Raw genomic sequence first — 114644 nt, 5'->3', positions numbered from 1 at the left:
CCGCCGTCGCCATCAACTCGGGGCGGAAGGACTCCGAGGTTGAGGACGCGTGGGAGGCGGCCGGGCGGGGTGAGGCCGCGTTCCTCTTCCTCGCCCCTGAGCAGCTGGCCAAGGCCGAGACGGTGGAGCGGCTGGCGGCCATGGACGTGGCGCTGTTCGTGGTGGACGAGGCCCACTGCGTCTCTTCCTGGGGGCACGACTTCCGCCCCGACTACCTGCGGCTGGGCGAGGTGCGCAGGCAGCTCGGCCATCCTCCCGTCGCCGCGCTGACCGCCACCGCCTCTCCCCCGGTCCGCGACGAGATCCACCAGCGACTGTGCATGAAGGATCCGCTGGTGCTGGTCCACGGTTTCGACCGCCCCAGCATCCGGCTCGGCGTGGTGCGGCACGTCGGGGACCGGGACAAGCAGCGTGCCGTGGTGGAGCAGGCCGCCGAACTTCACGCCGGGCTCAAGGGTCCCGGCCTCCTTTACGCCGCGACGCGCAAGGACACGGAATCCTACGCGTTGGATCTGACCGGGCGCGGGCTTCGGGCCGAGGCTTACCACGCCGGCCGGAAGCAGAGCGAGCGGGACGAGGTGCACGAGCAGTTCCTCGACGACGAACTGGATGTGGTGGTGGCCACCACCGCGTTCGGCATGGGCATCGACAAGCCCAACGTCCGCTTCGTGATCCATGCCGACATCCCCGAGTCCCTCGACGCCTACTACCAGGAGATCGGGCGCTCAGGCCGCGACGGGCAGCACGCCTCCGCCGTTCTCCACTACCGGCCGGAGGACCTCGGCCTGCGCAAGTTCTTCGGTACCCACAAGCCGGACGAGGACGCGCTGCTCACCGTCCTCACCGCCCTGCGTGCCGCGGACGGTCCGGTCACCCAGAAGGCGCTCGCCGAGCAGACCGGCATCCCGGCCCGCCGGCTGACCGGGCTGCTGAATGAGTTGCAGGAAACCCGCTCCGTGAAAACCGGCAAGCGCGGTGTCCGGCTGGAAGCCGGCGCCAGGCTGCCCAAGGTGGTGGAACACGCCGTCGAACTCGCCGAAGCACGCCAGCGCGTGGACCGCTCCCGGATCGAGATGGCGCGCGGCTACGCGGAGACGGACGCCTGCCGGCGCCAGTTCCTGCTGGGCTACTTCGGCGAGGACCTGCCCGAGCCCTGCGGCAACTGCGATAACTGCGCCGACGGTTCCGCGTACGAGGAGGATTACGACGACGGCGCCGCGGCGGCCGCTGGCGGGGAACCGTTCCCCCTCCAGGCCGCCGTGGTGCACAAGGAATGGGGCGCCGGCATCGTGATGCGGCACGAGGAGGACGTGATCACCGTGCTCTTCGAGCAGGAGGGTTACAAGACGCTCTCCCGCGGGGCCGTAACGGACGGGAAGCTGCTGACCCTGGCGACGTGACGCCGTCGTACGCCTTTCCCCGCCAAGTATGTAGCAGATCAGGGCGTTTTCAGCGCTGGGAACGCCCTGATCTGCTGCTTACTTGGGTCTCCACGGCGGCACGTTGACAGGCCCTCGTGACGCGTGCCATATTGATTGCATGAACCTGTTGGACAGCTGGACAGTTGGACAAGAAAAAGTAGTGCGGGTCGGTGCGGCCGAAGCCGTGTTCGCATCTCTTCGAAACGCCATTGAAGCCGGCAAGATCCCTGTGGGTGCACGGCTGGATTCCGAGGCTTCCCTGGCCCAGCTCTACGGGGTAAGCCGATCCATGGTCCGTGAAGCACTGAAGTCGTGCAATGCGCTCGGTCTGACGGCAACGTTCACGGGCAAGGGCACCTTCGTCATCGCGGACCGGGTTGTGCAGGACCTGAAGCTCGGCAAGTATTCCGCCCGGGACCTGGTGGAGGCGCGGCCCCACATTGAAGTACCTGCCGCTGCCCTTGCCGCCGAACGCCGGACTGCTGAAGACGTGGAGGCACTACGCGAAATTCTCGAGGCCATGTCGGACGAAGACGATCTCCAGCAGTGGATCCTTCTTAACGCTGAATTCCACGCCACCATCGCCCGGTGTAGCGGCAACGGCGTCTTTGTGGGCGTCCTGACGGACATCCGCGAAGCCATGGGCGACCAGTCGAATACCCTGAACCTCGTAGCTGACCGGCGCAAGGAATCCGACCGGGAACATGCCCGCATTTTCGCTGCCATTGAACGCGGGTCCGCGCAAGAAGCGTCGAGGGCCATGACGCGCCACCTGCACGGGGTGGAGTGCGCGTTGGGCAGCCTCGTGCCCGGCGGCGAGAACTGACCGACGATCGCCGTCTCTGATACGTCCGCGCTGCCCATGCCGCGGCGCTGACCGCGGCCGGCGGTAGCCTCAATTTGGATTGCCCCAGGGCCACTCAGCTGCCGCCATGGCCATGCCCGGTCGCTGCGCAACTCGAAACGCTACTATTCCCGCATTTGCGCTCGGCATGCCATAGACCATGCCCACAGCACACCTATTTTGCCGTCCAATCCCGTCAACGAAGCCGTGAGGACCCCTTGACCATCACCATCCCCGCCCCTGACCTGGCTGTCCGTTCCGAGCATGATCTGCTCGGTGACCGTGACATCCCCGCCGCCGCGTACTGGGGCGTGCACACCCTCCGCGCCGTGGAGAACTTCCCCATCACCGGACAGCCGCTCTCCACCAACATGCACCTGGTCCGCGGCCTCGCCGCCGTCAAACTCGCCGCCGCCCGCACCAACCACGAACTCGGCCTCCTGGACCCCGAACGGGCCGCCGCCATCGAAACCGCCTGCACCGACGTCATGAACGGGCACCTGGCCGACCAGTTCGTCGTCGACGTCATCCAGGGCGGCGCCGGAACCTCCTCAAACATGAACGCCAACGAAGTCATCGCCAACCGGGCACTGGAAATCCTCGGCCACCCCAAAGGCGACTACACCCGCCTGCACCCCAACGACCACGTCAACCTCTCCCAGTCCACCAACGACGTCTACCCGACAGCGGTGAAACTCGGCACCATCTTCGCCGCCCGCGAACTCCTCTCAGCCCTCGCCGAACTCGAAGAGGCCTTCGCCGCCAAAGCCCTCGAATTCCGCACCGTCGTCAAAATGGGCCGCACCCAACTCCAGGACGCCGTCCCCATGACCCTCGGCCAGGAATTCGGCACCTACGCCGTGACCATCGGCGAGGACCGGCTCCGCCTGGCCGAAGCCGACCTGCTCATCCACGAAATCAACCTCGGCGCCACCGCGATCGGCACCGGCCTGAACGCCCCCGCCGGCTACGCCGACACCGCCTGCCGGCACCTGGCCGACATCACCGCACTGCCCCTCGTCACCGCCGTGGACCTCATCGAGGCCACCCAGGACGTCGGCGCGTTCGTGCACCTCTCCGGCGTGCTCAAACGCGTCGCCGTCAAACTCTCCAAAATCTGCAACGACCTCCGCCTGCTCTCCTCCGGCCCCCGAGCCGGCCTCGGCGAGATCAACCTTCCCGCCGTGCAGTCCGGATCCTCCATCATGCCCGGCAAAATCAACCCGGTCATCCCCGAAGTCGTCTCCCAGGTCGCCTACGAGGTCATCGGCAACGACGTCACCATCACCATGGCCGCCGAAGCCGGCCAGCTCCAGCTCAACGCCTTCGAACCGGTCATCGTCCACAGCCTGCACAAGAGCATCACCCACCTCGAAGCAGCCTGCCGCACCCTCACCACCCGCTGCGTCCGCGGCATCACCGCCAACACCGAACACCTCCGCCTCACCGTGGAACAATCCATCGGCCTGGTCACCGCCCTCAACCCCCACCTCGGCTACACCACCGCCACCGCCATCGCCCAGGAAGCCCTCGCCACCGGCCGCGGCGTCGCCGAACTCGTCCTCGAACACGCCCTGCTCACCGAAACCCAGCTCCAGGAACTCCTCAGCCCCGAACGCCTGGCCAACCTCAGCAAATAATCCCCACCTGCCGGGTTCCCGCAACCGCCGGTTGAGCCCGCCGAACCCAGGTCAAGCTCAACCAACGACCCCAGCCCCGCCCGATCAGGGCGCCGGGGCACGCCGTCGTGCCCAAAATCCCAACCGACCACGGAGAAAACGGAACCCGATGACGAGATCCGTTCCAACACCGGGCCCCAGGCCCGGCCGCTACGCAAGGACTGAGTATGAAAAACAAATCAACAATGTGGATTCTGGCAGCGCTCGTGTTCGGAATCCTCAGCGGCCTGCTATTCCACTGGCTCCTGCCGGGTGACGCGCGCGAATCCGTCGTGACTGTCCTCGACACCGTCACGCACATGTTCCTGAACCTCATCAAGATGATCATCGCCCCGCTCATCTTTGCCACTCTGGTCTCCGGCATCGCAGGAGCGGCCAAATCCGCCGGGGTGGGCAAGCTCTTTGGCCGCTCGATGATCTGGTTCCTGTCCGCCTCGGCCCTGGTGGGCGCCTTCGGTTTCATCACGGCCCACGTACTCAACGTCGGTGACGGCCTCCATCTGGTGCCGGGCGGTGGCGCGGGGATGGAAACGAAGGCCCTCGATTACCAGGAGTTCATCACCCACATCATCCCCACCAGCGTTTTCGCCGCCCTCACGGAAAACAACCCGCTCCAGATCCTCGTCTTCGGCGCCCTCTTCGGCATCGCGCTGCTGAACCTTCGGAAGAAGGGCCGCTCCTCCATTGCTGATGCCATCGATGAGCTGATGGGCGTCATGCTGAAGGTCACCGGGTATGTGATGCTGGCGGCACCCGTGGGCGTATTCGCCGGCATCGCGGCAGCGTTCACCGCACAGGGCCTCGACGCGTTTGCCACCTACGCATCATTCATCGGCGGCTTCTACGTCTCCCTCTCCGCCCTGTGGGTCATCATGGTCGGCGTCGCCGTCGCATTCCTTGGACGGGCCGCCTTCCGCCTGGTCCGGATAGTCCGTGAGCCCATGGTCATCGCGTTCGCCACGTCCAGCAGTGAAGCCGCCCTGCCCAAGCTCATTGAAGGCCTCACCAGGTTCGGCATCGAGAAGCGCACCACTGGTTTCGTATTGCCCTTGGGTTACTCGTTCAACGTTGACGGTTCCATGATGTACATGACCTTCGCATCGGTGTTCCTGATCAACGCCTACGGCATCGATATGGATCTGGGCCAGCAGATCGCGATGACCGCAATGCTCCTGCTCAGCAGCAAAGGCATGGCCGGCGTGCCGCGCGGCTCGCTCGTGGTGGTCGCCGCCGTCGTCCCTGCCTTCGGCATCCCTGCCGCAGGCATTGGTGTCCTGCTGGTGATCGATCAACTGCTGGACATGGGCCGCACCGCAACCAACATCCTGGGAAATGCCATCGCCACCGCAGTCATCGGCCGGAATCACGACAAGGTTGCGCCCCAAGAGGCCCCGCTCCCGGAGCGGGACGAGCAGGACGCCAAGGTGCTGGAGACATCGATTCACTGATGGGCTGGCCCAGCTGGCCGAGCCTGTGCCGATTCAGCAACGCACCGCCGCAGGCATCACGGGATGAAGCCCCCGACTAGGTAGCACATCAGGGCGTTCCCAGCACTGGGAACGCCCTGATCTGCTACTTAGTGGGGCGGCCACGAGTCTTCGGACCGTTGACATGTGACTAAATGGTCACCTATCGTTAATCCCGTGGACGCCGTATTCAAGGCCCTCGCCGACCCCATCCGCCGGGACCTGCTGGACGCGCTCTTCCGCGAGGACGGCCAGACCCTGGGTGCCCTGGAGGCGCGGTTCCAGATCACCCGTTTCGGCGTCATGAAACACCTGAGGATCCTGGAGGAAGCCGGCCTCGTGGTGACCCGGCGCCGCGGCCGCGAGAAACTGCACTTCCTCAATCCGGTGCCCATCAGGCTCGTCCACGACCGGTGGGTGAGCAAATATGCAGAACCATGGGCCGCTGCGCTCAGCGACCTCAAGACCCGATTGGAAAGTCCCATGGAAAAGATTTTCGAAATCTACATCAAGACCACTCCGGAACGGCTCTGGGAGGCCATCACGGACAGCGATATCCGCAGCAAGTACCAGTTCGGGAACACGCTGAAGTCGGACTGGACGCCGGGCTCCCGCTTCGAGATGGGCAACCCCAAGGCCGGGGAACTCCTGGGCGAGGGCGAAAACCTGGAGGTCGATCCCCCGCGCCGGCTGGTGCAGACCATGCGCGCGCTCTGGGGCGAGGACGTCAAGGCAGAGGGCACCTCCCGGGTCACCTGGGAGATCGAGCCCGTGGGCGAGGACTCCTGCCACCTCACTGTCACGCACGACCAGCTCCGCGAAGGCGCCAACGAACAGCTCTACGGCGGCTGGCCGATGATCCTCTCCGGATTGAAGACCTGGATCGAGACCGGGCAGCAGCTCACCACGCCGGGCTCGCTGATGTACGGCTGAGCAGGGACCCGGTCAGGCACCCCAGCCCCCGCCTGCCCAACTGACTCGCATTTGTTGTCGTTTTGAGCCTTGAAAACGACAACAAGTGCGAGTCAGTTGGGGAAGGCTGGGTAGGGTTGATTCCAAGCGCTCCCCCGAATCACATTCAGGAAAGAGGCAGCATGGAAGTTCCCCCTATCGTCTGGATCCTCACGATCGCCGGAATCGTCGCGCTCCTGGCCTTCGATTTCTTCTTCCACGTCCGCAAGGCACACACCCCGTCCCTGAAGGAATCCGCCACGTGGTCGGCCATCTATGTGGGCATGGCCCTCGTGTTCGGCCTCGGCATCTGGCTCTTCGGCGGCTCCAAGATGGGCACCGAGTACTTCGCCGGCTATGTGACGGAGAAGGCGCTGTCCGTGGACAATCTCTTCGTCTTCCTCATCATCATGGCCAGCTTCAAGGTGCCCCGCGCCGACCAGCAGAAGGTGCTCCTGTTCGGCATCGTCTTCTCGCTGCTCGCCCGGACCGGCTTCATCTTCCTCGGCGCCGCCCTGATCAACAGCTTCGCCTGGGTGTTTTACATCTTCGGGCTGATCCTGCTCATCACCGCCGGCAACCTGCTCAAGCCGGACAACCACGACGACGACAGTGAAACCCTGGTGGTCCGGCTCGCCAGGAAATTCCTGCCCGCCTCCGAGCATTTCGACGGCGACAAGCTCTTCACCGAGGTTGACGGCAAGAGGGTCCTCACCCCGATGCTCCTGGTGATGGTGGCCATCGGCGCGACGGACATCCTCTTCGCGCTCGACTCCATTCCGGCCATCTTCGGCCTGACGCAGAACGTGTTCATCGTGTTCACGGCGACCGCGTTCTCGCTCATGGGCCTGCGGCAGCTGTTCTTCCTGATCGACGAACTCCTCGACCGCCTCATCTACCTCTCCTACGGCCTTGCCGCCATCCTTGGCTTCATTGGGGTGAAGCTGATCCTGCACGCCCTGCACGAGAACAACCTGCCGTTCATCAACGACGGCGAACACGTGAACGTCCTCGAGATCAGCACCGGCCTGTCGCTCACCGTGATCCTCGGCGTACTCGCCGTCACCATCATCGGGTCCCTGCTCAGCCCCAAGGGCAAAGCCAAGACCATGGTCTCGGGCGCGAAGCGGCACGCCACCACCTACGTGGACCTCAACTACGAGACGGACATTGCCGAACGCGAGCGGATCTTCGACAAGCTGGTCCGGGAGGAGCAGGAACTGAAGAAACTCCCGGAGAAGTACAAGCGGCTCATCCGGAACGAAACCGAGTTCATGGACCTCATCCGCCAGGCCCACACTGAGCACGACCAGGCACTCGAGCGCGCCGGCGAGAAATAGCCCTCAAACAGCAACGCGGAGTCAGCCGTCAGCCAGCCGTGCCGCTTCCCGCGCCAGGTCAGTGATCCGCTGCCAGTCCCCACTTTCGACGGCGGCGCGCGGCGTCAGCCAACTTCCCCCGACGCAGCTGACGTTGGGCAGCTTGAGGTAGTCCGGCGCCGTCGCCAGGCTGATGCCGCCGGTGGGGCAGAACGTCACCTGCGGGACGGGTGCGCCGATGGCCGCCAGGTACGACGGTCCGCCGGCAGGGCCTGCCGGGAAGAACTTCATGGTGTCCAGCCCGCGTTCCAGCACGGCCATCACCTCGCCCACCGTGGCCACGCCCGGAAGTACCGGAAGCCCGAGGGACAGCATGTGGTCCAGCAGCGACGGCGTCACGCCGGGGCTGACCAGGAACTGCGCGCCCGCGGCCACGGCGGCGTCGGCCTGGCCGGGCGTGAGGATGGTGCCCGCGCCCACCAGGATGTCCGGGACCTCGTTGGCGATCGCCTTCAGCGAGGTGAGCGCCGTGTCGGTCCGCAGGGTGAGCTCGATGATCCGGACGCCGCCGTCCGCCAGGGCCCGGGCAACGGGAACCGCGTGCTGAGGCTCCTCGATGGTCACCACGGGGATGACCGGGGAAACGTTCAGAACGCTGGTGGCGTCAGCCATGGTTGATCTCTTTTCTCAGGCCGTCCAGCCCGTGCGTGTCGATAATGCTGTACCAGTGGATGAGGAGGCCGGCGAATCCGGCGTGCGCTCCGAGTTCGGGCTCGAAGACACTGCGGCAGCCCAGCAGCGCGGGGACCACGACGGCGGCGGACCGCGATGCCGGCAGGGCGGCGTGGAGTTCGGCGGCCAGCGGATCGTCCAGTTCGTCTGCCGGCGTGGTGGCCACGTGCCGCATCCAGGCAGCGACGGCGAGCGCCGCCCACCGCGGTTCGCGGCCGGCGTCGAGGTTTCCGCGCACGGTGCTGAGCAGGCGCAGGCCGATCTTCTGTGACCCGTCACTGCCCACCTTGGCCGTGGTGTGGCCGAGCGCGGGGTTGGCGAAGCGCTTCAAAACCTGGGCGCAGTACTCATCCGCGTCGAGCCCTTCCGGGAGCTGGATGGTGGGCAGGACGTCCTCGGCCATCATGCGCCGGGCAGCGGTGAAGAACGCGTCATCCCCCACGGCGTCGCTGATGGTCTCCTTGCCGGCGGCGAGGCCGAGGTACGCCAGCAGCGAATGGCTCGCATTCAGCAGCCGCAGCTTGGCCGCCTCCCAGGCCGCCACGTCGCTGCTGAACAGGGCGCCGGCGTCCTCCCAGCGCGGGCGGTCCGCGGCAAAGTTGTCCTCGATGACCCACTGCATGAACGGCTCGGCCACCACGGCGGCCTCGTCGCGCAGTCCAAGTTCACGTTCGACGGCGTCCAGGTCACCCGCCGTCATGGCCGGCACCATCCGGTCCACCATGGTGCTGGGAAACGTGACGTTCGCGTCCAGCCAGGTGGTGAGTGGTTCGGCTTCCTCGCGCGGCAGTGCGGCGGCGAAGGCGTGGACCAGTTTCCGGGTCAGTTCGCCGTTTCCGGGAAGGTTGTCGCACGAGACCACGGTGATCGGCCCGGCGCCGGTTCGCGAACGCTGCTGGAGCCCCCGGGCGATCTGCCCGATGGCCGTGAGCGGGGCACGGCCATCCAGGTCAGCCTGAACTTCCGCATCCTCAAGATTGAGCGAGCCGGTGCGGGGATCGATCCGGTAGCCCTTCTCCGTGATGGTCAGCGTGACCACCAGCGTCTCCCGCGCGGCGATACGGTCCACCACAGCGGCCGGGTTGTCCCGTCCGGAGACGGCGTTAACGATGCTGGACACCACGCGGAGCGGCGCCGCACCTTCTCCCCGCTCCGTCACTGTGAAGAGCCCGTCCTGCGGAGCGAGCTGCCGCGCCACAGTGTCCGAGCGCTGCGTTACGCCCGTGATCCCCCAATTGGGTTCTCCGCTGGCCAGCATGGCGTTCTCGGTGAAGACGGCGGTGTGGGCGCGGGCAAAGGCGCCCAGGCCCAGGTGCACGATGCCGGGCTTGAGTTTGTCCCGCTGCAGCGGGGGCTGATGGCCGCTGCTGCCCAGATTGGCACTGCTCAGGCGTGCGATGACAGCTCTCCTTCGGATGTCCTGCCGGAAGGGACAGACAGTGCGTGGGCCCGGGTCTGTTCGAAGCTCGGAATGAAGCCCGTGCCGCCCCTGCCGCCCACCACGAGCGACGCCGCTGCCGCGCCATACCGGGCGGCCTCGGAAAGGCTGTCGCCGAGCACCAGCCGCGCGGTGAGCGTTCCCACGAAGGCGTCGCCCGCCCCGGTCTGGTCCACCACGGCAGGAGCAGGAATGGCGTCGATCCATGCCGGCCCGGCGTCGCTTTCCAGCTGGATTCCCTCGGCCCCGCAGGTCACCGCGACGTTGGCGGTGCCGAGCGAGCGCAGCTTCCCGGCCGCCTCGGCGGGCGAGGACGTGGCCAGCAGCGCCGACGTCTCCCCCGGGAAGGACGGCGTCACCAGGAACGCCTTCGGTGCCAGCTCAAATACGGCCGCCGTCGCGTCCTCCACGGAGGTGAGCCGCGGCCGGTAGTTGGGATCGAAGACAAAGCGGCGGGACACCTCTGCTGCCCTGAAGACGGCGGCGCGGGAGCTGGCCGAGATGGCGCAGGCGATGCCGCCCGCGATCACGGCGCCGGCGGCCGCGAACACGTCGGGGTCCACGTCGTCCGGCCCCAGGGTGGAGCCGACGCTGCCGCTGCGCGCGTAGGAGAACTCGCGCTGCCCGTCGGGGTCGCAGTGCACCAGGTACGCGCCCTGCTGTCCGGGGCGGAACTTCAGGAGTTCGGCGGAGATGCCAAGTTCGGCGATCCTGGCAGCGACCGCCTGGCCGAGGTCGTCGTCGGGCAGTACTGCCAGCAGCGCGGTGCGGGCACCGGCCGCAGCGGCAGCCGCAGCGACGTTCAGCGCGTCGCCGGATATGCCGAGCTGCGCCGGAACGCCGTGCCCGAACGGGACGTCGGTGGCCACCTCGAGGAGGATCTCCCCCATGGCGACGACGTCAAACGGCGGTGCTTCAGTCGGGTTAGTCACCAGTCATGCACCGACCCGTCGAGCCGGCGGTTGATGGGCAGGTACTTCGGGTCGAACGGGAACGCGGCCGCCGCCTCCTCATCGAACTGGACGCCGAGGCCGGGCGCGTCACCGGGGTGCATGTAGCCGTCGGTGAAGGAGTAGGACGTCTTGAACACCTCGTTGGCGGGGTCGCGGTGGCCCATGTATTCCTGGACGCCGAAGTTGGGGATGCTCATGTCCACGTGCAGCGCGGCGGCGAAGGACACCGGCGAAAGGTCGCCCGCGCCGTGCGAGCCCGAGCGGACGCCGTACAGGTCAGCCAGCGAGAAGATGCGGCGCAGGTGCGTGATGCCGCCGGCGTGCGAGACGGACGTGCGGATGTAGTCGATCAGCCGCTCAGTGATCAACTGCTGGCAGTCCCAGATCGAGTTGAACACCTCGCCGACGGCGATCGGCGTCGTCGTGTGCTGGCGGATCAGGCGGAACGCGGACTGGTCTTCGGCCGGCGTGGGGTCCTCGATCCAGAACGGGCGGAACGGCTCCAGCGAGGAACCCAGCCGGCCGGCCTCGATCGGCGTCAGCCGGTGGTGCACATCGTGCAGGACGTGCACGCCGTAGCCGAACTGTTCCCGCACGTGGGCCATCATCTTCGGCGCGAAGTCCAGGTACGCCGTCGTCTCCCACAGGTCCTCCTGCGGGATGTTGCCGCTGGCGGGTTCGTAGGTCCTGCCGTCCACCGGCGCGATCCCGTAAGTCTTCTCCAGACCCGGCACGGCAGCCTGCGCGCGGATGGCCTTGTAGCCGAGGTCCAGGTGGTGCTGGAAGTCGGCACTGAGGTCCTCCAGCGAGGATCCGCTGGCGTGGCCGTAGACCATGACGCCCTCCCGGGCCGCGCCGCCCAGCAGCTCGTACACCGGCATGCCGGCGGCCTTGCCCTTGATGTCCCAAAGTGCGACGTCGATAGCGGCGATCGCGGTCATGGTCACCGGCCCGCGGCGCCAGTAGGCACCCTTGTAGAAGTACTGCCACGCGTCCTCGATGCGGCGGGCGTCGCGGCCGATCAGCAGCGGGCAGAGGTGCTCGGACAGGTAGGACGCCACAGCCAGTTCACGTCCGTTGAGGGTGGCGTCGCCGATGCCGGTAATCCCGTCCTCGGTTTCGATAACGAGCGTGACGTAATTCCGTCCTGGCGACGAAACCACTACGCGTGCGTCGGTGATCTTCACTGGTTGATCCTTCTTATGTCTGGGTGGGAGGCAAGTAGCTCGCAGTAGATGTCGTTTTGAGGGCTCAAAACGACATCTACTGCGAGTCAGTTGGGTGAGGAGAGGCGGAGCATGACCTTGCTGCTGCCGGCGGCCGGATCCGCGGAGATCCGCATTGCTTCCGCGGCCTGGTCGATGCCGAACTTGTGGGTGATGACGGATGCGACGTCCAGGCCGTCGGACATGGCCTTGAGCGCGTCGGTGATCTCGTCCGCGAACCGGTAGGAGCCGATCCAGGTGATCTCGCGGGTCACGAGGTCCCCGAGCGCGGCCGGGGCGGGGGCTCCGGGCAGGTTGCCCACCTGGACGATGGTGCCGCCCCGGGCGGTGGCCCGGAGGATGCCGCCCAGCACGGCGGGAATGCCGGTTGCTTCAAACACCAACTCCACGTCCTCCGGCAGCGTTCCGCCGTCGGAGAGGTTGCGGATCTCGTCCGCGCCCATGGCAGTTGCGATCCGCAGCGAGGCGTCGTTGATGTCCGTGGCGATGACGGTCCGTGCGCCGGCGTACTTGGCGGCGGCGATCACCAGGGATCCGATCGGGCCGGCGCCGTTGACCAGCACGTCGCGGCCGGCGAGGTCACCGGCGCGGCTGACCGCGTGAAGGGCGACGGCGAGGGGTTCAGCAAGTGCCCCGCGGAGGGTGTCCACGCCATCAGGAAGGGGACGGATCTGCGACGCGCGGACCAGCTTCCGTTCGCTGAAGCCGCCGTCGGTGTGCGGATCGAAAGCCGCGGAACCGAAGTACCGGATCCGGGGGTACAGGTTGGTCCGGCCGCTCAGCCGTTCCGGCATGATCCCGTCCCCCACGAGTTCGGCGGGATGGACGGTGACCGGCTGGCCGACGTCGAGGTTTTCGACGCCGTCGCCGAGCTGCGCGATCCGGCCGGCCACCTCGTGGCCCAGGACCAGCGGGGACTTCAGCTGCGCCGTTCCGGAGGCGCCGTGGCGCCAGTAGGAAAGGTCGGATCCGCAGATCCCGCCCCATTCGACGTCGAGGACAACCTCCCCCGGCCCGGCGACGGGCTCGGGGCGTTCGTCGATGCGGAGGTCGTTGGCGCCGTGGACGACTACCGCTTTCATGCGGCGTCTTCCAGGCGGACCAGGTCGCGGCCGCGGACTTCGGGGCCAACAGTTGCGGCGACCAGCGTGATCAGCGAGTAGCCGATGAGCATGGCGGCCAGCGGCCACCAGTGCCCGGTGACGGCGGTCAGCGTGGCGGCGAGGATCGGGCCGATGGCAGTGGCGAGGATGCCGCCGATTTCCTTGGCCAGGGCGAGCTGGGTGAAGCGGGTGCGGGCTCCGAAGAACTCGGCCATGGTGACGCTCTCCATCGAGAAGAGCTCAGTACGCCCAGGTTCAGGCCGGCGACGACGGCGATGGTGACGAGGGTGGGGTTGCCGCTGGTGACCATGAGCATCATGGGAATCGCGAAGACTGCGGTGATGGCGCTCAGGATGATGTAGAGGGGCCGGCGGCCGAAGCGGTCGCCCAGGAGGCCGATCAGCGGGATGGTGGCGAAGCCGATGATCGAGCCGATCATGATGGCCGTGGTGCCGACGGACTTGTTCATGAGCAGGACCGTGGCGAGGTAGCCGATGAGGAAGGTCTGGATGAGGCCGGAGTTGCCGGCCTGCCCGAACCGGAGGCCGAGGGCGATCAGGAAGGACTTGCCCTTGCGCTGGTGCAGTGCGGCTTCGATCGTGCTGGTGGACTGGCTCTTGTGCTTGGGCTGGTCTGCTTCGTTTGCTGCGGACGTGTTTGCGTCGGCGGCGAGGTCGCGCTTGGCGAGTGCGACGCCGTCGACAACGTCCTCACGCTGTTCGAAGACCGGGCTCTCCTTGAGGGAGCGGCGGATCCAGACGGCGAAGATCATCAGCAGGAAGCTGGCAAGGAACGGCAGGCGCCAGCCCCAGGTCAGCAGCTGGTCCTCGGAGAGTACCGCCACCAGGATGGCCCAGAGCGCGGAGGCGGCGAGGGTACCGGAGTTGGTGCCCAGGCAGACGAGCGAGGAGATCAGGCCGCGGCGGCGGGCCGGGGCGTATTCCGCCAGCATCACGGTGGCGCCGGCGATTTCCGCGCCGGCAACCAAAGCCCTGGATCAGTCGCAGTGCCACGAGCAGGATGGGCGCCCAGATGCCCACCATGGCGTAGGTGGGCAGCACACCGATGAGCGTGGTGGACGCGCCCATCAGGGCGATGGTGATGAAGAGGACCTTCTTGCGGCCGATCCGGTCACCCATGCGGCCGAAGTAGACGGCGCCGACCAGGCGTGCCACGTAGCCGACGCCGTAGGTTGCCATCGCCGCGATGAGGCCGATGACCGGGCTGACGTCGGGGAAGAAGATCTTGTTGAAGACAATGGCCGCGGCCAGCGAGTAGAGCTGGAAGTCCATGAATTCCATGGCCGTTCCCAGCCAGCCGGAGACCGCCACCTTCGCGAGGTCGCGGGTGGTCCTTGTTTCGGTCTTGGCGGTGGGCGGTGCAATGCTCTCGGTCATCAGTTGCTCCTTTGCAGGCGATGAAGAAGGGGGTTCTGCCTGAATATGGCCGGTTGGGTGGACAGGAGAGCTGTCCTGCGGCCGCTACTGACTACCATACAAGCACTACCATTCTAGTTTGTCAACGGTGGCTACACTGGATGCATGGCAACCGGCAAACCCGAAAAAGGGCAGTCTCCGCGGCTTTCCGTGCGGGACCAGACACTGGATACGCTCCGGCGTCGCATCATCTCCCTGCAGCTCCCGCCCGGCGAGCCGCTGTCCGAGAACGAGCTCGCCCAGGAACTCGGCGTCAGCCGGACGCCGGTGCGCGAAAGCCTCATCCTGCTGCGCGAAGAAGGGCTGGTGCAGGTCTTCCCGCAGATCGGCTCGTTTGTCTCGCTCGTGGACCTGGGCCGCGTGGCTGAGGCCCAGTTCGTCCGCGTGGCCATCGAATGCGCCTCCCTGAAGGACGCAGTGGTCGACGCCACGGGGCTCGCTGGGCTGCGCGGGATCCTGGCCGCGCAGCGCGAGGCGGAAGCCGCCGGCGACGTCGAGGAGTTCTTCCGGCTAGACGAGGCCTTCCACCGCGAGCTCCTCCGCTTGGCCGGTCACGAGTCCGCCTGGACCGCGGTCAACTCCGCCAAGGCGCACCTCGACCGCGCGCGGCGGCTCAGTCTCATCGACACCCGCCCCGTCTCCACGCTGATCGAACAGCACACCGCCGTGGTGGACGCGCTCGAAGCCAACAACCGCCCCGAAGCCGACAGCTCACTGCGGGTGCACCTGCGCGGCGTGTTCGAGGACGTCAAGCGCATCCAGGCGTCATCGCCCGAGCTATTCTCGGACGGCACAGTCTCGCGGCCGGTCCGGCGCAGCATAGCCCGGCTTTCCTAATCCCCACCGTCTCCCTAACCTGGCAAGCTCGGCCAGGGAACCCTGACGGTGTGGGCCCAAGCAGCCCCGACGGGCCAGCGGCGCCTACGCCTGCTTGACCAGGGCGGCTTCGAGGTTGATCTTCACCTTGTCGCTGACCAGGAGGCCGCCGGCTTCCAGGGCGGCGTTCCAGGTCAGGCCAAACTCCTTGCGGCTGATCTCGGCTTCGGCCGAGAAGCCTGCGCGGGTGGCCCCGAATGGGTCGACGGCCACGCCGGTGAACTCGACCTCCAGCTCAACAGGCTTGGTGATGCCCTTGATGGTGAGGTCGCCGGTCAGCGTGTAGTCCTCGCCGTCGCCGTCGATGTGCGTGCCCTTGAAGGTCATCGCCGGGAACTGTCCGACGTCGAAGAAGTCCTCCCCCTTCACATGCGCGTCGCGGTTGGCGTCACCGGAATCGAAGCTGGCGGTGCTCACGGTGGCATGCAGCGACGAATCGGCCAGGGAGTCCCGCACATGGGCTTCGCCGGTGGCTTCCCGGAACCGCCCCCGGACCTTGCTGATCCCGGCGTGCCGCACGCTGAAGCCGATCTCGCTGTGGGACATGTCGAGTGTCCAGATGCCGGGGGTCAGGCCTGCGGGAAGAGTCATGACGCATCTCCTTTTGAAGGAAAAACCTGCTGGTCAGTGCGATTTCAACACTGGTTTAGCCCGGCAGTGAAGTCAAGGATGAGAACCTTCACCAAAGACTCCTAGCCAATTTTCAGGAAACGTCTCTAGCCTAGGAGCAGGCCCACCGCGTATCCCCCATCCGGGGTGGTCCTGCCGCTAGGAGAAGCCCCGCAAAGCCGTCAGGCAGTGCGGGGCTCTCTGCGTTTCAGCGCGTCATCCGCGTGGCACCGCGGGCTCCGTCCCGCCGGCCAGTACTATCGACCGTTGAATCGACAGCCAGCGCCACGGGAGTAAACCGCCTTGCACCAAGCACCGCCCCGCAGGAGGAACTGGCTTGCAGCCGGCGCCCTTGCCGCCGCCATCCTGGCCACCACCGCCTGCGGCGGGGTCATCAGCGCAACCCGGCAGCCGTCGTCGGACGCTGTCCCCGGCGGGTCAGCCGGCTACGCGCCCGGCTACGCCGTCAAAGCAGCCGACCTCCTCGCCAGCCTGCCCGTCAAGGGCCGCGCCCCGAAGACGGGCTACGACCGGGAGGAGTTCGGGCCCGCCTGGTCCGACACGGACCACAACGGCTGCGACACCCGCAACGACATCCTCGCCCGGGACCTCACCAAGACCACGCGCAAGCCGGGAACTAACAGCTGCATCGTCCTGACCGGCTCCCTGGCTGATCCGTACACGGCCACCACCATCGCCTTCACCCGCGGCAGCAAAACCAGCAGCGCCGTCCAGATCGACCACGTCGTCGCCCTCAGCGACGCGTGGCAGAAGGGCGCCCAGCGCCTCAGCAAGGCTCAGCGGACCGCTTTGGCGAACGATCCCCTGAACCTGCTGGCCGTTTCCGGCCCCGCCAACCAGCAGAAGTCCGACGGCGACGCCGCCACCTGGCTGCCCGGCAGCCGCGCCTACCGCTGCCCGTACGTCGCGCGGCAGATTTCGGTCAAGGCGAAGTACAAGCTGTGGGTGACCCAGGCAGAACGCACCGCCATGTCCTCCGTCCTGGCCCAGTGTGGCGGCACTGTCGCTGGCGGCAAGTAGTCGCCGCTCAGCCCCAGTTCGGCTCCTCGGCCGCCGGCGGGTAGTCGTCCTCGTCGCTTCCGGGCGTGCCGGTGGCCTGTTCAAGGGCGTCAGCCTCGGCCGATTGGTCGGCGGAGAGGTCCGGGGCCGCGGCCGGGCCGTTGGACCTCAGCGGAGTCCTCTGCTCCAGGGCATCCGCCTCGGGAACGTCTTCCGGCAGCGGCCCCTGTTCCTCGTCCCCGGACTCCCCGCCCGCCGTCTGGCGCTGTTCGAACGCGTCGACCTCCGGGACCTCGAGCGGTGTTTCGTCAGGTTGGCTGTTCATGGATCTCCTCCTCCGGCTGGGTCGGTTGTTCCATGAGTCTGGCCCTACTCCATGACGACGGCAATGGGCCGCATGCTGCCCAGCCCCCAGGCCGGAACTGCATGCGGCCCGCACCGCTGCCCTGCGTCAGCTCCGTCGCTGCGTCAGCTGAGGTATCCGTTCGGGTTCAGCACGTACTTCGTGGCGGCGCCGGCGTCGAACTCGGCGTAGCCCTTCGGTGCCTCGTCCAGCGGAATCGGCTTCGCGTTGACGTTCTTGGCGATGTGCACGCGGTCGTTGAGGATGGCCATCATCAGCTGCCGGTTGTACTTCATCACCGGACACTGGCCCGTGGTGAAGCTCAGCGACTTTGCCCAGCCCGTGCCGAGGCTCAGGCTCAGGGCACCCTTCTTGGCAGCCTCGTCAATGCCTCCCGGATCACCCGTCACGTACAGCCCCGGAATGCCCAGTGCGCCGCCGGCCGCCGCGATGTCCATCAGGGAATTCAGCACGGTCGCCGGAGCCTCCTGCGCATCTTGGCCGTGGCCCTTCGCCTCGAAGCCCACGGCGTCCACGCCGCAGTCCACCTCGGGCACGCCGAGGATCTGTTCGATCTGCTCGGCCGGGCCGCCCTTGCTGAGGTCCACCGTCTCGCAGCCGAAGCTGCGGGCCTGCGCCAGCCGGTCGCTGTTCATGTCGCCCACAATTACGACGGCGGCACCCAGCAGATGCGCGCTCGTCGCCGCTGCCAGCCCAACGGGACCGGCACCCGCAACGTACACGGTGGAGCCGACGCCGACCCCCGCCGTCACGGCGCCGTGGAAGCCCGTGGGGAAGATGTCCGAGAGCATGGCGAGATCCAGGATCTTCTCCATGGCCCTGTCCTTGTCCGGGAACTTGAGCAGGTTCCAGTCCGCGTACGGCACCAGGACGTAGTTGGCCTGGCCTCCCACCCAGCCGCCCATGTCCACATAGCCGTACGCGCTGCCCGGCCGGTCCGGGTTCACGTTGAGGCAGATGCCGGTCTTGCGCTCCTTGCAGTTCCGGCACCGGCCGCATGAAATGTTGAACGGCACCGAGCAGATGTCCCCGACCTTGATGAATTCGACGCCGGGCCCGACCTCCACCACCTCACCGGTGATTTCGTGGCCCAGCACCAGGTCCGGTGGCGCCGTGGTCCTGCCGCGGACCATGTGTTGGTCCGAGCCGCAGATGTTGGTGGCCACAGTCTTGATAATGGCGCCGTGGGGAACCTGGCGCCCCACGTTGGCCGGGTTTACGCCCGGCCCGTCCTTAAGTTCAAAAGTGGGGTAGTCGATATCGATGACTTCCACCTTGCCGGGTGCCTTGTAGGCAACGGCTTTGTTCCCTTCCATCTCTTTCCTCCTGGCGTCACGGACCCTTCCCGGGAAGGGCCGGCGGTGATTCATGAGTGATGTGATGCGCCCTCCAGGGCATTCCCCAGAAAGGCCGGACGTCTCCGTCGGGGCCTTATAGGTGGAGGGTCCTGCCAGTCTAGAACGGCGTCCGCAAGGGGTCCATGGGGCGCCGGCGGGAATTGAGAGCAAACACTCATGGCGTTGGTTCGGCTCTCCGGGGCTGCCTTGCGGACTCAGGTGATGTCCCGGCGGGGACCCTGCCGGCACCCGCAGGACCCTTCCGGCAATTACGTCAATTACGCAACACAATTGGGTCTTTTTGATCCGGCCCATCCGGCCTACGTTGGGAACAGCGAGTCGCCCAGCCGGGGCGTCCGAAGCCTTGGAGGAATCCCATGAGCACGCATGTAGCCGATTGCAGCGTCACCAACTGCTCCTTCAACGACCACTCCGAATGTAACGCCGAGGCCATCACGGTTGGCGGCAGCACTGACCATGCCTCGTGCGCCACGTTCATCGACACCGGCATCCATGGCGGCCTTCCGAAGGTCCTCGCCGGCGTCGGCGCATGCCAGCGTGCCGAATGCGTCCATAACGACCACCTCATGTGCAAGGCACCCGAAGTCCATGTTGGCCCCGGCCCGGACAACGCCGACTGCCTCACCTACTCGCACAACGGCAAGCAGCCCGTCTCCTAACCCGCGCATCCACTAACCTGCGCAGGCCTGCAGGGTTCCCATTGGCCCGGCTCCCGGCCGCTTCGGCGTGATTGTCATAGCCTCTTGCTAGATTCAAATCAGCGCACCGGGAACTGTCCCGGAGCGAGGCTGCCAATGGGGAGGCCCCATGTTCCTGCTCAACCCAACAACGCCGGGAGCACCAGCGGATCTGGTGTTCTCAGCCAGCGACCTCGTGGCCGCAAGTGAGTGCGAATACCGCACGCTCCGGATCCTGGACGAGAAGCTGGGACGCTCCCCCAAAGCCGATTTCCCGGCCGACGAGATGCAGGCTCGGGCAGGCAAGCTGGGCGACGTCCACGAGCACAAGGTACTCGCCGGCCTCATTCACGACTTCGGCTCGTGGGACGCGTCGCGGGGCACCGGGGTCTACTGCGTGGACCGCGGAACGACGGACCGCGCCGACCTGGCGGACAAGGCCAAGGAAACCGCAACCGCCCTCCGAACCGGAGCCGACGTCGTCTTCCAGGCCACCTTCTTCGACGGCGAATTCCTCGGCTACGCGGACTTCCTGGTGCGGGAGGAGTCTGAGCTGGCCGGCAATGACCTGGCTGGCGGCCACGGTGGCGCCCAGCGGTATGCGGTCTGGGACACCAAGCTGGCGCGGCATGCCAAGGTGGGAGCACTGCTGCAGCTCGCCGCATATGGCGACCAGTTGATCGCCCTCGGGCTGGAGCCCGCGCCGCGCGTCACCCTGGTGCTCGGAAATATGGAGCGCAGCTCGCACTCACTGGACGATCTGCTGCCGGTATACCGCGAGCGCCGGTCCCGGTTCCGTGCGCTCACCACCGCGCACCGTAGCGGTGAGGCTCCGGTTGCGTGGCTACAGCCCGGAGTCAATTACTGCGGCAGGTGCGACTACTGCGCCGAGCAGGTGGCCGGGCACCGGGACCTGCTGATGGTGGCGGGCATGACCTCCGTCCAACGCAGGAAGCTTGTGGCGGATGGCGTCACCACCATCGATGCCCTCGCTGGACTGCCTCTCCACCTGGCCACGGGTTCGCGGCGGCGCCTGCGGGACCAAGCCAGGATGCAGACCGGGCTGGAAGCAGCCGACGGCTCACGTACCTTCATGAAGGAGGGCCAGCCGCACACGGTCACGTACAGGGTGTTGGCAGATAACGCGCTGGCCGGCATTCCAGCCCCGAGCGACGGCGACATCTTCTTCGACTTCGAAGGCGACCCGCTTTGGCAGGATCCCGCGGGCCAATGGGGCCTGGAGTACCTCTTCGGTGTGGTTGAGGCCCCGCTGCCCACTGACCCGCCGGGCCAGGAACCGGTCTTCCGGCCGTTCTGGGCTCACTCGCGAGCGGGCGAACGGCAGGCGTTCCTGGACTTCCTCGCCTACGTGGAGGAACGCCGGGCAAAGTATCCGGACATGCACGTCTACCACTACGCCCCCTACGAAAAGACGGCCCTGCGCAACCTTTCGCTGAGCCATGTGGCGGGCGAGGATGTGGTGGATTCGTGGCTGCGGGACGGGCTCCTCGTGGACCTCTACGCCACGGTCCGGCATTCACTCCGGATTTCCGAGGCCTCGTACTCCATCAAGAAGCTCGAGCCCCTGTACATGGGAGATAACCTGCGGTCCGGGGACGTCAAGGACGCCGGCGCTTCGGTGGTGGCGTACGCCGCCTACTGCGAGGCACGCGACGCCGGCCCCGAGACGCAGGCAGAGGCGGCTGCCATCCTCGCCTCCATTTCCGACTACAACCAGTACGACTGCCTTTCCACGCTCCGCCTCCGGGACTGGTTGCTGCAGTTGCGTGGTGGTTCGCCTGTGGCTCCTGGCGAGGCCGGCGCCTTGGCGGCGGCCGGAGTAGGGACCACGACTCCCGGCGGGGCGGCGGCGGGCTCCCAGCCGCCGTCGGACGCAGTTGCGGACTCGGAACCTTCGCCGGAGGAAACAGGCCTGCGCGCCTTCCTCGACGCCATTCCGGAGCACCGCGAACTGACGGCCGATGAACAGGCGGTAGCCATGGTCGCGGCGGCCACCGGCTACCACCGCCGGGAGCGCAAACAGTTCTGGTGGGAGCACTTCGACCGCCTCGAATCCGAGGTGGACAGGTGGCGGGACCAGCGCAACGTGTTCATCGTGGAAGCGGCCGAGGTGGTCTCGGACTGGGCGCCACCCACCTCCCGGGCCAGGACCGAGGCCCGCACTCTGCGGCTCACCGGGATCATGAGCGAGGGCTCGGAATTCAAGCCCGGTTCCAAGTGGTTCCGGATGTTCGAGGACCCCCTGCCCGACGGGCTCGGGGAGGTCGACGGCGGGCGGACACCGCGGCGCGCGCCAACAGTCCAGCCAGCTGGTGCTGGCACGGGCGCGGCCAGGTCTTCGGCTGGCGCCGTTGCACCACCCAACGAAGCCACCATGCCGCCCTCACGCGACGGCATTTTCGGCACGCTCGTGGAAGCCGTGGAGGATCATCCCGACCAGCCCGGCCGGACCGTCATCACCATCACGGAAAAGTCCACGGGCAAGGTACCGCCGTATTTCCAGCTGCCCTTGGCGCTGACGGACGACCGCCCCATTGCCACCGTCAGCATCGAGGCCGCGCTGGCGGAACTGGCGCTGCTCGTCGGCTCCTCCCTGCCAGCACTTCCCAAGCATCCCGGGGTGGACATTCTCCGCCGGACGGCACCCCGGCTGGCCGGTCTCCCGCATCTGCCTGCAGTAGGCGCGGACGACGCGGGCCACGCCGACTACGTCTCTGCCATTGCCCGGGCGCTGGAACACCTGGACCGGTCCTACCTCGCTGTGCAGGGGCCTCCGGGAACCGGCAAGACGTTCGTCGGCTCCCACGTCGTTGCCCGTCTCGTGGAGGCCGGATGGAAGGTGGGCGTGGTCGCCCAGTCCCATGCCGTCGTCGAGAACATGCTCTGCACGGCGATTATGAAAGCCGGTGTGGACCCTGCCGTTGTAGCCAAGAGACTGGCGCAACCGCACGACGTTCCGTGGACCAGCGTCGCCGACGAGGACATCGCGCGGCTTCTGGACGCCGACGGCGGTTGCCTGGTCGGCGGAACCGCCTGGACCATGACAGGCAAATGCGTGCCGGCTGGTTCGCTGGATCTGCTGGTCATCGACGAGGCAGGGCAGTATTCGCTAGCCAACACGCTTGCCGTGGCCCGCTCCGCGAAGCGGCTCCTGCTGCTCGGCGACCCGCAGCAGCTTCCACAGGTCACGCAGGGCTCCCACCCGGAGCCGGTCGACGAGTCGGCGCTAGGCTGGCTGTCCGCCGGGCATGCCACCCTGCCCGCCAAGCTGGGCTACTTCCTCGCCGATTCCTGGCGGATGCATCCCGAACTGTGCAGCAAGGTGTCGGTGCTCAGTTACGACGGCAGGCTGGAATCCGCGCCGGCAGCATCCCTGCGCCATCTCGACGGGGTGCCGCCGGGGGTGGGAACCGTTCTGCTGCCGCATGCCGGCAACACCACGAGTTCGGCCGAGGAGGCGGCAGCGATCGTCGGACTGGCGCGGGAGCATGTCGGGCTCAAGTGGACGCCGGGCAAGGACGAGCCGGTCCGGCGGCTGGAAGCCAAGGACATCCTGGTGGTGGCCGCGTACAACGCCCAGGTGCAGGCCATCCGGCACGCCCTGGACCAGGAGGGCCTGTCCGCCGTGAGGGCCGGAACGGTGGACAAGTTCCAGGGCCAGGAGGCTCCCGTGGTGCTGGTGTCCATGGCGTGTTCGGCGATTGCGGAGGCACCGCGCGGGGCTGAGTTCCTGCTCAACCGCAACCGGATCAATGTGGCTGTATCGCGGGGCCAGTGGCGGGCCGTCATCGTCCGCTCCCCCGAACTCACCAACTACATGCCGTCACGACCGTTCGCGCTCGAGGAACTCGGGGCATTCCTGGGGCTCAGCCCGGGAGAACTCAGGCCTGGAGAACTCAGGCCTGATGATCTCAGCTGACGACCTGAAAGTCCCTGAATCCGCCTTCGGCCGGGGAGACCTTCCCGTCGACGTGCGACACCCTGCCCGGTGCACGGGATGAGCCGAGCCAGCGCCTGAATTCGACGATGTCGGGCTGTGGTCCCTCCGCGACGACGGCCACCGAACCGTCGTCGTCGTTCCTGACCGAACCGGTCAGGCCCAGCTCGTCGGCCTTGCGGGCGGTCCAGTACCGGAAGCCGACGCCCTGGACCGCTCCCGTGACGCGTGCGGTGAGGCGGACGCGGTCCGGGTCTGCTGCCTGCGAGTCAGTCATGGAACCAATGTAGCGCCGGCGGCCTTGGTCTTGACAGGCGCGACCAGCGGGGTAAGGCTCGACCGGGGTGATGCTCGACCGGCCGATGTGGGACCGGCGGCCCGGGAACGGCGAAGCCCCGCTGCGGCAGGTGCAGCAGCGGGGCTTCGGCTGGACGGGATCAGTTGACGGTGATGTCCCGGGTCCGGTGGTCGTAGCGGATGGTGAGCTGGCCGCCGGAGTGGTGCAGTTCGTGGTTGGCACCATCGAACGCGCCAAATGCGCCGTAGTTCTCTTCCCAGGAACGGTTGAGGGCGATCTTGAAGTTGTAGTAGCCGGCCGGGATCTCGGCCGACAGCTTCCACAACTGGTCCAGCTCATCCAGCTTCATCTGCGCTTCGTCGTACTGCGGTGCCCAGTTCTCCGGGGCGCCCAGCAGGGTGTTGAAGTCGCCGGCCACGGCCACGGCGGCGGGCTGGTCGATGGTTGCCGCGGAGTTTTCGGCGTCGGCCTGTGCCTTCTTCAGGACCGCCTTAGCCACGGGAGCCACGGCGTCCTCGATCAGCTTGGCCGCTTTGTCGACGACCTTCGCTGCCTTGGACGGAGCCTTCTCGGCCTTTGCCGCGGCGGCCTTCGCGGGCGTCTTCTTGGCTGCCGGCTTGGCAGGTGCGGCTACCGGAAGGGGCGTGCCGGCAGGGACCGGAGTTCCGGCGTCGAGCGCGGCCGAGAAGCTGGCCGCGTCCGGGAAAGCGACCGTTGCGCGCTGTCCGTCCTCGGTAATGGTCCAGCCGGAGCGTCCCTTGACCAGCCAGCCGGCCTTGACCAGCTTGGCTGTGGCGGTGGTGAGCGATTTGTGGCCGCGGGGAATGCCGCCGCTGAGGAGTTCAGCTTCGTAGGCGTTCAGCGGAACCCGGACCAGGGCTTCAGCCAGCACGACGCCGGCGTTCTGCGATTCACCCGACAACACCCCCTCTGCCAGAACGTCCAGCACGGCCTTAAGGCGGATGTTGGTGTTTTCGGCGGCAGTCTTGCGCATGGTTCCCCTTACAGAGCGATTGTTCCCACAGTAGTTTGCCAAGTGCTGGGCAAATCTGACGACTTTGTTTGGTAAACATTGTGTGTCGTGACCGACTATGACGGGGATTACACCAGAACTGAGCGGGAAGTCTCGGTTTTTCCGGCTCACAACCGCTTCCGCGCTCCACCTTCCCGCTCGAATGCCAGACCGTTTCCCGGTGGCGAAAATAGAAAGTAGGCTTACCACATAGAGCGAGGCACCAAACAGAAGGGATGAGTTCAGTGAGTGAACACAGCAGCAAAGCAGATGGCTTTATCGTTCCGGACCCTTCGAAGCTCCGGGACGACGTTCCCGGCGACGCCGGTGATGACGCCAACGCCATCCGCTTCAGCGAGGAGCAGGCCCTCATCGAGGAGCAGTCGCACGGCATCCGCCCGGAGCGCTACAGCGTCCCCTCCGGCGGGCCAACCATGGAGGAAGCCCGCGGCAACATGGACCTCTCCGACGACACCGGCGACGCGGCTTCCGCGGACAGCAGCGACGACGGACTGCACAGCGGACAGGAACAGTAACCATCAACCCGCAAGGGCGGCTGCCGGCGGCGGCCGCCCTTGCGGATGGCCCTTCTTACTGGACGTACCCCTCCACCTCATTGACGGGGCGGGCATCCGCCTCGTTGGGATCGTCGCCGGCCTTCACCTTTGCCCGGCGCTGGCGCAGCAAGTCCCAGCACTGGTCCAACGCCTCTTCCACCTGCCGCAGCCTGGCGCGGCGTTCGCTCCGACCGTCATCATCCCCGCTGGATCCGTTCTCACCGGAGCCACCGGCCGGGACCGAAGCCGCAGGCTCACGCAACTGGTGCTCTTCGTCAACCAGCGCCTGGATGCGTTGCAGAATGTCCTGGTTGTCCATCGCCTTCACTCCTTGGTACCGCCTGCCGGATTCACTCTTGGGGACCGCCGCCGGCGACCGCTCGTGGCGGGGTTGGACTGCCAGCCTAATCATGTGATGCAGTCCAGGAAAGGGGCAGCCACTGGCGGTCACATGCAGTACCCAGACCGCTCCTCCGCTGCCCGATTTTGCGGCACCACTGGCGGCACCGCCGTCGTCTCATTAGGGTAGACGGTAAGCATGCTTAGCATTACCGCAATGCCAGCACCGCCCGGAGCAAGATGATCCTGTCCGCGTTCAACACCACCGTTCAACACCGCCACGGAGGAGAACCATGACCGACCAGTACACCTTCAAAAATCCTGTCACCGCCTACGAGCACATCTCGCCGCCCAAGCAGCACCAGCCCGAGCCCGGCCTGGACGCCAAGCTTGAACCCAAAGCGGATCTGGGCGAGGACAGCTACCGCGGCACCGGCCGTCTCGACGGCAGAAAGGCGATCGTCACAGGCGCGGACTCGGGCATCGGCGCAGCGACGGCGATCGCCTTCGCCCGGGAAGGGGCCGACGTCGTACTCTCGTATCTTCCCGAGGAGGAGGAAGACGCGGCGAAGATCGCGAACCTGATTGAAAAGGCCGGCCGCAAAGCCGTGAAGGTGCCCGGCGACCTCAAGGATGCCGCCACGTGCCAGAAACTGGTGGACACCGCACTGCAGGAACTGGGCGGACTGGACCTCCTGGTGAACAACGCCGGCAAGCAGGTGGCGCAGGAGGACATCGGCGACATCACCGACGAGCAGTTCGACCACACGCAGAAGACCAACGTGTACGCCATGTTCTGGCTCACCCGGGCCGCGGTACCGCACCTCCCCGCCGGCTCCACGATCATCAACACGACCTCGATCCAGGCCTACAACCCGTCGCCGACACTTGTTGACTACGCCACCACGAAGGCGAGCATCAACAACTTCACCAAGGGGCTGGCCCAGCAGCTGGCGCCGAAGGGCATCCGCGTGAACGCCGTGGCTCCCGGCCCCATCTGGACGCCCCTGCAGGTCAGCAGCGGACAGCCCAAGGAAGCCCTCCCCGAGTTTGGCAAGGACACTCCCCTGGGCCGGGCCGGACAGCCTGCCGAACTCGCCCCGGCATACGTGTTCCTGGCCTCGGCGGAATCGAGCTTCGTGGTGGGCGAGACCCTGAACGTCAACGGCGGCAGCCCCACGCCGTAGGTGTTTGTTCCCCGCGCCGCTGTGTGCCTTGGATAGCGCATTTCTGCACCACTTCAGGAAGCAGCCCCGCCGCCAGCCGCCGGGAAAACCGCGTAAGCATGCGGCAGACCCGGGGCGGGGGTGTTTCGGCGCCCCGAAAGTGGAGCAAAAATGCTGCTAACCGACTTATAGTGGCGACTACACGCACCCCCTGAGCCACTCCCGCAACCTACCTGAGGAGAGCCCCATGGAATCCCGCACACTAGGCACACTTTCGGTCTCCAGCCTCGGCCTCGGCTGCATGGGCATGAGCGAGTTCTACGGAACCGGCGATGACAGCGAGTCCGTCGCCACCATCCATGCCTTCCTGGACGCCGGCGGAACCCTGTTGGACACCGCGGACATGTACGGCCCGTTCACGAACGAGTTGGTGGTGGGCAGGGCCATCTACGGCCGGCGCGAAGATGTGGTCCTGGCCACGAAGTTCGGCAACGAGCGGCACGAGGACGGTTCCTGGGTGGGCATCAACGGCCACCCCGAGTACGTCCGCTCCGCCTGCGACGCCAGCCTGCAGCGTCTCGGCGTGGACCACATCGACCTCTACTACCAGCACCGCGTGGACAAGACTGTCCCCATCGAGGACACCGTCGGAGCCATGGCGGAGCTCGTCGAGGCCGGCAAAGTCCGTCATCTGGGACTGTCCGAAGCCAGCGCTGAAACGATCCGCCGGGCGCACTCCGTCCATCCGATAACCGCCCTGCAGACCGAGTATTCGCTCTGGGAGCGGGAGCCGGAGACGAAGGTTTTCCCCGTGCTGGCAGAACTGGGAATCGGATTCGTGCCCTACAGCCCCCTTGGCCGGGGCTTCCTCACCGGCCAGCTTCGCAGCCCTGACGACTTTGCAGCAGATGACTTCCGGCGCCAGTCTCCCCGATTCCAGGGCGAAAACTTCACCCGAAACCTGCAGCTTGTGGACAGGGTCAAGGAACTCGCAGATGAGAAACAGTGCAGCCCGGCGCAGCTGGCCCTGGCCTGGCTGCTGGCGCAGGGAGGGCACATCGTGCCCATTCCCGGCACCAAGAAGCGCGAACGCCTGGCCGAGAACCTGGGCGCGGCCGCCGTCGAGCTTTCAGCCGGAGACCTCGCCCGCCTTGATGAACTTGCCCCGGCCGGCGCTGCCTCGGGGGCCCGCTACCCGCACATGACCTCGATAGATACCTAACATCCCGCCCCGGCGCGTCCGCCGGAAGCGCCGGCACCAACCGGCACCAGAGATGAGCAACCGAAAGGAAGTCCAATGACGGGCATTACAGAAGGCGACGGCGGCTCCGCCTCCTCCGGGGAGGCCGGCACCGGGGCCGCAGACCAGGACCTCGCGCACTGGAGCCAGCGGCTCACCCAGGCGCTGCAGATCCTTGACCTCAAGGTGGACCAGCACCTGGTGGCGCGCCTCGCCGACGAGTCGTCCCGTGCGGTGAACGGGCAGGCCGGTCCGGTCACCGCACTGCTGGTTGGCTACGCAGCAGGGCTCCGGGCACACGGCAGCAGCGCGTCCCCACAGGAGGCGGTGCAATCGGCGGCCGACGTCGCCCTGCGGCTCTGCGAGCACGGCCCCGAAGGCGGCCCCGACAGCGAGGGCTGGTCAAGCACCGCCCAGTAGGCGTCTGGCTCCCGGGGGAGTCTGGCTCCCGGGCGGGAGCCGCTGCAGGGCGCGCTTCAGGGCGCCCTGCTTTGGGGAAAACCCCGGCGCTACACGGTCTCCGCGCTGGGCTCCAACCGCACGAGCACAGCCTTGGACGCTGGGGTATTGCTTCCCTCCGCGACGCTGTCCAGCGGCACCAGGACATTGGCCTCCGGGTAGTACGTGGCCGCGCAGCCGGTTGCCGTCGGATACGAAACGACGCGCAGCTTCCTCATCACCCGCTCCACGTTGTCCCCGTACACACCATGGATATCCACGAACTGGCCGTCGCTGAGGCCCAGTTCGGCGATGTCCTCAGGGCTGACGAACACCACGTCCCGGCCCTTTTTGATGCCGCGGTAACGGTCGTTGTGCCCGTAGATCGTGGTGTTGAACTGGTCGTGCGAGCGGACGGACTGCAGGATCAGCGTGCCGGCCGGACGCTCGATGCCCTCCAGGTGGTTCACCGTCAGCATGGCCTTGCCGGTGGGCGTGGGGAAGGTCCGCGAATCCCGCGGCCCGTTGGGCAGGACGAAGCCGCCTTCCTGCCTGATCTTGTCGTTGTAGTTCTCGCAGCCTGCCACCACGTGGGAAATGTGCTCGCGGATGAGGTCGTAGTTCTTCTCGAATCCGGCCCAGTCCGCGCTGGACTTCCCCGTCACCGTCTCGCGCGCTATCCGGCAAACGATCGCCACCTCGGACAGCAGGTTCGGCGCCACGGGCTCCACCCGCCCCGCCGACGGGTGAACGGCGCAAACAGTGTCCTCCACGGAGACGAACTGGGGACCCGACTCCTGCAGGTCGATTTCCGTGCGCCCCATGGTGGGCAGGATCAGGGCTTCCCTGCCCGTCACCGTGTGCGAGCGGTTCAGTTTCGTGGAGATTTGAACGGTGAGGTCGGTGTTCTCCATAGCCGCTTCGGCAGCATGCGTGTCCGAGATGGCGGCCACCAGGTTTCCGCCCAGTGCCACGAAAACTTTGATCCCGCCGTCGCGCATTCTGCGGATGGTTTCCACGGCGTCGGCGCCGTGCTCGCGCGGCGGGTCGAAGCTGAACTCCTTGCCGAGCGCGGCGAGGAACGCTGGCGGCATCTGCTCCCAGATGCCCATGGTCCGGTCCCCCTGCACGTTGCTGTGCCCGCGGATCGGCGAGGCGCCGGCGCCGGGTTTGCCGATGTTTCCGCGCAGCAGGAGAAGGTTGATGATCTCCTTGATGGTGGCCACACCCTTCTTGTGCTGGGTGATGCCCATGGCCCACGTGATGATGACGCGGTCCGCCTTCAGGTACCGGGCGGCCAGCTCGTCGATTTCGTCGGCGCGGAGCCCGGTGGCTGCCAGGACGGCCTCGTCGTCCAGCCCGTCGAGGTGCGCCCGCAGTTCGTCAAGGCCTTCGCAGTGCTCTGCCAGGAACGAATGGTCCAGCACCGTCCCCGGATTCTTCGCCTCGGCGTCGAGGACCCGCTTCGAAATGGCCTGCAGCAGCGCCATGTCCCCGCCCACCCGGATCTGCAGGAACTGGTCCGCCAGGTCGGTGCCGTGGCCAATGATGCCCTTGACCTTTTGCGGGTTCTTGTACCGCAGCAGCCCGGCCTCAGGCAGCGGATTGACGGCCACAATCTCCGCGCCGGCCTCCTTGGCCTCCTCCAGCGCTGTGAGCATGCGCGGGTGGTTGGTGCCCGGGTTCTGCCCCATGATGATGATGAGCTGCGCCTTGGCGAAGTCATCGTAGCTGATGGTGGCTTTGCCGATGCCGATGGTCTGGCCCATCGCCCAGCCGGACGATTCGTGGCACATGTTTGAGCAGTCCGGCAGGTTGTTGGTGCCGAAGGCCCGCACGAACAGCTGGTAGATGAAGGCGGCCTCGTTCGACGTCCGGCCGCTCGTGTAGAAGGCGGCCTCATCCGGATTTGCGAGCCCGTTCAGCTTCCGCCCCAGAATTCCGAAAGCTTCGTCCCAGCTCACGGGCCGGTAATGGTCCTCCCCTGCCGGCTTGTAGACCGGCTCCGTCAGGCGGCCCTGCATTCCGAGCCAGTACTCTGTTCTTTGGCGCAGCTCGCTGACCGGGTGCTCCGCCCAGAAGTTCGATTCAATCACCACCGGCGTGGCTTCCCAGGTGACGGCCTTGGCGCCGTTTTCGCAGAACTCAAAGGTCTTCCGGTGGTCCGGGTCCGGCCAGGCGCAGCTCATGCAGTCAAAGCCGTGCTTCTGGTTCATGGCCAGCAGCGTCTTCTCTGTCCTGCCCAGGCCCATATGCTGGATGGCTGGCTGCATCGAGTGCAGGACGCCCGGGATGCCGGCGGCCCATTCCTTCGGTTTACCTACCTCGAGGCCCTTCTCGTCGGCCTCTTCAACGTCTGGGTTCTTGCGCGGCATGCTGCACACTCCTTGACTCGGCATCGTCCGGGTACTGCTGTCCGCGGCACCAACGCCGCAGGTTTGCCTCCCTCACAGGACTAGCAGTTATGGCAGGTGCCTGCAAGCATTCGGCCCGCCGGAGCCCGGCGGTCCGCGAGCCCGGTTCGGCCCGGTGGAGCCCGGCGGAACCCCGTGGAGCCCGGATGCAGCACTGCAACGGCTGCTGGCGCACCGGAGCAACAGGGGCGGACAATGGGAGCACCTGCAGCGACCGTTTGGAGCCGCAATGCGCCGTTCAATGGACTGGTTAAAACACCACAGGCTTACGGCTTTCTTTGTCCTGGCCTATGCAATTTCCTGGGCCTCGTGGCCGTTCTTCGCGGCCGGGCTGATGCCGCGGATGGAGTTCCTGTCAGTGGGTCCGCTTGCCGCGGCGGTCATCGTCATAGCCCTGGCGGTGGGGCGCGCCGGGTTCCGCGCCTGGGGACGGCGGCTGATCCGGTGGCGCGTCGGATGGATCTGGTACGCCGTGGCTCTCCTCCTTCCCGCGGCCCTGGTCCTGGTCACCGGATTCATCACCATGGCACTCGGCGCCGCCGCCCCGGGCCTCGAACGGCTGACGTGGGGCGGATTGATGACCGTGTTCGCCGTCCGGCTGGTGAACCCGCTGGACGGGGCACTCGGCGAAGAACCCGGCTTCCGCGGCTACGCCCTCCCGCTGCTCCAGGCATCGCGCCCGCCGCTGCTGTCCGCGGCGGTCTTGGGCGCGCTGGTGACGCTGTGGCACCTGCCGCTGGTCCTCTTCAGCGGGCTAAGCGCGATCGGACTGCCGACGACGTTCGCCATCACGTTCCTCTACGTCTGGCTTTTCAACCGCACCGGCGGCAGCGTCCTCCTCACGCTTCTGTTCCACAACAGCCAGGGCACCTTCACCGTCGGGTCCTTCGGCTTCACCGCCACCGACGCAGGCAGAGCGGAGCTGATCTATTTCCTGGCCGTCGTGCTCGCGGTGCTTGCCACCGTGGTCCTGGACCGCCGGGCCTGGCGCAGGGCACCCCGCTCGGCCACCGCCGTCGGCCGTTTCTCCCTAAGGATGCGCCCCCTGTGAAGAACGACGGCGGGTGGCGGGCGCCGGGCGACCGGCGCCAATCGCTCCCGCTCAGGAACTGACAGCATCACTATCCAAGTCAGGAGGAAACAATGTCCTCACCCCTAGCCAGGGCCGCCGGTCCCATCGCACTGGTGTCCGGCCTCGTCTTCGCCGCAGTCGACGTGGCCCGCCTGCTCGCTGCCGACCGGGGCCTGGACCGGATCGAGATGATGAGGCAGACGCCCTTCCAGGTCACGAACGCCCTCTACTGGGTGGTCTTCATCGGGCTCACGCTCGCGCTGGTCTCCGTCTACTTCCGGTTCGGCGGCCGGACCGGCGGACTGGGCGCTGTCGGCTTCTGCTTCGCACTGGTGGGCACCCTGGACATGGCCGGCAACATGTGGTTCGACGGCTTCGCCGGCCCCTGGATCGCCGACGTCGCCCCCGGCGCGATCCTCGCGGGCGGGTCCGGGATGCTGGTCGTCGGAGCGCTCTCCAGCTACGTGCTTTTCGCCCTGGGCTGGATGGTCTTCGGCTTCACCGGCTGGCGCTCGCGCACGTTCCCCGCGTGGATCGGTTGGGCGTTCGTCGTCGCCGGATTCCTCGGGTACAACGCCGGCCTGCCGCCCTACGGGATTCCCATCGGGCTGGTTATGGCAGCGCTGGGATGGTGGATCATCCGGACGGGCGCGCCAGTCGTTTCCAGCCCGCCGGCCGCCCCATCCGAAGGTTAGAACCTAGCCCGACAGCTCGGCCAGCAGTTCGTGCTTCCGCTCCTCGCTGGCGAAGGAGGACCTGATGGAGTTCGCGGCGAGCCGGACGCGGTCGAACTCGGACAGCCCCAGGACCGACTCAAGCTGGGCAAAGTTGGTGTCCACGTAGCCGCCGAAATACGCCGGATCATCCGAGTTCACGCTGACGTTGAGCCCGGCGGCAAGCATCGCCGGCAGCGGGTGCGCAGCCAGCATGTCCACGGCGCGGAGCCGGACGTTCGACAGCGGACACACCGTCAGCGGCACGCGGTCATTGACCAGCCGCTCCACGAGCTCGGGATCCTCCATGCACCGGATCCCGTGGTCGATCCGCTCCACGCCCAGCACGTCCAGCGCCTCCACAATGTACGACGGCGGTCCCTCCTCCCCCGCGTGCGCAATCCTTCGCAGGCCTGCTTCGCCCGCCCGGGCAAAGAGCCGCGTGAATTTCGACGGCGGGTTGCCCACCTCTGCGGAATCCAGGCCGATGCCGGCGATCGGTGCGTTCATTGCCAGGAGACCCGCCAGGACCTCAAGCGCCGAGTCCTCGGACAGGTCGCGCAGGAAGGCGGCGATCAGCAGCGTGGAAATCCCGAACTCCTCCTCGGAGGTGGCGAGCACCGAGGCCACACCGTTGACGCACGTCTCCAGGGCGACACCCCGCGAGAGGTGCGCCTGCGGATCCATCATGATTTCCGCGTGCCGCACCCCGGCCGCTGAGGCCCGTGCCAGGTAGGCCCGGGTCATGTCCGCGAAGTCCTGCTCGGTCCGCAGCACGGCCATGTTGGCGTAGTAGAGGTCGAGGAAGGACTGCAGATCGGTGAACTCGTAACGGCTCCGCAGCTCGTCCAGGTTCGCGTACGGCAGCTCGATCCCGTTCCGGTCAGCGAGCGCAAAGATCAGTTCCGGCTCCAGCGTCCCCTCAATGTGGAGGTGGAGCTCCGCCAACGGCATCGGCGACGGGGCCGCCACCAGCTCCTCTTCGCCTGTTGGCGCGGTTTCTTCTGTTGGCCCAGTTTCTTCTGTTGGCCCGGATTGGCCCGGAAGAGCCGTGGGATCGATCGGTTCGGCGGCGGCGTCGTAAGTGTTCACCCCGACAGAATAGTCCCCGCACCGGCCATGACCGCTAGAGTCGAACAGATGCGGACTGAAGAGTATGCTGCCCCGTTGGCCCATCCGGATCCTGGCCTGGCAGACGGCCCCCTCGCCGGCCATGCCATTGGCGGCCACCATTCTGCAGACGGTTTCGTCCGGGTGCGCGGCGCCCGCGAGAACAACCTTCGCAATGTGGACGTGGCCGTCCCGCGCGACGCGATCGTCGCCTTCACCGGCGTCTCGGGATCGGGCAAGTCCTCGCTCGCGTTCGGCACGATCTACGCCGAAGCCCAGCGCCGGTACTTCGAATCCGTAGCGCCCTACGCCCGCCGCCTCATCCAGCAGGGCCACAATCCCAAGGTGGAGATGATCACAGGGCTGCCTCCCGCCGTCGCGCTTCAACAGCGCCGCGGCACACCGAGCAGCCGTTCCACGGTGGGGACGGTGACCACGCTGTCCAACTCCCTCCGGATGCTGTTCTCCCGCGCCGGCAGCTACCCGGCCGGTGCCAGCCCGCTGGACTCGGACGCTTTCTCGCCCAACACGGCCGCCGGAGCGTGCCCCGAATGCCACGGCCTCGGCGTTGCGCACACCGTCACCGAAGCCTCCCTGGTCCCCGATCCTTCCCTGAGCATCCGGGAGGGAGCCATTGCCGCGTGGCCGACGGCGTGGCAGGGCAAGAACCTGCGCGACATCCTCACGCACCTGGGCTACGACGTCGACACCCCCTGGCAGAAGCTGCCCCGGAAGGACCGCGACTGGATCCTTTTCACCGAGGAACAGCCGGTGGTGGAAATCACCCCTCAGCGCGACCGGGTGGCCAAGCCGTACAAGGGCAAGTTCTGGAGCGCCAAAAGCCACGTGCTGCACACGCTGGCAGATTCAAAGAGCAACACCATGCGCGAACGGGTGCTCCGCTTCATGGAGACCGGGCCCTGCCGGCGGTGCAGCGGGAGCGGGCTCACGCCCGAGGCCCTGGCCGTAACTTTCGCGGGCATGACCATCGCCGAACTCAACGCAGTGCCGATGGCCGAACTGGCGGACGTCATCCGGCCGACGACCGAGCTGAAGGACGCCGGAACCGCCTCCCGCAAGCTGTCCTCAGGCGAAGGCAACGAGGTGGCGGTCGCCATCACGCGCGACCTCCTCCAGCGGATCACGGTCCTGCTGGATCTGGGGCTTGGCTACCTCGCCCTGGGCCGGTCGACGCCCACCCTCTCCCCGGGCGAGATGCAGCGCCTCCGGATCGCCACCCAGCTGCGCTCGGGGCTGTTCGGCGTGGTCTATGTTCTGGACGAACCCTCCGCCGGCCTGCACCCCGCCGACGCCGAACCACTCCTGGCGGTGCTGGAGCAGCTGAAGTCTTCGGGCAACTCCGTGTTCGTGGTGGAGCACAACATGGACATCGTGCGGCAGGCCGACTGGCTGGTGGACGTGGGGCCGAGGGCAGGCGAAGGCGGTGGCGAAGTGCTCTACAGCGGCCCGGTTTCCGGTCTCGCCGCCGTGGAGGCTTCCGTCACGCGCCCGTTCCTCGTGCTGGATAATTCTGCCGCCGGCACGCCCGGCGCCGACTCGCCTGACGGCAGTGAGCCGGGCAGCACCCGTACCGGCCGCCGTCGGGAGCCTGGTGCTTGGCTGGAACTGAACGGCATCACACGCCACAACCTCCGTAGCCTCGACGCGTCCTTCCCGCTGCAAGTCCTGACGGCGGTCACCGGCGTCTCCGGCTCGGGCAAGTCGACGCTGGTCAGCCACGTCCTGGCGGAGGTGGTCGGATCCGAACTGCACGGCGACGCGGGCACTGACCGCGCGGGCACGGGCGGCCCGGATTCCGCAGGCACCGCCGAGGACCAGCCCGTGAACGCCGGCGATCCCGCAACCCCACTTGAGGTCGGAACCGTGACCGGCCTGCACCACGTTGACCGTCTGGTGACGGTGGACCAGAAACCGATCGGCCGCACGCCCCGGTCCAACCTTGCCACCTACACTGGACTCTTCGACGCCGTGCGCAAGGAGTTCGCCGCCACGGACGAAGCCCGGGCGCGCGGCTACGGTGCCGGACGCTTCTCTTTCAACGTGGCCGGCGGGCGCTGCGAGACCTGCCAGGGCGAGGGATTCGTGGCCGTCGAACTGCTGTTCCTGCCCGGCAGCTACGGCCCGTGCCCGGAATGCGACGGTTCCCGCTACAACCCCGAAACCCTTGAAGTCACCTACCAGGGCAAGAACGTGGCCGACGTCCTGGGCATGACCGTGGACGCAGCCGCCGCATTCCTGCAGGACGTTCCCTCAGCAGCGCGCAGCCTGCAGACGCTGCGGGAAGTCGGGCTGGGCTACCTGCGGCTCGGACAGCCCGCCACCGAACTGTCCGGCGGCGAAGCCCAGCGCATCAAGCTCGCCACCGAGCTGCAGCGGGCACGCCGCGGCCACACGCTCTATCTGCTGGACGAACCCACCACAGGGCTCCATCCGGCCGACGTCCGGCTCCTCATGGCCCAGCTGCGCCGCCTCGTGGACGCGGGAAACACGGTGGTTGTGGTGGAACACGAAATGGATGTGGTGGCAGAAGCGGACTGGGTGATCGACCTCGGACCGGCCGGCGGGGACGCGGGCGGCAAGATCGTTGCCTCCGGAACGCCCGCCACAGTGGCCGGTTCACCAGGCAGCCGGACGGCGCAGTACCTGGCTTCTGCACTCGGTCGAAAGGCACCTGAACCGCTTGACTGTCAATAATGATCTCGATTTGATAACGGCGCGCGACACCTTTAGGGTGGGACACATGCCCGCGCGACGCGGGCCCATGAATGCCAGGTGCCGCCTCCACCAGTTACTGCCCGGCCGGCGGACACCGAAATGACCTCTAGTTCGTCAGGGGCGGGCAGTAGCGCGAAAACGTCCGGGGACGGACCGAGCGCGGGTGGCCTCAGGAGCATCCCAAATGAACAAGTCCACTCTCAGCACTGCCGCGCGCCGTGGAGTCACCCTGGCCGCCGTTTCCGCCGCAACCCTGGCTCTCTCCGCCACTGCCGCCAACGCTGCAGCGCCCACCGCAACGAGCGCCTCCACCTGGGACTCCCTCGCCCAGTGCGAGAGCGGCGGCAACTGGTCCACGAACACCGGCAACGGCTTCTCCGGCGGCCTGCAGTTCACCCCGCAGACCTGGGCCGCCTACGGCGGAACCGGCTCGCCCCAGAACGCTTCCCGCGCCCAGCAGATCGCCGTGGCCGAGAAAGTCCAGGCCAGCCAGGGCTGGGGCGCATGGCCCGCCTGCTCCGCCAAGCTCGGCCTGAATGGTGGCGGTGGCGCTCCTGCACCGCAGATCCTGCCGCAGAGCGCGCCCGTTCAGGCCGCACCCGTCCAGGCCCCGGTTCAGACAGCACCCGTCGCCCAGGCACCCGTATCCGAAGTAGCGCAGGCGCCCGTCCAGGCCCGTCACGCTGCCGCAATCGCGGTGAGCGGCCAGACCTACACCGTCCAGGACGGCGACACCCTCAGCAAGATCGCCGACAAGCTCGGCATCCAGGGCGGCTGGCAGCACCTCGCCGACACCAACGCTGACACCATCAGCAACCCGAACCTCGTGTTCGTGGGCCAGGTTCTGCAGCTCCCTGCATAACCTGCCTGGTCAGACCGCCTGGCGGCGCAGCACTAAAGCTCGACGCCGGGCGGTCCCCTTTCGGAGGCCGCCCGGCGTTGTTGTGTCTGGCGGTCTTGCGTCCGGCGTTTTGCGCCGGTCTCCAGAAACTACGACGCCGGGCGCCCCCTGAGTGGGGACGCCCGGCGTCGCTCTTAACTCTCTACAGCGTGACGGCTGGAACCGTCAGTTTTCGGCCTTAGCCCGCAGCGGGAAGCTCCCGGACGATGCGCACCTTCCAGGCAGCGTCGTCGCTGGTGTCCAGGAGGGCAACGGTGCCGGAGGCGAGGTGCAGGGCAACGCGCTTGGCGTGCAGCAGCTCAAGGTAGAGGTGCTCGTTGACGCGGGCAGGGCTGTCGACGACGAACTTCACGGCGTCGCGCACCTTGCGGTAGTTGTCGCTGCGTTCGCGGTGCAGGTGCAGCTCAAGTTCATGGCGCTGCTTGACGCGCGGCTCGTGCTTGTTCAGCCAGTTCACGGCGGCGTGGACGCCGATCACCAGGACCAGCGAGACGGCGTAGATCCACCAGCCGGTGGACATCAGGAAGAGCGGCAGGTTGGCGATGGCCACCACTGCGATGAAAACGCGCAGGGCGACGAGCCGGCGCAGGGTCAGCGCAACGGAAGCAAGCGCGGTACGGAAACGGTGCTGATCCTTGCGCGCAGCCGCCGGGTCCAGAGTAAACTCGTCGAGAACGAGGATCCCGTTCGCGTCGGCGCCCAGCATTTGGCCGTACTTCGGAACGAACAGCTGAGGCTCCTGTGACGCATGTGAATTCGCCTCCGCGGGGGCGGAGGACAGGGGCGCGGGAGAGGTAAGAGTCATGAGTGGGCTTCCAGACGCTGTTGAGGTTTCGGATATCTTAGTGGATTAATCAACCATCCGTATGCATGGGTCCACTATGTGAACACCCGGGTGTCCATTTTTGGCCCCTGGTTGTGCCGTCCGGCACTTCAATTGGCACAGGGCGTCAGGGACGGCAGACTGAAGGGATGCAAACCTTCCTTCCCTATCCCGATTTCCGGCAAAGCGCGGCCGCGCTGGACACCCCCCGGCTCGGCAAGCAGCGCGTAGAAGCGCTGCAGACACTCCGCGCGCTGGTCATCCCGGAATACGGATGGCAGTCACACCCCGCCATCCGTATGTGGATGGGGCACGTTCCTGCGCTCACCCTGTACGGCCTGGCCATGGTGGACGAATGGACCAAGCGCGGCTTTGACGACACCACCCGCGACAACATCCGCGAGTTCGCCCCGCAGGCCGCGCACCCCGACTACGCGGCCAAGATCCTGCTTCCGCCGTGGCTCGGCGACCCCGAATTCCATTTGAGCCACCGCTCCAACCTGATCCGCAAGGATCCGCAATTCTATGAAGGGGTGTTCCCCGGCACCGAGCGTGGCCTGGAGTACGTCTGGCCGGAGCCCCGGCACGAGTTCCTGCCGGAGGACCCAGAGGGTGAGGTTCTCTGGATCCTCCGCGAGCACGTCGGCCACGGCGATCCCGAGCAGCTGGACAAAGTTGGGCTTCCCGCCGTGGGCCGGGCGGCTTCCGCTGCTGCAGGCCCGGGAGGCGGCGCCGGTTCTGGCGCTTCATCCGGCGCCGGTGCCGGTTCGGGCGGCACCGGTGCCGGTTCGGGCGGCGCCGGGGATTCCGGCGACGACGAGTACCAATTTGTCTACGCGCAGGAAACTTCGCGCCGCCCAGCCAAGGTGGCCAAAAAGGCCCCGGCCAAGCCGCTCGTGAAGAAGCCGTCGCGGAAGCGGCAGCGTCAGGAGGCGGCCTTCTCAACGCTTCCCGGCAAGTCGCCGGTGGCTGTCCCCTTCGACGGCGGCAACAAGTTCGCCGTCGGAATGGTCGTGGGCCGTCCCATCACGCTCGACGACGGGCGCTTCGGCCGCAACTTCCAGGCCACAGACATCATCGACCGGTCGGAATTCGACTACCCGGCGCTCCTGCAGGACCCCCGCGTCTTCTTCCCCGTCCCGGCGCTCTGAGCCGGCTGATTGCTGTCCCTCGCCGATGCTCCGGCTGCTCAGGGTGCTACTCACGGGGCCCGGCAGGCAGCCATGGCGAGAGGATTCGCATCCGTCGCATACAGTTGCCATGTGACCCGCGGGACCGCGGGAGCAGTGCGAATTGGGGGATTCAGAATTGGCAGGCGAAGGAGCGGCCGAGCAGGCACGGCTGGCAGGTGAGCGAGTAGCAAAGCTCAGGCAGCAGTTAGAACAGGCCGAGCAAACGGAGAGAGCCTGGGCCAAAGGCGCGGCGGGGGAAGCACTCGTCGGACAGGTCCTGGACGGGCTAGCTTCGCAGGGGTGGCTCGCCCTGCATGATGTCCACTGGCCCGGCCGGCCGAAGGCGAATCTGGATCACATATTGGTTGGGCCCGGCGGCGTCATTGTGATCGACGCAAAGAACTGGTCCGGCGAGGTCGAGGTTCGAAATGGCGTTCTGCGCCAAAACGGTTCCTCCAGGGACCGGGCCGTCTCCGCCGTGGCGGAACAGGGGGCGGCGGTAGCAGCGCTCCTGGAACCTCAACATCGCCGGCTCGTTCAGGCTTGGTTGTGCATGGTCGACCAGCCAGACCTGGACAGCGTCGCCGGCAGCGGTGTGAGTATAAGAGGCCTTGCGAGACTCGGCCGCTCCCTGGAAGCAATGCCGGCTGCGCTCGACCCGGCCACCGTGCAGGTGATTCACGACTACCTGCTGGGCCTGCTGTCCGGAGAGACCAGTCCGCCCCTGCTGACCACGAAAGACTGGAATGCGGGACCCGCCGACCTTGACCTTGCTTCCGGGCCGGCCGTTGCTTTGGAGAGCCGGCGGTCCCGGCAGCACGCCACGACTGCGCCACACAATTCCCGCAGGAAAAGGGCAGCCCGCAGCAGGCCTACGGGCTGTCTCGCGGCACTGTTCTATCTTGCATTGGCCATCTTTGTCCTAGGCCTGTTGCTCAATGCATGGCCGCACGCTCAAAGGCAGCCGCCTGTCGCGCCTCGCCCCTCGCCCTCGCTGGTCCAGCCTGTCCCGTCCAGATGAATAGGGGCATTCCAGCGTCGGCTCGCTGAGATGGCAGACTGGCCGATATGACTATCCTTCTCGCCGGTTGCGGCGACCTCGGAACCGAGGCGGGCCTGCGGTTCTCCGCAGCGGGGCACCGCGTTGTGGGCTGGCGCCGTTCACCGGACAAACTGCCGCCTGAGATCGAGGGCGCCGCGGCGAACCTAAGCACCGCCGAACTGCCGCCTGTCCCGGCGGACACGACCGCCGTCGTCATTGCAGTGGCCGCGGATGCGCCTACTGAAGAGGCATACCGGAGCGCGTACGTAGAGGGTGTTGCCCATGTCCTCGACGCCCTCGAACGCGACCATGTGACGCCCGAACGCGTCCTGTTCGTCTCGTCCACGGCCGTGTACGGCGACGCTGGAGGCGCGTGGATCGATGAATCCACGACGCCGAAACCTGCCGGATTCTCGGGCCGCATCATGCGCGAAGCCGAGGAGCTGCTGCTGAAGCGGCTCGATGGAACCGGGACCTCACCCGTAGTGCTCAGGCTTGGCGGAATTTACGGGCCCGGCCGCACCAGGCTCATCGACCAGGTCCGAACCGGCTCCGCCGTCATTCCGGACCAGCGGCGCTACACCAACCGCATCCACCGCGACGACGCCGCGGCTGCCATCGTGCATTTGCTCAGCACACCTGACGCGCCAGCGCCGGTGTATCTGGGCGTGGACAACGATCCTGCCGAGTTGGGCGACGTTCTAGGGTTTCTGGCTGCTGAATTGGGGTTGGACGTCCCGCCGACAGGGTCCATGGGCGACGCACGAGGCGGCAACAAACGGTGCAGCAACGCGCTGCTTCGGGGAACAGGGTTCTCTTACAGGTACCCATCCTTCCGCGAGGGCTACCGCGACATTCTGGCCGGCGTCGGAGTGCGCCACCCCTGAGTCATAGCCCTCGCGGATGAGGCGCGGCCGGGGCGGCCAGGGCACAAAACTTTTTTCAAAAACTTTTTCCTTTTGGCCCGAAGTGACCCCCTCACCCCTAAAAATGTCACACCCCGCTGACAAAGTAGACCCATGGAAGCCATTGGGGAGCATGGAGCGAACAGGTCAGCGGGGACTGACGTCTCTGGCCTGAGTGCTGCTGCCCTGCTGCGCGGCCGCGGGCTACGCAGCGTTCCCGGCGCTGGCACCCCAACAAAGGACACGTCCGACGGCGGTGCTGCCGCCGGGTTCCGTTCTGACGCCCCGGCGTCCGACGGCGGTGCTGCCGCCGGGATCGCGGCTGATTCCGGTTCCGCCGGCAAAGCATCCGCTGAGCCTGCATCCCCGGCGCGTGCCACTCCTGGTCTGCAGGCGTCCCTGGCGCTGCTGGATTCCGCCACCGCTGCGGCGCCCGAGGAACTGGCCGCTGCCAACTTCCTCCAGGCGGCCGATTTCGCGGAACTGACCGAGGAACTCTCCCGCCGGGTCGAATACCTCCAGCTGCAGGCCGCCGCTGCGGTGGACCGGACCCGGGCCGAGGCGATCACCGCCGCCGGAGCAGCCAGCCGCGCCGCCGGCTGGACCACAGGCTGGGGCACCGACCCCGAACCCGCCGCGGCCAGCACCGCTGAACCCGCCAGCGCCACGGCCGCCGCAGTCTCCTCTGATACCGACACCCCCAACACCACGGCCCCCAACACCACGGCAGACGGCACCACGGCAGACGGCGCAGGCACCGCCACGCCGGCACCCCGTGCCCGCCCGGTGGCCTGGTCCCCGGCCGACGACGGAGCCAGGAACACCGCCGAGTTCCTCCGCACCCGGCTCCGGATCAGCACCACCGAAGCCCGCCGCCGCCTCGCCCTCGCGAACGCCACCCTCCCCCGCACCGGACTCGCCGGCCGCCACATGCCCCCCGAACACGAAGAAACCGCCGCCGCCCTCACCGCCGGAATCATCGCCTCCCGCGCCGGAACCATCATCACCACCGCCCTGGACAAAGTCCGCCACATCCCCAACCCCGGCACGATCGCCGAAATGGAACACAACCTCACCCTGACCGCGATCGAAAACGACCACGACTTCCTCACCCGCATCGCCCACCGCTGGATCGACGCCCTCGACCAGGACGGCACCGAACCCTCCGAAGAAACCCTCCACCACCGCCAAGGCGTCTTCCTCCACAAAAAACGCGGCGGCCTCCACCACCTCGAAATCCGCGCCACCACCGACCAATACGAAGTCCTCACCACCGTCATGAACACCGCCACCAACCCCCGAACCACCACCCCCAACTCCACCAGCGCCACGGACAGTGACGGCACCAGCGACAACACCGACAGCGCCGCCGCTGTCGACCCGGACGCGGCCTTCAACGCCCCCACCCCGCTCCCGGACCCGGACCGCCGCACCCTCGCCCAACAACGCCTCGACGGCCTCGTCGGCGGCTGCAAGGCAGCCCTCGCCACCGGCACCCTGCCCACCACCGGAGGACTCCGCCCCCAGGTCATGGTCACCATCAGCTACCACGACCTCCTCAACAGCATCCAAACCACCGCCGCCCAAGGCCCCCGCTACAACAAAAACCGCCCCGACACCCCGCCAACAGACAGCCCCCGGCCAACCACCAACCAGTCAACAGGCACAGACGGCTGGCAGGTCAGCAGCACCAACCACCCCACCGGCACAGAGACCTGGCACCCCAGCGAACCCCAACTCCTGCCCGGCACCTGGCAAACCAGCGAGTCCCAACCCCCACCCGGCACCGCACCCCCCGGCACCCCGCCCGGCATCAACCGGACCGGAACGGCGCAGCCCGGCACCGGCCCCACACCCCTCACTGGTGCACCCACCGGCAGCGGCACCTTCACCTACACCGGCCCCGTCACCGCCTCCACCATCCGCAAAATCGCCTGCGACGCCGACATCATCCCCATCCTCCTCGGCAGCCAAGGACGCATCCTCGACATCGGCCGCACCACCCGCGTCTTCCCACCCCACATCCGCAAAGCCCTCACCGCCCGCGACCAAGGCTGCGCCTTCCCCAACTGCACCATCCCCGCACCCTGGTGCGAAGCCCACCACACCACGTACTGGTCACAAGGCGGACCCACCAGCACCGACACAGGCGTCCTCCTCTGCACCCACCACCACCACCTCATCCACAAGGAACAATGGAAAATCCACGTCAAAAACGGCATCCCCTGGTTCATCCCACCGCCCCACATAGACCCCCGCCAACAACCCCGACAAAACCACCACCACAAAACATGAACCGCCGCCCAGCCCGGGCCGATGAGGAGAGCCGCGCCCGTGTCCAGGCATGCGGGATCCACCGGTACTTGGTGGGTCACTAATTCCGCAACCCAAAACAGAAACGCCCAGCCCCTCAAATCGGGACCAGGCGTTCCGGTGAAACGAAACCGGCGGCTGCTATGCGTCCTGCCAGCCACGGCCTTCCGTGAACGTGGCAACGAGAGTGCCCACGCCGGCCTGCATCGAGTTCGAGGGGTCTTCGTACAGGAACCCTTCCGTCGCCCGGCTATGGGTAATGAGCTGCTCGGCTTCGAGCTTCGCTTCGGGCACGGCGGCACCGATGATGCCGGTGCGCGCGGGAAGTTCGGGAGTGTGCACTACGTCGGCGTTGGTCTCCGAGAGCGGAATAGTGGTCCCCGGGCGAATCTCGTCGTGCGGAAACTCGAATTCGGCATCGTCGGGGGCAGCAGGAATCGTGTACTCCAGAAAGTAGTTCATGTCCCCAGCCTTGCAGATAACCGCCACACCAGAAAACCCCGTCCCTGTGCCCGCGGGCATGAATATCCTCGTGCCCTCTGAACGGAAACGCAAGCAAAAGGACGCTTCGCTCCTACCGTCCCGCCGCGTATCCCTGCGCACCCCGAGGGTTCGCGGCAGCCTGTAGCACGCCCGTCCGGGGATCGCGCACGACGGCGGACAACCGTCCCAGTGTCCAGCCGCCAGCCCTGGTGATCCGGTGTCCGCGACGTTCGAGTCCGGAAATAACGTCGTCACCCAACCGATCCTCGATCACGGCGCCGCCGGGTTCCCATGTGCGGGGCCAGAAGGACCCGGGCATCGACGTCGTGTGGAACGCCGGCGCGTCGATGGCCTGCTGTGGCGAGTACCCGCCGACGATAGTCCGCAGCAGGTACAGCAACTGCCACTGGTCCTGCTGGTCTCCCCCGGGCGAGCCGAGCGCGGAAACAGCAACGCCATCGCGCAGCACAAGCGTTGGCGTCAGTGTGGTCCGCGGCCGCTTGCCCGGCGCCAGCGTGGACGGCGTTCCGGGATCCAGCCACGTCATCTGCAGCCGCGTCCCCAGGCAAAACCCGAGCTCGGGGATCGCCGGCGACGACTGGAGCCAGCCGCCGGACGGTGTGGCCGAAACCATGTTGCCCCAGCGGTCCACAACGTCGATGTGGCAGGTGTCGCCGCGGGTTTCCCCGTTGGACGCCACGCTGGGTTCGCCGATGGTCGGTTCGCCAACACCGGCGGCAGCGGCCGCGGAACCTGTTCGGCCAGGAGCGGCTGCAGCTCCGAAAGCCGGCGGCCCTCCGGCGTCATTCGACCCCGAGGGCGGAAAATACTCGGTCCGCAGGGCACGCACGTACGGCTCGCGTCCAGGAACGGATCCCGGGCGGAACTCCAGCGACGCACTCTCAGCAATCAGTTCCCGGCGCGACGCCGCGTACTCTTCCGACAGGAGGTAATCGAGAGGGACGTCCGCGTCGCCGTAGTACGCCTCGCGGTCCGCCAGTGCGAGCTTCTGGGCCTCCAGAATGGTGTGCGCCCCGAGCTCAGTGGACGGGTCGAGGTGGTCGTCATCAAAGCCGGCCAGGATCGCAAGCGTCTGCAGCAGGGCCGGCCCCTGCCCCCACGGGCCCGTCTTGGCGATGGTGTGCCCGCGGAACTCGAACGTGGCCGCTTCCTCGTACGACGCCCGGAACCCGGCCATGTCGGCCATCGTCATGACGCCGCGGTGGTCGGTCCCTGCCGAGTGCCGGTGCGGTGTCCGGACACTTTCGGCCACGGAACGGGCGACGAAACCCTCACCCCACTCCCTGCGGGCGGCGTCGATACGCTCCTCGCGCGTGTGTGCCGGCTCCGCGGCGAATGCCTCGCCGAGGCCGGCACCTGCCTGAACCAGTTTCTGGAGGGTGCGGGCAAGCGCCGGATTCCGGACCAACTCGCCCTCCACCGGGATGCGTTCCTCCGGCATCCACAATTCGGCAGATGTGGGCCAGTGCTCGCGGAATAGGCCCGCCACGGCCGAGATCGTGCTGCAGACGCGTGCCAGCACCGGGTGGCCGTCGCGCGCGTACCGGATGGCGAAGTCCAGGACTTCCGCCAGCTCCCATGTGCCGTGGTCCCGCAGCAGCAACAGCCAGGCGTCGACGGCGCCGGGAACCGCCGCCGCGAGGGCGCCCGATCCTGGCACCAGTTCCAAGCCCTCGGCGCGGAAGTGCTGGACGGAAGCGCCCACCGGCGCCGGGCCCTGTCCCATCAGGACCACGGGCTTCCCAGGCACCTCGGCCGTGCTGAAGACGCCTGTCATGTCGCCGCCGGGCCCGTTGAGGTGCGGTTCCACCACGTGCAGCACGAACGCGGCGGCCGTGGCCGCGTCGAATGCGTTGCCGCCCCGCTCGAGCACAGCCTGCGCGGTGCCAGTGGCGAGCCAATGGGTCGTAGCAGACATGCCGAACGTGCCCTGCAGCGTAGGACGGGTGGTGAATGTCTCCGGCCTCGTAAAACTCATAGGGGCTACTGTAGTCACCGGCTTCCGGACGGTCCGGGATACGGCGCCCGCGACACGCTCCGGCGGCGCCGGGGCCTACTTGCCCAGGCCAGCCCGCCTTAGTGCTTCGGCCATGGCCGTATCCGCTGGAGCTGGCCGCTGGCCTGACTGCTTCGGCTGTCGCCTGGCGCTGTCGTCTGCCGCAGGCCGGCCCGAACCGCCGCCCTGCCGCGTCCCGGGCTTTCCACCAGATTGACCTGAAGCACCCGTCTGGTTGCGGCCACCTTCCCGGCCAGCGGACTCGCGGCCGCCTTCCCGGCCACCGGACTCGCGGCCGCCTTCCCGGTTGCCACCTGCCGGGCGGCCGACGGCGCGGCCGCCTTCCCGGTCCCGGTCGCCGCCGCGTCCCCCAGGCGAGCGTCCCCCGGCGGACCGATCGCCGGACCGGTCGCCGGAAGCGGCGGGTTCGTCGTCGAGCCTCAGCGTGAGCGAGATCCGCTTCCTTTCCGGGTCGGCCTCAAGCACCTTCACCCGGACCACCTGTCCGGACTTGACCACCTCGCGGGGATCAGCGACGAACCGGTTCGCGAGCGCAGACACGTGGACCAGCCCATCCTGGTGAACCCCGACATCCACGAACGCGCCGAAGGCGGCCACGTTGGTGACGGTTCCTTCCAGGACCATGCCGGGCCTGAGGTCGGAGATCTTCTCGATGCCCTCGGAGAACGCTGCCGCCTTGAACGCCGGACGCGGGTCACGTCCCGGCTTTTCGAGCTCGGCGATGATGTCGCGCACCGTGGGGAGCCCGAAGGTGCCGTCCACATATTCAGCAGGGTTCAGCCGCCCGGCATCTGCCAGCGGCGCAAGACCGCTTCCGGGGGCACCGAACCCGCGAGAGGCGCCGGCCGCCGTCAGGATCTTCCGGGCCACCGAGTACGCTTCGGGGTGCACGCTCGACGCATCCAGCGGTTCCGCTCCCCCGGTGATCCGCAGGAACCCGGCACACTGTTCGAACGCCTTGGCACCCAGCCTCGGCACCTTCTTCAGCTCGCTGCGCTTGGCGAACGGCCCGTGCTCGTTGCGGTACGCCACAATGTTCTCGCTCAGCAGCGGCCCGACGCCGGCCACCCGGCTCAGCAGCGCCGGCGACGCCGTGTTTACATCCACACCCACGGCGTTCACGCAGTCCTCCACCACGGCATCCAGGCTGCGGTCCAGTTTCGCGGCCGTGACATCGTGCTGGTACTGCCCCACGCCGATCGATTTCGGATCGATCTTCACCAGCTCGGCCAGCGGGTCCTGCAACCGGCGGGCGATGGACACCGCACCGCGCAGGGAGACGTCCATGCCAGGGAGTTCGGCGGCGGCAAGGGCGGACGCCGAATATACCGACGCGCCGGCCTCGGACACCACCAGCTTCTGCGGCGCCGCACCAGAGGCCGCACCAGCCCCGGAGCCGGCAGCTGCGGAGAGCTGCTTGATCAGTTCAGCCGCGAGCTTGTCCGTTTCGCGCGACGCCGTTCCGTTGCCGATGGCCACGAGTTCGACGGCGTGCTGCCGCGCCAGCCGGGTCAGCGTCGCCAGGGCTTCGTCCCACTTGCGGGCCGGCGCGTGCGGGTAGACGGTGTCCGTGGCCACCACCTTGCCGGTCCCGTCGACCACCGCCACCTTCACGCCGGTCCGCAGGCCGGGGTCGAGGCCCAGGGTGGAGCGGTTTCCGGCGGGCGCCGCCAGCAGCACGTCGCGGAGGTTGGCGGCGAAAACGCGCACGGCCTCGTCCTCCGCGGCGGCGAACATCCGTCCCCGCAGGTCGGCCGTCAGCCGCGCCAGCACCCGGGAGCGCCAGGCCACCTGCGCGGTCTGCAGCAGCCACGAGTCGGCGGGCCGGCCGCGGTCGGCAACCCCGAGGAACCGGGCCACGGCGGATTCGTACCGGGTGCGCGCGGCGGCGAGGGCGTCGTCGTCGGCCGGGTCCGCCTCGGCGAGGTCCAGCTCGAGCACGCCGTCCTTCTCACCGCGCAGGAGCGCCAGCACGCGGTGCGACGGCATTCCCGACGGCGCCTGGGAAAAATCGAAGTAATCCGCGAACTTCTGCCCCTCGGATTCCATGCCCTTCTTCACCCGGGACACCATCCGGCCCTGCGTCCACAGCCGCTCGCGCAGGTTCTCGGCAAGGTCCGGATCCTGGGCCACACGCTCCACGATGATGGCCCGGGCGCCGGCGAGCGCCGCAGCCGCGTCGTCGACGGCGTGCTCCGCGTTCAGGTACTTGGCGGCCTCGCGCCCGGGATCGAGGTCGGGACGCTTGAGCAGCACGTCGGCGAGCGGTTCCAGCCCGGCCTCGCGTGCGATCTGCGCCTTGGTGCGCCGCTTGGATTTGAAGGGCAGGTAGATGTCCTCGAGCCGGGACTTCGTATCGGCAGCCACGACGGCGGCCTGCAGTTCCGGGGTCAGCTTCCCCTGCGCGGCAATCGCTTCCAGGACAGTACGACGGCGGTCCTCCAATTCCCTGAGGTAGCGCAGGCGTTCGTCGAGCTCGCGGAGCTGGCCGTCGTCGAGCGTCCCGGTGGCTTCCTTGCGGTAGCGGGCAATAAAGGGAACCGTTGACCCGCCGTCGAGCAGTTCCACGGCCGCCTTGACCTGCCATGCCTTCACGCCGAGTTCAGCGGCGATCTGTTCCGCAATGTGGGCGGCAACGTCGTCCGTGCCGTGGCCGCGGGCCGGCCCGGATGCGGCGGTGTCCTTCGGCCTTGTCCCGGCGGCGGAGGCGGGTCTGGGCGTGGGCGTGGCGGGGTGCTGCGGCTGTTGGGTCACCAGAACATTTTGCCCTACGCGCGCGGATCCGCGGCGTTCAAGTGTTTAAGGGGCAACCAAACCGCACTACCCACAACCGCCCTTAAGTGGTGTAGTGACCTTATGCAGCGGGGGTCTTCGACTTAGGCGGCGCATCATGCAGGAATTGCTCATCATTCTCCAGGACGGCTTCAACGACGATGAGGTCGCAATCACGGTCAACGGCAAGGAGGCCCGGTACGACCGCGATGTCACTACCCGGGCTCTGTTGGGCATGGCCGAGGAAGTCTCCGTTGAACTGCCCGCAAAAGGCGCAACGGTGGGGGTTGAAGTCACCAGCCGCAATCTCAGTGCAGAAATGAAGCTCCACGGCAGGCCGCGGAGCCTCCTTGTGTCCATTGAGGACGGCGAGCTGGTGCTCAGCGAGGGGACCGGCCGCGAGGCGTTCCTCTAGTGCAGGCTTAGTGCCGCCGCCTAGCTTCGGGCCACGCCCGGCAGTGACAGTGCCTCGTCCAGTACTTTTCCGAAGTTGGCGGCGTCGTGTGCAAACCGTCCGAGGAACAGACCCGACACACCGTTCAATGTGGGCAGCAGGCCGGGTTTCGCGGAGCCGCCGTAGATGACGGGCAGGTCCTGCAGCGCGTGGGCACCGAGCAATTCCCGCAAAATGCGTACGACGGCGGACACGTACTTAGCGCTGGCAGGCTCGGTTGCGCCGATGGCCCAGACGGGTTCATAGGCGATGGCCAGCCGGGCGGCCAGGTTCCAGTCGCCGCCGACCGCGGCCTCGATCTGTCCGTAGACGAAGCGGGCGGCGCCTTCCGCGCCCGAGGTACTGTCGGCGTCGGCTGCTCCGTCACGTGACGTGGTCTCGGCGCCGCGCGACTCCTCCCCCACGCACAGCAGCGGGGTGACGCCGGCGCCGGCGGCCGCCTTGACCTTGAGCGCGATCATGGCGTCGTCCTCGCCGAAGTGCCGCCGCCGTTCGGCGTGCCCTATTTCGACCAGTCCGACGCCCAGCTCGGCAAGCAGCGACGGCGACAGCTCGCCGGTCCACGGGCCGTCGGCCCAGCCGCAGTTCTGGGCGCCCAGGACCAATGGCGATCCGGCAACGATCTCCCCTGCAGCGGGAAGCATCGGGAAGGAGGGAATCACGAACGGGACCACCCGCCCGGCCGCGAGGGCCGGGCGGGCGTCCACCTGTTGGCGCAGTTCATCCAGCCAGCGCAGGCTGTCCCGGTAACCCAGGTACATCTTGGTGCTGACACCGACAAAAATCGTTCCGGGGTCTTTGATGGCCTGGCTGAGCTGGGTCACGGGGTTCCTGCCTTTGCTGGTTACTGCGGTGGTGTTGCTGCTGACTACTTTTCCAGCAGTGCCTGATCCTGGGCAGTGCCTGCCTTACCTGTGGCGCTGGTTTCGAGCAGGTCGTCGGCCTTGTTCTTGAACTTCCGCGTGCCGATCATCATGACCGCGGCGAGGAACGGCAGCACACCGAGCGCGTAGACGCCCATGGTTCCGGTGTCCGAGGCGGTGACCTGGTTGACGGTGGTGCGCAGGATCGGGGCCACGAAGCCGCCCAGGTTGCCCAGCGAGTTGATGAGCCCGATGCCGGCCGCGGCGGCAGTTCCGGTGAGGAACGCCGTCGGATACGACCAGGCGATGGGACCGATGGAGAGGAAGCTGCACACCGCGAGGGTGATGAACACGATGCCCAGCGCCGGGAGGTGGTTGGCGCCGGCCCAGGCGGAGCCGAAGATGCACAGGCCGGTGGAGGTGAACAGCCCCGTGCCCCAGACGCGGCGGCGGATCACGGTGTTGGCAGCCTTGCCGATGAAGTAGCAGGCGAAGATGCCGAAGAACCACGGAATGGCGGCCATAAGTCCGACGGCGAGGCCAACCTTCTGGCCGGTCAGCTGGGCCACCTGCTGGGGCAGGTAGAAGGTCACGCCGTACACGGCGATCTGGAGGCAGAAGTAGATGATGGTGAAGTACCAGACGCGGCCGTTCTTCATCGCTGCCAGGACACCTCGCGGGCCGGATTCTTCCTTGACCGTGTCCTCAAGGGCCATGACGTCCTGCAGGGCCTTCTTCTCATCCTTGTTGAGGAACTTGGCGTCCTGCGGGCTGTTGATCAGGAAGAAGAAGGCGGCGATGCCGGCGAGGACGGCGAGCATGCCCTCGACGAAGAACATGACCTGCCAGCCCTGGACACCGGGAACCTGGTCGCCGATGTTGATCAGCCAGCCGGACAGCGGGGCCCCCATCATCTGGGAGAACGGCTGGGCCAGGTAGAAGATGGCGAACATCTTGACGCGGACCTTGTTCGGGAACCACGCGGCCAGGAACATGATGACGCCCGGGAAGAGCCCGGCCTCGGTCACGCCCAGCAGGAAGCGCAGGATCACGAAGGAGGTCTCGTCCTGCACGAAGGCGAAGCAGGCAGACACGATGCCCCAGGTGACGGCGATGCGTGCCAGCCACACCTTGGCGCCGAACCTGGTCAGGAGCAGGTTGCTGGGAATTTCGAACAGGGCGTAGCCGATGAAGAAGATCCCGGCGCCAAGCGCATAGGCGCCCGCGCTGATGCCCTTGTCCGCTTCGAGTGCGGCCTCGGCGAAGCCCACGTTGGTGCGGTCCAGGAAGGCCACGACGTACAGGATGACGAGCATCGGCATGAGCCGGAAGGATGCCTTGGAGATGGCCGACTTGAGGATCGGCGAGTCCAGCAGCTCCTTCGTGGTGGATGGTTTGGTGACAGTCATTCAAACTCCTCTTTGAGTAAAAGTGAGCAAATCAGGTGTTTACAGCGAAAACTCAGAGCGAAAAGGCGATGAGCAGAACGCCCGCCAGGCTGGCGAGGACGCCGATGGCAAGGTAGATCTTGCGTTCCCTGGTCCACGCGCCCCGGGCCTGAACCTGGGCGGCTTGGGCCTGGGCGGTTAGGGTGCGCCGGGCGGTTTGGGTGCGCTGGGGCATGATCGGTCCTTCCTAGTGCATGTAGAGGCCGCCATCCACATTCAGCGTCTGGCCGGAGATGTATCCGGCGTCCTCGCTGATGAGGAAGGCGATGGCTGCCGCAATGTCGCGCGTGGAACCAACCCGGTTGACCACGAGGTCCCTGACCAGTTCGTCCTTGCGTTCCTGGCTGAGGGTGCCGCCCATGATGTCGGTGTCAATGGGGCCGGGAGAGATGGCGTTGACAGTGATGTCGTACTCCCCCAATTCGCGGGCGGTAGCGCGGGTCAGGCCGATCACGCCGGCCTTCGCCACGGAGTACGGGGTCTTGGAGAACGTCCCGCCGCCGCGTTGGGCGGAGACGGAGGAGATGTTCACGATGCGGCCAATCCGGTTCTTCGCCATGGATTCGGCGACGCGGCGGGTGGCGTAGTGGACGCCGTTGAGGTTGATGTTGAGCACCCGGTCCCACTCGGCGGCGTCGAGTTCCAGGTACGGGACCGGCGAGCTGACACCGGCAACGTTGGCGAGGGCCACGATCTGGGGCAACTCCGCCTCGATGGAATCAATCGCGGCGCGGACCGATGCCTCGTCCGCGACGTTCGCCCCCACACCGTGGGCCTTCACGCCGTACTGGCTGGCGATCTCCTTGGCCGTGGCCTGGCAAAGGGCGTCATCCAGGTCGATGATGCCGATGTTCCAGCCCTGTTCTGCCAGGTAGTTGGCGGTGGCCCGGCCGATACCGCGCTCCGAGACCGCTCCGGTGACGATGGCCGTGCGCTCGGACGGAAAAGTGCTCATGAAGGTGCTCCTAAGTCGTTTGCTGGACCGGTTTCTGCACGGTGGCAGCCCGCCCCAGCGCAGGTGAAATGGGCAGCACAACAGCAGGGCAGCTGCCCGGAGGCAGCGCCCAACCGCTGTGGTGCCGGTGGAGAAGTGGTTAGTTAGTCGGCCAATTAGTTGATCGGGGCCGGGCCGAGTTCCTCGATGAGCTTCTGCATGGCGACGTACGCCTTGTTGCGGTAGGCGATCAGCTCGGGCGTCCGCTCGGCAGGCACATTCAGGAACCCTGCGCCGGTCTTAGTGCCGAGCTTGCCTGCCTCCACGAGGTCCGTGAGGATCTTCGGTGTGGCGAACCGCTCCGGGAAGTCGGTCTGCAGCGACTTGTAGCAGAAGTTGTAGACGTCCAGGCCCGCCATGTCGGCGATGGCGAAGGGGCCGAAGAACGGCAGCCGGAAGCCGAAGGTGGTGCGGACCAGCGTGTCCACGTCCTCCGCCGTCGCGATGCCCTGCTCCACCAGCTGCGCTGCTTCGTGGAAGAGCGCGTACTGGAGGCGGTTCAGCACGAAGCCGGTGACGTCCTTGACCACGGCCGTCTCCTTGTTGGCGGAGTGGACCAGGTCGCGGACGGCGCCAACCGTCTCGGTGGACGTGCCCTCGTGCGGGATGATCTCCACGCCGGGGATGAACGGCGACGGGTTGGAGAAGTGCACGCCCAGGAAGCGCTCCGGGTTGGCGACCGGCTGGGAGAGTTCCGCGATGGAGATCGTGGAGGTGTTGGAGCCGATGATGGCGTCCGGCCGGGCGGCAGCACTGATACGGGCCAGCGTCTCGTGCTTGATGGCGATGATCTCGGGCACGGCTTCCTCGATGAAGTCGGCGTCGGCCACGGCTTCCTCGATGTCCTTCGCGGCCCAGAGGTTCTGCTTCAGGATCTCGGTGGAGCCCTCCGGAAAGAGCCCGTCGGCAACGAACTGGTCGGACTCGGTGAGCAGCCGCTCGTAGTTCTTCTGCGCCACCTCGGCGGACACGTCCGCGAGGGCAACCCGCGCCCCGCCGAGGGCGAGGACCTGGGCGATGCCGCCGCCCATGTAGCCGGATCCGACGACGGCGAACTTGCGTGAGCTGTTAGGGGTTTCGGTCATGTTCAGTCAGCCTTCGTGTAGTCGGGTTCGTACGAGCAGATGGCGTCCACCTTGGCGGCGGAGGAGGAGTTTTCATCGAAGCGGTGTTCCAGCCATTCGCCCACGAGCTTCTTGGCGAGTTCCAGCCCGATGACGCGCTGGCCCATGGTGAGGACCTGGGCGTTGTTGCTCAGGACGGAGCGTTCCACGGAGTAGCTGTCGTGCGCGGTGACGGCCCGGATGCCGGGAACCTTGTTGGCGGCGATGGCCACGCCGAGGCCGGTGCCGCAGATCAGGAGTGCCCGGTCCGCTTCGCCTTCGGCCACCTTGCGGGCAGCGGCCACGGCCAGGTGCGGGTAGGCGGTGGAGTCGTTGGCCGCGACGCCGATGTCCACGACGGAGGCAACGCGCGGATCCGCCTCCAGCAGGGCCTTCAGTGCTTCCTTGTATTCGACACCGGCCTCGTCGTTGCCGATGACAATGCGCCAGCCTTCTGTGTTGCTCATTCCGTTTCTCCGTTTCCGGCCGTCGAGGCCATGTGGGACGCGGCCGGTGTGGAATCGGCCGGTTCAGATGCGAGGTAGGCGGCCACGCGCTCGGCAATCAGCCCGAACGAGACTGCGCCGGGGTCCGGGTGGCCGAGGCTCTTTTCAGCCAGCGGCCGGGCGCGGCCCTTGAGGGGACGCAGGTCCGCTGTCTGCCGCGCCGCTTCGGTGGCCGCGGCGGCAGCGGCGGTGAGGGCACCGCCGAGGGAGGTCCCGCCGTCGAACGCTTCCTTGAACGCGTCCCGGAAGGGCAGGAGGGCGTCCACCATGGTCTTGTCCCCCGGCTCTGCCTTGCCGAGGTCGGTGATGGCGTTGCTGAAGGCGGTCACGGCAGCCGTTGCGTCAGCGGCTGCGTACGAATCGCGGTTGCCCAGTGCGAGGCCGGCGGCCATCACGGCCGTCCCCCATAGCGCACCGGAGGTTCCGCCGGCGCGTTCGCTCCAGGCCTCGCCTGCGGCGGTGAGCACGCGTTCCACCGAGGCTCCGGCCGCAGCGTTCTGCTCGCCGGCCGCAGCGGCCGCATCTACGCCGCGGCGCATGCCGATGCCGTGGTCGCCGTCGCCGGCAATTGCGTCCAGGTCGCCAAGTTCCGCTTCATGTTCGACGACGACGGCCTGCACCTGGGCGAGGACGGCAGCTGCCAGCCGGCCCAGGTTTGCGGACGCCGCGGTTGCCTGTTCAGTGTCCGCTTCCGCTGCTTCATCGGTGGCGGTGAGTTCACGGCGGGTGCGGGGTGCGGTGTTGCCCTTGCGGTACGCAGGGGTGTCGGCCGGCGCGGCCCAGAACTGCTCGAGTTCGTCGTCGAGCCACAGCAGGGTGAGGGAGAGCCCGGACATGTCCAGGCTGGTGACGAGTTCGCCGCATTCCGGCTCAACAACGGTCAGGCTGGCGGCGTTGAGGAGCTTTTCGACCTTGCCGAAGAGGAGGAAGAGCTCGTCGTACTTGACGGTGCCCAGGCCGTTGACTATGGCAACGACCCGGTCGCCGGCGTCATCCGGCTTGTCCTCGAGAAGCCGGGAGACCAGGAGCTCGGCAAGTTCGGAGGCGGTGGGCATGGGGTGTTCGGAGATACCCGGTTCGCCGTGGATGCCCAGGCCCAGCGACATCTGCCCGGCCGGGACGTGGAACAGCGGCTCCGATGCGCCTGGAAGGGTGCAGCCGTCGAAGGCGACGCCCAGCGACCGCGTGCGGTGGTTCGTCTTGATGGCGAGGCGCTCCACCTCGTCCAGGCTCAGGCCCGCCTCTGCCGCGGCGCCAGCGATCTTGAAGACCGTCAGGTCGCCGGCGATGCCGCGGCGCTTCTCGATCTGGTCCAGCGGGGCGCTGGCGATGTCGTCCGTCACCAGCACGGTGCGCGTCTCGATGCCCTCGGCGTTGAGACGGAGCTGCGCCTGGCCGAAGTGCAGTACGTCGCCGGCGTAGTTGCCATAGCTCAGCAGCACCCCGCCACCGGCATTGGCTGCCTTGGCCACACGGTAGACCTGACCGGCCGCTGGCGAGGCGAACATGTTGCCGCACGCGGAGCCGGCGGCCAGGCCCGGTCCCACCAGGCCGGCGAAGGCCGGGTAGTGTCCGGAGCCGCCGCCCACCACGAGGGCCACCTGGCCGGCGGGGATCTCGGTGGAACGGACAACGCCGCCGTCAACACGGGCAACGTACCCGCGGTTGGCGGCCACGAAGCCGTCCAGTGCCTCGTCTGCGAAATCAGCGGGATTGTCGAAGATCTGGGTCATGGTTCCTCATTGAATCCGGGTTGTTTGATCAGTTGTGGTGGGTTTCCTGCGCCGCAGCGTCTCTAGCGGGCGACGGCGGCCGGCTGCTGCCGCCCCTGTGCCACCTGGCTCTGGCCGAGGGCATAGCCGTCCTTCTTGGGCAGCACGTGGCGGCGCAGGTAGTCCTGGTTGGTGGCCGTCACGGAGAGGCCGTCGCCGCCGTAGTGCTCGGTGCACAGAATGCCCTGGAAGCCAACGGAGAGCGCCACTTTGAAGGCCTCGCGGTAGTTGATGAGGCCGCTTTCCATGGGAGCGGGCATGGCAACGTACATGTCGCGGGCCACGTCCTCGTCACGGATGTAGTTCTTCATGTGCCAGTAGTTGGAGTACGGCAGGGTTTTGGCAACCATTTCCCGCCAGTCCTCGATGGGCCGGTGCAGACGGATCAGGTTGCCCAGGTCCGGGTTGAGGCCGACGTTGGACAGGCCGATGTCCTGGACGAACTGCACGGAGGAGTCCGCGGTGCCGATGTAAGTGTCCTCGTACATCTCAAGCGAGAGCAGGACGCCCACTTCTGCCGCGTGCCGGCCAAGTTCCTGGAACCGCGTGACGGCGTTGTTCCAGGCTTCCTTGTCGCCCACCGGGTCCTTGTGACCTTCGACGGTCCAGAACCAGAGCTGCTTCTGCTGTTCCGGGGTGATGGCCTGGTGCAGGCCGAAAGAGACAACTTCGCAGCCGAGTTCCGCGGCGGCGTCGATCGTGCGGTGGCTGTAGGCCAGGTTGTCCTCCCATTTGCCCTCCTCGATCACGCTCTGGCGGATGGCGGAGATGACCGGGATGCCGATGCCGACGCTGTCGGCCGTCTGCTTGAACTCGGCGAGGCGCTCCTTGCTGAGGTCGCCGGGACGGACCCAGCTGTCCGTGAGGTCGGCGTTGGCGAAGCCGGCTTCCTTGACCTCGGTGAAGACGTCAGCCCAGGCGGAGGCGTCAGCGTCGTTGATGTGGGTTCCCTGGGCGTCGACGCCCGGGAACTGCAGCAGTGCCGCGGTGATAGGCCAGTTGTCGGCGGTGTAAGCCATGGTGTTCACTCCCTCGTGGAATCCTGTTTCCTATAGGATTTACTATCTGGTAAGAGTTGTCAAGGTCACATTCCCTCGGCTGGCTAGCCGCGATTGCCGGCCATCGAAGATCCTATAGGGGTGACGTCCGCATGTGAAGTGCCTCACCCCCGAGGCGCCACGCCTGAGATAACGAGTCGTTGCACCCTCCACGCTACGCCTCCCCCAACTGGGTAGCACCACAGGGCGTTCCCAGCGCTGGGAACGCCCTGTAGTGCTACTTACTTCGGGATTTACGGGCGCTAACCCGAGGAGGTTACTCCTCCGGGGCGTCCGCCATGGCGCGTTCGCGGACCTTCTGGATGTGGGCTGCCATGGCTGCCCCAGCCCTCTCCGGGTCACCGCTGGACAGCGCATCCAGGACGGCCTGGTGCTCGGCGATGGCATTCTCGGCGTCAGTGATTCCCACTCCCCCGAAAAGCCGGAACCGCTGGACCTGTCCGCCAAGTGCGGCGTAGGCGCCAACCAGGAACTGGTTGTCCGTCTGCTGGGCAATCAACTGGTGGAAGCGCTCGTCGGCCTCGAGGTAGTCCTTGTACTCGGCAAAGGACGGGCCGCGCGGCGCGGATTTCAGGTCCTGGACTGTCTGCTCAAGCTCGGCGAGGCGGTGCGGGTTCAGGCGTGAGCACGCGAGGCGGGCGTTGACGGGCTCGATCGCGAGGCGGGCCTCCATGAGATCCGCAAAGTCCTCCCGCGTGAACACCGGGGCAACGCGGTAGCCCTTGAGCGCAACCCTGCGGACCATGCCGGTGTGCTCCAGGCGTGCCAGTGCCTCGCGGACGGGCGTCGGGGAAACGTCCAACTCGCGGGCAGTCCCGTCAATGCTGACGGCGGCCCCGGGCTCCAGCCTGCCGTCCATGAGCGAGGCCAGCAGCTCCTCGTAGACATGGTCGGCCAGGACTTGGCGGCTGACAGTCCGGCCTCCCTTGCGCCCGGTCGGATCCTCGGGCCGGCTGCCGGAGCGGGTGCCGTTGGACGCTTTTTGCATGTTCAGATCCTATAGGGACGCCTCAGGGAAGGCCTGCACGTTCAGGCTGACGTTACGGCGCGCACTTGACCTTGCCGCCGTTTGCGATGCCCAAGATCCATTCTGCGGTCGCCTTCTGACCGTCCGAGAATGTAGCGGTCACGCGGACTGTCATGGGGTTGGCACCGGCGTTGGCAACGACGATGGGCGAGTTCTCGGTCAGCGTGAACGTCTGCGCGTTGGGGTCGGCGGGATACTCAATGGCGGGAGGGCCGTAGGTGCCGTTGACCTGGCGGGCAAGCGTGAGGAGGGTGGGCGTCTGAGCGGACGTTGCGGTCAGAGTCGCCGTCTTTTCGTTGGCGCTGGGGGTGCAGGCCAAGGTTATTGTCGGCGGGCCCCAGTTCGCAGCAGCCGTAACCGACATGGTCGCCGTCGCCGACTGTTGCCAAAGCGCGACGGCGGCCGTGCCGCCGATGCCCAGCAGCACCGTCAGCACAAGGGCGAAGAGTGCCAACATGGCGCCGGGGACCCTGGCCCGGACGACGTCGGGGGTATTCATGCCGCCGCCCCTGCTTCCCGGCGCCGGCTGCGGAAGTTCCGGATGATGAGCACGGCACCGTACGCGATGAGGCATGCAGCGCCGACCGTCACCCAGAGGCCACGGTCGGAGTTCCCGAGTGCATTGGCGACGTAGCCGACATACGGGACAGCGTAGAAGAGCTTGCCCTTCACCTGCAGCTCGCGGACGGGATTGGGGTCGTTGATGTCGTTGTTGTCGCCCTTGGTGATGAGGGTTTTCTCCCCCGTTTGCGTGGTTCCAAAGCCAATGATGCGGTGAGACTCCACCGCGGGCTTGCCTGACTCCAACTGGAAGGTGATGACATCTCCGGCCTTCAGTTCGCTGAAAGCAGTGGGCTTGACCACCAGGTAGGTGCCCGGCGAGTACTTCGGTGCCATCGAGTTCGTCAGCACCGCGTAGGTCTGGGAGCCCGTGACCTTCGGGAAGATGATGAGTACGAGGGCCGCGAACACCGCGGCCATCAGCAGCACGAAACTTACCGTTCTGCCCGTCGCCGCGAGCCACCGGAGAGGCCGGCGGACCGCACCGCCAGCCGGACGGACAGCAGCCGCGTCCGCCGTCGGAAGAATACTAGGCGCAGCCACTGGGCACCCCGCAGAGCTGCGTCGCAGTGAGGGGAATCGTGATGGTCACGGATTGTCCTTTCACGGTGGCCGGAGCGTTGGAGGCGAGCCTGACCTCAAAACAGAGTGTTGCGCTGGTTCCCTTTGGGACCGCGACGGATGTCAGGCCCCCGGCGGGGATAGCGAGGTAGTTTGTGGTGCCGCAAGTGCCGGCGGTAGCCGCGGTCCTGGCGGCGACGGTGACGTAAGTCGCCAAAGCGCCACCCGCCACGTTGCTGACTACCGGTGCGCCCGCGGTGACGCTGATGTTGAACTGGCCGCCGGCGTCGGAATTATTGATGGCAGAAACGCTGGAGTAGACGGCGTTTCCCGGCGTCAGCGCCGTGGATGGATTGAGCGAAATGATTGCCGCTTGCCCCCCGGGCAATGTCATGTTGGTGACCTGGCCCGTAGGCGTTCCGGTGAGACTGACGTCGAAGGATGCAGCGGTTGCTGTTCCAGGTGTCGCGGAGGCTGCAACTGCCCATAGTGCATAACTCCCTTGGACGGTCAGGAGGCCCATGAGCATTGCCGCGGCGACCAGTGCCGCGGCCCGCAGGTGGCGCGGGATGCCCATGGCTCCTCCTGACCCTCATTCGATTGCTGAAGTGAACTTCCGGCCGCCCTGAGCGGCGGCCGGAAGCGGCTTATGACAGGCCGGGCTGGGTGATCTGCTGCAGGGTGAAGGCGACGTTGCCGAAGTTGTAGTTCGCGCCGACGTCCGTGCGGCCGGTGGTGGTAGCGGACTTGAATGCGAAGGTGATGGTCGCGGTGACCGTCTTCGACGTTGTCAGCGGATTGGTTACAACCGCGCTGGGGGTGCCGGCAGTCAGTACGGGCGCACTGACGGTCACGTTCGCGGGGGTGAACCCGTTGTTTGCGCCTGTGCCGGTGGCCGTGATGTTTGCGGCCATTTTGTCGCCCGACAGGGCCACGGTGAGGACCTGGGTGTAAGTAAGCGTGTCGCCCGGCACAACCCTGTAGGAGGAGATATCCACGGCGTTGCCGGAGCCGTCCTTCCACACGCCGGTGGCGGCGGTGACGTTCAGATCGCCGGCGACGATGGTGCCGGGGGCTTGGGTGTCGGAGGCGTTCCAGGAGGCCAGGGTTCCGCCGCCGCCCAGCAGCAGTGCGGCGCCAACGGCGATGGCAGCGGTTCCCTTGATCAGTGCGCTGTTCTTCATGGTGAGACCCCTCGGGTTCTTTGTGCTGAATGTTTTTCCCCTGCACAGAACAATGCAGGGGCCCGCTCAGTTATCCATGCCGCAAAAGGTCAAGATTCACTCAAGAAAGTTGCCGCTTAAACCAATGAAACCGCCCCGAAAGGGACGGTTCCGTTGGTCTTATACGGCTGCTAGGAGCCGCACGAGGGCTAGGCCGGCTGGTACACCGGGTAGTCGGTGTAGCCCTTCGCGCCCTCGCCGTAGAACGTGGACTGGTCCGGTTCGTTCAGCGGTAGTCCCTCACGCCAGCGGCGGGCGAGGTCCGGGTTGGCGATGGCGGGCCGGCCCACCACGACGGCGTCAGCATGCCCGTCGGCAACGAGCGCCAGAGCCTCCTCGCGGGTGGTGATGACGCCGAAGCCGGTGTTGACCAGGAACGTGCCATTGAAACGTGACCGCAGGTCCTGGACCAGGTCGCCGGTCGGGTCGGCGTGGAGGATGCTCAGGTAGGCCAGGTCCAGCGGTGCGATGGAGTTGACCAGCACCTCGTAGGTTGCCCGGACATCGGCGGCATCGGTCTCGTCGATGCCCTGGACGTTGTGCTCGGGCGAGATCCGGATGCCGACACGGCTGGCACCCACGGCCTCCACGACGGCGTTCACCGTCTCAATGACAAAGCGGGCGCGGTTTTCGGGCGAACCGCCATAGCTGTCGGCGCGGACGTTCGTGTTCGGCGCCAGGAACTCGTGGAGAAGGTAACCGTTGGCGGAGTGCAGCTCAACGCCGTCGAACCCTGCCTCAATGGCGTTGCGCGACGCCGTGACGATTTCCTCGCGGACGATGGGCAGCTCGTCGATGGAAAGCTCGTGCGGGACGGGGTGCGGCTGCTTGCCGTTGTACGTTCGCGTTTCACCTTCGACGGCGACCGCGCTGGGCGCGACGACGCGGTGACCGCCGTTGATGTCCTCGTGCGAGACGCGTCCGCCGTGCATGATCTGGGCGAAGATACGGCCGCCCTCGGCGTGGACAGCGTCGGTGACCTTCTTCCAGCCGGCAATCTGCTCGGGTGTCACCAGCCCGGGCTGTCCGGGGTAGGAGCGGCCGGCCGGGGCGGGATAGGTTCCCTCGCTGACGATCAGGCCGAGCGACGCGCGCTGGCGGTAGTGCTCCACCACGAGCGGGCCGGGTACGCCCTCCCTGCCATTGCGAAGCCGGGTCAGGGGTGCCATGACGAGCCGGTTGGAAAGTTCGTGCTCGCCGAGTGTCAGCGGGGAAAACAGCATGCGGAGTTCCTTTCAGAATGCATCAGGTTCACCAGATGTAACTGAAGCGCGTGTGCAACTATTCCGGGTGTGGCGCAGTTCACTTCCCCAGCCATCAGAAAAGTCCGACGGCGGCACCCGGGTTGGGTGCCGGCGTCGGACTTTCCGTTGTCTCGGACCCAACCCCTAAGGGTGAACGATGATCTTGACGGCGGTGTCGTTGTGGTTGATCAGGGTGTCGAACCCCTTGTCGATGAGGTCCTCCAGGGCGTGGAACCGTGCAGCTTTCATGTGCGTGCCCCTTTCAGCGCGTGTGGTGGGAGCGCTGCAGTTCGTACACCGGAGTGGGAAGGCCTTCCATCCTGGCCTTGAGCTGCAGCGCCAGGTACGTGGAGTAGTGCCTGCTCTGGTGGAGGTTTCCGCCGTGAATCCAGAGGTTCTCCACATTCGTGGGCTTCCACATGTTGCGCAGTTCCCCTTCCCACGGGCCAGGATCCTTGGGCGTGTCCGAGCCGAACCCCCAGCACTTGCCAACCGCGTCCGCCACCTCGGGTGAGACCAGATCGGCGAGCCAGCCATTCATCGAGCCGTAGCCGGTGGCGTAGATGATGACGTCGGCTTCGAGCTCGGCGCCGTTAGCCAGGACGACGGCGTTGCCCGTGATTTTGCCGACCTCGCCGTTGGCAAGTTTTACCCTGCCGTCGATGATCAGCTGCGAGGCGCCTACGTCGATGTAGTAGCCGGAACCGCGCCGCAGGTACTTCAGGAAGAGCCCTGAACCGTCCACGCCGAAGTCCAGGTCGAACCCCGCAGCCTCGAGCCGGGAGTAGAAGTCAGCGTCGCGCCGGGCCATCTCCTGGTAGACCGGAATCTGTGCGTCCGGGAGGATCCGGTACGGCAGCGAAGCGAACAGCAGGTCCGCTTTCTCGGTCGTGACGCCGTTGGCCAGGGCCCTCTCGGAGTAAAGGTCGCCGAGTGCCAGGTCCATGAGCGACTCGCTGCGGGCGATGTGCGTGGAGGAGCGCTGGACCATGGTGACGTCGGCGCCGTGCTCCCAGAGGTCGGCGCAGATGTCGTGGGCTGAGTTGTTGGACCCGATCACCACGGCTTTCTTGCCCGTCCAGTCCCCGCCGCCCGGATGCTTGGACGAGTGGTACTGCTCCCCCAGGAACGTCTCGGCGCCGTCGAAATTGGGAACGTTGGGGTAGCCGGAAACGCCCAGAGCGAAGACAAGTTGCTTGGGGCGCAGGGTGACCGGTTCGCCGTCGCGGACCACACTGACTTCCCACTCGCGGGTGTCCTCGTCCCAGCGTGCGTTGGTGCATTCGGTGCTGGACCAGTAGTTGAGCTCCATAATCCGCGTGTAGTGCTCCAGCCAGTCGCCGATCTTGTCCTTGGCGGCGAAGACGGGCCAGTCGTCCGGGAACTTCATGTAGGGCAGGTGGTCGTACCAGACGGGATCGTGCAGGTGCAGGGACTTGTAGCGGTTCCGCCAGGAGTCACCCGGCCGCGCATTCTTCTCGATGATGATGGTGGGAACGCCGAGCCGGCGAAGCCGTGCGCCAAGTCCGATGCCGCCCTGGCCGCCGCCGATGATCACGGTGTAGGGCTGCTCCTCGTAACCAAGCTTGGCGGCCTGCTCCTCCTTGAGTTCAAGCCAGGACTTTCGGCCCTTCTCGATGCGGTGGGCCACGCCCTGCTCACGGTGGGGGCCCTTTTTCTCCTCGAATCCCTTGAGTTCCTGCATGGTGGTGAGCAACGTCCAGCATTTGCCGTTGCGCAGGCGCACGTGGGCATAGCCCCGGGCCTGGGCAGTCTCGAACGTTACCCAGGCTTCGGCGCCGGCGGCATCACCGGTGGCGTCCTCTGCGAGCGCCCAGTTGTGCGGCCCCACGTCGTCAAGGGTCGCCTCGAGCATGCGCCCGATGCTGTCCTTGCCTTCCATGGTCTTGAGGTTCCAGGTGAAGGACACGAAGTCGCGCCAGTATGATTCCTCGTCGAACAGCTCAAGCGCCGCTGCGGTGTCCTTCCTGCGCAGCGCTTCGTCGAACTGCTCCAGCCATCCGGCGACGATGCCGTTTGGTGTCTCGGGCATGATTTCCTCTTTCCTTTGATGACCCGGCCATATGGCCGGGCGCCACGTTGCTGCTGCCGGGGCCGCGACCCCCTGCGCACCTCCGTGACCCGCATCACAAGTAAAAGCCGCCGGGGGTTACAATCGGGTTGCATGCTTTCGTCCTCTGGTGGGCGGCCATGGGCACCATTCAATGACGAGTTGGAGGACACGTATGCCGACGCCTGATGCTGCCGCCCAAGCACGCGATCTCCGCTTCACGTCTCCCCTCGAGTACGCCCGGGCCCTGCGACATGCCCACGAAGCCACGATTTCCGGACGCCCCGACCCGAACATAGCCCCGTCACTCGTGACCTCGTGGCAGCGGTCGCTGGCATTGGGGATCGATCCCGACCGGCACCGGCCGGTCCACCGCCACGACGTCAGCGAAGCCCGGCTACTCGGCGCCGAACACCGCCTGGCAGTTGTCATGCCGGCTCTGTCCCAATTGCTTGCCGACGAGACTACGGATGGCCGACATCTGCTCATCGTCACGGACCACCTCGGCGAGGTTCTCTGGCGGATCGGCAGCCGTCGTGCTCTGCGCCAGGCCGATTCTTTGGAGTTCGTGGAGGGCGCCGACTGGTCCGAGTCCGGTGTGGGGACCAACGCCATCAGCGAGGCCTTGTTCACCGGCAACGCCGCGCAGTTGTTCTCGGCGGAGCACCTCGTTCGTACCCACCATGACTGGGCCTGCACCGCTGCCCCTATCCGGGATCCGTTCACGGGCGAGGTCCTGGGCATCCTCGATGTCTCCGGACCTATCCAATCCATGACGCCAGACAGCCTGCGGATGGTGCGGTGCGGTGTCCGGCTGGCCGAGGAACTGCTCAAGTCGGCGGCAACGCCGGCTGTCGGCGCGGCGGCAGGGCGGGCACCGGCCCGTCCTGCCGCAAACACCAGAAGCGGATTAGGCAGTACTTTGACCCTCCGCATACTCGGTGACAAGCCCGCGGCAGAGGTCGACGGCGGCGTGCCGCTTGCGCTGACGCTGCGCCGCGCCGAAATCCTGGCGATGCTCGCTTCCCGGTCCAGTGGTTGGAGCGCGGAGGAACTGGCGTACGAGATATATGGCGAGGACGGCGCCGCCGCATCAGTCCGGACGGAGATGCACCGAATTCGGGGGCTGCTCGGGAACGTCGTGGAACCCAATCCCTACCGCTTCGCCGCTGGAGTGCAGGTGAAGACCGACGCGTCTATGGTGACTGCCCACTTGCGGGCGGGACGCGTGACCGAAGCCCTCGCTGCGTATCCGGCGAAGCTCCTGACCCGTTCGGCCAACTTCGCCATCGAGCTCATGCGCGATGAGCTCAACGAGGCCGTGGGTGCCTCCGTGCGTGCAAGTGGCGAAGCCGAAATGATCCTGCGGTGGTGCTCCACAGACATGGGCGCGGAGGATCCCTCCGCTGCCGCCGCGGTTGAGCAAATTGCCGGGACAGATGATCCCCGCTTCCAGTTGGTGCGGGCCAAGATGGCACGGATGGATCGAGAGCTGCGGGCGTAGAACGCACGCCTGGCACTCTACGGGTCAGCAGGGCGTGGATCCGGCGTGGCGCAGTCTACCGGTTGGCCCGCGCAGCGCCTGGGCAGCCCTCGCCACGTGGGTTGGCGATGCAATCGTCGGCATAATTGCGTGTTACCGAGCGCCAAACACTCACGCTCTGGGGCGGCGAGCTGAACTGACCCTGGTTGGGGATGGGTAGATCGGGCCCACCGTTCACGGAATAGGTTCCCTGGAAATACGTTGTCAGAACGACGTTGAAGTCACCGGTCGCGGCGTAGGCATGGCTAGTCCGGGTCTTCTCGCCCCAGCGATCCTGCGGCAGCGGGCCGCCCATTGTGATGGTCGGACCAAGCGATGTCCCGTCGCCATAGTCCCAGCGGTACTGGACCGGTTTGGCGATGATGTGAATTTTCTGGGCCAGGATGGTGATGTCGAAGGACTGCTCCACGGCCTTGGCGTAGAAGTTGGTTTCGGCACCACGGAGAGTGTGCGGGCTCGGTTGCGCGGTCAACGTTCCCGGCGCAACGGGCAAATTGTCGAATGCTCGTTGGATTAAGGCGGCAATCCTAGGCAGCAAGTCCTCAGGGTTCCTGTCATAAAGGCATGTAGGGCCGCCGCCGTTTCCTTCCCATTGCGTCCAAGTGGGATTTGCAATAGACCGAGGTGCGACTTTCCAGATTACTGGAACACCGAGCTTGCCATCCGCTCTGGGCGGACATACGCGTTGCTTCGCCAAGCAATCTATCGCTAAGTTGCCATCATCCACTTGGCACTGGGGAAAGGCAGCATACTGATTCGGGTCGTTACTGACGTAGCCTGGCGGGGCGGGAACCATCTCGCCCCTGTCCTCGTCGCGGACCCAGTTGGTCGCGTTGACGTCTATGCCAGTATCTTCGAACCCGACAATCGGAGTTCCCTGAGCGTAGGCTGTGCCGGCGTGCAGTACCAGAGCTACGAGTACCAGAGATACGGCCAGACAGTTCCGGCTTACGCACTTCATGATCAGCGAATAAGGCCGAGGTCAATCACAGTCCAACCCGACGAATCGAATTGAAGCACGGCCTGCGACCCGGTATTGGTTTGCTTGGTCACGTCGGGGAAGGGCGTCCCATCGCCCTTGTAGATGGTGATCTCCTGTTGAATGACTTGAACTGTCGCCTGCTGCGATGTTCTTTCTTTTTTGTATAGGCCGCTCACCGACGGAGTCTGTATTTTCCCTCCGACAATCCATTGTTTACCCTGCCACGCGTTTTTGATGTTGTCTCGCAGCCCATTGCAAAACCGACAGTCCGGACCGCTTCCCACTTCCATCAACTTGGTATTGCCAGTCTCGTAGGCGTAGGAGAGGGTTTGGAACCAGTATTTCGTGAAAGCCTCGACCCCCTCCTTCGTGTTCTTGTCGGCCAGGGCAGGCTTGACCGGCACCGGCACATTCTGCGCCCGCCCCTTGGCGTCAGCCGGCTTGTACACGGGCGTTGGTTTGGGCGTGGGCGTAGCACTGGGAGACGCCGAACCCGACGCGGACTGCGCTGGCGACGCCACGGTCGAGGCAGTAGGGCCAGCTTGCGGGTCTCCGCCACCACTGCAACTGCTGAGGGCAAGGACGGACACAGCAAGCACGGAGATCACAGGCAGACGGAGGCGTTCGGAAATGCAGGTACGAGAAGTCATGCGCTAATCCCCCCGGATAGGTTTCAAGACATCTGTGTCCAAACAATGGTTAAAGGGTAACCGAGGTCACACTTTTCGGCTCAAAGTTATCCACAGGCAAAATTTTCCGAGGGTTCAAGCCACCAGGCAGAAGACAAAGCGGGCCCGGTGAGAATCTCACCGGACCCGCCGAGTTTCAGCCAACCGGTCGGTTACACCGTTCCGGCGCTGACCTGCGGCGTAAGCCGGGGCCGCGCCGGAAGCACCAGCTCCCCCGTCTTGTCCGTCGACAAGGCGAGCGACGAGACAAACTGGGGTTCGCCGTCGGGCCCGTCCTGGGCCGAGCGCATCATGTCCGGGCGTTCGAACTCAATGCCGGTCACGTGGCAGAGGAGCTTTGCGTCGTTGGGGTTCCCGTCGGCGTCGAGCATTGGCAGGTCGATCCCGTCATCGGAGCGGCGCAGGTAGTACTTGCCCTTGGTCAGAACCGCCAGAACCGGCGGCAGGACAAGCGCCAGCACCACTGCGAAAATCGGTGAATACGGCTGGATGCCGGAACCAAAGGCACCGAAAAACACCGCGATTGACGCCCCGGCAGAAGCCAGCATGGACACAAATCCCACCGGGTTCACTGCATGCAGCATGCCGCGCCGGAATTCCGGAGCCTTGGGTGAAATCTTCAGCAGGTACTTGTTAATGGCAATGTCCGAGGCCACCGTCACCACCCAGGCCATGGCGCAGTTGGCATAGAAGCCCAGGATCGTGTTGAGGAAGTCGAACATGTTGGCTTCCATCAGGATCAGCGCGATCAGCAGGTTCACCGCTACGAACACCATGCGCCCGGGGTAGGTCTTGGTCACCCGGGTGAAGCTGTTGGTCCACGCCAGCGAGCCGGAGTAGGCGTTGGTGACGTTGATCTTGATCTGGGAAATGACCACCAGCACCACGGCCAGGCTCATCGCCAGCCACGCCGGCATCATCTCCTCGTAGACGCCGAGGAACTGGTGCACGGGCTCGTTCGCCGTCGCCGATGCCGCAGGATCCAGCTTGGCGATCAGGTAAACGGCGATAAACATGCCCACGATCTGCTTGACCGCACCAAACAGGACCCATCCCGGCCCGGCCAGGATCACCGCACGCCACCATGCGCCCTTGTTCTCGGCGGTCTTGGGCGGCATGAAGCGCAGGTAATCGATCTGCTCCGCGATCTGCGCCATGAGCGACAGACAGACGCCGGCGGCCAGCATGACCGATGCCAGATTCGTGCCCGCGGCACCGGAGTTGCCCGGGTACGCGAAGAAGTCATCGATGCTGCCGGGGTGGGACACCAGCAGGTAGCCGACGGGAACCACCATGAGGAGCAGCCACAGCGGCGTTGTCCAGACCTGGAGTTTGGCCAGGGTGTTCATCCCATAAATGACGAGCGGAATGATGATGATCGTGGACGCGGCGTAACCCAGCCACTGCGGTATTCCCAGCCCCAGTTCGAGGCCCTGCGCCATGATCGATCCCTCCAGCGCAAAGAAAATAAACGTGAAGGTCGCAAAGATCACGTTCGTCACCACCGAGCCGTAATAGCCGAACCCGGAACCGCGGGTAATCAGATCCAGATCGATGTTGTAGCGCGCGGCATAATAGGCCAGCGGAAAACCCGTAGCGAAGATAATCACCGCGGCCACGACAATTCCGAGGACCGCGTTCACCGTGCCGTAGGCAATCCCGATATTCGCCCCGATCGAGAAATCAGCCAGGTAGGCAATTCCCCCCAGCGCGCTCGTCGCCACCACGCCGGCACTCCACTTGCGGTAAGAGCGCGGGGCGAACCGGAGCGTGTAATCCTCCAGGCTTTCCTTCGTGGCGCTCATGGCGTCGGTATTGGCGTCGGCGTTGCTTGCCGCCGCCTTGCCGGCCGCCCGTGGCCGCTTAGTTTCCAGTCCGACGCCGGAACGGCCGACGGCGGTACCTCCCGCCGTCGGACCGCCGCCCGGGCTATCCAACAGTTCGCTGTCCTTCAGGTCATTCGTCATGAGGCATCCGCTTTCATCACCGGTTTGTCTTCCTCGCCGACGCTAGTCACGCCGTGCGACAGTACGGTTCCGGCCGTATTACAGCGGTGTAAAGATACAAACAGGCTGGTCAAGGCAACGGCCCTGACCTGTGGCGCGCTGCCGCGGTTACTGGGAAAATCTGTCCATACACCTATCGTTTTTCTACGCAGTGTAGAAGAATGGAGCACATGATGTTCACCCACGCCGACGGCGATCCCATCCTGGTCCTCGACGAAGAGCAGTGCTGGCAACTCCTGGAGGGCACCAAGCACGGCCGCCTTGTGGTCACAGTGGCCGGCGAGCCGGATATCTTCCCTGTCAATTACGTGACCAGCCGCAGGAAGCTGTACTTCCGGACAGCGCCGGGCAGCAAGCTCGCGCAGGTGACCATCAACGACAGGGTCCTGTTCGAGACGGACGGCATCATGTCGGACCAGGCCTGGTCGGTGGTGCTCCGGGGGACAGCCCGCGTCCTGAGCAAGTCAGCGGAGATCGCCGAAGCCGAAGAGCTCGGGCTCGCGTCCTGGGTCCCGACGTTGAAGGACTTCTACGTGGAGATCGATCCCGGTTCCGTTAGCGGCCGGCATTTCCAGTTTGGCGAGCAGCCGGAGCGCGATTTCTAGAGACGCCGCCGGCCTAAACTGGGAATATGGCGGACCGGCTGACTCCCGAGCAGCGCAGCTGGAACATGTCCCGCATCAGGGGCAAGAACACCAAGCCCGAACTGCTGGTGCGGAGCCTCCTGCACGCCAAGGGTTACCGCTACCGCCTGCATGGCGCCTCGCGCGGCATCAAGCTGCCAGGCAACCCGGACCTCGTTTTCGCCGGACGGCGCAAAGTCATCTTCGTCAACGGCTGCTTCTGGCACTTCCACGACTGCAAGGTGGGCCAGCACGCCCCCAAGGCCAACGCCGAATTTTGGGAAACGAAACGCACCGGCACTCGGGACCGCGACGCCAGCCAGCGGCGTCAGCTCGAAAACGACGGTTGGGAGGTCCTCACCGTCTGGGAGTGCGAGCTCAGGGACATGTCCGCCGTGGAGAAACAGCTGGAGCTGTTTCTCTCGGCGGGCTGACCCAGCGCTGAACTGGAGCAGGGCGCAGTTCAGTTCTCAGCCGGAGCCAGCCGGTAGCCCACGCCGCGGACAGTCTGCAGCCAGCGCGGACTCTGCGCCGAATCGCCGAGCTTTTTGCGCAGGTTGCCCATATGCACCTCAACGGACCGCTCGTCCGCCTCGCTGATGTAACTTCCGACGTCGTACGGCTCGTCCCGCAGGCGGCGCACCAGATCCGCTTTGGTACGGACCATGCGGCCCGCCTCAAGCAGGGCGTGCAGCAGGTCGAACTCGGTGCGGGTCAGGCTCAGCTCCTGGCCGTCAACGGCCACGGTCCGGGATTCGTAGCTCAGGTCCAGGCCATTGTGGGTGTACTTCCGCCCCTCACTCGCGGCGGCGGCCGGTGAGCCGGCCTCTTCGGCAAGTTCCGGCGTCGAACGCGGACGCCGCATCATGGCCGCAACGCGGGCACGCAGCTCGCGCGGACGGAACGGTTTGGTGAGATAGTCGTCGGCGCCTGACTCAAGGCCGATCAGGGTGTCCAGCTCCTCCGCACGGGCAGTGAGCATGACGATGTAGGCGTCGGAGAACTGGCGGATCTGCCGGGCGACCTCGAAGCCGTCGATGTCCGGCAGTCCCAGGTCGAGCGTGATGACCGCCGGGTCCAGTTCCCTGGCGGCGAGAACGCCCTCGGCTCCGCTGCTTGCGGCGCGCACTTCAAAGCCGGCCTGCGTCAAAACGACGCGCACCAATTCGCGAATATCGTGGTCATCCTCAATGACCAGTCCCACGCGTGTATCACCCATCGCAGCCCCCTCAGCCCGCTACATCCCGTCTGCAGTATAGCTCCCGGCGGATATCCTGCTCCTATGCGGTTCTCACGCCACGCCCAGATGGACCATCGCCCATGAGCAGTATCGCCTGGAAAGATTCCTCCGGCCGGATCCTGCTCTTCCGGCGGCCCTTCCACGAGTACTCCCTGCGGGGCAGGGTAATGCTGAGCCAAATGCCGCTATCCGTGACGGCAGGAATCACAACTTTCCTTATTCTGGCGTTCTTCCCTGAGACTCTCCGCAATCCCCTTTTCATCAGTTTCCTGCTGTCACAGGCAGTAATACTGATCCTTTGCTATGCCGTCCCCTGGCACCGGCTGCCGTTTCCCTCTTTCCTGGTAATACCCCTCCTGGACCTGGTGTCAATTTGCCTGGGCAGGGAAGGCGGCCAGGACAGCCTGACGGGCCTCAGCCTCATGGCCGTTTTTCCGGTCATCTGGCTGTGTGCCTCCGGGCTGTTCCCCAAAGCCGCGGTGGCCATTTCCTTCTTCGGCCCCTTGGGCATCATCTGGGTGCCGCTGTTCCTCCGCGGCGCCGTCTCCGGCCAAGACCTCGCGCGTTCCTTCCTGCTGCCGGTGATGATGCTGGGCATCGGCGTCACCGTGTCCGTCATGACGCTCAGCATGGTCCGCCAGCAGCGGGACCTTGAGGAGCAGCAGCGGGACCTGGAAGAAAAGGACTCTCAGCTCCGCGGCGTGCTGACCGGAAGCAAACGCCAGGAACGGCTGCTGAACACGGTCCTGGACACAGTGCACATGGGCGTCCTCGCCGTCGACGCGCAGGGCCATGACATCCTGATGAACCGCAAGCAGCGCAAGCATCACCAGCTGGCAACGCCCCCAACGATCGACGATCCCAACGAGTCCCAACTGCTGGTGTTCTCCGCTGACCGGACCACCCTGGTCCCGGTCGACCAGCGGCCGGTCCGGCGCGCGGTCCTGGGCGAGGAATTCACCGATTACCTCGTGTGGCTCGGAGCGGGCGCCGAACAACGCGCCATATCCACCAGCGCGCGGCCCATGACGGACCAGGACGGGAATTTTGCCGGCTCCGTGATCGTGTTCAGTGACGTCACCGAGCTCGTGAACGCCCTGGCCGCCAAGGACGATTTCGTTTCGAATGTCTCGCACGAATTCCGCACGCCGCTCACTTCGATTCTTGGTTACGTCGAGCTTCTGCTGGACGACGACGACGACCTCACCGACTCCCAGCGCGGCCCCCTGGAAATCATCCGGCGGAACTCGGAACGGCTGCTCACGCTGGTCTCGGACCTGCTGTCCAGCCGCAACGGCCAGCTACTCGTCACGCCCGAGGCCGTTAACGTGGCCGAACTGGTGCGCACGAGTGTCACCGCTGCCCTGCCGCGGGCCGCGGAGTCAGGCATCCACCTGCGCGCCGACGCCCCGGAGCGGCTGGAGGCCCACATCGATGCTGCGCGGATCTCCCAGGTCCTGGACAACCTTGTGTCCAACGCCATCAAATACTCGCCCGACGGCGGGGACGTGGTGGTTGCGCTGCGGTCCGAGGACGGCCACATGGTGTGCAGCGTCAGCGATACGGGCATGGGAATGAGCCAACAGGACCAGGACGAGGTCTTCGCCAAGTTCTTCCGGTCCGCAGCCGTCCGCAACTCCACCATTCCCGGCGTCGGGCTGGGGCTGTCCATCAGCAAGGCCATTGTGGAGGCCCACGGGGGCCGGGTCTCGCTCCGCAGCGAAGTGGGGAAAGGCACCACGTTTACGTTTGCCGTGCCGGTCCAGAATTAGCGCAGTGCAGAACTAGCGCAAGGCACAACTCGCGCAACGCAGAACTGAGTTCGTGACCGCGCTATCCGCCCGAACGTGTCCTTTCGGTTACGCCCGGTGGTCCTCGATCAGCCATCCGGCAAGCTGCCGGGCACGCCAGGCCGCGTCAAGATCGCCCTCTGCCGCGGAGATGATTGAGCCCTTCATCAGGATGTGCCAGGAGCGGGAGAAGTCGTCCGTCCGCTGCAGCCCCGCCTCGTCCGCGAGCTGCTTCACGTGTGCGCGGATTTTGGCGAGGTAGTTGATGCTGGCCCGCCCCAGCGGATGCGAAGCGCCCATCTCCAGCAGCACGTTGATGAACGAGCAGGCCTCAAAGTCGGTGCGGTGGAACCAGTCGGAGAAGACATCGAAGATGGCCAGCAGCTGCTGCTCCGGGCTGTCCGCCCTGCCCCGCGCCTCCCCCATGATGGCATTGACCGTCCATACCTGGTCGCGCCGCTCAAGGAATGCCAGCACGAGTTCGTCCTTGGAGGCAAAGTGGCGGTAGAACGTGGCTTTGGCGACGCCGGAACTGCTGATGAGTTCGTTGATTCCCACGTCCCGGACGCCACGGCGGGCGAAGAGCTCATAGGCCGCGTCGACGATCCGCTCATGCATTCCGGCAGGGCCGGACCCCGCAGTGTCCTCGCCAATCGTCCTGCCCCCCGATGGGTGCGGGAAGCCGGGCGTGGCGGCCGGTTGCGGTCCAGTCTGAAGCGCTCCGGAAGCTGGTTCCCCGGCGCTCCACCGCTTGGAGCTGGGTACCTCTGCCATTAGGAATATTCTATCCCAATATGCAAGACAGACCTGTCTGTCTTGGGATATTGTTCTAATAAGTCTGAGCGGTTTTTCGAATGCTAGATCCGGTCCCGTTGACTGCCTGGCCTGGACGGTTTGCATGGTCTTCCACAAGTGGACTTGCCCAGTCAGTGGGATGAAACGGGCATACCGAAAGTTGAAGTGTCAGGATGGCAGATTATCTCCGGTGGGATGCTCACGACTTTGTCCACTCTGATGCCTACTTCCATGCGGCCGACTTCCGGGTGGCTGGGGCGCCTACAGCCTCGCTGGAGAATCTGGGGCCAGAGCGCCCTTCCGAAAGCCAGGGCAGCACATCGTCTCCTGACGGCACAGCCCAACAGGACGCTTCACCCCACGAGGCGGACGCACGCCGCCCCAAAATCGACTCCCTGCGGCGGCAGGTGGTCGGCATCATTGCTTCAGTACTCGAGGACAGTGACCCTGCCAGCGCCACCGCCAGAAGCCGGCTTCGGCATTGCCTTGCGCACAATGCCGGGTGCCCGGAGAAGGCCCTCCTCGAGCATCTGCTCGCACTGCATGGTTCCGAGTTGGCCGGTCCCGAGTTGGCAGGTTCCGAGCTGGCCGGTGAACTTGAGGATCCGCAAGGCTAGCGGCCGAGGGTCGCCTGGCGCACCACTTCTCCCCAGGACTGCTCGGCCAGGTCGGCCACGGCTGCCAGGATTTCCGACGGCGGCCGGGACAGATCCAGCGGAAACTCGACGATGTCGATGTCCGTGTTGAGGATCCGTCTCAGCTTCATCTCGCCCGCACCGGCATAGACCAGCCAGGCGGTGGGCACGCGCAAGGCGGTGCAGTAGGCGAGCATCTGGAAATGGTCCGCCGAAAGCGAGGCGCCCTGGTCGGTGCCGGCCCGGTACTGGGCGTCGTACACCACCACGGGCCGGCCGCCCAGCAGGTGCACGGCGTCCGGGCGGACGGTCAGCCTGTCAGAGTCCCGGACCGCCTCGTTCAGCATCGCGTTGTACTGCAGCCTCATCTCGCCGGGAAAAGCCGCCATGGCCCGGCGCAGGGCTGCGCCGACGAAGTCCCCGAAGACCTTGCCCATGTCGACGACGAAGGATGCCGTCTGCTGCCTGCCCTCCCCCGCCTCGGCGGACGCATTGCGCAGGATCACCTCGGAGAGCCGCAGCGCGGCGTGGTACCGGAGGTTCATCCGGCTGGCCTGCCACGACGGAAGCGGGGCGCCGGCGTGTAGGCGGGTGACGCCGTCGAGCTTTCCCTTCAGCTGCCGCAGGCGGCCCAGCACATCGGGGCGCACGCCCGGGACGCGGGACATCCGGTCGAGCGCGGCGCGCAGGATGCGGTTTTCCGGAATGTCCTCGGTGAACTCGTCGTAGGAGACTTCCAGCGGCACCAGCATCCCCGGCCGGCGGGAAATCTGGTCCGAGATGCGGATGCGGCCCTTGACCGTGCGGAGCGATTCGTCGACCGTGACGTAGCCCTGCAGGACGCCGCGCTGCAGGGCGCGATCGGCGAGCTGCACCAACGACGCCGCCAGGGCGCTCCACAGCTCGGCGTCCTCGTCGGCCGCCACGGTGTCGTCGCGGAAGCCTTGGTCCCCGGCGTAGCTCAGCAGGAAAAGCAGCCGGCTCAGCCCGAGCCTGTCCTTGGGCCGCACGTCGAGCTGCACCAGCGGGGTGCGCACGGATCCGACCATGCCGACGGGCTCAATCCTGAAAAGCCCCATGCCCATGGGCGTCGCCCTGGCCAGGCCACTGGAGTTCAGGAAGGCGGCGCTGTCCGGGTCGAGCTTCTCCACAGTGCCGCGGGAGAGCTCATCGAGAACGATGTGCCGCAGCGCCGGCGCAGAGCCGCGGCCGCCACGGGCAGCGGCGCCGGTTCCGGCAACCACCACGGGGGCCGCCGGGCTAGCGAGCCGCAAGGCGTCCCAGCAGCTGGTCCAGCCCGAAGCGCTCTTCCAGCTGGGCCCGGTTGAGCTGGCCGTGGTAGTGCTCCTCCAGCAGCGGCATGAGCTCGTACTTCCAGATCCGGCGCAGGCCGGCGGGGGTCTGCGCCGCCTTCTTCATGAAGTAGGACGGCCCGATCATCAGGTCGCGGTCCCATTCATCGATGGCCTGGTTGAGCGCGTCCAGCAGCAGCGCCGGCGTGGTGTCCAGCTGCCGGGCCTCCAGGAACCTCAGCAGCGATCCCCTCACCGGCTCGGTCTGCGGGTGCAGCTCGATGAAGGCGAAGCGGCGGCGGATCGCGGCGTCCATCATGGCGATGGAGCGGTCCGCGGTGTTCATGGTGCCGATGATGTACAGGTTGTCCGGAAGCGTGAACGGCTCGTTGGGGCTGTACTGCAGGTAGATCCGGTCATCGCGGTATTCCAGCAGGAAGTACAGCTCGCCGAACACCTTGGCCAGGTTGGCGCGGTTCATCTCGTCGATGATCAGGAAGTAGGGCTTGGACTCGTTGCCGGGCTTCGCTGCTTCCTCCGCGAGCCGGCGCAGCGGCCCGGCCACGAGCTTGAAGGAGACCTGGCCCTCGTCGGTTTTGTCCGGCCGGTACCCCTCGAAGAAATCCTCGTAGGCGTAGGACGGGTGGAACTGGACGAGCTTCACCCGCTCGTCGGTGCTGTCCTGCGCCAGTTCGGCGGCGAGGTGCTTGGCGAGGTAGGTCTTGCCGGTTCCCGGCGGGCCGTACAGGACCAGCTGCCGGTTCTCCTCCAGCAGGTCGGCGATCTCCTGCAGCGGCTCCACCTCCATGTGGAGGGAGTCCGCGAACTCGCGCGTCACCGGGCGGAAGCCGCCCAGTACGGGGAGGGCAACGGTGGCCGGTGACGCATCGGCGTCGGGCTCGGTTTCCGCCTCGGCGGGCAGCAGCGCCTGCACTGCCTGCACCACCCGGGTGACGTCGACGACGATGCCCGGGGTGGCCAGCTGGCGCTGGATGTGCCGCGGCAGGTCGGTCACGGCGTGGGCTTCGTCGAACCAGCGCACCTTGCGGCGCATCCGCCGGTTGTCCCCGTTGTGGTCCGGCTCCCCGAGCACGACGCCGATCCGGACGGCGCCGGCGTTCTGGTACAGCGCGAGGTCGCCCGGCTTCATGACGGTCAGGAACGCGAAGACGGCGGTCTTGGTGTCTTCCCGCTCGACGTAGCCGAGGTGCTTGTAGTCCTCGTCCACGGCGTGCTGGACCAGCCCGGCGGTAACGCCGGCGTCGAGCAGGCGGAGGTGTTCGACATCGAGCGTCACCTTCTCCTCTGCCGTCCAGGCAGCCAGGAGCTCGGCGTTGTCGTGGTGGGTTCGCAGCAGCCAGGCCCGGCGGCCCGGGTCCCCGACCTTCCGCCACTGGCTCACCAGCTGCCGGGAGTACCAGTCGATCCGCTGGCCGGCCTGCTCATCCAGGTGCAGGCGGATACGGCGGATGTCGGCGGTGATCTCCTCCTCGCTGTCCCCCTTGGCCCCGCCGACGAGGGAGGCGAAGGCGTCCCGGATCTCCTGGCGTTCAATGTCGGCCACCACCGGCTCGAAGTAGCTGGGCCAGGCCAGGTATTCGATGCTGCGGCGGATGGCCGGCTGGTCATCGGGCGTTTCCGCCGCCAGCATGTGGAAGGTCAGCGGATCCGTCAGTGCTTTGCCGATTTCGGCCGTGGACTGCCGGTCGACGTTCTGCACGAACCGGCAGAGCCATTTCAGGTGGTCCCAGATGGTCCAGTTGAACTCGGCGGTCCGGTCGCGGATGACGCCGTGGTCGGTCATGCCCTGGTAAAGCTCATCAGGGAGCTCCAACGGCGGTTCTAGCCAGGACGCTGCCTCGGCGACCCGCGCCCGCTTGACCTTGAGCGACTTGACCTCGTGCGCCAGCGGCAAGGACTGCAGGAAGAGGAGTTCCACTGCCAGCTGCTTCGCCGAAGGGGACGCGTCCGCCAGGTTGTGGCGCAGGTTGGTCATCATGGGCGCCTTGGCGTCCGCGACTCCCCGGTCAAGGCGTTCCAGCAGTTCCGCCGCGGCCTCCGCCGTCCACGTTTGCGTGCGGCCGTCCAGCGCCGATGGCCTGCCCTGCAGCCCGGCGCCGAGTACGAACCACGCGGCGTCCTCGATCTCTTTGGAGATTCCGAGGGCGCGGTGCATGGCAGGCTTTGGGGCGGGGGTCATGCGTTCAAATTTACAGGGTTAACCTGAGCGCCAGCACCATGACCAGCCGGAAAGCTACTTCCGGGTAACAGCGGGCAGCCGCTTCCGGCCGAAGGCGAAATAGCAGCCCGGGCCGATAAAGTTGACCAGCGTGGCCAGCCGCCAGAACATCTTGGAGCCGCGGATCTGCTCGGCGGGACGGCGCGAAAGGTCGCGCTGGGCCGCGGCGAGGAAGGCGAGCTGCGCGGCTCCGATCACAATGGTGCCGATGCGCGCAGCAGGCGGAAGTTCCTTCCAGGACTTCTTCTTCCGTGCCATACTCTTCTTTTCGAATTTCCCGGTTCCCACGGTCAATGCTCCTTGCGCTCAATGAAGGGCTCCAGCAGCTGCTTCTGTTCCGGTGTCAGCCGCAGTACCCTTCCGGTGGCTTCATCGACGAAGGCCAAATGGCTTGAGGCCTTCACACAATCGTCGCCAGTTACGGGGTCCTGCACAAGGTAGTGAATGTCGAAGCTTGCGCCCTTGACCGCCCCGACCCATACCTGGACCGCCGCGGGGACGTTCCGGTATTCGAGGGTCTTCACGTACCGGATCCGATGATCCACCACGAGCGCCATGGTCCCTTTGGGAACGGCGTTGAACAGCGAGACTTCCGGTTCAATGCCGGGCAGCCTGGCGCCGGCGGGCGGACCGAAGGCGGCGATGCGCGCCTCCTCCAGCATGCGGACGATCTCCACGTTGTTGATATGCCCATAGGCGTCCATGTCCCCCCAGCGCATGGGCACGAGCACCTCAATGCGCCGGGGGTCGGGGTGGCCTCCGGGGTTTGCGGCGGTCAGCTGTGCACCGCCGTTGAATCGTCCACGGGTGTCTCCTCGGCATCCGCTCCGGCGAACTGCGACATGTACAGCCGGTAGTAGGCGCCTTCGGCGGCCAGGAGGGTCTGGTGGTTGCCCTGTTCCACGATCTTGCCGTTCTCCATGACCAGGATGGTGTCGGCGTCCCGGATCGTCGAGAGCCGGTGGGCGATGACGAAGCTGGTCCGGTCCGTGCGCAGCGCTGCCATGGCCTTCTGCACCAGCAGCTCGGTGCGGGTGTCCACCGAGCTGGTGGCCTCGTCCAGGATGAGCAGCGACGGGTTGGCCACGAAGGCGCGGGCGATGGTGATGAGCTGTTTCTCGCCCGCGCTGACGTTGTTGCCCTCCTCGTCGATGACCGTGCCGTACCCGTCCGGCAACGCCCGGACGAAGCGGTCCACGAACGTGGCCTTGGCCGCCGCCATGACCTGGTCCTCGGTGGCGTCCAGCTTGCCGTACCTGATGTTGTCGTAGATGGAACCGCCGAACAGCCAGGCGTCCTGCAGCACCATGCCCACCTTGGAGCGCAGCTCCGCCCGGCTCAGCTGGGTGACATCCACGCCGTCGAGCGTGATGGAGCCGGAGTTGAGCTCATAGAAGCGCATGACCAGGTTCACCAGCGTGGTCTTGCCGGCGCCGGTGGGACCGACGATGGCCACCGTGTGCCCAGGCTCCGCGGTGAAGGACAGGTTTTCGATCAGGGCCTTGTCCGCCGTGTAGCTGAAGGTGACGTCCTGGAACTCCACGTGGCCGTCGGTCTTGGCCGGCAGGTGCTGCGTGGCGGTCTCGGCGTCCTGCTCATCCGCGTCCAGGAACTCGAACACGCGCTCGGCAGATGCCACTCCAGACTGCAGCATGTTGGCCATGCCCGCCATCTGCCCCAGCGGCTGGGTGAACTCGCGGGAGTACTGGATGAAGGCCGTGGCGTCGCCCAGGCTCATGCTGCCCGAGGCAACCCGCAGGCCGCCCACTACCGCAATGCCGACGTAGCTGAGGTAGGAGACGAACTGCATCACCGGGAAGATGATGCCGGACACGAACTGGGCGCCGAAGCTGGCCTTGTACAGGGCTTCGTTGCGCTCGTCGAAGCGCGCCAGCATGTCCGCGTCGCGGCCAAAGACCCGCACCAGGTCGTGCCCGGAGAAGGACTCCTCGATCTGGCCGTTCAGCTCCCCCGTGTTCTTCCACTGTGCGGCGAACAGCTTCTGGCTGCGGGCGCCGATCACGCCGGCCGCAGCACCGGAGAGCGGCAGCGCAATGAGGGCGATCAGGGCCAGCTGCCACGAGACGATGAACATCATGATGACGATGCCGAGCACCGTCAGCACCGAGCTGATGAGCTGGGCGAACGCCTGCTGCAGCGCCTGCTGGACGTTGTCGACGTCGTTGGTCACCCGGGAGAGCACGTCGCCGCGCTGGCGGGTGTCGAAGTAGTTCAGCGGCAGCCGGTTAAGCTTCTTTTCGGTGTCGTCGCGGAGCTGCCGGATCACCTTCATGACGATCCTGTTGAGGACGTATCCCTGGAGCCACAGGAAGATGTTGGCCACGAAATACATGAGCAGCACGGCTGAGATCAGCACGGTCAGCTTCTGGAAGTCGATGCCTGTTCCGGGCACCAGTTCCATCCGCGAGACCATGTCCGCGAAGTTGTTCTGGCCCTGGGCCCGCAGCCCCTCGACGAACTGGTCCTTGCTGACGCCGGCGGGCAACTGCTTGCCCACCACGCCGCCGAAGATGACGTCCATGGCCTGGCCCAGCACCTTGGGCGCAATGACGTTGAGGATCACCGAAACGATCACCATGCCCACCACGACGTAGATGCCGGCGGCTTCCGGTTTCAGCAGGCCCATGAGCCGCTTCGCCGACGGCCAGAAATGCTGGGCCTTCTTGGCCGGCATCGCGCCGAACATGCCGCCGTCGGCTTCGCCCGGCTTGTACTCCTCCTCGACGAAGTCGTCGTCCTCGAGGACCGGAGCGGCGTCCTGGCCGGTGCTTGGGTTCTGGCCGGTGCCCTTCTTTTCGGCGCTCATGCCACTTCCTCCACGCTCAGCTGGGACTCAACAATTTCCTGGTAGGTGGGCGACGTTTCGAGGAGTTCCTCGTGCGTGCCGCGGTCCACGATCCGGCCGTTGTCCAGCACCAGGATCTGGTCCGCTTCCGTGATGGTGGAGATGCGCTGCGCGACGATGATGACGGTGGCGTCAGCGGTGGTGCGCTTGAGCGCGGCACGCAGCCGGGCGTCGGTGGCGACGTCCAGCGCGGAGAAGGAGTCGTCGAACAGGTAGACCTTGGGCCTGGTAACCAGGGCGCGCGCGATGCACAGGCGCTGGCGCTGGCCGCCGGACACGTTGGTGCCGCCCTGGGCGATGCGGGACGCGAGGCCGTTTTTCTTTTCCTTCACGAAGCCGTCGCCCTGGGCCACGTGCAGCGCATCCCACAGCTCGCCGTCGGAAGCGTCCGGCTTTCCAAAGCGGAGGTTGTGCTCAATGGTTCCGGAGAACAGGTAGGGCCGCTGCGGAACCAGGGCCACGCGCTTGGTGATTTCCGCCCGGTCCAGCTGGCTGACGGGCACGCCGTCGAGGAGTACGTCGCCGTCGGCCACGTCGTACAGCCGCGGCAGCAGGGACAGCAGGGAGGTCTTGCCGGCACCGGTGGAGCCGATGATCGCCACGGTCTCTCCCGGCCGGGCGGTGAAGCTGATGTTGCTCAGGACCGGCGCCTCGGCTCCGGGGTAGGCGAACGTGACGTTGCGGTACTCCACCACGCCTGTCAGCTGCCCCGGAGTGACCGGCCGCTCCGGGTCATGGATGGACGGTTCGACGTCGAGCACCTCACCGATGCGGTCCGCGCAGACGGACGCGCGCGGAATCATCATGGCCATGAAGGTGCCCATCATCACCGCCATGAGGATCTGCAGCAGGTACTGCAGGAACGCTGTCAGGGAGCCGACCTGCATGTCGCCGGAGTCTACCCGCTGGCCGCCGAACCAGAGCACGGCGGCGGTGGACAGGTGCAGGATCATGCCGATGGCAGGGAACATCAGGACGAACAGCGCACCGATCTTGAGCGATACGTCCGTCAGTTCCTTGTTGGCCTGGCCGAAGCGTTCCGTTTCATACGGTTCCCGGACGAACGCGCGGACCACGCGGATGCCGATGATCTGCTCGCGCAGGACCTCGTTGATGCGGTCGATCTTCTTCTGCATGGAGCGGAACAGTGGCATGAGGCGCACCACGATGTAGCCCACCACCACGATGAGGATGGGGACCGAGACCCAGACCAGCCAGGACAGGTTGATGTCCTCGCGCAGGGCCATGATGATGCCGCCGATGCACATGATCGGCGTGGACACCATGAAGTTCAGGCCCATCAGCACCAGCATCTGGACCTGCTGGACATCGTTCGTGCCGCGGGTGATCAGGGTGGGCGCGCCGAAGGCGTTGACGTCCTTGGCCGAGAAGCTGGTCACCTTGCGGAAAACGCCGCGGCGGAGGTCGCGGCCCAACGCCATGGCCGTCTTCGATCCGAAGTAGACGCCGGCAATGGCGGTGCCCACCTGCAGGAAGGCCACGAGGAGCATGACGGCGCCGGTGCGCCAGATGAAATCGGTGTCGCCGCGGGAGACGCCCTCGTCAATGATCTGGGCGTTGAGGCTGGGCAGGTAGAGCGCCGCAATGGTGGATGCCAATTGGAAGGCAATGATAGCCACGATGTAGGGCAAATACGGTTTGGAATAACGCCGTATGAGGGTGACGAGCATGCTCACGGATCCTTCGGGAGAGCGCGAATGAGTTAAGAAGAGTAATAGCAGACGGGTCTGACAGCCCAAGCCTTCCAACTCTACGAAATCTGTTGCCCGTGCGAAACGTTGCGGGCGAAGATCATCCCAACGGACGACGCCCGCACCCACAGCGCGAACGAACACTTAAGCCCCGCACCCGGCCGCCGCCGTCGTACGCCCCGCCCGCTTAACTGGAGTTTTCGTCCGGATAGTGGCCTCTGCCGGGTTTTGGCGGCCATTATCCGGACGAAAACTCCGTCCGAGCGGGGGCTACTCGCCGCGGTGCTTGCCGTGCGAGGCGATGTAGTGCGCGGCCGCGCTCTGGAGTTTGCGTTCCTTGGCCAGCCGCCGGCTCAGTGCCTTCAGTTCGGTGCCGACCCTGGCTTGTTCCTGCGCGATGATCCGCTGCTGCTCGGCCTGCCGGGCGACGGCGTTCAGTGCCGTGGCCAGCTGAAGCTGCTGCTCCGCGAGGAGCCCCTGCGTTTCCTGGATAAGCGGCACCAGGTCGGCTGGCTTGTTGTGCATCTCGGCCAGCATGGTCCGGGCCCGCGCCGGCGGTTCATTCATCGGCAGGACGGGGTCAGCAGTCCTCGGCCGGCCGGGGTAGGACGGCGCTTTGGCGTCGTCGGCCAGCTGGCGGGTCAGCACTTCGGCGAACTCACGCTCGAGGTCGTCGTCGGAATACTCAGCGGCCGGGAGTTCCGAATTCTGCCCGGACCCCGAGGCGGAAGACGGTGCCGGGTCGGCAGCAGCCTCCGGACGGATGTCAACGGTCCGGCGCAGCGGCTGTTCCTTGATCAGGAGCACGGCGATGAGGGCAACAACGGCGATCGCGCCGGCGATCAGGAAGATCTCGGCCGTGGCATCGCCGTAGGCGGCCCGCATGATGTCCCGGATCGGGGCGGGCATGTCGGCGAGGTCGAGGCTGGCGCCGGAGGATCCGGAACCTGCCTTGATGCCGGCGTCGGCAAGGCCCTGGGTGGCCAGTTCCTTGACCCGGTTGCTCATGATCGCGCCCAGCACGGACACGCCGATCGCGCCGCCCACGGAGCGGAAGAAGGCCACGGAAGCACTGGCCGTGCCGATGTCGCTGGCGCTGACGGTGTTCTGCACGGCGAGGACGAGGTTCTGCATGAGCATGCCGAGCCCGAGGCCCAGGATCGCCGTGAAGACGCCGGACTGCCACAGTTCCGTGGTGTGGTCCATGGTGCCGGCGAGGCCCAGGCCGCCGATCAGCAGGACCGACCCGGCGACCAGGTAGCGCTTCCATTTGCCGGTGCGGCTGATCAGCTGGCCGGAAAGCACGGAGCCGATCAGGTTGCCGGCGATCATGGGCAGGGTCAGAAGGCCCGCCTCGGTGGGTGTTGCGCCGCGTGCCACCTGGAAGTACTGGCCCAGGAAGGTCGAGGAGCCGAACATCGCCACGCCCACAGCCACGGAGGCCCAGATGGCCAGGGCAGTGGTGCGCTCGGAGATGATCTTCAGCGGGATGATGGGCTGCTCAACCTTGGATTCAACCACAACGAGCAGGGCCAGCAGCACGACGCCGCCGCCCACCATCAGTGCCGACTGCCAGGACCACCAGTCGTAGTAGTCGGGGTTGCCGGCGAACGACACCCAGATGAGGAGAAGGCTGACGCCGGTGGTGAGGAGGATGGAGCCGAGCCAGTCGATCCTGGCTGGCCGCTTGACGTGCTGGATCTTGAGGGTGATCTGGAGCAGGATCAGGGCGACGACGGCGAGCGGCACGCAGACGAAGAACGTCCAGCGCCAGCCGAGCGGGCTGTCAACGATGAAACCGCCCAGCAGTGGGCCGCCGGCCGTACCGACGGCCATCACGGCGCCCATGTAACCGGAGTACTTTCCGCGGTCCCGCGGCGGGATCATCGATCCGATGATCGCCTGGGCAAGCGCGGTCAGGCCGCCCATGGCGATGCCCTGGACAACGCGGGCGGTTAGCAGCAGCGGGATGGTCTGGGACAGGCCTGCCATCACCGAGCCGGCCACGAAGATCACAATGCTGAGCTGGACCAGAACCTTCTTGTCGAACAGGTCGGCGAGCTTGCCCCAAATCGGGGTGGTGGCCGCGTTGGCCAGGAGTGCTGCGGTGATGACCCACGCGAAGTCAGTCTGCGTGCCCTTGAGCTCGGACATGATGGTGGGCAGCGCGTTGGCCACGATGGTGCTGCTGAGGATCGCGGTGAAGAAGGCCGCCAGGAGCCCGGTGAGGGCCTCCATGATCTGCCTGTGCGTCATCGCTGCTTGGGGTGGGTGGGCCGAAGGGCGTGACGGGGCCGTCCCGGAGACGGCAGCGTGGCTAGCCAATGAACTGCTCCTTGCGTTTGGTGGTGGTTGTGATGGCGCCGGCCGTCGTTGCCCGGGCGGATTCCCGCAGGGATTCCGCGAGTTTGGAGAGTACTTTCGCCGTCTCCTCGGCGTCCTGCTGGCTCCAGTCCTGCAGGAACTCCTGCAGGGTGGCCACGCGGTGGTCCTCGATCTCGACGAGCTTGGCGCGGCCGGCGTCGGTAAGGGCCACCAACTGCGCCCGCCCGTCGTCGGGGTCCGGCCTGCGGTGGACTAGCCCCAGTTCCTCAAGTTCTGCGATGTGCCTGCTGAGGACTGGAGCGCTGACCCCCAGCCGAGCTGCCAGGTGCGTGGCGCGGGATTCCTTCTCCCCCACGAAGCGGAGGACGCCCTGCAGCGCGATTCCCGCTTCCAGGCCGCGCGAGTTGGAGATTGCCACGCACCGGACGGCGCGCTGAAGGTCGAAGATCTGGCGCACGAGTTCGGCCGCGGTGTTTGGCTCAACTGCCATGGTGAATTAACCCCTTATTGCTTGCCTTAGGCAACTATAGCAATAAATGGTTGCTTTTGGAAACTAAGCATATGGCGGCGGGGCAACGTTCCTTAAACACTGCCAGCGCGAACTGGCAGCAGATGCCCTCAAAATCGTCTTGAGAGGGCATTACCTGCCAGTTCGCGCTGGAGAGGTGGGGCTTAAATGTGCGTTCGCGCTGAGTTAGCTGTCCAGGTGGGTGGGGGCGAACATCTTGAGCAGTGTTTCAACCACGACGACGTTCGGGCCGTCCGCGGCGAAGGCCGCCTTGAGCGCGTCCCCCACGTTTTCCGGCGCGACCCGGGCGGCGGGAACGCCGAACGATTCCGCCAGCTTCACGAAGTCCGGCCGGGAGAGTTCGGTGGCCGTGGCCTTCCCGAAGGCGCCCACCATGTATTCGCGCAGGATGCCGTAGCCGCCGTCGTCCACGATCAGCCAGGTGACGGGCACGTTGTGCTGCTTGGCCGTGGCGAGTTCGGCGATGGAGTACATGGCCGAACCGTCGCCGGACACAGCGAGCACCCTGGCCGAAGCCGCGGACTTGCCCACGGTCTCCAAACCCACGGCCCCGCCGATCGCCGCCGGGAAGCCGTAGCCCAGGCCGCCGGCACCCTGGGCCGAGTGGAACTGGCCCTCGCGGGCGTCCCAGCAGCTCCAGCCCCAGTACGCCGAGATGGTCATGTCCCAGAACGTCTGCATGTCCGCCGGAACGGCGTCCCGAATATCGGCCATGAACTTCAGTTCCTTGGCCAGATCCTGCGATTCCAGCCGCTCCCTGACCTGGCGCAGGGACTCCCGGACCAGGTCCTCCGGCGAGGTCCCGTGCCAGTCGGGCCTGGCGTCGGCAGGCACCACCAGCGACGCGTCGAGGGCCGCGAGCGCCTGGCCGGCGTCGGCGCGGATCCCCAGGCCGGGCCGGTTGGATTCCAAAACCCGCGGTTCGGCGTCGATCTGGATGATCCTGCCGCGCGGTTCGAACGTGAAGTAGTTGGAGGTGACCTCGCCGAGCGAGGAGCCGATGACCACCAGGACGTCGGCGTCCTCCAGGAGATCCGTCATGTGCCGGTCCTCGATCCACGACTGCAGCGAGAGCTCGTGGTTCCACGGGAAGGCGCCGTTGCCGCCGGGCGTGCAGATGACGGGCGCCCTCAGCTTTTCCGCGATCGAGAGCAGCGATTTTTCCGCCCGGCCCCGGCGGGTTCCGCCGCCGGCAATGATGGCGGGGCGTTCCGCCGCCGACAGCCATTTCACGGCTTCACGGACAAGCTCGACGCGCGGCGGGTTGTCCGCCGCTTCGGCCAGCGCATCCTCGACGGGCGGCACCATGATGGGGTCCAGCAGCACGTTTTGCGGGACCTCCAGCCAGACCGGCCCCTGGGGCGAGGAGATCGCCTCGGTCCAGGCGTCCTGGATGGCGGACGGAATGCCCGAGGCGTGCTGGATCAGGCGCTGGCTCTTGGTGACGTTCGCGGCCGACGCCTTCTGGTCATCCAGCTGGTGCAGCATCCCCTTCCGCCGGGCGCCCAGGCCCTCGAGCGGGATCTGGCTGGCAACCACCACCATGGGCACACCCGTGGCGTAGGCTTCCTGCAGCCCGGCGAGCGATGTCAGCGCGCCCGGCCCGGTGGACAGGAACAGCACGCCCACCTCCCCCGTGGCCCGCGAGTAGCCGTCGGCGGCGAAGGCGCTGTTGTTCTCCACGCGGGAGGACACGAACTTCAGGTTGCCCCGGCCCATCGCGTCGAAGAGGCCCAGCGCATGCTGTCCGGGAATGCCGAACACCGTCTTAGCGCCCAGCGCCTCCAGGGTTTCGACGACGAGATCCCCGCCGTTGCGGGCACCGGTCCCGACGGCGGTCACTGGGAGTACTCCCCCACGGCGGCACGGACAGCGCCATTGTTGGCCGGCGCGGGCGAGGCTGCGGCGAACCCGGCCGGACGCCGGGCTTCCCGGCCCAGCGCCTGGGCGGCGTAGCCGGTCGCAGAGCCGAAGCGGTCACCGGCCACGGTGTTGTCCGCCATGAGGGTAACGAGTTCGTAGGCCACGTGGCTCGCGGCAACGCCGGTAATCTCGGCATGGTCGTAGGCCGGGGCCACTTCAACGACGTCGGCGCCGACGAGGTTCATGCCGCGGAAGCCGCGGATGATCTCCAGCAGCTCGCGGCTGGTGATGCCGCCGGCTTCCGGCGTGCCGGTTCCGGGCGCGTGGGCGGGGTCCAGAACGTCGATGTCCACGGAGATGTACAGGGGACGGTCTCCGATGCGGTCCCGCACCTTGGCCACTGTCTCGAGGACACCCTGGTAGTAAACGTCAGCGGAGGTGACGATGCCGAACCCGAAGCGGTGGTCGTCGTCGAGATCCTTTTTCCCGTACAGCGGGCCGCGGGTGCCGATGTGGCTGATGGCCTCCGTGTCCAGGATGCCCTCCTCCACGGCACGGCGGAACGGGGTGCCGTGGGTGTACTCGGCGCCGAAGTAGGTGTCCCAGGTGTCCAGGTGGGCGTCGAAGTGCAGCATGGCGATGGGGCCACCGGCGCGCTCGGCGGCGGCGCGCAGGAGCGGCAGCGCGATGGTGTGGTCGCCGCCCAGGGTGAGCAGCTTGCTGCCGCCCGCCGTCAGGTCCAGGGCGTTCTGCTGGATGGTTTCGATGGCCTCGTTGATGTTGAACGGGTTCACGGCCATGTCGCCGGCGTCGGCCACCTGGCAGTTCTCGAACGGGCTGACGTCCCAGGCCGGGTTGTACGGGCGGAGCAGCCGGCTGGCCTCGCGGACGTGGTTGGCGCCGAAACGGGCACCGGGGCGGTAGGAGACGCCGGAATCAAAGGGCACGCCCACCACGGTGATGTCGGACTTGGCCACCTGGTCCAGGCGCGGCAGGCGGGCATAGGTTGCGGCCCCGGCGTAGCGGGGAATACGGGATGAATCGATGGGGCCAAGGTTGCCGTTGGCTTCGATGCGCAGCTCTTCCAAAGGAACGCCTCTCCTTCGAGGATGACTTGTCGAGGGTGTGTTGTGACAGCCATCATACACTCGAAGTTGTCCAATGTGCACCGACTGTTTACCGGATCTCTAAAAATCAGGGCAGAAAAAACCCGGGCGCCCAAGAAGAGGCGGCCGGGCCGATTCGAAGAACGCTACCGGCTCGCTGCCGGGACCAGCACCCACAAAACCTCGACGGACTCGTCGGTCGGGTTGACCCAGGTATGCGGTTCCCGGCCGGGGAAGGTGACCGTGTCCCCGGTGGTCAGCTCATATTCCTCGTTCGTGAGGATGAGCCTGATGGTCCCCTTGATCACATGCAGGACATCGACGTCGCAGTCAACGGCGTAGAGCTCCGATTCACCCCGGCCCCGCGGGTCAATGACGGCCTGGATAATCTGCACGCGCCGTTCGGACCGCGCGGTCAGCAGCCGCTCGACGATCCCCTCCCCACCGAGGGAGATGCGCGGACCCGAATCACGCTTGGTCAGGTGGGTTTCCGGCGCGGCGAACAGGTCGCCAATGGAGATCGACAGCACCTGGCACAGTGTCACCAGCGAGGCCACAGACGGTGAGGTCAGGTCCCGCTCCACGCGGCTGAGGAAGCCCTTGGTCAAACCGGTGGCGTCGGCCACCTGTTCAATGGTGAGCCGCTGGGACTGGCGCGCGGCGCGGATCCTTGAACCGATGGCGACCGGAACATTGCTCGGCTCAACTGGTAGTGCCTTCATTTACGAACCTTTCACGGCCGGCCGCACGGCCCCATCATTGGAGTCATATTATCGGCCCCGCCCTTCTGTGACGCGGGGCAAGCCGCGCCGCGGAGCTTTGCGTCTTGACTGTTACTCGAATCACAGCCTACGCTTTTATGCAACAAGTGTTGCTTGTGAAACAACTCCCACGAGGAGACGCCCAGCAAGGAACCCAGCGTTCCCCCAGATTTCCGTTCAGTGCAGCACCATCCGGGCAGCCCGTTTCCCCGGACTGGCCCGTAAGCTGCCAAAGCTCCAAGGATCCCCAATCATGGACGCAAGTTTCGTCAATATCGCCATCGTGGTGGTCTACCTGGCCGCCATGCTGGCCTTCGGCTGGTGGGGCAAGTCCCGCACCAAGAACAACAGCGACTTCCTCGTGGCCGGCCGCCGCCTGGGGCCGTTCCTTTACACCGGAACAATGGCCGCAGTCGTCCTGGGCGGCGCCTCCACCGTTGGCGGCGTCGGCCTCGGCTACAAGTTCGGCATCTCGGGCATGTGGCTCGTGGTGGCGATCGGTGCCGGTGTCCTGCTGCTGAGCCTGCTGTTCGCCGGCACCATCCAGAAACTGAAGATCTACACCGTCTCCCAGATGCTGTCCCTGCGCTACGGCAGCCAGGCCACCCGGACCTCCGGCATCATCATGCTCGCCTATACCCTGATGCTCTGCGCCACCTCCACCGGCGCCTACGCCACCATCTTCGTGGTGCTGTTCGGCTGGGACCGGGCGCTGGCCATCGCCATCGGCGGCGCCATTGTGCTTGTGTACTCGACCATTGGCGGCATGTGGTCCATCACCTTGGCCGACCAGGTCCAGTTCGTCATCAAGACCGTGGGCATCTTCTTTCTCATGCTGCCTTTCACGCTCAACGCAGCCGGGGGCCTGGACGGCATCCGCAGCCGCGTGGAGGCCAGCTTCTTCCAGATTGACGGCATCGGTGTCCAGACGATCATCACCTACTTCGTCGTCTACACCCTCGGCCTGCTGATCGGCCAGGACATCTGGCAGCGCGTGTTCACGGCGAAGACGCCGCGGGTTGCCCGCTGGGGAGGCGCCACCGCCGGCATCTACTGCATCCTCTACGGCGCGGCCGGCGCACTGATCGGCCTCGGCGCGAGGGTTGCGCTGCCCAGCATCGACGTCGCCACCCAGGGCAAGGACGTTGTCTACGCCGAGGTGGCGCAGAACCTGCTGCCCATCGGCATCGGCGGCCTGGTGCTCGCTGCCGCCGTCGCGGCCATGATGTCCACCGCGTCAGGCGCCCTGATCGCGGCAGCCACCGTTGCCCGTGCGGACGTGCTGCCGTTCGTCGCCAGCTGGTTCGGCAAGACCATCAACACGGACGATTCCGACAACCCGGAGCACGACGTCAAGGCCAATCGCATGTGGGTCCTCGGCCTCGGCATCGTGGCCATCCTGATCGCCATCATCACCAAGGACGTCGTCGCCGCCCTCACCATCGCCTACGACATCCTGGTGGGCGGCCTCCTGGTGGCCATCCTCGGCGGGCTCATCTGGAAGCGCGGCACGGGCATCGCGGCCGCGGCGTCCATGGCGGTCGGTTCCGTGGTGACGCTCGGCACCATGATCGTCCTGGAGATCAACGCCAAAGAACCGCTGGAAGGCATCTTTGCCAATGAACCGATCTACTACGGCCTGATCACCTCCGCAGTGGTCTACGTGGCAGTCTCCCTGCTGACCAAGCCTACGGACCCCGCGGTCATGAGCCGCTGGTACCGCCGGGTGGCCGGCAAGGACACCGAGGAAGCACCGGTTTCGGCCACTGTCCGGTGACCTGCACGGGGCCCCGGCAGATCTAGAAAAAGTACGACGACGGCGGTTCCTCCCAGCGCGGGGAGGCACCGCCGTCGTGGTTAAAAGAGTTGGGCTAAAGCGGGTGGGAAGGGTCAGGGTGGGAGATGTCAGGAGCGAAAAGTTCAGGGTCGAAACGGCCGTCAGTGCCGAAACGGACGCCTAGCCTTCGTAGCTTTCGTCCGCACGGAACTCGTCGTCCGCGTCCAGCGGAACTACCCGTTCGTCGTCGTCCACTGCCTCGGAGTTGGCGGGAACAACGCGTTCTTCGGAATCAAGGAATTCGTCTTCCGTGTCCCAGTCTTCGTCCACCGGCGCGTCCTCGGCAAAGTCGTAGGCGGGATCGGACTCGATGGTGTGGCGGGTGTCCGGCTCGGGGCGCGATCCGTTGGTGTTCATCAGGCAGACCTCCGTGTGATTGGACTTCGGTACCCGCCGTCGGCGGGGCACATTTTCATCAGATCACCGCGGGTGCGGGCGGTCAAGGGCGTTCGCACTGGCCACGGTCGCTGCCTCCGGCGTCCGGCGTTATTGAGGTTTCCCTAAACTTTTGGCTAAGGGTTACCGGCCGAAAATCCGCGGAATTACGGGGTAAAGTGGGCGATGCAATGGGGCCGCAGCACGTCCCAGCTACCCAGGAGTTCCCGTGTCTCAGCACGCAAAATCTGACCCTCACACCAGCGGCAACGCCTCCGCCGCGCCTGCCTCAACCAACGGCCCCGCAACCGGCGCCGCGCCCAACCCCGCGGCCTCCCGCCCGGAACCCAGCGCCGCGGACATCAGGCGCTGGCGCCAGTACCTCGCCGACGAACGGGCCGAGGCTGCCGTCTACCGTGATCTCGCCCAGAACCGCTCCGGCGAGGAGCGCGCCATCCTTTTGGCCCTCGCCGAAGCCGAGGGCCGCCACGAGGCACACTGGCTGAAACTGCTTGGTGAGCACGCCGGCAAGCCCCGGCACGCGTCCTTCCGCAGCCGCCTTCTGGGTTTCCTGGCCCGGCACTTTGGCTCCGTGTTTGTGCTTGCGCTGGCGCAGCGGGCGGAGGGCCGCTCCCCGTACACCAGGGAACCGTCCGCCACCCCGGCCATGGCGGCCGACGAGCAGATCCACGAGGAAGTGGTCCGCGGCCTGGCAACACGCGGCCGCAACCGGCTGGCCGGCACGTTCCGCGCCGCCGTCTTCGGCGCCAACGACGGCCTGGTCAGCAACCTGTCGCTGGTCATGGGCATGGCCGCCACGGGCGTTGGCAGCGGCGTGGTCCTGCTCAGCGGCATCTCCGGACTCCTGGCCGGGGCATTCTCCATGGGCGCCGGCGAATTCGTGTCGGTCCGTTCCCAGCGCGAGCTCCTGGACGCCACCCGTCCCACCCAGGTGACACTGGTGGCGGCACCCCAGTTGGACATCGAACACAACGAGCTCCTGCTGGTCTACCTGGCCCGCGGCATGTCCCGCGAGGCCGCCGAACACCGCGTGGCCGAACGCATGGGCCTCTTCACGTGCGACTGCGATCCGAGCCTCTCGCTCCATCCCGAACTGCCCGAGACCGAGGACGAGCACGAAGCCGTGGGCACGGCCTGGGGCGCCGCCCTCTCCAGCTTCTGCTTCTTCGCCTCGGGCGCGATCGTGCCCATCATTCCCTTCCTTTTCGGCATGACCGGAATCGGCGCCCTCATGGTGGCGGCGGTCCTGGTGGGCATCGCGCTGCTGGCCACCGGCGGCACCGTCGGCCTGCTGTCCGGCACCTCGCCATTGACCCGCGGCCTCCGGCAGCTCGCCATCGGCCTTGGTGCTGCCGGCGTCACCTACCTCCTGGGCATGGCGTTTGGCGCTGTCATCGCCTGAGCCGGAGTTATCGTCTCGGGTGGGTTGGCTGGTTGCACCGGTTGGCCGGGTTGGCCGGGTTGCCCGGTTGGCCGGGTTGCCCGGCGGGATAGTCCGGCGGGTTTCGTGGGCTGGCCAGCGGAACTGTAAAGTAGGCCTATTTGCCTGGTGCTCGTTTGTCGGGTGCCTTGTCTACCAATTGCTTGTTTGCCAATTGCTTGTTTGCCTGGTGCCCGATTCCTTGTGGCGGCGACGCGGCAGAGGAATGCCGTGAAAGAGGTGCAGTGGAGTGGAGGGTCAAGACCCCGGGTACAGTCAACGCCGCCACCGCTACCGGCCGCGTCATTCAGGTCCGGCCACCGCGGCGGCCAGGTTTATCCGCCGCCTGATCGTGCTCGCTGCCCTCGGTTGCGCGGCTTTCCTCGCGGCCGGAATGGCGTACGGGGACCCCCGCTTTGCCGGTGTGCTGAACTTCCGCATCGGTTCCGGGGACCAGTCCTCGTCCCGCCAGAATGATGCCGGACAGGATGATGCCGGCCAGAATGGCGCGGGGCAAAATCAGTCGGGACAGGATGATGCGGGGAACAATCCGGTCGGGCAAGCGGGACACGCGGGACAGCCCGGACCGAGGACACAGTCAGCCGGGGAAGACGCCGGCGGCCCCGGCAGTACCTCGGGCGCACCGCCGCCGGGACTCGAGGAGGCAGCCACTCCCCTAGGCACGCCGGAACCGCCTCTGGAGCCCAGCGACTCCTATAAGTTCCTTGCCGTGAACAGCGACGGCTCCCCCGTGGGCTACTCGCCATGCCGTCCGCTGCACTACGTGGTGAATGCCAGCCTTGCGCCGGACGGTGCGGCCGGCCTGGTTCCCCTGGCGATCCGGGAAATCTCCCGCGTCACCGGCATCCGGTTTGTCGACGACGGCGCCACCGACGAGCCGCCCTCGGACCAGCGTGCCCCTTACCAGCCCGAGGCCTACGGCGACCGCTGGGCACCCCTGCTCATCAGCTGGACCACGCCGGACGCGACGCCCAAGCTGGGCGGCAAGGTCATCGGCACCGGCGGCAGTACCCACTACAGCTACGGGAACGGTCCCAAGAGCTATGTCACCGGCAGCCTGGAACTGGATGCCCCGCAGATGGCTATTGAGCTGGAACGCCCCGACGGCACTGCCTACGCCACCGCCGTCATCCTCCATGAACTGGGCCATGTCATGGGGCTGGAACATGTCAACGACCCCGTGCAGCTCATGTATCCGGAGATCGGCGCCCCCGATGGCCTGGCGGCCGGCGATCTGAACGGCCTCTATCAACTCGGCAAGACGCCCTGCCGCAAGGACCTGTAGGCCAGCCCTGGTTCCGGACACCCGCGCCGCGGAGTTACCCGCCTCGCCGAGTTACCCGCGGCGCCGGTTCACCGCCGGCTACGGTTCCCGCGGCCGTTCACCTGCCGAGGACCGAGAGCGCCTCACCCACGCTGTCCACCAGGAAGATCCGCTGCTCCATCGCCCGCCCGGCGGCGAGGCTCTGCAGCATGGGCCAGGCCGGGAACCGCTGCTCCCAGTGTTCCCTGCCGACCAGCACCATGGGGGTCATGGTTTCCGGGGCGCCATAGTAGTTCTCGCAGGCATCCTGGAAGATCTCCTGCACCGTGCCCGCTGCACCCGGCAGGAATACGATCCCTCCGCTGCAGACCTCCAGGAGAATGGCCTCGCGGACGGCGTTGGCAAAGTACTTGGCGATGTGGGTGGCGAAGTAGTTGGGCGGTTCATGGCCGTAAAACCAGGTGGGAATGCCGAGGGACGCGGCCCCGCCCGGAAAGCGTCCGACGGCGGCTGCCGCAGCGCGGGCCCAGGCGGACACCGAGGGTCGGAAGCCGGGGACGGCAGCCAACTCCCGAAGCACACCCTGGAATTCGTCGTCGTCGGCCGCGCTCAGGTAGGCACCCAGGTTCGCCGCCTCCATGGCTCCGGGGCCCCCGCCGGTGGCCACCAGGTGGCCGCGCCGGGCCAGAAGCCGTCCCAGCGTGGCGGCGGCGGCGAAGCCGCCGGTCCCCCGCTGCAGGGCGTGGCCTCCCATGACTCCGACGATGGAACGGCCTCCACTGTTGAGGCTCCGGACGAACTCCTCCAGGGCATCGCCGACGGCGTGGTCGTGCAGGGCTGCGGCGAGGGTGGAGTCGAGGCGGTTCCGCTGCCCCGGCCGCATGCTCCATTGGTAGACCAAAGCGTCGGGGGTATTCTCGTACGGCTCATCGACGATGCCTGCGTACAGCTCCTGCGGGGTATAGAGGCCGGCACGGTACGGATTGAACGGAACGCCGGTGAGCCGTGGAAAGATGAGTGCGCCCCGGCTGCGGAGTGTTGCCTCCACGCCCGGGTCGAAGGTGCAGCCCAGGAAAACCGCCCCCTCGGCGTCCAGGGCCGCCAGGGCGGTGCCCCGTCCGCGGAGGTCGAGTGACTGGGCATGCCAGCCGTGCATCGCCCGGGCCCCGGCCTTCACCAGCCGGTCGAAGCGGGAGATGCTGTCCACCTCAAGGGTCCGCGGGCTGGGGTTAAGGCTGCCGGAGGGGTTCATGCTGCCCAGCCTAGTGGGCTGTTGAATCTCCCGGCCGAAGCCTGCCACGAACTCCACGGTCCCAAAACCCAACTAGGTAGCAGTTGTGGGCGTTCCCAGCGCTGAGAACGCCCTTAACTGCTACCTAGTCGGGTGGATAGACCAGGAAGCCCGTTAGGAGACCTGGAGGCCGCCATTGATGTCGTAGGTGGCGGCGGTGATGTAGCCCGAGTCCGCACCCAGCAGGAAGGAGATCAGCGCGGCCACTTCCTCGCGGGTGCCCACGCGGCCCATCATGATGCCCTCGGACATCTGGGCCTTGCGCTCCTCGGTCAGCGTGCCGCCCATGATGTCGGTGTCGATCGGGCCCGGGGCAATGGCGTTCACGGTCACGCCGAACTCGCCGACTTCGCGGGCCAGGGCGCGGGTGAAGCCGATGATGCCGGCCTTGGAGGCGCTGTAGGCCACCTTGGAGTAGGTGCCGCCGCCGCGCTGGGCGGAGATGGAGGAGATGCTCACGATGCGGCCGAGCTTGCGTTCGATCATGCCCTTGAGCACCCGCTGGGACACCACGAACGTGCCGCGCATGTTGATGGCGAAGACCTTGTCCCACTCGGCAACCGTGGTTTCCATGAAGGTGGTCGGGGAGCTGATGCCGGCGAGGTTGGCAAGAGCCACGATCGGCGGCAGGGATGCTTCGATCTCGGTGATCGCCCGGTCCACGGATGCTTCGTCGGAGACATCGGCGCCCACGCCGATGGCCTTCACTGCACGGTTGGACCCGATCTCCGCGGCGGCGGCCTTCGCGTCCTCGGCGTTGATGTCCAGGATCGCGATGGACCAGCCTTCACTGGCCATGCGGTCAGCTGCTGCGCGGCCGATGCCGCGGGCGGACGCCGCGCCGGTCAGCACAACAGTGCGCTCTGCGGGGAAAGGGGTGATTGAGCTCATTGCGGTGTTCCTTCGGGTGGTTCTCGGATGGGTCTTTAGTGGCTGGCCGGAGCGTCTGCGGAGGCGTTGACTGCCGGATCCAGCGCCGCATCGCCTTCGGGGCGCCTGCGGGCGTAGAGGTAGGTGGCCACAGCCGTGACGCACAGGCAGAAGGAGAGGAAGAGCAGGCCGCTCTGGTTGTTGCCGGTGGCGTCCTTCAGCAGGCCCACTGCGTAAGGGGCGACGAATCCGCCGAGGTTGCCCAGTGAGTTGACCATGGCCAGGCCGGAGGCTGCGGCCGCGCCGGTGAGCGCTGCGGACGGCATGGACAGGAACGGGGCAATGGCTCCGTAGATGCCCATGGCCGAGGCGGTCAGTGCGACGAGTGCCAGGACAGGGTTGACCGGGAGCATGTAGCCTGCGGCGAGCAGGCCCAGGCCGGCCAGAACCATGCTGACGGCGCTGTGCCACGCACGTTTGCCGGTCCTGTCAGCACGCTTGCTCCAGAAGTAGACGAAGGCTGCGGCCACTGCGTACGGGATGAGGACGATGAATCCGACCTGGGCCGTGGAGAACTTCCCCAGGGCAGCCACGATGGTGGGCATCCAGAGTCCGAGGCCGTAGATGCCGCAGACCAGGCCGAAGTAGAGGGCCGAGTAGACGAGGGTGCGCTTGTCCTTGAGGCCGGCCAGGAAGTTGTGGCTGCTGCCCTTGGATTTGGCTGCCAGTTCGGCGTCCATGGTGGTGGTGAGCCATTCGCGTTCGTCGGCGTTGAGCCACTTGGCGTCGCGGGGGCGGTCCGTCATCAGGAAGGGGGTCAGTACGCCCAGCAGGATGGCGGGGATGCCTTCAATAATGTAGAGCCACTGCCAGCCGTGCAGGCCCATGACGCCGTCCATCTGAAGGAGCAGGCCGGAAACAGGTGCACCCAGTGCGTTGGAGACGGGCTGGGCCAGGATGAAGATGCCCAGCACGGTAACGCGCTGCGCGGCCGGGAACCACAGGGTCAGGTAGAAGAGGATGGCGGGGAAGAAGCCGGCCTCGGCGGCACCGAGCAGGAAGCGGATGATGTAGTAGGTGGATTCGCCGTTCACCAGGGCCATCGCGGCTGCGAAGATGCCCCAGGTAATGAGGATGCGGGCCAGCCATTTGCGGGCGCCAAACTTGTACATGCCGGCGTTGCTGGGGATTTCGAGAACGGCGTAGCCGAGGAAGAAGATGCCGGCGCCCAGTCCGTAGGCTGCGGCGCTCAGGCCGATGTCCTCACTCATGGTCAGTTTGGCGAAGCCGACGTTGTTTCGGTCCAGGTACGCGATGAAGTAGAGCAGGACGATCAGGGGCATTACGCGGCGGCGGACCTTGCGGAGCGTGCGGTCTCCAAGCTCGCCGAGTCCGGAGGACTTTGTGGTTAATGAAGTCATCATCGACCTTCTGTCTGGCGGTTCCCGGCCCGGCGGCTTCGCGGTGGGAATCGCTGCTTGTCTTTGTGGGGGTTCTGTCCGGTTTCAGTGAATATATCTGTTTTATCTGATGTCAGACATCTGACGGAAGAACATGACCAAAAGCATAGGAGAGTGACGAGCGTTACGTCAAGGTGAAAGAAGTGTGCCTAGGAGGGTTGGCCGTGAACGTAGCGCTCGTAGTCCTCAAAGGTCTGGTCCATGTGCTCGTCCATTGCCTTGCGCGCCAGCTCGGCGTCGCCGGTGAGGATGCTCTCCAGCACGCGCTGATGGAAGGCGATGGCGTGGCGCTGGATCTCCTCGATGGCGGACGTCTCGCGGCGGGCGCGGTAGAGGGACTGGCCCAGCTGGGCCAGGAGGGCACGGACAAACGGATTGCCGGAAGCCTTCAGGACGGTGTCGTGGAAGGCGATGTCGGCCGCCACGAACCCGTCGAGGTCTCCGGCCTGGTGATACCGTTTCATGTCCGCGATGGACGCCCGCATCTCCTCGGCATGTTCAGGAGTGTGACGCCTGGCGGCGAGCGCGGCGGCGCCGGTTTCGACCATGCGCCGGACCTCGATCAGGCCGCGGGACACCTGGTCGTCCGCGTTGCCGTGGGATGCCGCCTTGATGATGGCGTCGAGGCCGGTCCAGTTGTCCGCCGGATTCACGAACGTCCCGCGGCCGGCTTTGACGTACAGGATGTTCTGCGCCCGGAGTGCCTTCAAGGCTTCCCGGGCGGTCAGCCGGCTGACGTCGTAGGCCTTGGCGATGTCGGCTTCCGGCGGCAAGGCATCGTGCGGCTTCAGCCTGCCGTCGAGTATGTCGTCCAGCAGACCGTCAACAAGGTCGTCAACAAGTGTCCTGCGCCCCACCGACTGCCCTACTTTCGCCTTGCCTAATGCTCCCAACACTACCGAAACCGGCGCAGACCCAGTAACAGCGGCGCCAAGTGCGTCAGCGGGCGGCTTACGGACACGTAACGTAGGCGTCCAGCCTGGCGAGTGTCCTGTCGATGTTCTCCGGATGGCGGCGCAGGTAGCCGGCAAGCCGGAGCAGGAACCTGCCGCGGACGCCGCGGGCATCCCACTGTTCGGTCACCAGCGTCCCGGGCAGCCCGCTGCTGTCGGCGGCCGGTTCCAGCAGGTAACGCCACACATGCCCGTAGAAGTGGCGCCAGGCGATCCGCCGGCCCTCCTCGAACTCAGTGACGGTGTTGAGGATCCGGTAATTTACCCGGATGTTCATGTCCATGCCGAACTTGGCACCCGGACCAAGCCGGCCCGGACCCTTGGGCTGGGCGCCCTTGACCGTGTCCGAACCGTCGATTTCGCTGTGCAGCGCGGGCGTGGCCAGGATCTCGAAGATCCGGCCCGGTTCCGCGGCGATGAAGCGGTCCCGGGACACCAAATATCGGTTGCTCATCGGCCCAGCCTAATCGTCCGGATATGGGGCAGAATTTGAGGATGCAGAATTCAACGCGGAATTCAGGACGAGTGCAGACCCCAGACGCAGCGCAGACCCCAGATGCATCGCAGAGCCCAGACGCGACGCCGGATGCAGACGCCACACCGGGTGCGGCGCCGGGCGACGTGCGCCGGCCGCGGATCGGCATTCCCGTCCGGCTGAGCAGTTCGGCGGATCCTGACCCACGGGTGGCGAAGGCCAACAGCCTCTTCGGCTGCATTGTCAGCCTCATCCGCGATGTCGGCGGAGAACCGGTGCTGCTCACCCCTGAATCACTGGAGGGTGGCGCGTCGCTGGAGGGCGGGCTGAGGGGCGCGCCCACCAGCGGAACAGCGGGCCATGGCGCACCCGGCCGTGGAACGGCCGACGGCGGAGCCTCCGACGGCGACAAGGCAGCAGACGCGCCCGAGGCGCTTGACGGCGTCGTACTTCCCGGCGGCGGCGACGTTGACCCGCGCCTCTACGGCGAGGAGCCGGGCCCCTCCCTCTATGACGTCAACGCAGAACAGGACCGGCTGGACATCGCGGTGGCGCGGCGCGCGCTCGATGCCGGCACGCCGGTGCTGGGAATCTGCCGCGGACACCAGCTGCTCAATGTCCTGTACGGCGGGACGCTGGTCCAGGACATGACGCCGGGCACCGTGCCCCACCGCCAGATCCCGGCAGCGGCCAACAGGCCATGGGTCTGGCACGAGGTGACGATCACCCCGGGGTCCAAGGTGGCCAAGATGTATGCCGCCGCCCCAAATCCGGACGGCGGTCCGGCGTCCGGCGGCACCGATGATGCAGCCGCGGGTGGCACGGCAGCGGGTGGCACGGCAGCGGGTGGCACGGCAGCGGGTGGCACGGCCGCCGTGGAGGTCAAGATCGCTTCCGGCCACCACCAGGCGGTCGACCGGGTGGCGCCGGGGCTACTGGTGACCGCCGTGGCGGATGACGGCACGGTGGAGGCGCTGGAGGACCCCGAGCGGTGGGTCGCATCGGTGCAGTGGCATCCGGAGGCCCTGGAACTGACAGAGGAGCAGCGGCTTGCCCCGTTCCGGGTGTTCGTGGAGGCCTGCCGCACGCGCTGAGCGGCGGGCGACCGCCGGCCCCTCGCCCGCCTCCCCGGCCGTCGCGCTCTCAAACTGGCGCATTCCTTGACTGGCGGCGGCGCCCTGCTATGATCAAAATCAGAGTATGTCCTAACAAACGGACATGCACTGACATACAGGCTACTGGACGCAGGAACCTGCAGCACAAAGGGAGCACTCAATGGCGAACCAACTACACCTCAGCATCGACCGCTCATCGCCGGTGCCGCTGTACCATCAGGTCGTCCAGGGCATTGAAGCTGCCATCCACACCGGACTGCTGGAACCCGGGAGCCGGCTGGAAAACGAGATCGACCTCGCCGCCCAGTTGAACCTCTCGCGCCCCACCATGCGCAAGGCAATGGACGAACTGGTCCGCTCCGGGCTGCTGGTCCGCAAGCGCGGTGTGGGCACGCAGGTGGTGTCGAGCCAGGTCCGCCGCCCGCTTGAGCTGTCCAGCCTGTACGACGACCTGACGAACAACGGCAGCAAGCCCACCACCGAGGTGCTCACCTTTGCGCACGTCGACGCCGACGCCGCCACGCGGGAGGCACTGCACCTGGCCGCCGGGGCCAAGGTCTATCACTTCACCAGGCTCCGGAAGGTGGGCGGCAAGCCGCTGGCCCTGATGGAGAACTGGGTGCGTGACGACATCACGCACATCGACGAGGACCTGCTGAAGACCCAGGGCCTGTACGGCATCCTGCGCGGCGGCGGCGTCAACTTCCGCCTGGCCACGCAGCGCATTGGCGCCATGGTGGCCAACGACTACCAGGCCCCGCTCCTCGAGACCGAGGCCGGATCGGCCCTGGTCACCATGGAACGCACCGCCGTCGACGACACGGGGCGGAACGTGGAAACCGGGCACCACGTCTACCGGGGTGACTCTTACAGCTTCGAAATGACACTCGTCCAGCGCTAGCCCGCAGCGGCGGTTCCAGCGCGGGGGCGGCGACTTGCCTGGCCCCGGCGCGGAGCCGTCATGCGCCGAACACGACCACACATCCGAAAGGGACACCAACTATGGCCGAATGGGTATACCCCCTGGGCAGTGCAGCCGAAGGCTGCTGGGACATTTCGCTGGGAACGTCCGACTCGAAACTTGCGGTGGAAGGCTGGGAACACACGGGACTGAAGGTGGCCACGCTGGCGCCGGGCGCCGTCGTCGACCTCCCGCCCGCGGCCGAAGAACGAATTGTCATCCCGCTGAGCGGTGCGTTCACCGCCACCGTGGACGGGCTGGACCACCCCCTGTCGGGGCGGGCCAGCGTCTTTAGCGGACCCACCGACGTGCTGTACTCCGGGACGGACAAGGCTGTGAGGATCACCTCGTCCGACGGCGGCCGGGTTGCCATCGCGACGGCGCCCGCCAATGTCCAGTACCCCACCCGCCTGGTCACCGCGGCGGAGACGCCGGTCGAGCTGCGCGGAGCCGGCAACTGCTCGCGCCAGGTCCACAATTTCGGCACCCCCGCCGCGCTGGAGGCCGACCGGTTCATCGTGTGCGAAGTCCTCACGCCCGCCGGCAACTGGTCCTCCTACCCTCCCCACAAGCATGATGAGGAGAAGGAGGGCGAGACCAGGCTTGAGGAGATCTACTACTTCGAGACGCGGGTGGCCGACGTCCCCGGTTCCAACGGCCCCGGGGAGAACGCTGACGCCATCGGCTACCAACGGGTCTATGCCTCCGACCACCGGCCCATCGACGTTTCGGCCGAGGTCCGCACCGGCGACGTGGTACTGGTCCCCTACGGCTGGCACGGCCCGGCCATGGCCGCACCGGGCTATGACATGTACTACCTCAACGTCATGGCCGGGCCCGGCCGCGTCCGCGACTGGCTCATCAGCGACGACCCGCACCACGGCTGGGTGCGCCAGACCTGGGACAGCCAGAACCTGGACCCCAGGCTGCCTTTCGGGGCGTAGCAGGCGGTCAGCGGGCGGCGGCGGGCTCGACGTCGGCCGCTTCAGTCTGGACCGAAGCGCCAGTTGGACCCAAAGCGCCAGGCGCCGGCTCCGCCGTCGGGAATGCGACAGCAGCCCGGCGGGCAGTTGCCTTGGCCCGGGCAGCGGCACCGACCATCACCACCAGGCCGAGCAGGGTGATCGCGGCTCCCGCCCAGATGGGCGACGTGTAGCCCAGGCCGGCGGTGATGGTCACGCCGCCGAGCCAGGCGCCCAGGGCATTGCCCACATTGAACGCGCCGATGTTGGCTCCGGACGCGAGCGTGGGTGCCTTGGCCGCGTACTTCATGACGCGCATCTGCAGGCCCGGCACCGTGGCGAATCCGAAGCCGCCCAAGAGCAGCAGCGAGGCGATGGTGAGCACCTGGTTGCCCGCGCTCAGGGCGAAAACCACCAGCACGACAACCAGGACGGCGAGTACGGCGAGCAAGGTGCGGTCCACGTCGCGGTCGGCCGCCCTGCCGCCGAGCGTGTTGCCGACAAACAGGCCCACGCCGAAGACAATCAGCAGCCATGGCACCGTGGACGCGGCGAATCCGGAAACCTCGGTGAGGGTGAAGGCGATGTAGGTGAACGCACCGAACATTCCGCCATAGCCGAGGACGGTGACGAGGATGGACAGCCACACCTGGCCGGAGCGGAAGGCGCGCAGCTCGCTGCGCAGGCCGCTGCTGGCGGTGTCCCCGCTCCCGGCCTTGGGCACCAGGGCCAGGATTCCGATGAGCGCCAGCACACCGATGCCGGTGATGGCCCAGAAGGTGGAACGCCAGCCCGCGGCCTGCCCCAGCAGTGTGCCGAGCGGAACTCCGAGGACATTGGCGGCGGTGAGGCCGGTGAACATGATGGCGATGGCGGCGGCCTTCTTCGTTGGCTCCACCATACCGGCAGCAACCACCGCCCCGATGCCGAAGAAGGCACCGTGCGCGAGGGCTGCAACCACCCGGCCCGCCATCATCGCCCAGTAATCGGGAGCAATGGCGGACAGCAGGTTGCCGACTATGAAGAGCACCAGCAGCAAGGCCAGTACGGGTTTGCGCTGGAAGCGGGAAACCGCGGCGGTGAGTCCCAGGGCTCCCACCACGACGGCGAGGGCATAGCCGGAGATGAACCAGCCGGCGGAGGCTTCGCTCACCCGGAAGTCGGCAGCCACCTCGGGGAGGAGCCCCATGATGACGAACTCGGTGAGTCCGATGCCGAACCCGCCGAGGGCTAGGGCTATCAGGCCAACAGGCATGGATGTGCTCCTTCGGAACTGTACTGAATGGGAAGCGCAGCGTAAGGTATTAGTTGCAGGCGCGCTATATTTTGTTGCACAAGCAAATATTGCACAAAAAGATATCCCGCGCAAGCAACTATCTACCGTGCTCTGTTCCGAGTGAGCCGGAGAACTGAAGGAGGAGAGCCCATGGGCATCAAGGATGACGCCGTGGAGGTGCGCGCCCAGGGTTGGCGCACTCTGGCGGCCCTGCACGGGCTGATCGAGGCGGAGCTGGAGCGCTCGCTGCAGGGGCAGGCGCGGCTCTCCGTCGTCGAGTACACCGTGCTCGACGCGCTCAGCCGGCAGGACGGGTGGCACATGCGCATGCAGCAGCTGGCGCGCGCCACCGCTCTCAGCGCCAGCGCGACCACCCGCCTGGTGAACCGGCTGGAGGACCGCGGCCTGCTGACGCGCATCCTGTGCGCGGACGACCGGCGCGGGATCTACACCGAACTCACCGGCAGCGGGAGCAAGCTGCTGGCAGAAGCGCGGCCGGTCCACGACGCCGCACTGGAGCGGACCCTGGCCGAAGCGCAGCAGGAGCCGGAGCTGGCTCCCCTCGTGGACGCCCTCCCCCGCCTCCACGCCGGCGTCTAGCCACCGACACCAGGAACCGCTCCGGCGCTGGAGTTTTTGTGCAGATAATGCCCCCTCGAAGGCATCGAGGGGGCATTATCTGGACGAAAACTCCGGAGTGGAACGGTCCTTAGTGGACCCGGGTCTCTGCGTCGGCGGGGGTTCCCGCTTCGGCGCGAGTCCTTTCTTCGGCGTCGGACCCGGCTTCGGCGGGGGTTCCCGCTTCGGCGGCGACGCCGGCCTGGTGCTTGAAGTAGTGCTCCACGTCCTCGAGGCTCTTGTCCTTGGTCTCGGGAACGTACTTCGCGGCAAACAAAATCGCGCCCGCGCCGAGGACGGCGAACACGAAGAACGTGCTGGAGATGCCGATGGCCGCGAGCAGCTGCGGGAAGCCGAAGCCGATCAGGAAGTTCACGGTCCAGAGCACGAAGGCCGATGCCCCCATGCCCAGGCCGCGCAGCTTCAGCGGGAAGATCTCCGAGAGCATGAGCCACGTGACCGGTGAAATGGCCCCCTGCTGGAACGCGAGGAACGTGACTGTCAGCGCCAGGATCACGTACCCGCGGCCGGTGCCCTCGGGCAGGACCAGCGAGAACAGGCCGATCAGCAGGAGCGCCGACGTGGTTCCGACCTGGCCGGTGATGAGCATCCGGCGGCGCCCCACCTTGCCGAGGAGCCAGATTCCCACGAAGGTGGCCAGCACGGAGATGACACCGTTGGCGATGTTGGCGCTCAGGGCCGCCTCCCGGCCGAAGCCGGCATCCGCCAGGATCTGCGTTCCGTAGTACATGATCGAGTTCACGCCGGTGATCTGCTGGATCACCGCAAGGCCGACGCCGACGAAGAAGATCCGCCGCAGCCACGGGACCTGCAGGTCCTTCCAGGACCCCATCTTGGACTTGTAGTCCTCCACGGCCATGGCCTTGACTTCTTCGAACTCCGCCGCGGCGTCGGCCTTGGAGCGGATGCGCTGGAGCACGCCGAGCGCCTCGCCGAAGCTGCCCATGGAGGCGAGCCAGCGGGGGCTTTCGGGCATGAAGGCCATGCCGATCCACAGGGCGACGGCCGGCAGTGTGGCGATCACGAGCATCCATCGCCAGATGCCCCCGGCTTCGCCGAAGGTGTTGCCGAGGTAGGCGTTGAAAATGAAGGCGAGCAGCTGGCCGGTGACGATCATGAGCTCGTTTTGCGTCACGATCCGTCCGCGGCGGGCCGACGGCGACACCTCCGCGAGGTACACCGGCACCGTCACGGACGCGCCGCCCACAGCCAGGCCAAGGACGAAGCGGGCCGCCACCATGAACCCGGTGCTGGGTGCGAGGGTGCAGGACAGCGTGCCGATCAGGAAGATGACGGCAAGGACCATGATCATCTTGCGGCGGCCGTTCCGGTCCGCCAGCCGGCCGCCGAAAAGGGCACCGAAGGCGGCGCCGAAGAGCAGCGACGACGTCACCATGCCCTCGGCCAGCGGGGTCAGTCCCAGATCCTCCTGCATGTACGGCAGGGCACCGTTAATGACGCCTGTGTCGTAGCCGAAGAGCAACCCGCCGAAGGTTGAAATGATGGTAACGGTGCGGAGCGCCCGCTGGTGTTTTAAGTCGGCCTTCCCGGAAGGCGCGGCCATCATACGGTGACTTTCTGCACGTACTGTTTCATGGTGTCCAGCTGGAAGCGGGAAACCTCCTCGGCGTTCTCGTTTTCGGCGAAGACGCTGGACACCATCACAGTGTCGTCCCGGTCCAGGAACCCGATTTCCTTCAGGCCGCCGAAGAACTCATCCCAGTTCACGTCGCCGTCGCCGATCTTCAGGTGCTGGTGCACCCGGACGGCGTTGCCCGGCGGGTTGGTGATGTAGCGCAGTCCGTGCGAGGCGTGGTGGTCCATGGTGTCGGCGACGTGGACCAGGCGGAGCCTGTCCCCTGCCGCGCGCATGATGTCCAGCGGCGAGTCCTTCATGTGGAAGCTGTGCGAGGCCACGTAGACCATGCCGACGTTCTTCGAGTTCAGCCCGCGGATGACGCGGATCGCGGCGAGGCCTTCCTCGACGAAGTCGTCCGGGTGCGGGTCGATGAGCAGGTCGATGCCTTCGCGCTCGATGATGGGGAGCAGTTCCTCCATGGAGCGGTAGAACGCGCGCTCGGATTCCTCAGCAAGCTCCGGCCGGCCGCTGAACTCGGTGTTCATGGTGCTCACGCCCAGGTCCACGGCGATCTGGATGGCGCGCTTCCAGTAACGCACTGCCGCCTCACGGGCGTCCTCGTCCGGGCCTGACCAGCGCAGCACGGGCAGGATGGACGCGATTTCGATCCCCGCGTCGGTGCACGCCTTCTTCAGCTGGCCCACCAGTTCGTCGTCGGCCTTGGGGTGGTTGTAGAAGGGGATGAAGTCCGGGTGCGGCGTCATCTGCATGTACTTGTAGCCAAGGTCGGCCACCACCTTGGGGAACTCCAGCAGGCTGTGGCTGTGGTGGAAGGGGGTGGGATCAAGGGCGATTTTCACGAGGAACACTCCATTGTGGAAAGAGTCGGTTAACGAACGGAGTTTTTGTCCAGATAATGCAACCCTGAGGGACTCGAAGGCACATTATCTGGACAAAAACTCCAAGAGCGGGTGCTTAGCTGTAGAGCGCAGGCTTGGCGTTCAGCTTCACGGCCACCTTTTCGCCGTTCTTCTGCGCTTCGACGCCGGCCTCGCAGCAGGCGGCGGTGGCGTAGCCGTCCCAAGCGGTGGGTCCGCCGATTTCGCCGCGGAGTGCGGCGTCGACCCAGGCCTGGATTTCGACGTCGTACGCGGCGCCAAAGCGCTCCTCGAAGCCGGGCGTGACCTTGCCGCCCCAGCGGCCGTTGCTGCGGAGATACGGGCCGCTGTCGCCGCCGATGCTGACGATGCCGTCCTCGAAGGAAGCCTGGGTGGCCACTTCGTAACCGAACTTGGCGTTCACGTAGATTTCGACGTCGGCCAGGACGCCGGACTCGGTCTCGATCAGGACGTGCTGGGGGTCGTGCTGGCCGGCCGGGGCGTTTTTCGTGGCCTTGCCGAGGCGGACCTGGACGGACGTGATCTCTTCGCCGGTGAAGAAGCGGATGGCGTCGAACTCGTGGACCACGGAGTCGTTGATGAGCATCTCGTTGGTGAAGCCCGCCGGGGTGTTGGGGTTCCGGTGCTGGTGGTGCAGCATCAGCAGTTCACCGAGTTCGCCGTTGCGGATAACCGAACCGAGGGCTGCGTATTCGGCATCGAAGCGGCGCATGAAGCCCACCTGGATGCGCTTGCGGCCCAGCCTCTCCTCGGCCTGGACGATCTTCCATGACGACTCTGCATCGGGCGTCAGCGGCTTCTCGCACAGGATGGGGATGTCCTTGGCGATGGCCTTGAGCAGGATCTCCTCGTGCAGGAAGCCGGGCGTGGCGATGAGGACGGCGTTGACGTGGCCGTTGTTCAGCGCCTCTTCGGCGTCGGCCAGGGCAACGGCCCCGGGGGTGCCCTCGATGGCAGCCTGCGCGCGGGCGAGGTCAACGTCGACGACGGCGGCAACTTCAGCGCCGTGGATCCGCTTGCTGAGGCGCTGGATGTGGTCCGCGCCCATGCGGCCGGCGCCGATAACGGCGACGCGAAGGGTTTCAGTCATTGTTCTTTCCTTAGGTTTGGAATGCCGGGGCTGAGACTAGTTGACCGCGGTGCGGGAGCCGCAGGACAGCAGGTAACTCTTGGTGCGCTTGGCGATGGGCATGGGAACGTCGAAGGCCACCGGGTACATGTCCTGTTCCACGATGCCGAAGATCGGCCGGTCGAGCGCCTCGACGGCTTCGATGACCGCGCGCAGGTCCGGCAAGCCGTTGGGCGGCTCCGTCATGACGCCGGCCAGGTTGGCAGCTGCCCAGGTCATGTTTTCCTCGTTGACCTTCTTGAGGACGTCCGGGTTGATCTGCTTCAGGTGCAGGTACCCGATCCGGTCCGGGTAGTTCTTGATGAGCTCCAGGCTGGAGGCGCCGCAGTATTCCGCGTGGCCGGTGTCCAGGCACAGGTTGAGGTACTTCGGGTCCGTCGCGCCGAGCAGCGTCTCGATGTCCTCCTGTGCCCCAACATGGGAATCGGCGTGCGAATGGAACTGCTGCTTCAGGCCGAAGTCCTCGAGGAGCGTTTTTCCGAGGCGGTTGTGGCCGGCGAACAGGTCGCCCCAGGCCTTGTCGCTGAGCGTGCCGCTCTCCACGGCCTCGCCTGTGACGTCGTCGCGCCACATGGCCGGGATGACCACGATGTGTTCGCCGCCCATGGCTGCCGTCAGTTCGGCGACCTTGCGGGCAGGCTCCCAGGCCGTTTCCCACTGGTCCAGGCCGCGGTGGAACGCGGTGAAGACCGTTCCGGCGCAGACTTTCAGATCGCGCTGCTTGAGCTCTTCGGCGAGGCGGGTGGGGTCGTTGGGCAGGTAGCCGTAGGGGCCCAGCTCGATCCACTTGTAGCCGGACTCGGCCACCTCATCCAGGAACCGCTCCCACGGGGTCTGCTTGGGGTCATCCGCAAACCAGACGCCCCAGGAATCCGGTGCGGTGCCGATGATCAGCTTGTTCTCAGTCATGAAGGTTTCCTCAGTTGGAGCCGGTGGTCAGTTGGAGGGGAAGTTGTAGGAGGCGCCGGAGGCGTGGGTGGGTTCGGGCCAGCGGGAGGTGATGACTTTGCCGCGGGTGTAGAAGGAGACGCCTTCGGGGCCGTAGATGTGCTTGTCGCCGAAGAGCGAGGCTTTCCAGCCGCCGAACGAGTGGTAGGCCACCGGGACCGGGAGCGGCACGTTGATGCCGATCATGCCGACGGTGACGGAGCGCTGGAACTTGCGGGCGGCGGCGCCGGAGGAGGTGAAGATGGCGGTGCCGTTGCCGTAGGGGTTGGAGTTGATCAGGCGGATGCCGTCCTCGAGGGTGTCGACGCGGACGACGACGAGGACGGGTCCGAAGATTTCCTCGGTGTAGGCGGTCATTTCGGTTTTGACGTGGTCGAGGACGGTGGGGCCGACCCAGAAGCCGTCTTCGTGGCCGGGGACCACGAGGTCGCGGCCGTCCACCACCATGGCCGCGCCGGCGGTTTCGGCTTCGGTGACGATCCTGACGATCCGTTCCCTGGAGGCCGGGGTGATGATGGGGCCCATTTCGGCGCCGGGGACGGTGCCGTTGTTGACCTTCACCGCGGTGGCGCGTTCTTCGACCTTCTTGACGAGCAGGTCGGCTGCGTCCCCGACGGCGACGGCGACGGAGATCGCCATGCAGCGTTCCCCTGCTGAGCCGAACGCGGCGGCGGCGAGGTGGTCGGCGGCGTTGTCCAGGTCGGCGTCGGGCAGGACGATGGCGTGGTTCTTCGCCCCGCCCAGGGCCTGGACGCGCTTGCCGTGGGCGGTGGCGGTCTCGTGGACGTACTGGGCGATCGGGGTGGAACCAACAAAACTAATCCCGTCGACGTCCGGGTGGGTCAGCAGCCCGTCGACGGTTTCCTTGTCGCCGTGCAGGACCTGGAACACCCCGTCAGGCAGGCCGGCGTCCTTCCAGAGCCTGGCCAGCAGGAGGGAGGCGGAGGGGTCGCGTTCGGAGGGCTTGAGGATGAAGGCGTTGCCGGTGGCGATCGCCATCGGGGCCATCCACAGCGGCACCATGACCGGGAAGTTGAACGGGGTGATGCCGGCGACGACGCCGAGGGGTTCGCGGAAGGAGAAGACATCGATGCCGGTGGAGACCTGGTCCGAGTAGTCGCCCTTGAGCAGGGACGGGATCCCGCATGCGAACTCGATGACCTCCAGGCCACGGCCGATCTCGCCCTTCGCGTCGGAGAGGACCTTGCCGTGCTCGGCGGTGATCAGCTCGGCGAGCTCGTCGATGTGGTTGGCGACGAGTTCGCGGAACTTGAACAGCACGGCGGTGCGCTTGGCCAGGGAAATATCACCCCAGGAGTCGGCGGCCTTGCGGGCGGCGGCGACGGTGGTGTCCAGGTCCGCCCGGTTGGCCAGGCGCAACTCCGCGCTGACGTGGCCTGTGGCCGGGTTATAGACCGGGGTGGTGCGGTCGCCCTCGCCGGCGGTCTCGGCACCGTTGATGAAATGGTTGATGGTGGTGGTGACGGTCGTCGTTGACATAAAGATGACTTCCTTCGTCTGTGGCTGGTCGTGAAGCGTTGGGGGGAATTAGCCGAGCAGCTTGCGCTGGCGGTTCTTGTGGTCGGTGTAGGTCTTGTAGGCCTGCTGGGTGGATTCCAGATCGGAAACGGCGGAGACTGGCACGTCCCACCAGGATTCGGAGCCCGGGGCGTCCAGCAGCGGGTCGGATTCGACGTGGATCACGATCGGGCCGCCGCGCTCCGGGGCGGCTTTGGCGTCGCGGATGGCCTGTTCGAGTTCGGCGATGGCCTTCTCCCCGGGCTCGATCCGGATGACCTTCACGCCGAGGGACTCGGCGTTCAGGGCCAGGTCCACCGGAAGGGTCTCGCCCTCGTCGAAGCTGTGCTGTTCCTCGTCCAGGGCCCGGTACTGGGTGCCGAAGCGCTGCGAGCCGAGGGATTCGGAGAGGGAGCCGATGGAGGCGTAGCCGTGGTTCTGGATCAGGACCACGATCAGTTTGATCCGTTCGGCGACGGCGGTGACCAGTTCGGTGTGCATCATCAGGTAGGAGCCGTCCCCGACCATTACGACGACGTCGCGCTGGGTACCGCCCGCTTTAGCTTCGGCCAGGGCGGCGCGCTTGACGCCGAGGCCGCCGGGGATCTCGTAGCCCATGCAGGAGTAGGCGTATTCGACGTGGTAGCCGAACGGGTCGCGGACACGCCACATCTTGTGCAGATCCCCCGGCAGGGAACCGGCGGCGCAGATGACCACGTCGGAGGCGTCCATGGCCCGGTTGGTGGCGCCGATGATCTCGTTCTGCGCCGGCAGTGGGCTGAAGCGCGTGTCGAAGGCCGTGTCCACCGTGGTGTTCCAGCGTTCCTTTTCGGCGGCGATCTGCTGCTCCAGGTCGGCGCCCACGCGGTAGCCGCCCAGGGCCTGGTTGAGCTTGACCAGGGCCTTGCGGGCATCGGCCACGATCGGCAGCGAGGTGCCGTGCTTGTACGCATCGATCGGTGCGACGTTGATGTTGATGAACTTCAGGTCCGGGTTCTGGAACGCGGTCCGGGACGCGGTGGTGAAGTCCTCGTAGCGGGTGCCGATGCCGATGATCAGGTCCGCTTCGGCAGCGATGGCGTTGGCCGCCGTCGTGCCCGTGGAACCGATCGCGCCGAGGGAGAACTGGTGGTCCCACGGCAGGACGCCGACGCCGGCCTGCGTGTTACCCACCGGGATCCCGGTCAGTTCGGCGAACCGGGCCAGTTCCTCGTTGGCGTAGGCGTAGAGGATGCCGCCGCCGGCGATGATCAGCGGCCGCTTCGCGGCCCGGATCGCTTCGGCGGCGCGGCGGATGTCGTCGTCGTCCGCGTCGGGGCGGCGGATCCGCCACTCGCGTTCGGCCAGGAATTCCTCGGGGACGTCGAAGGCCTCGGCCTGGACGTCCTGGGGCAGCGAGATGGTCACCGCGCCGGTCTCGGCCGGGTCCGTGAGAACCCGCAGGCCGTGGTGGAACGCGGAGAACAGCTGCTCCGGGCGGGTGACCCGGTCGAAGAACTTGGACAGCGGCCGGAACGCGTCATTGACCGTGAGGTCGTAGGCGTAGGGCTGCTCGAGCTGCTGCAGGACCGGGTCCGCGGCACGGGTCGCGAACGTGTCCGAGGGCAGCAGCAGCACCGGCAAACGGTTGGTGGTGGCCAGCGCGGCACCGGTGAGCAGGTTCGAGGACCCCGGGCCGATCGAGGTGCTGATCGCGAAGGTCTGGCGGCGCCGGGTGTGCCGGGCGAAGCCGACGGCCTGGTGCGACTGGGCCTGTTCGTTGCGGCCCTGGTAGTACGGCATGATCGTCGGATCGAGCTGCTGGTACTGCTTCAGGGCCTGCCCCACACCGGCAACGTTGCCGTGCCCGAAAATGCCGAACGTGCCCGGGATCAGCCGCTCACGGAAATCCACCCCGCCCACGGAATCGACGGTGTACTGCTTGGAAAGGTATTCGACCACGGCCTGCGCCACGGTCATCCTGCGTGTTGCAGTGCCAGTATTCGTCCCCATGGAAAGTTACTCCGATACTTCTGCGGTGCGGGCTGATGTGGTGTGGTGCAGCAGTGAGGCGGCCGCGGCGACGGCGCCGGCGACATCGCCGTCCGCCGGGTACAGCAGGGTCCGGCCGACGGTGAGTCCCTGCACGCCGGGCAGGGCGAGGGCGGCTCCCCAGGTGGCGAACACCTCGTCCTGGGTGCCAGCAGGGTCTCCGCCCAGCAGCACGGTGGGCATGGTGGTGGCGGCCATGACGCGTTCCATCTCGGCCACGACGGGCAGCTTCATCCACGTGTACGCGCTGGTGGAACCCAGGCCCTCGGCGATGGCGATGGACTTGATGACCGCGTCCGGGCTCAGGTCGTTGCGGACCCGGCCGTTCTCCCGGACCGACAGGAACGGCTCCACCATGGCAATGAGCTTCCGCTCGGCGAGCGAGTCGATCGCCTTCGCCGTCGCCTCGAGCAGCGAGACGGTGTCCGGGTCGCCGAGGCAGATGCGGGTCAGCATTTTGCCGCCGTCCGCGCCCAGTTCCTCCAGGGCGGCGGCGGTGTGGCCCGTAAAGCGGTCGTCGAACTCGTTGACCAGGCCGGCGAGGCCGCCGCGGTTCATCGACCCGAAGACCAGCTTGCCCTCCAGAGCGCCCAGGAGCAGCAGGTCATCCATGATGTCCGGCGACGCCAGGATGCCGTCCACTGCCGGGTTGGCAAGCGCGATCTGCAGGCGGTCCAGCAGTTGGCGGCGGTCCGCCATGGCCACCGGGTCATTGCCGACGGAGAGGGCGCCGCGGGCCGGGTGGTCGGCCGCGACAATAAAATTCTGCCGGCCGTGCTTCAGGCCGGGGTGGCGGCGGCGGCCCTTGGCAGCCCGGGAGATGGCGGAAGGGTCTTCGAGCCGGATGGTGCTCAGGTGCTCGTAGCGGCGGGGGTTGTCATCCACCGCGAGGGTCGCGGTGCCGGGGTTCAGGCTCACAGGGCCGCTCCTTCGGGGACAGAAATGGTGGGAACAGAGTCCTGGCCGGGAACCGCATCGGGAACCAGGCGTCCGCGCTCGGCGAGCAGCGAGGTGACCTCGGCCGGCGTCGGCATCGCATCTGCGCAGGACAGCCGCGAGGCGACGATGGCGCCGGCCGCGTTGGCGTAGTCCAGGACCTGGGCCAGCGGCCAGCCCGAAAGCAGCCCGTGGACGAAGGCCCCGCCGAACGAGTCGCCGGCACCCAGGCCGTTGACGGTCTCCACTGGGACAGGGGCGGACACCACACGCTCGGTGCGGGTCTTGGCCATCACGCCTTCCGGGCCGAGCTTGACGACGGCGATCTCGACGCCGGCCGCCAGCAGTCGGTCCGCCTGCTCATCCGGAGTGCCCGGGCCCACGGCCACGGAGCACTCCTGGTCATTGCCGATCGCGACCGTGACGTGCGGCAGGATCCGCGCCACCTGCTCCCGGGCCTCCTCCTCGGAGGCCCAGAACATGGGGCGGTAGTCGAGGTCCAGGATGGTGAACTGGCCCTCCGCCAGGCCCGTGCGCGGCCGTGCTTCATGGGCCTTGATGTGCGCTCCGCGGCTGGGCTCCTGGCACAACCCGGTCACCGTGGACCAGAAAATCTGCGCGTTCCGGATGGCATCGACATCGAGCTCGTCCGCCCTGATCTGCAGATCCGGTGCCGTGGGGAACCGGCCGTAAAAGTACAGCGGGAAATCGTGCGGCGGCTGAATGGCGCAGAACGTAGCCGGGGTCTGGAGCCCCGGAACCGGGCTAACGAAGGAATCATCAACGCCGAACTTTTCCAGTTCGCGGTGCAGATACGTACCGAACGGGTCATCGCCCGTGCGGGTGATGACGCCGGTCCGGCGGCCATGGCGGGCGGCGGCCACAGCAACATTGGACGGTGAGCCGCCGAGGTATTTGCCGAAGGACGTGACATCCTCCAGCCCTACCCCGATATCGTTCGGGTAGATATCAACGCTGATGCGCCCGATCGTGAGCAGTTCGTGGGTCACGGTAATCGTGGACCTTTCTTTTGGATCTCAACCTCTAAGCAGCCGAACGGCCAAGGCTCCGGCGTTCCGCGGCCCCGTGAGCGGGACCACATGAACTACTGTGCCCTAGAATTTATGTCCTGTCAAAGGTTTGTACTGACATACTTACAACAAGCAGAAGTGCCTCGAAATAGCAGTGCTGCGCAGGTGCCGGCAGGGACGCGAAGGGGTAGTATTTCCGCCCCTATTTCTTCGGCACGGCAAGCTCACCGGTGACGTACTGGGCACGGCCGAATCCGAAGGACCAGTCCCCCGCGGTGTTCTCGACATATCCAATGAAGACGTCCTCACCGGCGACTCCCAGTGCCCCCAATTTCCCCGCCACGGCCGCAAAGAGGCTCTGCTTGGCCTCCTGACTGCGCCCGCCCTGCGTGAAGATCTGGATCATAATGACGTCGCGCGTGCGCTCGAAGCCAAGGCCCGCATCCTGCGCCACGATCTGACCCGGCGCGTGCTCGGTGACGATGTGGAAGTAGTCGCGTTCCGGGATGCCATATTCAGCCAGGATGGCGTCATGGATGCCCCGGCTCAGGAGGTTGAGTTCATCCTGGCTGCGCCCCGAGTGGACGTCGATTCGTACGAGCGGCATTTCGTCTCCTTTGATAGTTTGTCCTGACATACTATCAAAGTTCGGATGCCGCGCAAGACCCTCCTCCGCGGTTGCCCAACTGGGTAGCAGCTCAGGGCGTTCCCAGGACTGGGAACGCCCTGAGCTGCTACTGGGTTGAGTGGGGGGCGTTCGCGTTAAGCGCCCGACGGC

The 114644-nt window shown here is 66.5% G+C and carries 99 protein-coding genes and 1 pseudogene (1 of these 100 running past the window's edge); 35 read left to right on the top strand and 65 right to left on the bottom strand.

Features of this window, described 5'->3' with window-relative positions:
* The 6 genes from ACFRAU_RS04080 to ACFRAU_RS04055 all read left to right on the top strand — a co-directional run.
* Window positions 1–1400 carry the 3' portion of a RecQ family ATP-dependent DNA helicase gene (locus ACFRAU_RS04080; protein WP_377998906.1) on the top strand. 364 nt of this gene lie to the left of the window's left edge, so only the last 1400 of its 1764 coding nucleotides appear in the window; its start codon lies off the left edge, out of view; it ends in the stop codon at window positions 1398–1400.
* A gap of 139 nt (window positions 1401–1539) precedes the next feature.
* Complete coding sequence (locus tag ACFRAU_RS04075; protein ID WP_377997112.1) at window positions 1540–2247, top strand: FadR/GntR family transcriptional regulator; 708 nt, start codon at window positions 1540–1542, stop codon at window positions 2245–2247.
* A 242-nt stretch (window positions 2248–2489) separates the two neighbouring features.
* Window positions 2490–3905 carry an aspartate ammonia-lyase gene (locus ACFRAU_RS04070; protein ID WP_377999078.1) on the top strand — a complete coding sequence of 472 codons (1416 nt, stop codon included), beginning with the start codon at window positions 2490–2492 and terminating at the stop codon, window positions 3903–3905.
* A 206-nt stretch (window positions 3906–4111) separates the two neighbouring features.
* Complete coding sequence (locus tag ACFRAU_RS04065) at window positions 4112–5392, top strand: dicarboxylate/amino acid:cation symporter (protein ID WP_377998905.1); 1281 nt, start codon at window positions 4112–4114, stop codon at window positions 5390–5392.
* Between the two features lie 195 nt (window positions 5393–5587).
* Window positions 5588–6343 (top strand): ArsR/SmtB family transcription factor, encoded by a 756-nt coding sequence (locus tag ACFRAU_RS04060; RefSeq protein ID WP_377998904.1) that lies wholly within the window; start codon window positions 5588–5590, stop codon window positions 6341–6343.
* A gap of 161 nt (window positions 6344–6504) precedes the next feature.
* On the top strand, window positions 6505–7701 hold the full coding sequence (locus tag ACFRAU_RS04055; RefSeq protein ID WP_377997115.1) for a TerC family protein: 1197 nt from the start codon (window positions 6505–6507) through the stop codon (window positions 7699–7701).
* 21 nt (window positions 7702–7722) lie between these two features.
* On the opposite strand, the gene eda is transcribed toward ACFRAU_RS04055, so the two are convergent.
* The 6 genes and pseudogenes from eda to ACFRAU_RS04025 form a co-directional block, all read right to left on the bottom strand.
* Complete coding sequence (gene eda, locus ACFRAU_RS04050) at window positions 7723–8352, bottom strand: bifunctional 4-hydroxy-2-oxoglutarate aldolase/2-dehydro-3-deoxy-phosphogluconate aldolase (protein WP_377998903.1); 630 nt, start codon at window positions 8350–8352, stop codon at window positions 7723–7725.
* Complete coding sequence (locus tag ACFRAU_RS04045) at window positions 8345–9730, bottom strand: mannitol dehydrogenase family protein (protein ID WP_377998902.1); 1386 nt, start codon at window positions 9728–9730, stop codon at window positions 8345–8347. The genes eda and ACFRAU_RS04045 overlap by 8 nt, the downstream gene beginning before the upstream one ends.
* Before the next feature lie 68 nt (window positions 9731–9798).
* The gene (locus ACFRAU_RS04040) at window positions 9799–10740 is read right to left on the bottom strand and encodes a PfkB family carbohydrate kinase (RefSeq protein ID WP_377999077.1); all 942 of its coding nucleotides are present in this window, start codon (window positions 10738–10740) and stop codon (window positions 9799–9801) included.
* 38 nt (window positions 10741–10778) lie between these two features.
* On the bottom strand, window positions 10779–11990 hold the full coding sequence (gene manD, locus ACFRAU_RS04035; protein WP_377997118.1) for a D-mannonate dehydratase ManD: 1212 nt from the start codon (window positions 11988–11990) through the stop codon (window positions 10779–10781).
* Window positions 11991–12076: 86 nt separating this feature from the next.
* On the bottom strand, window positions 12077–13111 hold the full coding sequence (locus ACFRAU_RS04030; protein ID WP_377998901.1) for an L-idonate 5-dehydrogenase: 1035 nt from the start codon (window positions 13109–13111) through the stop codon (window positions 12077–12079).
* Window positions 13108–14529: pseudogene (locus ACFRAU_RS04025) on the bottom strand (MFS transporter). The gene ACFRAU_RS04030 and the pseudogene ACFRAU_RS04025 overlap by 4 nt, the downstream one beginning before the upstream one ends.
* Before the next feature lie 144 nt (window positions 14530–14673).
* On the opposite strand from ACFRAU_RS04025, the gene ACFRAU_RS04020 reads away from it, so the two are divergent.
* Window positions 14674–15405: a GntR family transcriptional regulator gene (locus ACFRAU_RS04020; RefSeq protein ID WP_377998900.1), complete on the top strand. Its 732-nt coding sequence runs from the start codon at window positions 14674–14676 to the stop codon at window positions 15403–15405.
* An 84-nt stretch (window positions 15406–15489) separates the two neighbouring features.
* Here ACFRAU_RS04020 and ACFRAU_RS04015 read toward each other — a convergent pair whose 3' ends face one another.
* Complete coding sequence (locus tag ACFRAU_RS04015; RefSeq protein WP_377997122.1) at window positions 15490–16035, bottom strand: YceI family protein; 546 nt, start codon at window positions 16033–16035, stop codon at window positions 15490–15492.
* A gap of 321 nt (window positions 16036–16356) precedes the next feature.
* Here ACFRAU_RS04015 and ACFRAU_RS04010 point away from each other — a divergent pair, with 321 nt between their 5' ends.
* Window positions 16357–17094 carry an HNH endonuclease family protein gene (locus tag ACFRAU_RS04010; RefSeq protein WP_377998899.1) on the top strand — a complete coding sequence of 246 codons (738 nt, stop codon included), beginning with the start codon at window positions 16357–16359 and terminating at the stop codon, window positions 17092–17094.
* A gap of 7 nt (window positions 17095–17101) precedes the next feature.
* On the opposite strand, the gene ACFRAU_RS04005 is transcribed toward ACFRAU_RS04010, so the two are convergent.
* A complete protein-coding gene (locus tag ACFRAU_RS04005; RefSeq protein ID WP_377997124.1) occupies window positions 17102–17398 on the bottom strand; it encodes a hypothetical protein in 297 nt (98 codons plus the stop codon).
* Between the two features lie 143 nt (window positions 17399–17541).
* Window positions 17542–18753 (bottom strand): formaldehyde dehydrogenase, glutathione-independent, encoded by a 1212-nt coding sequence (gene fdhA, locus ACFRAU_RS04000; RefSeq protein WP_377997125.1) that lies wholly within the window; start codon window positions 18751–18753, stop codon window positions 17542–17544.
* Between the two features lie 398 nt (window positions 18754–19151).
* On the opposite strand from fdhA, the gene ACFRAU_RS03995 reads away from it, so the two are divergent.
* Both ACFRAU_RS03995 and ACFRAU_RS03990 read left to right on the top strand, forming a co-directional pair.
* Complete coding sequence (locus ACFRAU_RS03995) at window positions 19152–19454, top strand: DUF1540 domain-containing protein (protein ID WP_377997126.1); 303 nt, start codon at window positions 19152–19154, stop codon at window positions 19452–19454.
* Window positions 19455–19602: 148 nt separating this feature from the next.
* The gene (locus ACFRAU_RS03990) at window positions 19603–23412 is read left to right on the top strand and encodes a TM0106 family RecB-like putative nuclease (protein WP_377998898.1); all 3810 of its coding nucleotides are present in this window, start codon (window positions 19603–19605) and stop codon (window positions 23410–23412) included.
* On the opposite strand, the gene ACFRAU_RS03985 is transcribed toward ACFRAU_RS03990, so the two are convergent.
* Both ACFRAU_RS03985 and ACFRAU_RS03980 read right to left on the bottom strand, forming a co-directional pair.
* Window positions 23405–23707, bottom strand: coding sequence for an acylphosphatase (locus ACFRAU_RS03985; protein WP_377998897.1), 303 nt, complete (start codon window positions 23705–23707; stop codon window positions 23405–23407). The genes ACFRAU_RS03990 and ACFRAU_RS03985 overlap by 8 nt on opposite strands.
* Before the next feature lie 160 nt (window positions 23708–23867).
* Window positions 23868–24722, bottom strand: coding sequence for a glycosidase (locus tag ACFRAU_RS03980; protein ID WP_377998896.1), 855 nt, complete (start codon window positions 24720–24722; stop codon window positions 23868–23870).
* Window positions 24723–24976: 254 nt separating this feature from the next.
* On the opposite strand from ACFRAU_RS03980, the gene ACFRAU_RS03975 reads away from it, so the two are divergent.
* Window positions 24977–25276 (top strand): hypothetical protein, encoded by a 300-nt coding sequence (locus tag ACFRAU_RS03975; protein WP_377997130.1) that lies wholly within the window; start codon window positions 24977–24979, stop codon window positions 25274–25276.
* Window positions 25277–25331: 55 nt separating this feature from the next.
* On the opposite strand, the gene ACFRAU_RS03970 is transcribed toward ACFRAU_RS03975, so the two are convergent.
* Window positions 25332–25616, bottom strand: a complete 285-nt coding sequence (locus tag ACFRAU_RS03970; protein WP_377998895.1) for a DUF2630 family protein — start codon at window positions 25614–25616, stop codon at window positions 25332–25334.
* 313 nt (window positions 25617–25929) lie between these two features.
* Between ACFRAU_RS03970 and ACFRAU_RS03965 the strand changes: the two genes are divergently transcribed.
* From ACFRAU_RS03965 to ACFRAU_RS03955, 3 genes are all read left to right on the top strand, one after another.
* Window positions 25930–26823, top strand: a complete 894-nt coding sequence (locus ACFRAU_RS03965) for a glucose 1-dehydrogenase (RefSeq protein WP_377997131.1) — start codon at window positions 25930–25932, stop codon at window positions 26821–26823.
* A 226-nt stretch (window positions 26824–27049) separates the two neighbouring features.
* Window positions 27050–28024, top strand: a complete 975-nt coding sequence (locus ACFRAU_RS03960; RefSeq protein WP_377998894.1) for an aldo/keto reductase — start codon at window positions 27050–27052, stop codon at window positions 28022–28024.
* A 75-nt stretch (window positions 28025–28099) separates the two neighbouring features.
* Window positions 28100–28462, top strand: a complete 363-nt coding sequence (locus ACFRAU_RS03955) for a DUF6457 domain-containing protein (RefSeq protein WP_377998893.1) — start codon at window positions 28100–28102, stop codon at window positions 28460–28462.
* Between the two features lie 89 nt (window positions 28463–28551).
* Here the strand turns inward: ACFRAU_RS03955 and ACFRAU_RS03950 are convergent, their stop codons facing one another.
* The gene (locus ACFRAU_RS03950; protein WP_377998892.1) at window positions 28552–30855 is read right to left on the bottom strand and encodes an FdhF/YdeP family oxidoreductase; all 2304 of its coding nucleotides are present in this window, start codon (window positions 30853–30855) and stop codon (window positions 28552–28554) included.
* Window positions 30856–31135: 280 nt separating this feature from the next.
* Between ACFRAU_RS03950 and ACFRAU_RS03945 the strand changes: the two genes are divergently transcribed.
* Window positions 31136–31945, top strand: a complete 810-nt coding sequence (locus tag ACFRAU_RS03945) for a CPBP family intramembrane glutamic endopeptidase (RefSeq protein WP_377998891.1) — start codon at window positions 31136–31138, stop codon at window positions 31943–31945.
* A 92-nt stretch (window positions 31946–32037) separates the two neighbouring features.
* A complete protein-coding gene (locus tag ACFRAU_RS03940) occupies window positions 32038–32661 on the top strand; it encodes a hypothetical protein (RefSeq protein ID WP_377998890.1) in 624 nt (207 codons plus the stop codon).
* A gap of 3 nt (window positions 32662–32664) precedes the next feature.
* On the opposite strand, the gene ACFRAU_RS03935 is transcribed toward ACFRAU_RS03940, so the two are convergent.
* Window positions 32665–33633, bottom strand: coding sequence for an adenosine deaminase (locus tag ACFRAU_RS03935; protein WP_377999076.1), 969 nt, complete (start codon window positions 33631–33633; stop codon window positions 32665–32667).
* A 186-nt stretch (window positions 33634–33819) separates the two neighbouring features.
* On the opposite strand from ACFRAU_RS03935, the gene ACFRAU_RS03930 reads away from it, so the two are divergent.
* Window positions 33820–36504, top strand: a complete 2685-nt coding sequence (locus ACFRAU_RS03930; protein WP_377998889.1) for an ABC transporter — start codon at window positions 33820–33822, stop codon at window positions 36502–36504.
* A 205-nt stretch (window positions 36505–36709) separates the two neighbouring features.
* Window positions 36710–37387 carry a transglycosylase family protein gene (locus ACFRAU_RS03925; protein ID WP_377998888.1) on the top strand — a complete coding sequence of 226 codons (678 nt, stop codon included), beginning with the start codon at window positions 36710–36712 and terminating at the stop codon, window positions 37385–37387.
* Window positions 37388–37604: 217 nt separating this feature from the next.
* Here ACFRAU_RS03925 and ACFRAU_RS03920 read toward each other — a convergent pair whose 3' ends face one another.
* Complete coding sequence (locus ACFRAU_RS03920; protein WP_377998887.1) at window positions 37605–38231, bottom strand: hypothetical protein; 627 nt, start codon at window positions 38229–38231, stop codon at window positions 37605–37607.
* Between the two features lie 167 nt (window positions 38232–38398).
* Here ACFRAU_RS03920 and ACFRAU_RS03915 point away from each other — a divergent pair, with 167 nt between their 5' ends.
* From ACFRAU_RS03915 to ACFRAU_RS03900, 4 genes are all read left to right on the top strand, one after another.
* Window positions 38399–39400, top strand: coding sequence for an MSMEG_6728 family protein (locus ACFRAU_RS03915; RefSeq protein WP_377998886.1), 1002 nt, complete (start codon window positions 38399–38401; stop codon window positions 39398–39400).
* Between the two features lie 142 nt (window positions 39401–39542).
* Window positions 39543–40442 carry a nuclease-related domain-containing protein gene (locus ACFRAU_RS03910; RefSeq protein WP_377998885.1) on the top strand — a complete coding sequence of 300 codons (900 nt, stop codon included), beginning with the start codon at window positions 39543–39545 and terminating at the stop codon, window positions 40440–40442.
* 47 nt (window positions 40443–40489) lie between these two features.
* A complete protein-coding gene (locus ACFRAU_RS03905) occupies window positions 40490–41350 on the top strand; it encodes an SDR family oxidoreductase (RefSeq protein WP_377998884.1) in 861 nt (286 codons plus the stop codon).
* Between the two features lie 132 nt (window positions 41351–41482).
* Window positions 41483–43663 (top strand): DUF222 domain-containing protein, encoded by a 2181-nt coding sequence (locus ACFRAU_RS03900; protein ID WP_377998883.1) that lies wholly within the window; start codon window positions 41483–41485, stop codon window positions 43661–43663.
* Window positions 43664–43822: 159 nt separating this feature from the next.
* Here the strand turns inward: ACFRAU_RS03900 and ACFRAU_RS03895 are convergent, their stop codons facing one another.
* From ACFRAU_RS03895 to ACFRAU_RS03885, 3 genes are all read right to left on the bottom strand, one after another.
* On the bottom strand, window positions 43823–44143 hold the full coding sequence (locus ACFRAU_RS03895) for a hypothetical protein (RefSeq protein WP_377998882.1): 321 nt from the start codon (window positions 44141–44143) through the stop codon (window positions 43823–43825).
* Between the two features lie 112 nt (window positions 44144–44255).
* Window positions 44256–46163, bottom strand: coding sequence for a gamma-glutamyltransferase family protein (locus ACFRAU_RS03890; protein WP_377998881.1), 1908 nt, complete (start codon window positions 46161–46163; stop codon window positions 44256–44258).
* Between the two features lie 75 nt (window positions 46164–46238).
* Window positions 46239–48956 (bottom strand): Tex family protein, encoded by a 2718-nt coding sequence (locus tag ACFRAU_RS03885; protein WP_377998880.1) that lies wholly within the window; start codon window positions 48954–48956, stop codon window positions 46239–46241.
* A gap of 136 nt (window positions 48957–49092) precedes the next feature.
* Between ACFRAU_RS03885 and ACFRAU_RS03880 the strand changes: the two genes are divergently transcribed.
* Entirely contained in the window at window positions 49093–49389 is a 297-nt protein-coding gene (locus ACFRAU_RS03880; RefSeq protein ID WP_377996654.1) for a hypothetical protein, read from the top strand.
* A 20-nt stretch (window positions 49390–49409) separates the two neighbouring features.
* Here ACFRAU_RS03880 and ACFRAU_RS03875 read toward each other — a convergent pair whose 3' ends face one another.
* The 15 genes from ACFRAU_RS03875 to ACFRAU_RS03805 all read right to left on the bottom strand — a co-directional run bounded on the left by ACFRAU_RS03875 (window position 49410) and on the right by ACFRAU_RS03805 (window position 63841).
* Complete coding sequence (locus ACFRAU_RS03875; protein WP_377998879.1) at window positions 49410–50252, bottom strand: triose-phosphate isomerase family protein; 843 nt, start codon at window positions 50250–50252, stop codon at window positions 49410–49412.
* A gap of 44 nt (window positions 50253–50296) precedes the next feature.
* On the bottom strand, window positions 50297–51700 hold the full coding sequence (locus ACFRAU_RS03870; protein ID WP_377998878.1) for an MFS transporter: 1404 nt from the start codon (window positions 51698–51700) through the stop codon (window positions 50297–50299).
* A gap of 52 nt (window positions 51701–51752) precedes the next feature.
* The gene (locus ACFRAU_RS03865; RefSeq protein ID WP_377998877.1) at window positions 51753–51914 is read right to left on the bottom strand and encodes a hypothetical protein; all 162 of its coding nucleotides are present in this window, start codon (window positions 51912–51914) and stop codon (window positions 51753–51755) included.
* Between the two features lie 12 nt (window positions 51915–51926).
* Window positions 51927–52694 carry an SDR family NAD(P)-dependent oxidoreductase gene (locus ACFRAU_RS03860; protein WP_377998876.1) on the bottom strand — a complete coding sequence of 256 codons (768 nt, stop codon included), beginning with the start codon at window positions 52692–52694 and terminating at the stop codon, window positions 51927–51929.
* 155 nt (window positions 52695–52849) lie between these two features.
* Window positions 52850–53818 carry a 3-hydroxyacyl-CoA dehydrogenase family protein gene (locus ACFRAU_RS03855; RefSeq protein WP_377998875.1) on the bottom strand — a complete coding sequence of 323 codons (969 nt, stop codon included), beginning with the start codon at window positions 53816–53818 and terminating at the stop codon, window positions 52850–52852.
* 2 nt (window positions 53819–53820) lie between these two features.
* A complete protein-coding gene (locus tag ACFRAU_RS03850; RefSeq protein WP_377996660.1) occupies window positions 53821–54303 on the bottom strand; it encodes a ribose-5-phosphate isomerase in 483 nt (160 codons plus the stop codon).
* A complete protein-coding gene (dhaL, locus tag ACFRAU_RS03845; RefSeq protein WP_377998874.1) occupies window positions 54300–56075 on the bottom strand; it encodes a dihydroxyacetone kinase subunit DhaL in 1776 nt (591 codons plus the stop codon). Before dhaL ends, ACFRAU_RS03850 begins: the two co-directional genes overlap by 4 nt.
* 62 nt (window positions 56076–56137) lie before the next feature.
* Window positions 56138–57133 (bottom strand): sugar phosphate isomerase/epimerase family protein, encoded by a 996-nt coding sequence (locus ACFRAU_RS03840; protein WP_377998873.1) that lies wholly within the window; start codon window positions 57131–57133, stop codon window positions 56138–56140.
* A 295-nt stretch (window positions 57134–57428) separates the two neighbouring features.
* Entirely contained in the window at window positions 57429–58160 is a 732-nt protein-coding gene (locus ACFRAU_RS03835) for a GntR family transcriptional regulator (protein ID WP_377998872.1), read from the bottom strand.
* Between the two features lie 52 nt (window positions 58161–58212).
* Window positions 58213–58698, bottom strand: coding sequence for a hypothetical protein (locus tag ACFRAU_RS03830; protein ID WP_377998871.1), 486 nt, complete (start codon window positions 58696–58698; stop codon window positions 58213–58215).
* A complete protein-coding gene (locus tag ACFRAU_RS03825) occupies window positions 58695–59189 on the bottom strand; it encodes a signal peptidase I (RefSeq protein ID WP_377996665.1) in 495 nt (164 codons plus the stop codon). The genes ACFRAU_RS03830 and ACFRAU_RS03825 overlap by 4 nt, the downstream gene beginning before the upstream one ends.
* A 100-nt stretch (window positions 59190–59289) precedes the next feature.
* A complete protein-coding gene (locus ACFRAU_RS03820; RefSeq protein ID WP_377998870.1) occupies window positions 59290–59898 on the bottom strand; it encodes a hypothetical protein in 609 nt (202 codons plus the stop codon).
* 70 nt (window positions 59899–59968) lie between these two features.
* Window positions 59969–60505, bottom strand: coding sequence for an alternate-type signal peptide domain-containing protein (locus tag ACFRAU_RS03815; protein WP_377998869.1), 537 nt, complete (start codon window positions 60503–60505; stop codon window positions 59969–59971).
* Window positions 60506–60693: 188 nt separating this feature from the next.
* Window positions 60694–61767: an alkene reductase gene (locus tag ACFRAU_RS03810; protein ID WP_377996668.1), complete on the bottom strand. Its 1074-nt coding sequence runs from the start codon at window positions 61765–61767 to the stop codon at window positions 60694–60696.
* Window positions 61768–62050: 283 nt separating this feature from the next.
* Complete coding sequence (locus ACFRAU_RS03805) at window positions 62051–63841, bottom strand: NAD(P)-binding domain-containing protein (protein ID WP_377998868.1); 1791 nt, start codon at window positions 63839–63841, stop codon at window positions 62051–62053.
* Window positions 63842–64034: 193 nt separating this feature from the next.
* Here ACFRAU_RS03805 and ACFRAU_RS03800 point away from each other — a divergent pair, with 193 nt between their 5' ends.
* A complete protein-coding gene (locus ACFRAU_RS03800; protein ID WP_377998867.1) occupies window positions 64035–65363 on the top strand; it encodes a GAF domain-containing protein in 1329 nt (442 codons plus the stop codon).
* A 55-nt stretch (window positions 65364–65418) separates the two neighbouring features.
* Here ACFRAU_RS03800 and ACFRAU_RS03795 read toward each other — a convergent pair whose 3' ends face one another.
* The 3 genes from ACFRAU_RS03795 to ACFRAU_RS03785 all read right to left on the bottom strand — a co-directional run bounded on the left by ACFRAU_RS03795 (window position 65419) and on the right by ACFRAU_RS03785 (window position 69040).
* Window positions 65419–65874: a PKD domain-containing protein gene (locus ACFRAU_RS03795; RefSeq protein WP_377998866.1), complete on the bottom strand. Its 456-nt coding sequence runs from the start codon at window positions 65872–65874 to the stop codon at window positions 65419–65421.
* 491 nt (window positions 65875–66365) lie between these two features.
* A complete protein-coding gene (locus ACFRAU_RS03790; protein WP_377998865.1) occupies window positions 66366–67034 on the bottom strand; it encodes a DUF6318 family protein in 669 nt (222 codons plus the stop codon).
* A 191-nt stretch (window positions 67035–67225) separates the two neighbouring features.
* Window positions 67226–69040 carry a purine-cytosine permease family protein gene (locus tag ACFRAU_RS03785; RefSeq protein WP_377998864.1) on the bottom strand — a complete coding sequence of 605 codons (1815 nt, stop codon included), beginning with the start codon at window positions 69038–69040 and terminating at the stop codon, window positions 67226–67228.
* Between the two features lie 209 nt (window positions 69041–69249).
* On the opposite strand from ACFRAU_RS03785, the gene ACFRAU_RS03780 reads away from it, so the two are divergent.
* Both ACFRAU_RS03780 and ACFRAU_RS03775 read left to right on the top strand, forming a co-directional pair.
* The gene (locus ACFRAU_RS03780; RefSeq protein WP_377998863.1) at window positions 69250–69684 is read left to right on the top strand and encodes a pyridoxamine 5'-phosphate oxidase family protein; all 435 of its coding nucleotides are present in this window, start codon (window positions 69250–69252) and stop codon (window positions 69682–69684) included.
* A gap of 26 nt (window positions 69685–69710) precedes the next feature.
* The gene (locus ACFRAU_RS03775; RefSeq protein ID WP_377998862.1) at window positions 69711–70136 is read left to right on the top strand and encodes a very short patch repair endonuclease; all 426 of its coding nucleotides are present in this window, start codon (window positions 69711–69713) and stop codon (window positions 70134–70136) included.
* A gap of 29 nt (window positions 70137–70165) precedes the next feature.
* Here the strand turns inward: ACFRAU_RS03775 and ACFRAU_RS03770 are convergent, their stop codons facing one another.
* Complete coding sequence (locus tag ACFRAU_RS03770; RefSeq protein WP_377996677.1) at window positions 70166–70921, bottom strand: response regulator transcription factor; 756 nt, start codon at window positions 70919–70921, stop codon at window positions 70166–70168.
* Window positions 70922–71022: 101 nt separating this feature from the next.
* Between ACFRAU_RS03770 and ACFRAU_RS03765 the strand changes: the two genes are divergently transcribed.
* Window positions 71023–72714, top strand: coding sequence for a sensor histidine kinase (locus ACFRAU_RS03765; RefSeq protein ID WP_377998861.1), 1692 nt, complete (start codon window positions 71023–71025; stop codon window positions 72712–72714).
* 87 nt (window positions 72715–72801) lie between these two features.
* Here the strand turns inward: ACFRAU_RS03765 and ACFRAU_RS03760 are convergent, their stop codons facing one another.
* Window positions 72802–73350, bottom strand: coding sequence for a TetR/AcrR family transcriptional regulator (locus tag ACFRAU_RS03760; protein ID WP_377999075.1), 549 nt, complete (start codon window positions 73348–73350; stop codon window positions 72802–72804).
* A gap of 350 nt (window positions 73351–73700) precedes the next feature.
* Between ACFRAU_RS03760 and ACFRAU_RS03755 the strand changes: the two genes are divergently transcribed.
* Window positions 73701–74144: a hypothetical protein gene (locus ACFRAU_RS03755; RefSeq protein ID WP_377998860.1), complete on the top strand. Its 444-nt coding sequence runs from the start codon at window positions 73701–73703 to the stop codon at window positions 74142–74144.
* On the opposite strand, the gene ACFRAU_RS03750 is transcribed toward ACFRAU_RS03755, so the two are convergent.
* From ACFRAU_RS03750 to ACFRAU_RS03700, 11 genes are all read right to left on the bottom strand, one after another.
* Window positions 74141–75436 carry a restriction endonuclease gene (locus ACFRAU_RS03750; protein WP_377998859.1) on the bottom strand — a complete coding sequence of 432 codons (1296 nt, stop codon included), beginning with the start codon at window positions 75434–75436 and terminating at the stop codon, window positions 74141–74143. The two genes, ACFRAU_RS03755 and ACFRAU_RS03750, sit on opposite strands and share 4 nt — an antisense overlap.
* Window positions 75423–77654: an McrB family protein gene (locus tag ACFRAU_RS03745; protein WP_377998858.1), complete on the bottom strand. Its 2232-nt coding sequence runs from the start codon at window positions 77652–77654 to the stop codon at window positions 75423–75425. Before ACFRAU_RS03745 ends, ACFRAU_RS03750 begins: the two co-directional genes overlap by 14 nt.
* Before the next feature lie 54 nt (window positions 77655–77708).
* The gene (locus ACFRAU_RS03740; protein WP_377998857.1) at window positions 77709–77951 is read right to left on the bottom strand and encodes a hypothetical protein; all 243 of its coding nucleotides are present in this window, start codon (window positions 77949–77951) and stop codon (window positions 77709–77711) included.
* Window positions 77952–77983: 32 nt separating this feature from the next.
* Window positions 77984–78412, bottom strand: a complete 429-nt coding sequence (locus tag ACFRAU_RS03735; RefSeq protein ID WP_377999074.1) for an acyl-CoA thioesterase — start codon at window positions 78410–78412, stop codon at window positions 77984–77986.
* A 56-nt stretch (window positions 78413–78468) separates the two neighbouring features.
* Window positions 78469–80520, bottom strand: coding sequence for an ABC transporter ATP-binding protein (locus ACFRAU_RS03730; protein ID WP_377998856.1), 2052 nt, complete (start codon window positions 80518–80520; stop codon window positions 78469–78471).
* Window positions 80517–82250, bottom strand: coding sequence for an ABC transporter ATP-binding protein (locus ACFRAU_RS03725; protein WP_377998855.1), 1734 nt, complete (start codon window positions 82248–82250; stop codon window positions 80517–80519). The genes ACFRAU_RS03730 and ACFRAU_RS03725 overlap by 4 nt, the downstream gene beginning before the upstream one ends.
* A gap of 291 nt (window positions 82251–82541) precedes the next feature.
* Window positions 82542–84527, bottom strand: coding sequence for an MDR family MFS transporter (locus ACFRAU_RS03720; RefSeq protein WP_377998854.1), 1986 nt, complete (start codon window positions 84525–84527; stop codon window positions 82542–82544).
* Window positions 84528–84588: 61 nt separating this feature from the next.
* Entirely contained in the window at window positions 84589–85086 is a 498-nt protein-coding gene (locus ACFRAU_RS03715; protein ID WP_377996685.1) for a MarR family winged helix-turn-helix transcriptional regulator, read from the bottom strand.
* A 204-nt stretch (window positions 85087–85290) separates the two neighbouring features.
* Complete coding sequence (locus tag ACFRAU_RS03710; protein WP_377998853.1) at window positions 85291–86967, bottom strand: thiamine pyrophosphate-binding protein; 1677 nt, start codon at window positions 86965–86967, stop codon at window positions 85291–85293.
* Window positions 86964–88076, bottom strand: coding sequence for an agmatinase (gene speB / locus ACFRAU_RS03705; protein WP_377996687.1), 1113 nt, complete (start codon window positions 88074–88076; stop codon window positions 86964–86966). The genes ACFRAU_RS03710 and speB overlap by 4 nt, the downstream gene beginning before the upstream one ends.
* Before the next feature lie 164 nt (window positions 88077–88240).
* Entirely contained in the window at window positions 88241–88816 is a 576-nt protein-coding gene (locus ACFRAU_RS03700) for a helix-turn-helix domain-containing protein (RefSeq protein ID WP_377998852.1), read from the bottom strand.
* 292 nt (window positions 88817–89108) lie between these two features.
* Between ACFRAU_RS03700 and ACFRAU_RS03695 the strand changes: the two genes are divergently transcribed.
* The gene (locus ACFRAU_RS03695; protein ID WP_377996689.1) at window positions 89109–90632 is read left to right on the top strand and encodes a sodium:solute symporter; all 1524 of its coding nucleotides are present in this window, start codon (window positions 89109–89111) and stop codon (window positions 90630–90632) included.
* Between the two features lie 180 nt (window positions 90633–90812).
* On the opposite strand, the gene ACFRAU_RS03690 is transcribed toward ACFRAU_RS03695, so the two are convergent.
* On the bottom strand, window positions 90813–91049 hold the full coding sequence (locus ACFRAU_RS03690; RefSeq protein ID WP_377998851.1) for a hypothetical protein: 237 nt from the start codon (window positions 91047–91049) through the stop codon (window positions 90813–90815).
* Between the two features lie 247 nt (window positions 91050–91296).
* On the opposite strand from ACFRAU_RS03690, the gene ACFRAU_RS03685 reads away from it, so the two are divergent.
* Entirely contained in the window at window positions 91297–92490 is a 1194-nt protein-coding gene (locus ACFRAU_RS03685) for a VIT1/CCC1 transporter family protein (RefSeq protein ID WP_377998850.1), read from the top strand.
* Window positions 92491–92758: 268 nt separating this feature from the next.
* Window positions 92759–93814, top strand: coding sequence for a matrixin family metalloprotease (locus tag ACFRAU_RS03680; protein ID WP_377998849.1), 1056 nt, complete (start codon window positions 92759–92761; stop codon window positions 93812–93814).
* Between the two features lie 97 nt (window positions 93815–93911).
* On the opposite strand, the gene ACFRAU_RS03675 is transcribed toward ACFRAU_RS03680, so the two are convergent.
* The 5 genes from ACFRAU_RS03675 to ACFRAU_RS03655 all read right to left on the bottom strand — a co-directional run bounded on the left by ACFRAU_RS03675 (window position 93912) and on the right by ACFRAU_RS03655 (window position 98821).
* Entirely contained in the window at window positions 93912–95045 is a 1134-nt protein-coding gene (locus tag ACFRAU_RS03675; RefSeq protein WP_377998848.1) for an LOG family protein, read from the bottom strand.
* A 153-nt stretch (window positions 95046–95198) separates the two neighbouring features.
* A complete protein-coding gene (locus tag ACFRAU_RS03670) occupies window positions 95199–95975 on the bottom strand; it encodes an SDR family NAD(P)-dependent oxidoreductase (RefSeq protein ID WP_377997742.1) in 777 nt (258 codons plus the stop codon).
* Between the two features lie 35 nt (window positions 95976–96010).
* The gene (locus tag ACFRAU_RS03665; RefSeq protein ID WP_377997743.1) at window positions 96011–97378 is read right to left on the bottom strand and encodes an MFS transporter; all 1368 of its coding nucleotides are present in this window, start codon (window positions 97376–97378) and stop codon (window positions 96011–96013) included.
* 185 nt (window positions 97379–97563) lie between these two features.
* Window positions 97564–98271, bottom strand: a complete 708-nt coding sequence (locus tag ACFRAU_RS03660; protein ID WP_377997744.1) for a FadR/GntR family transcriptional regulator — start codon at window positions 98269–98271, stop codon at window positions 97564–97566.
* Between the two features lie 94 nt (window positions 98272–98365).
* Window positions 98366–98821, bottom strand: a complete 456-nt coding sequence (locus ACFRAU_RS03655; protein WP_377998847.1) for an SRPBCC family protein — start codon at window positions 98819–98821, stop codon at window positions 98366–98368.
* 71 nt (window positions 98822–98892) lie between these two features.
* Here ACFRAU_RS03655 and ACFRAU_RS03650 point away from each other — a divergent pair, with 71 nt between their 5' ends.
* The 3 genes from ACFRAU_RS03650 (at window position 98893) to iolB (ending at window position 101862) form a co-directional block, all read left to right on the top strand.
* Window positions 98893–99936, top strand: coding sequence for a gamma-glutamyl-gamma-aminobutyrate hydrolase family protein (locus ACFRAU_RS03650; protein ID WP_377998846.1), 1044 nt, complete (start codon window positions 98893–98895; stop codon window positions 99934–99936).
* Between the two features lie 181 nt (window positions 99937–100117).
* On the top strand, window positions 100118–100858 hold the full coding sequence (locus tag ACFRAU_RS03645) for a GntR family transcriptional regulator (protein WP_377997747.1): 741 nt from the start codon (window positions 100118–100120) through the stop codon (window positions 100856–100858).
* Between the two features lie 101 nt (window positions 100859–100959).
* Window positions 100960–101862 (top strand): 5-deoxy-glucuronate isomerase, encoded by a 903-nt coding sequence (gene iolB, locus ACFRAU_RS03640; protein ID WP_377998845.1) that lies wholly within the window; start codon window positions 100960–100962, stop codon window positions 101860–101862.
* Between the two features lie 7 nt (window positions 101863–101869).
* On the opposite strand, the gene ACFRAU_RS03635 is transcribed toward iolB, so the two are convergent.
* Window positions 101870–103135, bottom strand: a complete 1266-nt coding sequence (locus ACFRAU_RS03635) for an MFS transporter (RefSeq protein ID WP_377998844.1) — start codon at window positions 103133–103135, stop codon at window positions 101870–101872.
* A gap of 171 nt (window positions 103136–103306) precedes the next feature.
* Here ACFRAU_RS03635 and ACFRAU_RS03630 point away from each other — a divergent pair, with 171 nt between their 5' ends.
* On the top strand, window positions 103307–103756 hold the full coding sequence (locus ACFRAU_RS03630; RefSeq protein ID WP_377998843.1) for a MarR family winged helix-turn-helix transcriptional regulator: 450 nt from the start codon (window positions 103307–103309) through the stop codon (window positions 103754–103756).
* Between the two features lie 109 nt (window positions 103757–103865).
* Here ACFRAU_RS03630 and ACFRAU_RS03625 read toward each other — a convergent pair whose 3' ends face one another.
* The 9 genes from ACFRAU_RS03625 to ACFRAU_RS03585 all read right to left on the bottom strand — a co-directional run bounded on the left by ACFRAU_RS03625 (window position 103866) and on the right by ACFRAU_RS03585 (window position 114473).
* Window positions 103866–105362: a sugar porter family MFS transporter gene (locus ACFRAU_RS03625; protein WP_377998842.1), complete on the bottom strand. Its 1497-nt coding sequence runs from the start codon at window positions 105360–105362 to the stop codon at window positions 103866–103868.
* Window positions 105359–106234 (bottom strand): sugar phosphate isomerase/epimerase family protein, encoded by an 876-nt coding sequence (locus tag ACFRAU_RS03620; protein WP_377997752.1) that lies wholly within the window; start codon window positions 106232–106234, stop codon window positions 105359–105361. The genes ACFRAU_RS03625 and ACFRAU_RS03620 overlap by 4 nt, the downstream gene beginning before the upstream one ends.
* A gap of 115 nt (window positions 106235–106349) precedes the next feature.
* On the bottom strand, window positions 106350–107363 hold the full coding sequence (locus ACFRAU_RS03615) for a Gfo/Idh/MocA family protein (protein WP_377998841.1): 1014 nt from the start codon (window positions 107361–107363) through the stop codon (window positions 106350–106352).
* Between the two features lie 36 nt (window positions 107364–107399).
* On the bottom strand, window positions 107400–108311 hold the full coding sequence (locus ACFRAU_RS03610) for a sugar phosphate isomerase/epimerase family protein (protein WP_377997754.1): 912 nt from the start codon (window positions 108309–108311) through the stop codon (window positions 107400–107402).
* Between the two features lie 27 nt (window positions 108312–108338).
* On the bottom strand, window positions 108339–109850 hold the full coding sequence (locus tag ACFRAU_RS03605; protein WP_377998840.1) for a CoA-acylating methylmalonate-semialdehyde dehydrogenase: 1512 nt from the start codon (window positions 109848–109850) through the stop codon (window positions 108339–108341).
* Between the two features lie 48 nt (window positions 109851–109898).
* Entirely contained in the window at window positions 109899–111827 is a 1929-nt protein-coding gene (gene iolD, locus ACFRAU_RS03600) for a 3D-(3,5/4)-trihydroxycyclohexane-1,2-dione acylhydrolase (decyclizing) (protein WP_377999073.1), read from the bottom strand.
* Window positions 111828–111866: 39 nt separating this feature from the next.
* Window positions 111867–112817: a deoxyribose-phosphate aldolase gene (locus ACFRAU_RS03595; RefSeq protein ID WP_377998839.1), complete on the bottom strand. Its 951-nt coding sequence runs from the start codon at window positions 112815–112817 to the stop codon at window positions 111867–111869.
* On the bottom strand, window positions 112814–113845 hold the full coding sequence (gene iolC / locus ACFRAU_RS03590) for a 5-dehydro-2-deoxygluconokinase (protein WP_377998838.1): 1032 nt from the start codon (window positions 113843–113845) through the stop codon (window positions 112814–112816). The genes ACFRAU_RS03595 and iolC overlap by 4 nt, the downstream gene beginning before the upstream one ends.
* 223 nt (window positions 113846–114068) lie before the next feature.
* A complete protein-coding gene (locus ACFRAU_RS03585; protein ID WP_377997758.1) occupies window positions 114069–114473 on the bottom strand; it encodes a tautomerase family protein in 405 nt (134 codons plus the stop codon).
* Window positions 114474–114644 lie beyond the last annotated feature (171 nt).

Source organism: Arthrobacter sp. NPDC056691 (assembly GCF_042791415.1).
Taxonomy (GTDB): Bacteria; Actinomycetota; Actinomycetes; order Actinomycetales; family Micrococcaceae; genus Arthrobacter.
The sequence above is the reverse complement of the archived record's forward strand: the minus strand, read 5'-3'. Positions and strand labels throughout refer to the sequence as shown.

Excerpts from the sequence above, each read along its gene's own strand:
- ACFRAU_RS04075 (WP_377997112.1), top strand. The coding sequence starts at position 1,540 with ATGAACCTGTTGGACAGCTGGACAGTTGGACAAGAAAAAGTAGTGCGG.
- ACFRAU_RS04065 (WP_377998905.1), top strand. The coding sequence starts at position 4,112 with ATGAAAAACAAATCAACAATGTGGATTCTGGCAGCGCTCGTGTTCGGA.
- ACFRAU_RS04055 (WP_377997115.1), top strand. The coding sequence starts at position 6,505 with ATGGAAGTTCCCCCTATCGTCTGGATCCTCACGATCGCCGGAATCGTC.
- eda (WP_377998903.1), bottom strand. The coding sequence starts at position 8,352 with ATGGCTGACGCCACCAGCGTTCTGAACGTTTCCCCGGTCATCCCCGTG.
- ACFRAU_RS04040 (WP_377999077.1), bottom strand. The coding sequence starts at position 10,740 with ATGGGGGAGATCCTCCTCGAGGTGGCCACCGACGTCCCGTTCGGGCAC.
- ACFRAU_RS04030 (WP_377998901.1), bottom strand. The coding sequence starts at position 13,111 with ATGAAAGCGGTAGTCGTCCACGGCGCCAACGACCTCCGCATCGACGAA.
- ACFRAU_RS04020 (WP_377998900.1), top strand. The coding sequence starts at position 14,674 with ATGGCAACCGGCAAACCCGAAAAAGGGCAGTCTCCGCGGCTTTCCGTG.
- ACFRAU_RS04015 (WP_377997122.1), bottom strand. The coding sequence starts at position 16,035 with ATGACTCTTCCCGCAGGCCTGACCCCCGGCATCTGGACACTCGACATG.
- ACFRAU_RS04005 (WP_377997124.1), bottom strand. The coding sequence starts at position 17,398 with ATGAACAGCCAACCTGACGAAACACCGCTCGAGGTCCCGGAGGTCGAC.
- fdhA (WP_377997125.1), bottom strand. The coding sequence starts at position 18,753 with ATGGAAGGGAACAAAGCCGTTGCCTACAAGGCACCCGGCAAGGTGGAA.
- ACFRAU_RS03995 (WP_377997126.1), top strand. The coding sequence starts at position 19,152 with ATGAGCACGCATGTAGCCGATTGCAGCGTCACCAACTGCTCCTTCAAC.
- ACFRAU_RS03990 (WP_377998898.1), top strand. The coding sequence starts at position 19,603 with ATGTTCCTGCTCAACCCAACAACGCCGGGAGCACCAGCGGATCTGGTG.
- ACFRAU_RS03985 (WP_377998897.1), bottom strand. The coding sequence starts at position 23,707 with ATGACTGACTCGCAGGCAGCAGACCCGGACCGCGTCCGCCTCACCGCA.
- ACFRAU_RS03980 (WP_377998896.1), bottom strand. The coding sequence starts at position 24,722 with ATGCGCAAGACTGCCGCCGAAAACACCAACATCCGCCTTAAGGCCGTG.
- ACFRAU_RS03975 (WP_377997130.1), top strand. The coding sequence starts at position 24,977 with ATGAGTTCAGTGAGTGAACACAGCAGCAAAGCAGATGGCTTTATCGTT.
- ACFRAU_RS03970 (WP_377998895.1), bottom strand. The coding sequence starts at position 25,616 with ATGGACAACCAGGACATTCTGCAACGCATCCAGGCGCTGGTTGACGAA.
- ACFRAU_RS03965 (WP_377997131.1), top strand. The coding sequence starts at position 25,930 with ATGACCGACCAGTACACCTTCAAAAATCCTGTCACCGCCTACGAGCAC.
- ACFRAU_RS03960 (WP_377998894.1), top strand. The coding sequence starts at position 27,050 with ATGGAATCCCGCACACTAGGCACACTTTCGGTCTCCAGCCTCGGCCTC.
- ACFRAU_RS03955 (WP_377998893.1), top strand. The coding sequence starts at position 28,100 with ATGACGGGCATTACAGAAGGCGACGGCGGCTCCGCCTCCTCCGGGGAG.
- ACFRAU_RS03950 (WP_377998892.1), bottom strand. The coding sequence starts at position 30,855 with ATGCCGCGCAAGAACCCAGACGTTGAAGAGGCCGACGAGAAGGGCCTC.
- ACFRAU_RS03945 (WP_377998891.1), top strand. The coding sequence starts at position 31,136 with ATGGACTGGTTAAAACACCACAGGCTTACGGCTTTCTTTGTCCTGGCC.
- ACFRAU_RS03940 (WP_377998890.1), top strand. The coding sequence starts at position 32,038 with ATGTCCTCACCCCTAGCCAGGGCCGCCGGTCCCATCGCACTGGTGTCC.
- ACFRAU_RS03935 (WP_377999076.1), bottom strand. The coding sequence starts at position 33,633 with ATGCCGTTGGCGGAGCTCCACCTCCACATTGAGGGGACGCTGGAGCCG.
- ACFRAU_RS03930 (WP_377998889.1), top strand. The coding sequence starts at position 33,820 with ATGCGGACTGAAGAGTATGCTGCCCCGTTGGCCCATCCGGATCCTGGC.
- ACFRAU_RS03925 (WP_377998888.1), top strand. The coding sequence starts at position 36,710 with ATGAACAAGTCCACTCTCAGCACTGCCGCGCGCCGTGGAGTCACCCTG.
- ACFRAU_RS03920 (WP_377998887.1), bottom strand. The coding sequence starts at position 38,231 with ATGACTCTTACCTCTCCCGCGCCCCTGTCCTCCGCCCCCGCGGAGGCG.
- ACFRAU_RS03915 (WP_377998886.1), top strand. The coding sequence starts at position 38,399 with ATGCAAACCTTCCTTCCCTATCCCGATTTCCGGCAAAGCGCGGCCGCG.
- ACFRAU_RS03905 (WP_377998884.1), top strand. The coding sequence starts at position 40,490 with ATGACTATCCTTCTCGCCGGTTGCGGCGACCTCGGAACCGAGGCGGGC.
- ACFRAU_RS03900 (WP_377998883.1), top strand. The coding sequence starts at position 41,483 with ATGGAAGCCATTGGGGAGCATGGAGCGAACAGGTCAGCGGGGACTGAC.
- ACFRAU_RS03895 (WP_377998882.1), bottom strand. The coding sequence starts at position 44,143 with ATGAACTACTTTCTGGAGTACACGATTCCTGCTGCCCCCGACGATGCC.
- ACFRAU_RS03890 (WP_377998881.1), bottom strand. The coding sequence starts at position 46,163 with ATGAGTTTTACGAGGCCGGAGACATTCACCACCCGTCCTACGCTGCAG.
- ACFRAU_RS03880 (WP_377996654.1), top strand. The coding sequence starts at position 49,093 with ATGCAGGAATTGCTCATCATTCTCCAGGACGGCTTCAACGACGATGAG.
- ACFRAU_RS03870 (WP_377998878.1), bottom strand. The coding sequence starts at position 51,700 with ATGACTGTCACCAAACCATCCACCACGAAGGAGCTGCTGGACTCGCCG.
- ACFRAU_RS03865 (WP_377998877.1), bottom strand. The coding sequence starts at position 51,914 with ATGCCCCAGCGCACCCAAACCGCCCGGCGCACCCTAACCGCCCAGGCC.
- ACFRAU_RS03860 (WP_377998876.1), bottom strand. The coding sequence starts at position 52,694 with ATGAGCACTTTTCCGTCCGAGCGCACGGCCATCGTCACCGGAGCGGTC.
- ACFRAU_RS03855 (WP_377998875.1), bottom strand. The coding sequence starts at position 53,818 with ATGACCGAAACCCCTAACAGCTCACGCAAGTTCGCCGTCGTCGGATCC.
- ACFRAU_RS03850 (WP_377996660.1), bottom strand. The coding sequence starts at position 54,303 with ATGAGCAACACAGAAGGCTGGCGCATTGTCATCGGCAACGACGAGGCC.
- dhaL (WP_377998874.1), bottom strand. The coding sequence starts at position 56,075 with ATGACCCAGATCTTCGACAATCCCGCTGATTTCGCAGACGAGGCACTG.
- ACFRAU_RS03840 (WP_377998873.1), bottom strand. The coding sequence starts at position 57,133 with ATGGCTTACACCGCCGACAACTGGCCTATCACCGCGGCACTGCTGCAG.
- ACFRAU_RS03835 (WP_377998872.1), bottom strand. The coding sequence starts at position 58,160 with ATGCAAAAAGCGTCCAACGGCACCCGCTCCGGCAGCCGGCCCGAGGAT.
- ACFRAU_RS03830 (WP_377998871.1), bottom strand. The coding sequence starts at position 58,698 with ATGAATACCCCCGACGTCGTCCGGGCCAGGGTCCCCGGCGCCATGTTG.
- ACFRAU_RS03820 (WP_377998870.1), bottom strand. The coding sequence starts at position 59,898 with ATGGGCATCCCGCGCCACCTGCGGGCCGCGGCACTGGTCGCCGCGGCA.
- ACFRAU_RS03815 (WP_377998869.1), bottom strand. The coding sequence starts at position 60,505 with ATGAAGAACAGCGCACTGATCAAGGGAACCGCTGCCATCGCCGTTGGC.
- ACFRAU_RS03810 (WP_377996668.1), bottom strand. The coding sequence starts at position 61,767 with ATGCTGTTTTCCCCGCTGACACTCGGCGAGCACGAACTTTCCAACCGG.
- ACFRAU_RS03805 (WP_377998868.1), bottom strand. The coding sequence starts at position 63,841 with ATGCCCGAGACACCAAACGGCATCGTCGCCGGATGGCTGGAGCAGTTC.
- ACFRAU_RS03800 (WP_377998867.1), top strand. The coding sequence starts at position 64,035 with ATGCCGACGCCTGATGCTGCCGCCCAAGCACGCGATCTCCGCTTCACG.
- ACFRAU_RS03790 (WP_377998865.1), bottom strand. The coding sequence starts at position 67,034 with ATGACTTCTCGTACCTGCATTTCCGAACGCCTCCGTCTGCCTGTGATC.
- ACFRAU_RS03785 (WP_377998864.1), bottom strand. The coding sequence starts at position 69,040 with ATGACGAATGACCTGAAGGACAGCGAACTGTTGGATAGCCCGGGCGGC.
- ACFRAU_RS03780 (WP_377998863.1), top strand. The coding sequence starts at position 69,250 with ATGATGTTCACCCACGCCGACGGCGATCCCATCCTGGTCCTCGACGAA.
- ACFRAU_RS03775 (WP_377998862.1), top strand. The coding sequence starts at position 69,711 with ATGGCGGACCGGCTGACTCCCGAGCAGCGCAGCTGGAACATGTCCCGC.
- ACFRAU_RS03770 (WP_377996677.1), bottom strand. The coding sequence starts at position 70,921 with ATGGGTGATACACGCGTGGGACTGGTCATTGAGGATGACCACGATATT.
- ACFRAU_RS03765 (WP_377998861.1), top strand. The coding sequence starts at position 71,023 with ATGAGCAGTATCGCCTGGAAAGATTCCTCCGGCCGGATCCTGCTCTTC.
- ACFRAU_RS03760 (WP_377999075.1), bottom strand. The coding sequence starts at position 73,350 with ATGCATGAGCGGATCGTCGACGCGGCCTATGAGCTCTTCGCCCGCCGT.
- ACFRAU_RS03755 (WP_377998860.1), top strand. The coding sequence starts at position 73,701 with ATGGCAGATTATCTCCGGTGGGATGCTCACGACTTTGTCCACTCTGAT.
- ACFRAU_RS03745 (WP_377998858.1), bottom strand. The coding sequence starts at position 77,654 with ATGACCCCCGCCCCAAAGCCTGCCATGCACCGCGCCCTCGGAATCTCC.
- ACFRAU_RS03740 (WP_377998857.1), bottom strand. The coding sequence starts at position 77,951 with ATGGCACGGAAGAAGAAGTCCTGGAAGGAACTTCCGCCTGCTGCGCGC.
- ACFRAU_RS03735 (WP_377999074.1), bottom strand. The coding sequence starts at position 78,412 with ATGCGCTGGGGGGACATGGACGCCTATGGGCATATCAACAACGTGGAG.
- ACFRAU_RS03730 (WP_377998856.1), bottom strand. The coding sequence starts at position 80,520 with ATGAGCGCCGAAAAGAAGGGCACCGGCCAGAACCCAAGCACCGGCCAG.
- ACFRAU_RS03725 (WP_377998855.1), bottom strand. The coding sequence starts at position 82,250 with ATGCTCGTCACCCTCATACGGCGTTATTCCAAACCGTATTTGCCCTAC.
- ACFRAU_RS03720 (WP_377998854.1), bottom strand. The coding sequence starts at position 84,527 with ATGACGCACAGGCAGATCATGGAGGCCCTCACCGGGCTCCTGGCGGCC.
- ACFRAU_RS03715 (WP_377996685.1), bottom strand. The coding sequence starts at position 85,086 with ATGGCAGTTGAGCCAAACACCGCGGCCGAACTCGTGCGCCAGATCTTC.
- ACFRAU_RS03700 (WP_377998852.1), bottom strand. The coding sequence starts at position 88,816 with ATGAAGGCACTACCAGTTGAGCCGAGCAATGTTCCGGTCGCCATCGGT.
- ACFRAU_RS03695 (WP_377996689.1), top strand. The coding sequence starts at position 89,109 with ATGGACGCAAGTTTCGTCAATATCGCCATCGTGGTGGTCTACCTGGCC.
- ACFRAU_RS03690 (WP_377998851.1), bottom strand. The coding sequence starts at position 91,049 with ATGAACACCAACGGATCGCGCCCCGAGCCGGACACCCGCCACACCATC.
- ACFRAU_RS03675 (WP_377998848.1), bottom strand. The coding sequence starts at position 95,045 with ATGAACCCCTCCGGCAGCCTTAACCCCAGCCCGCGGACCCTTGAGGTG.
- ACFRAU_RS03670 (WP_377997742.1), bottom strand. The coding sequence starts at position 95,975 with ATGAGCTCAATCACCCCTTTCCCCGCAGAGCGCACTGTTGTGCTGACC.
- ACFRAU_RS03665 (WP_377997743.1), bottom strand. The coding sequence starts at position 97,378 with ATGATGACTTCATTAACCACAAAGTCCTCCGGACTCGGCGAGCTTGGA.
- ACFRAU_RS03655 (WP_377998847.1), bottom strand. The coding sequence starts at position 98,821 with ATGAGCAACCGATATTTGGTGTCCCGGGACCGCTTCATCGCCGCGGAA.
- ACFRAU_RS03645 (WP_377997747.1), top strand. The coding sequence starts at position 100,118 with ATGGCGAACCAACTACACCTCAGCATCGACCGCTCATCGCCGGTGCCG.
- iolB (WP_377998845.1), top strand. The coding sequence starts at position 100,960 with ATGGCCGAATGGGTATACCCCCTGGGCAGTGCAGCCGAAGGCTGCTGG.
- ACFRAU_RS03635 (WP_377998844.1), bottom strand. The coding sequence starts at position 103,135 with ATGCCTGTTGGCCTGATAGCCCTAGCCCTCGGCGGGTTCGGCATCGGA.
- ACFRAU_RS03630 (WP_377998843.1), top strand. The coding sequence starts at position 103,307 with ATGGGCATCAAGGATGACGCCGTGGAGGTGCGCGCCCAGGGTTGGCGC.
- ACFRAU_RS03625 (WP_377998842.1), bottom strand. The coding sequence starts at position 105,362 with ATGATGGCCGCGCCTTCCGGGAAGGCCGACTTAAAACACCAGCGGGCG.
- ACFRAU_RS03615 (WP_377998841.1), bottom strand. The coding sequence starts at position 107,363 with ATGACTGAAACCCTTCGCGTCGCCGTTATCGGCGCCGGCCGCATGGGC.
- ACFRAU_RS03610 (WP_377997754.1), bottom strand. The coding sequence starts at position 108,311 with ATGACTGAGAACAAGCTGATCATCGGCACCGCACCGGATTCCTGGGGC.
- ACFRAU_RS03605 (WP_377998840.1), bottom strand. The coding sequence starts at position 109,850 with ATGTCAACGACGACCGTCACCACCACCATCAACCATTTCATCAACGGT.
- iolD (WP_377999073.1), bottom strand. The coding sequence starts at position 111,827 with ATGACCGTGGCGCAGGCCGTGGTCGAATACCTTTCCAAGCAGTACACC.
- ACFRAU_RS03585 (WP_377997758.1), bottom strand. The coding sequence starts at position 114,473 with ATGCCGCTCGTACGAATCGACGTCCACTCGGGGCGCAGCCAGGATGAA.